The 114,513-nt window shown below is 72.8% G+C and carries 98 protein-coding genes; 60 read left to right on the top strand and 38 right to left on the bottom strand.

Translation table 11 applies throughout. The features are described from left to right. Positions 1–157 precede the first annotated feature (157 nt). From ACWCRA_RS16795 to ACWCRA_RS16750, 10 genes are all read left to right on the top strand, one after another. The gene (locus tag ACWCRA_RS16795; protein WP_451067928.1) at positions 158–2,431 is read left to right on the top strand and encodes a bifunctional glycosyltransferase/CDP-glycerol:glycerophosphate glycerophosphotransferase; all 2,274 of its coding nucleotides are present in this window, start codon (positions 158–160) and stop codon (positions 2,429–2,431) included. Positions 2,432–3,181: 750 nt separating this feature from the next. Next, positions 3,182–6,094: a Na+/H+ antiporter subunit A gene (locus ACWCRA_RS16790; protein WP_451067927.1), complete on the top strand. Its 2,913-nt coding sequence runs from the start codon at positions 3,182–3,184 to the stop codon at positions 6,092–6,094. Then, on the top strand, positions 6,091–6,921 hold the full coding sequence (locus ACWCRA_RS16785; RefSeq protein ID WP_451067926.1) for a Na(+)/H(+) antiporter subunit C: 831 nt from the start codon (positions 6,091–6,093) through the stop codon (positions 6,919–6,921). The genes ACWCRA_RS16790 and ACWCRA_RS16785 overlap by 4 nt, the downstream gene beginning before the upstream one ends. Continuing rightward, positions 6,918–8,690, top strand: a complete 1,773-nt coding sequence (locus ACWCRA_RS16780) for a Na+/H+ antiporter subunit D (protein WP_451067925.1) — start codon at positions 6,918–6,920, stop codon at positions 8,688–8,690. Before ACWCRA_RS16785 ends, ACWCRA_RS16780 begins: the two co-directional genes overlap by 4 nt. Positions 8,691–8,697: 7 nt before the next feature. Then, entirely contained in the window at positions 8,698–9,309 is a 612-nt protein-coding gene (locus ACWCRA_RS16775) for a Na+/H+ antiporter subunit E (protein ID WP_451067924.1), read from the top strand. Next, complete coding sequence (locus ACWCRA_RS16770) at positions 9,306–9,641, top strand: monovalent cation/H+ antiporter complex subunit F (RefSeq protein ID WP_351556733.1); 336 nt, start codon at positions 9,306–9,308, stop codon at positions 9,639–9,641. The genes ACWCRA_RS16775 and ACWCRA_RS16770 overlap by 4 nt, the downstream gene beginning before the upstream one ends. After that, entirely contained in the window at positions 9,638–10,009 is a 372-nt protein-coding gene (mnhG, locus tag ACWCRA_RS16765) for a monovalent cation/H(+) antiporter subunit G (protein ID WP_351556730.1), read from the top strand. Before ACWCRA_RS16770 ends, mnhG begins: the two co-directional genes overlap by 4 nt. Positions 10,010–10,076: 67 nt before the next feature. Beyond that, on the top strand, positions 10,077–10,592 hold the full coding sequence (locus tag ACWCRA_RS16760) for a DNA-binding protein (RefSeq protein ID WP_451067923.1): 516 nt from the start codon (positions 10,077–10,079) through the stop codon (positions 10,590–10,592). 514 nt (positions 10,593–11,106) lie between these two features. Beyond that, positions 11,107–11,466 carry an RNHCP domain-containing protein gene (locus ACWCRA_RS16755; protein ID WP_351556817.1) on the top strand — a complete coding sequence of 120 codons (360 nt, stop codon included), beginning with the start codon at positions 11,107–11,109 and terminating at the stop codon, positions 11,464–11,466. Positions 11,467–11,501: 35 nt separating this feature from the next. Continuing rightward, entirely contained in the window at positions 11,502–11,924 is a 423-nt protein-coding gene (locus ACWCRA_RS16750) for an RNHCP domain-containing protein (RefSeq protein WP_351556724.1), read from the top strand. Between the two features lie 108 nt (positions 11,925–12,032). Here ACWCRA_RS16750 and ACWCRA_RS16745 read toward each other — a convergent pair whose 3' ends face one another. After that, positions 12,033–12,656, bottom strand: a complete 624-nt coding sequence (locus tag ACWCRA_RS16745) for a TetR/AcrR family transcriptional regulator (RefSeq protein WP_451067922.1) — start codon at positions 12,654–12,656, stop codon at positions 12,033–12,035. Between the two features lie 166 nt (positions 12,657–12,822). Between ACWCRA_RS16745 and wrbA the strand changes: the two genes are divergently transcribed. Both wrbA and ACWCRA_RS16735 read left to right on the top strand, forming a co-directional pair. After that, positions 12,823–13,452, top strand: coding sequence for an NAD(P)H:quinone oxidoreductase (gene wrbA / locus ACWCRA_RS16740; protein ID WP_351557303.1), 630 nt, complete (start codon positions 12,823–12,825; stop codon positions 13,450–13,452). A gap of 106 nt (positions 13,453–13,558) precedes the next feature. Further along, positions 13,559–14,119, top strand: coding sequence for a hypothetical protein (locus ACWCRA_RS16735; RefSeq protein WP_451067921.1), 561 nt, complete (start codon positions 13,559–13,561; stop codon positions 14,117–14,119). Positions 14,120–14,564: 445 nt separating this feature from the next. Here the strand turns inward: ACWCRA_RS16735 and ACWCRA_RS16730 are convergent, their stop codons facing one another. After that, positions 14,565–15,533, bottom strand: a complete 969-nt coding sequence (locus ACWCRA_RS16730) for a threonine/serine dehydratase (protein WP_451067920.1) — start codon at positions 15,531–15,533, stop codon at positions 14,565–14,567. A gap of 84 nt (positions 15,534–15,617) precedes the next feature. Between ACWCRA_RS16730 and ACWCRA_RS16725 the strand changes: the two genes are divergently transcribed. Continuing rightward, complete coding sequence (locus ACWCRA_RS16725; protein WP_351557294.1) at positions 15,618–16,283, top strand: TetR/AcrR family transcriptional regulator; 666 nt, start codon at positions 15,618–15,620, stop codon at positions 16,281–16,283. 25 nt (positions 16,284–16,308) lie between these two features. On the opposite strand, the gene galU is transcribed toward ACWCRA_RS16725, so the two are convergent. Beyond that, positions 16,309–17,226 (bottom strand): UTP--glucose-1-phosphate uridylyltransferase GalU, encoded by a 918-nt coding sequence (galU, locus tag ACWCRA_RS16720; RefSeq protein WP_351557291.1) that lies wholly within the window; start codon positions 17,224–17,226, stop codon positions 16,309–16,311. A gap of 257 nt (positions 17,227–17,483) precedes the next feature. Between galU and ACWCRA_RS16715 the strand changes: the two genes are divergently transcribed. Continuing rightward, entirely contained in the window at positions 17,484–17,969 is a 486-nt protein-coding gene (locus ACWCRA_RS16715; RefSeq protein ID WP_351557288.1) for a DUF1269 domain-containing protein, read from the top strand. Positions 17,970–18,081: 112 nt separating this feature from the next. Here ACWCRA_RS16715 and ACWCRA_RS16710 read toward each other — a convergent pair whose 3' ends face one another. Further along, the gene (locus tag ACWCRA_RS16710) at positions 18,082–19,785 is read right to left on the bottom strand and encodes a bifunctional 3'-5' exonuclease/DNA polymerase (protein WP_451067919.1); all 1,704 of its coding nucleotides are present in this window, start codon (positions 19,783–19,785) and stop codon (positions 18,082–18,084) included. A 428-nt stretch (positions 19,786–20,213) separates the two neighbouring features. Continuing rightward, the gene (locus tag ACWCRA_RS16705; RefSeq protein ID WP_351557282.1) at positions 20,214–20,771 is read right to left on the bottom strand and encodes a sugar O-acetyltransferase; all 558 of its coding nucleotides are present in this window, start codon (positions 20,769–20,771) and stop codon (positions 20,214–20,216) included. Positions 20,772–20,873: 102 nt separating this feature from the next. Here ACWCRA_RS16705 and ACWCRA_RS16700 point away from each other — a divergent pair, with 102 nt between their 5' ends. After that, positions 20,874–21,563 (top strand): lipoprotein, encoded by a 690-nt coding sequence (locus ACWCRA_RS16700; RefSeq protein ID WP_451067918.1) that lies wholly within the window; start codon positions 20,874–20,876, stop codon positions 21,561–21,563. Here the strand turns inward: ACWCRA_RS16700 and bla are convergent. After that, positions 21,527–22,474, bottom strand: a complete 948-nt coding sequence (gene bla / locus ACWCRA_RS16695; RefSeq protein ID WP_451067917.1) for a class A beta-lactamase — start codon at positions 22,472–22,474, stop codon at positions 21,527–21,529. The genes ACWCRA_RS16700 and bla overlap by 37 nt on opposite strands. Positions 22,475–22,843: 369 nt before the next feature. Between bla and ACWCRA_RS16690 the strand changes: the two genes are divergently transcribed. Both ACWCRA_RS16690 and ACWCRA_RS16685 read left to right on the top strand, forming a co-directional pair. After that, positions 22,844–23,959, top strand: coding sequence for a DUF2786 domain-containing protein (locus ACWCRA_RS16690; RefSeq protein WP_451067916.1), 1,116 nt, complete (start codon positions 22,844–22,846; stop codon positions 23,957–23,959). Positions 23,960–24,157: 198 nt separating this feature from the next. Beyond that, on the top strand, positions 24,158–25,021 hold the full coding sequence (locus ACWCRA_RS16685) for a DUF3152 domain-containing protein (RefSeq protein WP_351557270.1): 864 nt from the start codon (positions 24,158–24,160) through the stop codon (positions 25,019–25,021). Here the strand turns inward: ACWCRA_RS16685 and ACWCRA_RS16680 are convergent. Continuing rightward, positions 24,994–26,709 (bottom strand): glycosyltransferase, encoded by a 1,716-nt coding sequence (locus ACWCRA_RS16680; protein ID WP_451067915.1) that lies wholly within the window; start codon positions 26,707–26,709, stop codon positions 24,994–24,996. The two genes, ACWCRA_RS16685 and ACWCRA_RS16680, sit on opposite strands and share 28 nt — an antisense overlap. 605 nt (positions 26,710–27,314) lie before the next feature. Between ACWCRA_RS16680 and ACWCRA_RS16675 the strand changes: the two genes are divergently transcribed. After that, on the top strand, positions 27,315–29,357 hold the full coding sequence (locus ACWCRA_RS16675) for an FUSC family protein (protein WP_451067914.1): 2,043 nt from the start codon (positions 27,315–27,317) through the stop codon (positions 29,355–29,357). A 20-nt stretch (positions 29,358–29,377) separates the two neighbouring features. Here ACWCRA_RS16675 and ACWCRA_RS16670 read toward each other — a convergent pair whose 3' ends face one another. After that, positions 29,378–29,896 (bottom strand): hypothetical protein, encoded by a 519-nt coding sequence (locus ACWCRA_RS16670; protein ID WP_351557264.1) that lies wholly within the window; start codon positions 29,894–29,896, stop codon positions 29,378–29,380. 462 nt (positions 29,897–30,358) lie between these two features. Between ACWCRA_RS16670 and ACWCRA_RS16665 the strand changes: the two genes are divergently transcribed. Further along, entirely contained in the window at positions 30,359–30,601 is a 243-nt protein-coding gene (locus ACWCRA_RS16665; RefSeq protein ID WP_351557318.1) for a DUF397 domain-containing protein, read from the top strand. 129 nt (positions 30,602–30,730) lie between these two features. Here the strand turns inward: ACWCRA_RS16665 and ACWCRA_RS16660 are convergent, their stop codons facing one another. Beyond that, a complete protein-coding gene (locus ACWCRA_RS16660; RefSeq protein ID WP_351557261.1) occupies positions 30,731–31,240 on the bottom strand; it encodes an ATP-binding protein in 510 nt (169 codons plus the stop codon). 312 nt (positions 31,241–31,552) lie between these two features. On the opposite strand from ACWCRA_RS16660, the gene ACWCRA_RS16655 reads away from it, so the two are divergent. Both ACWCRA_RS16655 and ACWCRA_RS16650 read left to right on the top strand, forming a co-directional pair. Beyond that, a complete protein-coding gene (locus ACWCRA_RS16655; RefSeq protein WP_351557258.1) occupies positions 31,553–32,461 on the top strand; it encodes a helix-turn-helix domain-containing protein in 909 nt (302 codons plus the stop codon). Positions 32,462–32,555: 94 nt separating this feature from the next. Beyond that, on the top strand, positions 32,556–34,013 hold the full coding sequence (locus ACWCRA_RS16650) for an aldehyde dehydrogenase family protein (protein ID WP_351557255.1): 1,458 nt from the start codon (positions 32,556–32,558) through the stop codon (positions 34,011–34,013). 111 nt (positions 34,014–34,124) lie between these two features. Here ACWCRA_RS16650 and ACWCRA_RS16645 read toward each other — a convergent pair whose 3' ends face one another. Further along, a complete protein-coding gene (locus ACWCRA_RS16645; RefSeq protein ID WP_351557252.1) occupies positions 34,125–34,832 on the bottom strand; it encodes a VOC family protein in 708 nt (235 codons plus the stop codon). Positions 34,833–34,893: 61 nt separating this feature from the next. Between ACWCRA_RS16645 and ACWCRA_RS16640 the strand changes: the two genes are divergently transcribed. Next, entirely contained in the window at positions 34,894–35,535 is a 642-nt protein-coding gene (locus ACWCRA_RS16640; protein WP_351557249.1) for a PadR family transcriptional regulator, read from the top strand. 136 nt (positions 35,536–35,671) lie between these two features. Here the strand turns inward: ACWCRA_RS16640 and ACWCRA_RS16635 are convergent, their stop codons facing one another. Next, the gene (locus ACWCRA_RS16635; protein ID WP_351557246.1) at positions 35,672–37,096 is read right to left on the bottom strand and encodes a glutamate decarboxylase; all 1,425 of its coding nucleotides are present in this window, start codon (positions 37,094–37,096) and stop codon (positions 35,672–35,674) included. Between the two features lie 265 nt (positions 37,097–37,361). Here ACWCRA_RS16635 and ACWCRA_RS16630 point away from each other — a divergent pair, with 265 nt between their 5' ends. Further along, positions 37,362–38,027, top strand: a complete 666-nt coding sequence (locus ACWCRA_RS16630) for a DedA family protein (RefSeq protein ID WP_351557243.1) — start codon at positions 37,362–37,364, stop codon at positions 38,025–38,027. 77 nt (positions 38,028–38,104) lie between these two features. Here the strand turns inward: ACWCRA_RS16630 and ACWCRA_RS16625 are convergent, their stop codons facing one another. Together ACWCRA_RS16625 and ACWCRA_RS16620 are read right to left on the bottom strand one after the other, a co-directional pair. After that, a complete protein-coding gene (locus tag ACWCRA_RS16625; protein ID WP_451067967.1) occupies positions 38,105–39,772 on the bottom strand; it encodes a threonine/serine ThrE exporter family protein in 1,668 nt (555 codons plus the stop codon). 509 nt (positions 39,773–40,281) lie between these two features. Next, a complete protein-coding gene (locus ACWCRA_RS16620; protein WP_351557312.1) occupies positions 40,282–40,776 on the bottom strand; it encodes an inorganic diphosphatase in 495 nt (164 codons plus the stop codon). A gap of 196 nt (positions 40,777–40,972) precedes the next feature. Here ACWCRA_RS16620 and dacB (ACWCRA_RS16615) point away from each other — a divergent pair, with 196 nt between their 5' ends. From dacB (ACWCRA_RS16615) to folE, 6 genes are all read left to right on the top strand, one after another. Continuing rightward, the gene (dacB, locus tag ACWCRA_RS16615; RefSeq protein ID WP_451067913.1) at positions 40,973–42,379 is read left to right on the top strand and encodes a D-alanyl-D-alanine carboxypeptidase/D-alanyl-D-alanine endopeptidase; all 1,407 of its coding nucleotides are present in this window, start codon (positions 40,973–40,975) and stop codon (positions 42,377–42,379) included. A 110-nt stretch (positions 42,380–42,489) separates the two neighbouring features. Further along, a complete protein-coding gene (locus tag ACWCRA_RS16610; protein ID WP_451067912.1) occupies positions 42,490–43,620 on the top strand; it encodes a zinc-dependent metalloprotease in 1,131 nt (376 codons plus the stop codon). Between the two features lie 629 nt (positions 43,621–44,249). Then, positions 44,250–45,356 carry a tRNA lysidine(34) synthetase TilS gene (gene tilS / locus ACWCRA_RS16605; RefSeq protein WP_351557234.1) on the top strand — a complete coding sequence of 369 codons (1,107 nt, stop codon included), beginning with the start codon at positions 44,250–44,252 and terminating at the stop codon, positions 45,354–45,356. Positions 45,357–45,509: 153 nt separating this feature from the next. Beyond that, positions 45,510–46,049, top strand: coding sequence for a hypoxanthine phosphoribosyltransferase (gene hpt, locus ACWCRA_RS16600; RefSeq protein WP_351557309.1), 540 nt, complete (start codon positions 45,510–45,512; stop codon positions 46,047–46,049). Positions 46,050–46,235: 186 nt separating this feature from the next. Beyond that, positions 46,236–48,272 carry an ATP-dependent zinc metalloprotease FtsH gene (ftsH, locus tag ACWCRA_RS16595; RefSeq protein WP_351557231.1) on the top strand — a complete coding sequence of 679 codons (2,037 nt, stop codon included), beginning with the start codon at positions 46,236–46,238 and terminating at the stop codon, positions 48,270–48,272. Between the two features lie 125 nt (positions 48,273–48,397). After that, positions 48,398–49,003: a GTP cyclohydrolase I FolE gene (gene folE / locus ACWCRA_RS16590; protein WP_351557228.1), complete on the top strand. Its 606-nt coding sequence runs from the start codon at positions 48,398–48,400 to the stop codon at positions 49,001–49,003. 799 nt (positions 49,004–49,802) lie between these two features. Here the strand turns inward: folE and ACWCRA_RS16585 are convergent. From ACWCRA_RS16585 to ACWCRA_RS16560, 6 genes are all read right to left on the bottom strand, one after another. Beyond that, positions 49,803–50,297: a DUF3180 domain-containing protein gene (locus ACWCRA_RS16585; protein ID WP_351553930.1), complete on the bottom strand. Its 495-nt coding sequence runs from the start codon at positions 50,295–50,297 to the stop codon at positions 49,803–49,805. 46 nt (positions 50,298–50,343) lie between these two features. Beyond that, positions 50,344–50,931 (bottom strand): 2-amino-4-hydroxy-6-hydroxymethyldihydropteridine diphosphokinase, encoded by a 588-nt coding sequence (gene folK / locus ACWCRA_RS16580; RefSeq protein WP_351553933.1) that lies wholly within the window; start codon positions 50,929–50,931, stop codon positions 50,344–50,346. Then, positions 50,928–51,287 carry a dihydroneopterin aldolase gene (folB, locus tag ACWCRA_RS16575; RefSeq protein ID WP_351553936.1) on the bottom strand — a complete coding sequence of 120 codons (360 nt, stop codon included), beginning with the start codon at positions 51,285–51,287 and terminating at the stop codon, positions 50,928–50,930. The genes folK and folB overlap by 4 nt, the downstream gene beginning before the upstream one ends. Before the next feature lie 222 nt (positions 51,288–51,509). After that, entirely contained in the window at positions 51,510–51,962 is a 453-nt protein-coding gene (locus ACWCRA_RS16570; protein WP_351553939.1) for a nuclear transport factor 2 family protein, read from the bottom strand. After that, on the bottom strand, positions 51,959–52,807 hold the full coding sequence (gene folP, locus ACWCRA_RS16565; RefSeq protein WP_351553942.1) for a dihydropteroate synthase: 849 nt from the start codon (positions 52,805–52,807) through the stop codon (positions 51,959–51,961). Before folP ends, ACWCRA_RS16570 begins: the two co-directional genes overlap by 4 nt. Continuing rightward, positions 52,804–54,657, bottom strand: coding sequence for a phosphatidylglycerol lysyltransferase domain-containing protein (locus tag ACWCRA_RS16560; protein ID WP_351553945.1), 1,854 nt, complete (start codon positions 54,655–54,657; stop codon positions 52,804–52,806). Before ACWCRA_RS16560 ends, folP begins: the two co-directional genes overlap by 4 nt. A 144-nt stretch (positions 54,658–54,801) precedes the next feature. Between ACWCRA_RS16560 and ACWCRA_RS16555 the strand changes: the two genes are divergently transcribed. Then, positions 54,802–55,914: an alpha/beta hydrolase gene (locus ACWCRA_RS16555; protein ID WP_351553948.1), complete on the top strand. Its 1,113-nt coding sequence runs from the start codon at positions 54,802–54,804 to the stop codon at positions 55,912–55,914. Positions 55,915–56,055: 141 nt separating this feature from the next. Here the strand turns inward: ACWCRA_RS16555 and ACWCRA_RS16550 are convergent, their stop codons facing one another. After that, positions 56,056–57,213: an ABC transporter ATP-binding protein gene (locus ACWCRA_RS16550; RefSeq protein WP_351553951.1), complete on the bottom strand. Its 1,158-nt coding sequence runs from the start codon at positions 57,211–57,213 to the stop codon at positions 56,056–56,058. A 128-nt stretch (positions 57,214–57,341) separates the two neighbouring features. On the opposite strand from ACWCRA_RS16550, the gene ACWCRA_RS16545 reads away from it, so the two are divergent. The 4 genes from ACWCRA_RS16545 to ACWCRA_RS16530 all read left to right on the top strand — a co-directional run bounded on the left by ACWCRA_RS16545 (position 57,342) and on the right by ACWCRA_RS16530 (position 61,058). Beyond that, positions 57,342–58,076 (top strand): ABC transporter permease, encoded by a 735-nt coding sequence (locus ACWCRA_RS16545; protein ID WP_451067911.1) that lies wholly within the window; start codon positions 57,342–57,344, stop codon positions 58,074–58,076. Continuing rightward, positions 58,076–58,765, top strand: a complete 690-nt coding sequence (locus ACWCRA_RS16540) for an ABC transporter permease (RefSeq protein WP_451067910.1) — start codon at positions 58,076–58,078, stop codon at positions 58,763–58,765. Before ACWCRA_RS16545 ends, ACWCRA_RS16540 begins: the two co-directional genes overlap by 1 nt. Before the next feature lie 107 nt (positions 58,766–58,872). Further along, positions 58,873–59,841, top strand: a complete 969-nt coding sequence (locus ACWCRA_RS16535) for an ABC transporter substrate-binding protein (RefSeq protein WP_351554087.1) — start codon at positions 58,873–58,875, stop codon at positions 59,839–59,841. A 197-nt stretch (positions 59,842–60,038) separates the two neighbouring features. Beyond that, positions 60,039–61,058 carry a hypothetical protein gene (locus tag ACWCRA_RS16530; RefSeq protein WP_451067909.1) on the top strand — a complete coding sequence of 340 codons (1,020 nt, stop codon included), beginning with the start codon at positions 60,039–60,041 and terminating at the stop codon, positions 61,056–61,058. Positions 61,059–61,102: 44 nt separating this feature from the next. On the opposite strand, the gene ACWCRA_RS16525 is transcribed toward ACWCRA_RS16530, so the two are convergent. Both ACWCRA_RS16525 and ACWCRA_RS16520 read right to left on the bottom strand, forming a co-directional pair. Next, positions 61,103–62,245, bottom strand: a complete 1,143-nt coding sequence (locus tag ACWCRA_RS16525) for an NADH-quinone oxidoreductase subunit D (protein ID WP_351553962.1) — start codon at positions 62,243–62,245, stop codon at positions 61,103–61,105. A 525-nt stretch (positions 62,246–62,770) separates the two neighbouring features. Then, entirely contained in the window at positions 62,771–63,760 is a 990-nt protein-coding gene (locus ACWCRA_RS16520; protein WP_451067908.1) for an SAM-dependent methyltransferase, read from the bottom strand. A gap of 80 nt (positions 63,761–63,840) precedes the next feature. Here ACWCRA_RS16520 and ACWCRA_RS16515 point away from each other — a divergent pair, with 80 nt between their 5' ends. Continuing rightward, positions 63,841–65,037 (top strand): sensor histidine kinase, encoded by a 1,197-nt coding sequence (locus ACWCRA_RS16515; protein ID WP_351553967.1) that lies wholly within the window; start codon positions 63,841–63,843, stop codon positions 65,035–65,037. Between the two features lie 118 nt (positions 65,038–65,155). After that, positions 65,156–65,833: a response regulator transcription factor gene (locus ACWCRA_RS16510; protein WP_351553970.1), complete on the top strand. Its 678-nt coding sequence runs from the start codon at positions 65,156–65,158 to the stop codon at positions 65,831–65,833. Positions 65,834–65,868: 35 nt separating this feature from the next. Here the strand turns inward: ACWCRA_RS16510 and ACWCRA_RS16505 are convergent, their stop codons facing one another. After that, the gene (locus ACWCRA_RS16505; protein WP_451067907.1) at positions 65,869–67,008 is read right to left on the bottom strand and encodes a DUF5937 family protein; all 1,140 of its coding nucleotides are present in this window, start codon (positions 67,006–67,008) and stop codon (positions 65,869–65,871) included. Positions 67,009–67,741: 733 nt separating this feature from the next. Further along, positions 67,742–68,929, bottom strand: coding sequence for a threonine aldolase family protein (locus ACWCRA_RS16500; RefSeq protein WP_451067906.1), 1,188 nt, complete (start codon positions 68,927–68,929; stop codon positions 67,742–67,744). Between the two features lie 113 nt (positions 68,930–69,042). Here ACWCRA_RS16500 and ACWCRA_RS16495 point away from each other — a divergent pair, with 113 nt between their 5' ends. The 10 genes from ACWCRA_RS16495 (at position 69,043) to ACWCRA_RS16450 (ending at position 77,840) form a co-directional block, all read left to right on the top strand. Beyond that, positions 69,043–69,963 carry a Rossmann-like and DUF2520 domain-containing protein gene (locus ACWCRA_RS16495; RefSeq protein ID WP_451067905.1) on the top strand — a complete coding sequence of 307 codons (921 nt, stop codon included), beginning with the start codon at positions 69,043–69,045 and terminating at the stop codon, positions 69,961–69,963. Further along, positions 69,960–70,979: a pantoate--beta-alanine ligase gene (gene panC, locus ACWCRA_RS16490; RefSeq protein ID WP_351553982.1), complete on the top strand. Its 1,020-nt coding sequence runs from the start codon at positions 69,960–69,962 to the stop codon at positions 70,977–70,979. The genes ACWCRA_RS16495 and panC overlap by 4 nt, the downstream gene beginning before the upstream one ends. Beyond that, entirely contained in the window at positions 70,976–72,727 is a 1,752-nt protein-coding gene (locus ACWCRA_RS16485) for an L-aspartate oxidase (RefSeq protein WP_451067904.1), read from the top strand. The genes panC and ACWCRA_RS16485 overlap by 4 nt, the downstream gene beginning before the upstream one ends. After that, positions 72,724–73,731, top strand: coding sequence for a carboxylating nicotinate-nucleotide diphosphorylase (gene nadC, locus ACWCRA_RS16480; protein WP_351553987.1), 1,008 nt, complete (start codon positions 72,724–72,726; stop codon positions 73,729–73,731). Before ACWCRA_RS16485 ends, nadC begins: the two co-directional genes overlap by 4 nt. Further along, positions 73,731–74,531 carry a type III pantothenate kinase gene (locus ACWCRA_RS16475; protein WP_351553989.1) on the top strand — a complete coding sequence of 267 codons (801 nt, stop codon included), beginning with the start codon at positions 73,731–73,733 and terminating at the stop codon, positions 74,529–74,531. The genes nadC and ACWCRA_RS16475 overlap by 1 nt, the downstream gene beginning before the upstream one ends. Positions 74,532–75,388: 857 nt before the next feature. Next, positions 75,389–75,973, top strand: a complete 585-nt coding sequence (locus ACWCRA_RS16470; protein WP_351554090.1) for a hypothetical protein — start codon at positions 75,389–75,391, stop codon at positions 75,971–75,973. Between the two features lie 14 nt (positions 75,974–75,987). Continuing rightward, positions 75,988–76,170 carry a hypothetical protein gene (locus tag ACWCRA_RS16465; RefSeq protein ID WP_351553992.1) on the top strand — a complete coding sequence of 61 codons (183 nt, stop codon included), beginning with the start codon at positions 75,988–75,990 and terminating at the stop codon, positions 76,168–76,170. Positions 76,171–76,322: 152 nt separating this feature from the next. Then, positions 76,323–76,820 (top strand): BlaI/MecI/CopY family transcriptional regulator, encoded by a 498-nt coding sequence (locus ACWCRA_RS16460; protein WP_451067903.1) that lies wholly within the window; start codon positions 76,323–76,325, stop codon positions 76,818–76,820. 9 nt (positions 76,821–76,829) lie between these two features. Beyond that, positions 76,830–77,351 carry an amino-acid N-acetyltransferase gene (locus tag ACWCRA_RS16455; RefSeq protein ID WP_351553998.1) on the top strand — a complete coding sequence of 174 codons (522 nt, stop codon included), beginning with the start codon at positions 76,830–76,832 and terminating at the stop codon, positions 77,349–77,351. A gap of 153 nt (positions 77,352–77,504) precedes the next feature. Continuing rightward, positions 77,505–77,840, top strand: a complete 336-nt coding sequence (locus ACWCRA_RS16450; RefSeq protein ID WP_351554001.1) for a histone-like nucleoid-structuring protein Lsr2 — start codon at positions 77,505–77,507, stop codon at positions 77,838–77,840. 11 nt (positions 77,841–77,851) lie between these two features. Here the strand turns inward: ACWCRA_RS16450 and ACWCRA_RS16445 are convergent, their stop codons facing one another. After that, the gene (locus tag ACWCRA_RS16445) at positions 77,852–78,514 is read right to left on the bottom strand and encodes an SCO3374 family protein (protein ID WP_351554004.1); all 663 of its coding nucleotides are present in this window, start codon (positions 78,512–78,514) and stop codon (positions 77,852–77,854) included. Positions 78,515–78,945: 431 nt separating this feature from the next. Between ACWCRA_RS16445 and ACWCRA_RS16440 the strand changes: the two genes are divergently transcribed. Next, positions 78,946–81,474 (top strand): ATP-dependent Clp protease ATP-binding subunit, encoded by a 2,529-nt coding sequence (locus tag ACWCRA_RS16440; RefSeq protein WP_351554007.1) that lies wholly within the window; start codon positions 78,946–78,948, stop codon positions 81,472–81,474. Positions 81,475–81,582: 108 nt separating this feature from the next. Here the strand turns inward: ACWCRA_RS16440 and dacB (ACWCRA_RS16435) are convergent, their stop codons facing one another. Together dacB (ACWCRA_RS16435) and ACWCRA_RS16430 are read right to left on the bottom strand one after the other, a co-directional pair. Next, positions 81,583–83,244: a D-alanyl-D-alanine carboxypeptidase/D-alanyl-D-alanine endopeptidase gene (gene dacB / locus ACWCRA_RS16435; protein ID WP_451067902.1), complete on the bottom strand. Its 1,662-nt coding sequence runs from the start codon at positions 83,242–83,244 to the stop codon at positions 81,583–81,585. 214 nt (positions 83,245–83,458) lie between these two features. After that, entirely contained in the window at positions 83,459–86,815 is a 3,357-nt protein-coding gene (locus tag ACWCRA_RS16430; protein WP_451067901.1) for an NACHT domain-containing protein, read from the bottom strand. Between the two features lie 484 nt (positions 86,816–87,299). On the opposite strand from ACWCRA_RS16430, the gene ACWCRA_RS16425 reads away from it, so the two are divergent. After that, positions 87,300–87,968, top strand: a complete 669-nt coding sequence (locus ACWCRA_RS16425) for a M23 family metallopeptidase (RefSeq protein ID WP_351554016.1) — start codon at positions 87,300–87,302, stop codon at positions 87,966–87,968. Positions 87,969–88,107: 139 nt separating this feature from the next. Here the strand turns inward: ACWCRA_RS16425 and cseC are convergent, their stop codons facing one another. The 6 genes from cseC to ACWCRA_RS16395 all read right to left on the bottom strand — a co-directional run bounded on the left by cseC (position 88,108) and on the right by ACWCRA_RS16395 (position 94,119). Continuing rightward, positions 88,108–89,466 (bottom strand): two-component system sensor histidine kinase CseC, encoded by a 1,359-nt coding sequence (gene cseC / locus ACWCRA_RS16420; RefSeq protein WP_351554019.1) that lies wholly within the window; start codon positions 89,464–89,466, stop codon positions 88,108–88,110. Positions 89,467–89,506: 40 nt separating this feature from the next. Beyond that, entirely contained in the window at positions 89,507–90,205 is a 699-nt protein-coding gene (gene cseB / locus ACWCRA_RS16415) for a two-component system response regulator CseB (RefSeq protein WP_351554022.1), read from the bottom strand. 9 nt (positions 90,206–90,214) lie between these two features. Continuing rightward, positions 90,215–90,823 carry a hypothetical protein gene (locus ACWCRA_RS16410; RefSeq protein ID WP_451067900.1) on the bottom strand — a complete coding sequence of 203 codons (609 nt, stop codon included), beginning with the start codon at positions 90,821–90,823 and terminating at the stop codon, positions 90,215–90,217. Positions 90,824–90,945: 122 nt separating this feature from the next. After that, a complete protein-coding gene (locus ACWCRA_RS16405) occupies positions 90,946–91,641 on the bottom strand; it encodes a SigE family RNA polymerase sigma factor (protein ID WP_451067899.1) in 696 nt (231 codons plus the stop codon). A gap of 808 nt (positions 91,642–92,449) precedes the next feature. Further along, complete coding sequence (locus ACWCRA_RS16400) at positions 92,450–93,355, bottom strand: HhH-GPD family protein (RefSeq protein WP_351554031.1); 906 nt, start codon at positions 93,353–93,355, stop codon at positions 92,450–92,452. Between the two features lie 131 nt (positions 93,356–93,486). Further along, complete coding sequence (locus ACWCRA_RS16395) at positions 93,487–94,119, bottom strand: phosphatase PAP2 family protein (RefSeq protein WP_451067898.1); 633 nt, start codon at positions 94,117–94,119, stop codon at positions 93,487–93,489. A 174-nt stretch (positions 94,120–94,293) separates the two neighbouring features. On the opposite strand from ACWCRA_RS16395, the gene ACWCRA_RS16390 reads away from it, so the two are divergent. Continuing rightward, entirely contained in the window at positions 94,294–95,190 is an 897-nt protein-coding gene (locus ACWCRA_RS16390) for a hypothetical protein (RefSeq protein ID WP_451067897.1), read from the top strand. Between the two features lie 139 nt (positions 95,191–95,329). Here the strand turns inward: ACWCRA_RS16390 and disA are convergent, their stop codons facing one another. Further along, positions 95,330–96,454 (bottom strand): DNA integrity scanning diadenylate cyclase DisA, encoded by a 1,125-nt coding sequence (gene disA / locus ACWCRA_RS16385; RefSeq protein WP_351554040.1) that lies wholly within the window; start codon positions 96,452–96,454, stop codon positions 95,330–95,332. Positions 96,455–96,498: 44 nt separating this feature from the next. Beyond that, positions 96,499–97,965 carry a DNA repair protein RadA gene (radA, locus tag ACWCRA_RS16380; RefSeq protein WP_351554043.1) on the bottom strand — a complete coding sequence of 489 codons (1,467 nt, stop codon included), beginning with the start codon at positions 97,963–97,965 and terminating at the stop codon, positions 96,499–96,501. A gap of 208 nt (positions 97,966–98,173) precedes the next feature. Between radA and ACWCRA_RS16375 the strand changes: the two genes are divergently transcribed. After that, positions 98,174–99,760 (top strand): BACON domain-containing protein, encoded by a 1,587-nt coding sequence (locus tag ACWCRA_RS16375; RefSeq protein WP_451067896.1) that lies wholly within the window; start codon positions 98,174–98,176, stop codon positions 99,758–99,760. 205 nt (positions 99,761–99,965) lie between these two features. Here the strand turns inward: ACWCRA_RS16375 and ACWCRA_RS16370 are convergent, their stop codons facing one another. Continuing rightward, the gene (locus ACWCRA_RS16370; protein WP_351554048.1) at positions 99,966–100,766 is read right to left on the bottom strand and encodes a hypothetical protein; all 801 of its coding nucleotides are present in this window, start codon (positions 100,764–100,766) and stop codon (positions 99,966–99,968) included. Positions 100,767–100,806: 40 nt separating this feature from the next. Here ACWCRA_RS16370 and ACWCRA_RS16365 point away from each other — a divergent pair, with 40 nt between their 5' ends. The 4 genes from ACWCRA_RS16365 to ilvD all read left to right on the top strand — a co-directional run bounded on the left by ACWCRA_RS16365 (position 100,807) and on the right by ilvD (position 105,278). Further along, positions 100,807–101,739, top strand: a complete 933-nt coding sequence (locus tag ACWCRA_RS16365; RefSeq protein WP_451067895.1) for a Ppx/GppA phosphatase family protein — start codon at positions 100,807–100,809, stop codon at positions 101,737–101,739. Between the two features lie 26 nt (positions 101,740–101,765). Next, positions 101,766–102,710: a sugar phosphate isomerase/epimerase family protein gene (locus tag ACWCRA_RS16360; RefSeq protein ID WP_451067894.1), complete on the top strand. Its 945-nt coding sequence runs from the start codon at positions 101,766–101,768 to the stop codon at positions 102,708–102,710. Then, positions 102,707–103,327 (top strand): TetR/AcrR family transcriptional regulator, encoded by a 621-nt coding sequence (locus tag ACWCRA_RS16355; RefSeq protein ID WP_351554057.1) that lies wholly within the window; start codon positions 102,707–102,709, stop codon positions 103,325–103,327. The genes ACWCRA_RS16360 and ACWCRA_RS16355 overlap by 4 nt, the downstream gene beginning before the upstream one ends. Before the next feature lie 100 nt (positions 103,328–103,427). Continuing rightward, the gene (gene ilvD, locus ACWCRA_RS16350; protein WP_451067893.1) at positions 103,428–105,278 is read left to right on the top strand and encodes a dihydroxy-acid dehydratase; all 1,851 of its coding nucleotides are present in this window, start codon (positions 103,428–103,430) and stop codon (positions 105,276–105,278) included. A gap of 684 nt (positions 105,279–105,962) precedes the next feature. Here the strand turns inward: ilvD and ACWCRA_RS16345 are convergent. After that, a complete protein-coding gene (locus tag ACWCRA_RS16345) occupies positions 105,963–108,110 on the bottom strand; it encodes a serine/threonine-protein kinase (RefSeq protein ID WP_451067892.1) in 2,148 nt (715 codons plus the stop codon). Between the two features lie 137 nt (positions 108,111–108,247). Here ACWCRA_RS16345 and ACWCRA_RS16340 point away from each other — a divergent pair, with 137 nt between their 5' ends. From ACWCRA_RS16340 to proC, 6 genes are all read left to right on the top strand, one after another. After that, on the top strand, positions 108,248–108,577 hold the full coding sequence (locus ACWCRA_RS16340) for a peptidase (protein WP_451067891.1): 330 nt from the start codon (positions 108,248–108,250) through the stop codon (positions 108,575–108,577). A 33-nt stretch (positions 108,578–108,610) separates the two neighbouring features. Further along, entirely contained in the window at positions 108,611–109,132 is a 522-nt protein-coding gene (locus tag ACWCRA_RS16335; RefSeq protein ID WP_351554064.1) for a hypothetical protein, read from the top strand. 449 nt (positions 109,133–109,581) lie between these two features. Beyond that, the gene (locus tag ACWCRA_RS16330; RefSeq protein ID WP_351559796.1) at positions 109,582–110,364 is read left to right on the top strand and encodes a class I SAM-dependent methyltransferase; all 783 of its coding nucleotides are present in this window, start codon (positions 109,582–109,584) and stop codon (positions 110,362–110,364) included. A gap of 88 nt (positions 110,365–110,452) precedes the next feature. Next, the gene (locus ACWCRA_RS16325) at positions 110,453–111,277 is read left to right on the top strand and encodes an ABC transporter ATP-binding protein (RefSeq protein ID WP_451067890.1); all 825 of its coding nucleotides are present in this window, start codon (positions 110,453–110,455) and stop codon (positions 111,275–111,277) included. Next, positions 111,274–112,011: an ABC transporter permease gene (locus ACWCRA_RS16320; protein WP_451067889.1), complete on the top strand. Its 738-nt coding sequence runs from the start codon at positions 111,274–111,276 to the stop codon at positions 112,009–112,011. The genes ACWCRA_RS16325 and ACWCRA_RS16320 overlap by 4 nt, the downstream gene beginning before the upstream one ends. Before the next feature lie 119 nt (positions 112,012–112,130). Beyond that, positions 112,131–112,940 (top strand): pyrroline-5-carboxylate reductase, encoded by an 810-nt coding sequence (gene proC / locus ACWCRA_RS16315; RefSeq protein WP_351559790.1) that lies wholly within the window; start codon positions 112,131–112,133, stop codon positions 112,938–112,940. A gap of 73 nt (positions 112,941–113,013) precedes the next feature. On the opposite strand, the gene trpS is transcribed toward proC, so the two are convergent. After that, entirely contained in the window at positions 113,014–114,012 is a 999-nt protein-coding gene (gene trpS / locus ACWCRA_RS16310; RefSeq protein WP_351559788.1) for a tryptophan--tRNA ligase, read from the bottom strand. Between the last annotated feature and the right edge of the window lie 501 nt (positions 114,013–114,513).

Raw genomic sequence — 114,513 nt, 5'->3', positions numbered from 1 at the left:
CCTGTCCGGCTTGCTGCATATGTGATTAAGATACGCAAGTTTTTACGTGAATCCCGGCAACCTTCCGACCACCCCACAGGTCGAACCCCTGATGACCCCCGAGCGCGGGGAGCTCGCGCGTTTCTCGACGCGGTTCGCCACGAGGAGTAGTACTGCAATGCCCGAGACAGGCCACACCGCCGCCCCCCGCTTCAGCATCATCGTCCCGGTCTTCAAGGTGCAGGGCTATCTGCGTGAGTGCCTGGACTCCCTGCTCGATCAGGACTTCACCGACTTCGAGGTCATAGCCGTCGACGACTGCTCCCCGGACCGCAGTGGGGAGATCCTGGCCGAGTTCTCCGCCCGTGACAAGCGGGTGGTGACCGTGCGCCACGAGGAGAACGGGGGCATCGGGCAGGCCCGCAACACCGGCATCGCGCGGGCCCGGGGCGACTATCTGCTCTTCCTGGACAGCGACGACACCATCACACCGGGCTCGCTGCGCGCGATGGCCGACCGGCTGGACAAGACCGACGACCCGGACATCCTGCTGATCGACCACGTCCGCACCTACTGGTGGAACAAGGTCCAGCGGAGCGCCACCGCCGATCTTCTCGCGGAGGCCGGCACCGAGGTCTTCCGGCCGGCCGAGCGCACCGAGTTCCTGTCGATGTTCGCGGTCGTCTGGAACCGGCTCTACCGCCGTGACTTCTTCACCAGCAACGGCTTCACCTTCACCGACGGGCTCTACGAGGACGCCCTGATCGTCTACACGACCATGCTCACCGCCGAGCGCGCGGCCTGCCTCGACTACGTCTGTGTCGAGTACCGCCAGCGCCGCAAGGGCAACTCGATGCAGACCCCGGGCCGCAAGCACTTCACCATCTTCGAGCAGTACCAGCGCCTCTTCGACTTCCTGGACAACCGCCCCGACCTGGACGGTCTGCGGCCGATGCTCTTCGAGCGGATGGTGAGCCACTTCCTCTTCACCTTCGCCCGCGAGAGCCGGGTGGTCTCCGCCGACCGCGCCGAGTACTTCCGGCAGGCCTCGGCCATGTACCAGCGGCACCTGCCCCTCGGCTTCACCCCGCCCCCCGGCGTCCCCGGCGCCAAGTTCCAGGCGCTGGGCCGGGGCTCCTACCGCGGTTTCCAGGCGCTGAAGCTGGTCAACGGCACCCGTGTGAGCGGCCGCAACCAGCTCCTCAAGGTCAAGCGGTCGTTCGGCAAGCGCACCTACGAGAGCTTCTACAAGCTCCAGCTGCGCCGCCCCATCGACGAGAACCTCGCCGTCTTCTCCGCGTACTGGAACCGGACCCCGGCCTGCAACCCCCTCGCCGTGTACGAGAAGGCCAAGGAGCTGGCGCCGCACATCAAGGGCGTCTGGGTGGTGCGCAAGGGGCTGGAGGAGACCATTCCGCCGGGCATGGACCATGTCGTGGTCAACACCCCCCGCTACTGGGAGGTGATGGCGCGCGCCAAGTACTTCGTCAACAACGTCAACTTCGCCGACACGGTCGTCAAGCGCCCCGAGCAGATCCACATCCAGACCCACCACGGCACCCCGCTGAAGCGGATGGGCATCGACCAGCAGAAGTACCCGGCCGCCGCCAAGGGCATGAGCATGCGCAAGCTGCTCCAGCGCGCCGACCGCTGGGACTTCAGCGTCTCCGCCAACCGGCACTCCACCGAGCAGTGGGACCGGGTCTACCCCTGCTCCTTCGAGTCCGTCGACGCCGGCTATCCGCGCAACGACGTCTACTCGCGGGCCACCGCGCAGGACGTCCTGGAGATCCGCGAGCGCCTGGGCATCGCCCCCGGCCGCACCGCCGTTCTGTACGCGCCGACCGTGCGCGACTACCAGGTCGGCTATGTCCCCCGGCTGGACCTGGAGAGAGTCACCCGCGAGCTGGGCCCGGACGTCCTCCTCATGGTCCGCACCCACTACTTCTACGGGCAGGACCGGCGGCTCACCGAACTGGCGGAGCAGGGCACCCTGCTCGATGTCTCGCGGCACCCCAGCGTCGAGGAGCTGTGCCTGGCCTCCGACGCGCTGATCACCGACTATTCCTCGATCATGTTCGACTACGCCGTGCTCGACCGGCCGATCGTCACCTACGCCGACGACTGGGACGTCTATGTGCGCTCCCGCGGGGTCACTTTCGACCTGCTCTCCGGTGAGCCGGGCGAGACCCCGGGCGCCGTCGCCACCAACGAGAACGAGCTGATATCCGTCTTCCGCAGCGGCAGCTGGGACGGCGAGCGGGCCACCGCGCTGCGCACCGCCTTCCGGCAGCGGTTCTGCGAGTGGGACGACGGGAACGCGGCCGAGCGCGTGGTGCGCCGCACCTTCCTCGACGAGGAGGCCGGCCCGGCGCCGCTGCCCCTGGAGGCCCGCTACCTCGCGCCGAGCCCGCGGAAGGCCGCTGCCGAGGCGGGGCTCTCGAAGGTGTGAGATGTGAGATGTGAGGTTACGGGTGGAGGGGGGACCGCCGGGGTGTGACACCCCGGCGGGCGCCGCCCACCCGAGCCCGCACCCGAAGCTTGCACCTGGGCCCGCACCTGGGGCCGTACCCGCAGAGCTCCGGGACGGCCGGCCTGGTCGGCCCTGTGCCCGTACCCGTACCCGAGCCGGCACCTGGGCCCGTCCCCCGCAGAGCCCCGGGCCCTCGTGCCCGGTGGCCCCGCGCTCTCCGGACGCGGCGCACGCCCCGCACCCGAGCCCGCGTCCCAGAGCCCCGGGCCTCCGGCCTCCGAGCCCGCGTCCCAGAGCCCCGCTCCCGCCCGCCTTCGGCCTCCGGGCCCGCAGGCCCCTACCCGAGCCGGGTGCCCGGGTGGGCCCCGCACGGCCCGCACCCGCTCCCGCGCCCGCAGAGCCCGGGCCGGCCACCCCGGGGGCCCTGCGCGCCCGCCGGCCCCCCGCCCTCCGGGGCCCCGCACGCCCCGGGCCCGTACCCGGGGCCCCGCACGCCCCGGGCCCGTACCCCCCCCGGCGGACGCCGGAGCCGGCGGTGGAGCGGGTGCCGCCATTCGGGGCTCGTCCGTCGTGGCACGAGTCGGCGGCCCACCGGCGCGCCGGAGCCGCCGGCGGCACCGAGGGCCTATAGCTGTATTCCGTGCCCTCCGCGCCCTCTGTGCCTTCCGCTCTCCGTGATCCCTCGCCGGTGACCGCCGTCGACGGCGGCGGTGCGGCTCCCGGAGCCGTATGGCAGCGCTGATCCTCTGCCACTTCCTCCTCGCCGCCTGCGCGGGCCCGCTGGTCGCCCGGCTGGGCACCCGGGCGTTCCTGGTGCTCGCGCTGCCCCCGGCCGCCACCGTCGCGTGGGCGGCGGCCCACTGGGGCGAGGCCGTGGCCGGCGGGTCGGTGAGCTGGTCGCCGGCCTGGCTACCCGTGTACGACGTATGGCTGGCGCTGCGGCTGGACGCGCTGGCGCTCCTCATGGTGCTGCTCGCCGCCGGGGTCGGCGCGCTGGTGCTGCTCTACTGCGTGCGCTACTTCTCCGACGACACCCCGCTCCTCGGCCGGTTCGCGGGGAATCTGCTGGCCTTCGCCGGGGCCATGCTCGGTCTGGTCCTCGCCGACGACCTGGTGCTGCTCTATGTGTTCTGGGAGCTGACCACGGTCTTCTCCTATCTGCTCATCGGCCACGGCAGCGAGCGCCGGCAGAGCCGCCGCTCCGCCCTCCAGGCGCTGACCGTGACCACCTTCGGCGGACTGGCCATGCTCGTCGGCTTTCTGCTGCTGGGACACGCCGCCGGCACCTACCGGATCTCCGCCCTCCTCGCCGATCCGCCCGCGCCCTCCACCACCGTGTCGGTCGCCGTGGCGCTCGTCCTCCTCGGCGCCCTGTCCAAGTCGGCGATCTGGCCGTTCAGCCTCTGGCTCCCCAACGCCATGGCCGCGCCCACCCCCGTCAGCGCGTATCTGCACGCCGCCGCGATGGTGAAGGCCGGTATCTATCTGATCGCCCGGCTGGCCCCCGCCTTCGCCGGCGCGCCGCCCTGGCGGCCGATGCTGCTGGTCCTCGGCGCGGCCACCATGCTGCTCGGCGGCTGGCGGGCGCTGCGCCTCAACGACCTCAAACTGGTGCTCGCCTACGGCACGGTCAGCCAACTGGGCTTCCTCACCGTGCTGGCCGGCGCCGGCTACCGCGACGCCGCCCTCGCCGCCGTCGCGATGATCCTCGCGCACGCCCTCTTCAAGGCCCCGCTGTTCCTGGTCACCGGAATCGTCGACCACGCGGCCGGCACCCGCGATCTGCGGCAGCTGTCGGGGGTGGGGCGGGCGCTGCCCCGGGTCGCGGTGACCGCCGCCATCGCCGGGGCGTCGATGGCGGGGCTGCCGCCGCTGCTCGGATTCGCCGCCAAGGAGGCCGCTTTCACGGCCCTGGAGCACGGCAGCGCGGTGGACCGGTGGGCGCTGTCGGCGGTCCTGGCGGCCGTCGTCTGCGGCTCGGCGCTCACCACCGCGTACACCCTCCGCTTTCTGTGGGGGGCCTTCGCCCGCAAACCGGGCCTCCCGGACACCCCCGTACACCCGGTCAGCTCCTCCTTCCTCGCCCCGCCCGCGCTGCTCGCGGCGGGGTGTCTGGTCCTCGGGCCCGGTGTCTTCCTCCTGGACGGGCTGCTCGGCGCGTACGCCGCCGCCTTCCCCGCCCCCGCGCACCCCTACCACCTGGCCATCTGGCACGGACTCGGTACGGCGCTGCTGCTCTCCGGGGCCGCCTGGGCGGCCGGTCTGGCGCTGTTCCTCGCGCGCGGGCCGGTGGTGCGGCTGTCGCGGCGGGTGGCCTGGCCCACCGCCGACCGGGTCTTCGGGATGGGGCTGCTGGGGCTCGAACGGCTGGCGTTGCAGGTCACCGGCTTCTTCCAGCGCGGTTCGCTGCCCGTCTACCTCGCCACCGTGCTGCTGGTGATGCTCGCCGGACAGCTCGCTGTGCTCCTCGTCGACCGGCCCTGGCACGGCGCCTCCCCGCCCCGGCTGTGGGACTCGCCGGTGCAGGGCGTTCTCGCCGTGCTGACCTGCGCCGCCGCGCTGCTCTGCGTCCAGGTGCACCGCCGGATGAAGGCCGTGGTGCTGGCCGGGATGACCGGCTACGGCACCGGGCTGCTCTTCGTGGTGCAGGGCGCCCCCGATCTGGCGCTCACCCAGTTCTGTGTGGAGACCGTCTCGCTGTTGGTCTTCGTCCTGGTGCTGCGCCGGATGCCGGTGTACTTCCAGGAGACCATCAGCCGGTGGCGGCTGATGGTGCGGGTGCCGGTGGCGCTCGCCGTCGCGGCGACCGTCGCCGTCGCGCTCTGGGTGACGGCCGCCGCCCGGCGCGCGGACCCGGCGGGCCAGGCGCTGGTGACGGAGACGGCCCACCACGGGGTCAAGGACGTGGTGGCCACGATCCTCGTGGAGTACCGGGCCTGGGACACGCTCGGTGAGTCGGCCGTGCTCGCCACCGCCGCCGTGGGCGTCACCAGCCTGATCTATCTCCACCGCCGCACCCGCTCCGCCTACGAGCCGGTGGCGGAGCCGCTGCCGCCGCCGGGGGAGCCGGCCGGGCGCACGGCCTGGTCCTACGGCTCACGGACCGTCACCCCCGTGCCCGCGCCGGAGGACAACGCGCCCGAGCGCACCTGGCTCGCCGGCGGTGCCACCCTCGCGCCCGAGTACCGCTCGGTCGTCCTGGAGGTGGTGGCCAGACTGGTCTTCCACCCCATTCTCGTGCTCTCCGTCTATCTGCTGTTCTGCGCGGAGAACCTGCCGGGCGGCGGTTTCGTCGCCGGGCTCGTCGCCGGGGTGGCGCTGATGGTGCGCTATCTCGCGGGCGGACGGTTCGAACTGGGCGAGGCGGCCCCCGGCCACGCCGGCCTCTTCACCGGGCTCGGCCTCTTCCTCTCCGCCGGGGTCGCCCTGCTCGGGCTCGCCGAGGGCACCGCGCTGCACGCCTTCTCCCACGAGGGGCGTCTGCCGGTGATCGGTGACTTCCACGCCGGTACGCCGGTGCTCTTCGACACCGGTGTCTATCTGCTGGTCCTGGGCGTGGTCCTGGACATCGTGCGGGCGCTCGGCGCCAAGGTGGACCGCCAGATCGAGCGGGAGGCCGCCGGGCGGGAGGCGGCGGGATGACGGTCAGTCTCAGTCTGCTGGTGACCGCCGGGGTGCTGTGCGCGGTGGGCGGTGTACTGCTGCTGATGCGGGCGCTCAGCCGCATCCTGCTCGGCGCGGTGATCCTCGGCAATGGGATCAATCTGCTGATGCTGTGCGCCGGGGGAGCGGCGGGGCAGGCGCCGCTGCTCTACCCGGGCGTCGACCTCGCCCGGGTGACCGATCCGCTGCCCCAGGCGATCGCGCTCACCGCCATTGTCATCACCCTCGCCACCACGGCGTTCCTGCTGTCGATGGCGTACCGGAGCCAGCGTGTCAGCGGTACGGACGAGGTGCAGGACGACATCGAGGACCGGCGGGTCGCGCTCCGCGCCGAGGTGCAGGAGCAGCGCGCCGCCCTGCGGGAGCTGCACGGGCCCCGGGGGCGGGGGCCGGAGGGGGACCGGGCCGAGTACCGCACCCAGCGCAAACGGCTGCGCGCCATGCTGCGGGAGGACCGGGCGCTTCAGGCGCGGGCGCGGGACGCCTCGGGCGATCTGTGGAACGACATCGTGGGGGAGGACCCGGAGGACCCGGAGGTTCCGGAGGTTCCGGAGGCTCTGGAGGACCCCGGGAGCGGGGAGGGCTCGGCGACCGCGATCCGGGAGGGCTCCGGGAGCCGGGAGGGGGCCCCGGAGCGGGGTCCCGCCGAGGGCCCCCCGCTCCCCGAGGGCCCCCCGCGCCCCGGCGGCTCCGAGCGCTCGGACCGTCCCGGCGGCTCCGAACACCCGGACCGCCCCGACGGCCCCCCGCCGGCCGAAGACCCCGGGGCACCCGACGACCCCCACCCCCAGGGACCGCCCCGATGAACGCCGCCGCCAGCGCCCTCGTCCCCCTCCCCGTGCTGCTCCCCCTCCTCGCGGCCGGCTTCGAACTCGCCCTCGGCACCCGCTTCCCGCGCGGTCAGCGGGTGGTCAGCGTGGTGGTCCTCACCGCCGTCCTCGGGCTCTCCGTCGCCCTGCTGATCGCCGCCGACCGGCACGGCCCGATCACCGTCCACCTCGGGGACTTCGCCCCGCCGCTCGGCATCACCCTGGTCGCGGACCGGCTCTCCGGGCTGATGCTGACCGTCTCCTCCGCCGTCACTCTCTGCGTGCTGGTCTACTCCCTCGGCCAGGGCATGGCCGACCGCGACGACCGCACCCCGCTCGCCGTCTTCCATCCGTCGTATCTGCTCCTCGTGGCGGGTGTCTCCGACACCTTTCTCGCCGGTGACCTGGTCAATCTCTATGTCGGCTTCGAGATGATGCTGGTGGCGAGCTTTGTGCTGCTGACCCTCGGCGGCACGGCGTCCCGGGTGCGGGCCGGCTCCACCTATGTCGTGGTCTCGCTCACCTCCTCCATGGTGTTCTTCACCGCCGTCGCCCTGACCTACGCGGCGGCCGGCACCGTCAATCTCGCCCAGCTCGCGGTGCGTTTCGAGGAGCTGCCGCTGGGGGTGCGGACGCTGCTGGAGGCCACCCTGCTGACGGTGTTCGCGGTGAAGGCCGCCGTCTTCCCGCTCGCCGCCTGGCTCCCCGACTCGTACCCCACCGCCCCCGCACCGGTCACCGCCGTCTTCGCCGGCCTGCTCACCAAGGTCGGTGTGTACTGCATGCTCCGTACGGAGACGCTGCTGTTCCCCGGCAACCGGCTGGGGCATCTGCTGCTGGCCGCCGCGCTCGCCTCGCTGGTGATCGGGGTGCTCGGCGCGGTGGCGCAGACCGATCTCAAGCGGCTGCTGTCCTTCGTCCTGATCAGCCATATCGGCTACATGGTCTTCGGGATCGGCCTCGGCTCCCGGGCCGGGCTCGGCGGCGCGATCGTCTACGTCGTGCACCACATCACCGTGCAGACGGCGCTGTTCCTGGTGGCCGGGCTGATCGAGCGGCGCGGCGGGACCACCGAGCTGACCCGGATCGGCGGTCTGGCGCGGGCGGCGCCGCTGCTCGCCGCGCTCTTTCTGCTGCCCGCGCTGAACCTCGCCGGCATTCCCCCGATGTCGGGGTTCATCGGGAAGCTGGAGCTGCTGCGGGCCGGTGTCGCGGAGGCCGGCGGCTGGGCGTACACCCTGGTCGCCGCCGCCTCCCTGACCAGTCTGCTCACGCTGTACGTGATGGCCAAGGTGTGGAACCTCGCCTTCTGGCGGGCCGCGCCCCCCGGCCGGCCCGAGCGGGGCACGGTCCTGGAGGAACAGGACACGGAGGAGGACAGCGAGGAGGAGACGGACGAGACGGAGGCCGCCCGGGACGGCGGGGACGGCGGTGACGGCGGTGACGGCGGGGACTTCGGCGACAGACAGGGCGAGCAGGACGGACGGGACGGACGGGACAGTCGTGAGGACCGGGGCACCCGGGCCCGGGACGGGGCATCGGCGCCCGGCCCCGCCGGGCAGGCCGTCACCGCCACCCTCTCCGGCCGGGCCATCACCACGACCACCGACCGCCCCCCGCCCACCATGATCTGGGCGACGGCGGCCCTGGTGCTGCTGTCGCTCGCGTACACCGTGCTGGGCGACCCCTTCACCTCGCTCGCCGACCGCGCGGCGGGCGAACTCCTGGAACGCTCCCCCTACATCGAGGCGGTGCTCGGCCGGTGACGCCCCCATGATCTCCCTGAGATTCCACGATCCCGATCTCCCCCCGTACAGCTGTGCGGTGGTGGGCCGCCGGCGGCGGGTTCTCGACCTGCCGCTGATCGCCTGGCTCACCGTCATCTGGGTGCTGCTGTGGGGGACTCTGAGCTGGGCCAATGTACTGACCGGTCTGCTGGTGGCCGTGGTCGTCTGTCTGGTCTTCCCGCTTCCGGTGGTCAATCTGGGGCTGCGGCTCCATCCGCTGGGCATCGCCCGGCTGGTGGTCCATCTGCTCTGGGACATGTACGCCTCCGGGCTGCGGGTCGCCCGCCCGATGTTCGACAGCCGGCCCTACCAGGCGGCCGTGCTCGCGGTCCCGTTGCGCTGCCGCAGCGATCTGATGCTCACCGCCACGGCGGTGGCCGTCTCCAATGTCCCCGACGGCTCGGTGGTGGAGGTGCGCCGGGCCAACGCCACGGTCTTCGTCCACATCCTGGAGGCGGACGACCCGGAGGCGGCGGCCCGGGCCCGGAGTTCGGTGTGGCGGATGGAGGAGCTGATCGTACGGGCCTTCGGCGACCGGGACGAGATCGCCCGGGTGCGCCGGACCCCGCCCCTGCCGCTCGGGGAGGACGGGCGGTGAGCGCGGCCAGGACGGTCGACCAGGTGCTGCTCACCGCGGCGGCGGTGATGATCATCGCCGCCGGGGTGCTGGTGCTCTACCGGCTCTGGCGCGGCCCCTCCATGCTGGACCGGGCGATGGCGCTCGATGTCTGCGCCGCGCTGATGATCGCGGGCATCGGGGTGCGGTCCGCGATCAGCAGGGAGGCGTACTACTTCCCGGTCATGCTGGTGCTGGCCTTTCTGGGGTTCACCGGGTCGGTGGGGATCGCCCGCTTCATCGCGGTACGGGACCGTGCGCCCGACCGGCCCGACCGGCCCGCGTCCGCCGATCCGGGGGAGGAGCGGCCGTGAGCGGCTGGGCGCAGACCGCCGACACCGCCGGGGCCGTGCTGCTCTTCCTCGGAGCGGCGGTCGGTCTGCTGGGCGCCATCGGGATGCTGCGGCTGCCCGATGTCCTCTCCCGCAGCCACGCCGCGACCAATCCCCAGTCGCTGGGGATGCTGCTGGTGCTGGTGGGGGTCGCGCTGCGGCTGCGCAGCGGTATCGATCTCGGCACCCTGGGCCTGATCGGGTTCTTTCAGCTGCTGACCGGTCCGGTCTCCTCCCATCTGGTGGCCCGGGTGGCGTACCGCACCGGGCATGTCGGGCGGGAGGGGCTGCTCTACGACGAGTTGGACGAGCAGCTCAGCGGGCGTCCGCCGATCCGGGACAGTGAATGACGAGAATGAACAAAGTGTTCACCGTGATTGGTTGACAGCATGTCGTGTGTTCTCCGATGCTGGGGACATGCCGGAGCAGCCGAACGACCCCACAGCCCTTCCGACCGCCCGTCCCGCTTCCGACCACGCGCCCGACCCCGCCATCGAACCTGCTGCCGAACCTGCCACCGACCCCGATCCCTTCACGCCTCCGGACGCGGACGAGGCGCGGGCGCGCCGGGTGCCCGCCTCCCTCTTCCGTATCGCCGAACGGCACGCGGCCACCGACGAACAGCGCCGCCGCCAGACACACCCCGCGGTCATCGCCCCGCACGAGGCCATCAGGCTGGTGGCGTTCCTGCTCAGCGGCGCCGCGCTGCGCGATGGAGACGAACCGGACGTGGACCACGCGGACCTCACCGCCGCGCTGAGCCTCATCCCCACGGCACGGGGAGAGATGGACGAACTGGAGGCCGGGTTGCTGCGGATGGCCCGGGGGCGCGGGATGACCTGGCCCGAGATCGCCTTCGGTCTCGGTCTCGGCACCCCGCAGGCCGCCCGCCAGCGGTACGAACGGCTGGCGGACCGGACCGCCGCCGACTAGGGAGTTTCTTTCGGACCGGACCGGACCGGACCGGACCGGATTGGGCCGGACCGGACCGGATGGGGCCGGGTCGGTGAGCGGGGCGCGGTGCCAGGGCTCGCGAGCCGGCGAGATCCGGGAGGGACGGCCCAGCGGTCCGTCCGGGGCGAAAATCGTTGGTGCGCCGGTACGGGCCGTTGCTACCGTTCCTGTCGCCCGGCCGGCCGGCCGGGCGATGGACCGCCACCGGGCTTCCCCAGCCCTGGAAAGCAGTGATGTATGCCCCGGCCCGAGCCGAGCCAGCCTCGACGAACCGTGCGTCCGTCCGGTCTCTGACGTCCGGCGTCCGCCGGTGCGCTGCTCCGCCGCGCTCCACCATGTTTCGCCGAGGACCGCTCGGCCTCCTCCTGCTGCCAACGCGTCAAGCCTTCAGCAAGGAGCCATCCGGGTGTCCATCAACAGAAGCACCAGCAGAACCAGTAGCAGCACCAGTACCAGCACCAGCACCAGCACCGGCCACGTCCAGCGGGATGATGTGCCCGAGCCGAGTCCGGTCCTGCGGACGAGCACGTTCGGATGTGTGCGCTGCGGTCTGACCGTGGCCGCGCTCGGTCCGGACGGCACCCGCCGCAACCACTGCCCGAGCTGTCTGCACTCCCGGCACGTCCACGACCGGGTCGACGGCGGCCCGTCCGACTGCCGGTCGCGGATGACCCCGATCTCCATCGCCGTGCTCAGAAGCGGCGACTGGATGCTCATCCACCGCTGCACCCGCTGCGACGAGCTGACCTCCAGCCCCATCAGCGGGGACGACAACCAGCTCATCCTGATGCGCATGGCCGTACGGCCGCTCGCCCAACCGCCCTTCCCGCTCGAAGTCTTCGCCGATATGTGACGACGAGCGGTACCGAGGACGGAGGAGAGACGGCCATGCCGAGAAAGAGAAACCGGAACCGGAACGGCGCCCGCCCCCAGCGCCGCAAGGACGTACTGCACAGCCGGGGCACCACGGGCGGAGGGGACGCGTTCCGGTGTGTGGGCTGCCGGCTCGATGTGCCGCTGGCCGCGCCCGGCACCGCCCATCGCAACCACTGCCCGCACTGCCTCAGCAGTCTCCATGTCGACCGGCGGCTGCCGGGCGACCGGGACTCGGGCTGCCGGGGGCGGATGGCCGCGCTGAGCGTCTCCGTACGGCCCGACGGGGAGTGGATGATCATCCACTCCTGTCTGAGCTGCGGTGAGCTGAGCGCCAACCGGATAGCCGGGGACGACAACGCCCTGGCGCTGGTACGGATCGCGGTACGGCCCCTCGCCGACCGGAGCGTTCCCGTGCGGGCGCTGCTGTCGCTCTAGGGGTACGGATACGGGAGGGGTGCGCCGCGTTCGTCGCGGCGCACCCCTCTTCCGTGTGCGGTACTCCGTCTGCGCGGTACTCCGTGAGCGCGGTCCGGCCCTTCGGGCTCAGTCCCCCAGTACCCCGTCGACCAGGGCGTCGACGCACTCCTTGATCTGCTCCGGGGTCTGTCCCCGCTCGCGCGTCAGATGGGTGATGAGGCTGGGAGCGAAGGGCGCGAGCAGCAGATGGGCCAGGAGTGGGGCGTCGGTGGTGGGGCGCAGCCCCCGGACCAGCAGCGTCAGATGGGTGTGCCGGGCCAGATACGAGTGGTGGTGGTAGCGGCCGATGGGGGAGGCGTTCTCCCCGGCGAGCAGCAGCGCGCGCTGTTCGACGACGCGGTCGGCGAGCGCGTGCAGAAAGGCGCGCAGCCGCTCCCCGGGGGGCGCGCCGGGGCCGAGCGGGGGCGGGCCGGCCATGAACGCCTCCTGGAACTGCTGCTCCCGCTCGTCGAGCAGGGCGGAGAAGAGCTGGGAGGCGTCGCCGAAGCGCCGGTAGACCGTGCCCACTCCGGTGCCGGACGCGCGGGCGACCGCGTTCATGGTGAGGGCGTCGGGGCCCTGCTCGGCCACGATGCGGGCGGCGGCGTCGAGGATCTTGCGGCGGTTGTGCGCCGCGTCGGCGCGGGGGGCGGCGCGCTCGGGTGCCGGGAGGAGGGGGAGGTCCACGGGGTGGGGCTCGGGGGAGTGCACGGGGCCTCCGTTCTGCGGTGCGCGGCTCTGCCGGGGGGCGGGGAGCTCTGGGTCCCAGCTTAGCGGATAGGTATCCGGTTAGGGCTTGCCAAGAAGTCGTTGAATCGCATACCTTCGCCGAAGCGGATAGATATCCGCTTCGATCGCAGTCGCTGAAAGGGCCGTCATGACCACCGCCGTCACCCCCAAGATCGCCGTCGTCTACTACTCGTCGACCGGGAGCGTGCACCACCTCGCCGAGGCCGTCGCGGAAGGCGCCCGGCAGGCCGGAGCCGAGGTGCGGCTGCGCCGCGTCGCGGAGCTCGCTCCGGACGCGGCCATCGACTCCAACGCCGCCTGGCGCGCCCATGTCGACGCCACCCAGGGCGTCGAGATCGCCACCCACGCCGACCTCGAATGGGCCGACGCCTACGCGTTCGGCACCCCGACCCGCTTCGGCAATGTCGCCTCCCAGCTGAAGCAGTTCATCGACAGCACGGGCGGTCTGTGGCAGCGCGGGGTCTTCGCCGACAAGCCGAGCACCGCGTTCGTCAGCGCCTCCAACCTCCACGGCGGCAACGAGTCGACGCTGCTGGCGCTCTACAACACGCTGTACCACTGGGGCTCGCTGATCGTCCCGCCCGGCTACACCGACCAGACCGTCTACGCCGCCAACGGCAACCCCTACGGCACCGCTCACGCCTCGGGCGCCGGTGAGCTGCCGGGCGCGAATGTGCTGGACGCGGCCCGCTACCAGGGGAAGCGGCTCGCGGGGATCACCTCCCGGCTGCTGACCGGGACGGGTGCGTCCGCTTGACGTCGAGCGGGCCTGAGGGCTGAGGATCGGGGCGGGGCCCGTCCCCCGCTTCCTTCGCTTCTCCCGTTCTCCCGCTTCTCCCGCTTCTCCCGACACGAGGATCACCGTGAACTTCAGCACCCCCCTCACCGCTCTCTTCCCCGGAGCCTCCGGCCGCACGGTGACGGCGCTCTCCGCCCACCGGGAGTCCTCGGGCGGAGCCGCGCTGAGCGTCGAACAGCTCGCCCGGGAGTCCTCGGTGGCCGCCACCCAGCTGGAGAGCGTGCTCTTCCGGCTCGGCCTGCTGGGGATGCTGCTGCCGCGCAGGCGCGGGGAGGAGATCCGGGTGGTGGAGGGGCATCTGGTGTGGGACGCGCTGCGCGAGGTGACGGATCTGCGGGGGCGGCTCGTTGGGGAGGTCCGGCGGCGGGTGGGGGAGGGGGTGGAGCCGGCTCCCGTGTATCTGGCGCTCGCGGGGAAGGTGGCGGAAGGGGTGGCGACTCATCCGGCGGACCTGCTGGAGCTTCTGGTGGTGCCGCCGGCGGGGGCGCCCGACGACTGGGCGGCCCGCCTGGACGCGGTCGCCCGCGACCTCTCCCGCGACCTCGGCAACCTGGTCCAAACCCATGTACTGCCGCACCCGCCTGCCGCCGCGCCCACGACGGTGGTTGTTCCGCTGGGTGCGTGATGTTCTGCCCTTGCCTGCCAGGGGCAGCCTCGCCGGCGGGCTGAGGCACAAAATCCACCCCCTCCGGCGGGCCCGAGGCACGAAATCCAGCCCCTCCGGCGTTTGAGGAGCGGGGGTTCGGGGGCTGGCCCCCGACCGCAGCCCGCAGGATGCGGGGTCCTGTGGCACAGGTTCCGTCCTCAATCGCCGGACGGGCTGGGTTTGTGCGGGGTCCTGTGGCACAGGTTCCGTCCTCAATCGCCGGACGGGCTGAAATTGCTCGGGTTGCCTTGTGGTGCGGGGGCCGTCCTCAAGCTCCCCCAGAGCTGCCTCTGGGAGGTGCCCCCAGACGGGCTGGGGTTGCTCAGTCTCACCGGCGGGCCGAGGCACGAAATCCAGCCCCTCCGGCGTTTGAGGAGCGGGGGTTCGGGGGCCGGCCCCCGACCGCGGCCCGCGGGATGCGGGGTCAAGAGGTGGGGGTGGCCAGGTCGGAGGGGTTGGTGTTGGCGCCGCACAGGACCACCGCCACCCGCTCCCCCACCCCCACCCCGAACTCCCCCCACCCCGCCAGCGCCGCCGCCCCACTCATCTCCGTCACCACCCGGTACTCCTCCCACAGCACCCGCCGCGCCTCCGCGATCCCCCGGTCCGGCACCACCACCGACACCGCGCCCGCGTCCCGCGCGACCCGTACCGCCGTCTCCGACACCCGCCGCGCCCCGAGCGCGTCCGCCGCGATGCTGTCCACCGCCACATCCACCGGCCGCCCCGCCTCCATCGCCGCGTTCAGCGCCCGGCTGCCCTCCGGCTCCACCGCGACCGTACGCATCCCGTGGTGCCGCGCGGCCGTCGCCACCCCCGAGAAGAGCCCCCCGCCGCCGACCGCGACCACCACCGTGTCCAGCCCCGGGATCGCGGCGCGCAACTCCTCCAGCAACGTGCCCGCCCCGGCCGCCACATGGGGATCGTCGTACGCGTGGCTCCGCAGCGCCCCGCTCCGGCCGGCGAACTCCGCGCACGCCTCGGCGGCATCGGCGTACTCCCCCTCCACCAGCCGCACATCCGCCCCGTACCCCGCCAGCCGGGCGATCTTCACGGGCGGCGCGCTCGCGGGCAGGAAGACGGTGGAGCGCACCCCCAGCGACCTGGCCGCCCAGGCGCAGGCCAGCCCGGCGTTGCCGCCGGAGGCGATGGCGACCCCGCTGTCGGGGAGGGGGCCGGCCTCGCTGTGGGCCAGCAGGAAGTTGAGGGCGCCCCGGGCCTTGAAGCTGCCGGTGTGCTGGAGGAACTCAAGCCCCAGCCAGACCTTCGCCGCCTCCGGCCCCGGTACCACCCCGGAGTCCAGCGGGGTCACCGCGACGGGCCGGACCCGGCCGCGAATCCGCTCGGCCGCGGCGGTGACGTCCTCATGGCTGAGCTGACTGGACTGGTGCACGGGCTGCTCCGGGAGGGAGGTGTCGGCGCGCGGACCCGCGTCGCGAGGGCGCGTGATGTGACAGCGTAACGTACGCTGTCACACATGCCGAGGCACTCAGATTCCCTGGATCGCGCCACCCCCGAGGCCATCGCGGTCGCCGCGCTGGCGCTGATCGACGAGAAGGGCCCGCAGGCCCTGAATCTGCGCGCGCTCGCGGAACGGCTCGGCGTCTCGCACACCACCGTCCACCGGCGCTGCGGCTCGGAGGTGGCCGGTCTGGTGGATCTCTGTACGGACCATCTCGCCGCGCGGCTCCCCGACATCGCGCCCGAGGTGCCCTGGGCCGAGGCGACGGAGGCCCGGTTCGTGGCGCTGTACGAGGTGCTGACGCGCCATCCGGGGCTGATCGCCCTGCGCGGCAACCGCCCCTGGCTCAGCGGTGAGCTGCTGGCCCGGCTGGTGGAGCCCCAGCTCGCGGCGAGTGTCGCGGCCGGGATGACGCCCCGGCGGGCCATGGCCGTCTACCGGCAGATGTATCTGTTCACACTCGGCGCGGTGAGCCATGTGAACCACGGCGACCCCGCCGGGGCGTTCGCCGTGACCCGCACGGCGCTCGCCGGGCTCGACCCGGCGCGCTTCCCGGTGCTGACCGGGCACGCGGAGGAGATCATCCCGGTGGTGGTGGACCACGAGGTGCACCGTCTGGGCCTGCGGGCCCTCATCGCCGCCGCCGCACCCGGACCGGGTTCCGCACCGGCCCGGGTGTGACGGCGGATGTCAGGCGAACGGCCGGTCAGGCAGATTCGCCGGAGCGCACGAACTCGGTCAGCCAGGCCCGGAAGTCCGGTCCGAGGTCCTCGCGCTCACAGGCGAGCTTGACGACCGCCCGCAGATACTCGCCCCGGTCGCCCGTGTCGTAGCGGCGCCCGCGGAAGACCACGGCGTGAACCGGTCCGCCGAGCGACTCGTCCGTCGCCAGCTCGCGCAGCGCGTCGGTGAGCTGGATCTCGCCGCCGCGGCCCGGGGGCGTCCGGTGCAGCACACCGAAGATCTCCGGCGCGAGGACATAGCGGCCGATGACGGCGAGGTTGCTGGGAGCGGTGCCCGGCTCGGGCTTCTCCACCAGGTCGGTCACGCGCAGGACGTCGTCGGGGCCGCCGTCCTCCATCGGGCGCACGGCGGCGCAGCCGTAGAGGTGCGCGCGGTCGGGGTCGACCTCCATCAGGGCGACGACACTGCCCCCGTGCTGCTCCTGCACATCCAGCATCCGGGCGAGCAACTGGTCCCGGGCGTCGATCAGGTCGTCGCCGAGCAGCACCGCGAAGGGCTGGTCGCCCACGTGCGGCTCGGCGCACAGCACCGCGTGGCCGAGGCCGAGCGGGTTGCCCTGGCGCACATAGTGCACGGTGGCCATCTCGCTGGACTCGCGGACCTTGAGGAGCTTCTCCTTGTCGCCCTTCAGCTCCAGCAGCTGTTCCAGTTCGTAGGCCCGGTCGAAGTGGTCCTCCAGGGCCCGCTTGTTCCGGCCGGTGACCATCAGGACGTCGTCGAGTCCGCTGTCGGCGGCTTCCTCCACCACGTACTGGATGGCCGGCCTGTCCACGACCGGGAGCATCTCCTTCGGTGTGGCCTTGGTGGCGGGCAGAAAGCGGGTGCCGAGTCCGGCGGCGGGTATGACGGCCTTGCGGGCCCGGGTGCTCTGTGCAGGCATGGTTTTTCTCCGGACGCGGCTCCGGAGAGCGGTGTCCCTGGTCGGTACTGAGGGTGTGCGACGGGTGTGATGGTACGTGTGCTCTGAACGCGTCGCGGCATGGGTGGGCCACCCCGGTGCCGGGCACGCCGTCCCCGCCGTCCGGATGGGCCCGCGGCGCACGCCGAGGGGAATTCCATAGGGGGACAAAATGCATAAAGCGCTCGCCGGTGCTGAGATGGACCGGACCAGCGCCGACCGTGCAGAAGGAGACCCCCGTGGCCACGCTCACCGCCTGGAAGTTCCCCACCCCCGAGGGTGCGGCCGAGGTCGAGACCACCCTGCTCGCCCTTCAGAAGCAGAGTCTGATCCAGATCCACGACGCCGCCGTGGTGACCTGGCCCGCCGACCGCAAGCAGCCCAGGACCAAGCAGCTGCACAATCTCGCGGCGACCGGGGCGCTCTCCGGCACCTTCTGGGGGATGCTCTTCGGGCTGATCTTCTTCGTCCCGCTGCTGGGGGCCGCGGTGGGCGCCGCCGCCGGAGCGCTCGGCGGCTCGCTCGCGGATGTCGGCATCGACGACGACTTCATCGCCAGTGTGCGCAGCGAGGTCGAGCCGGGCACCTCCGCGCTCTTCCTGCTGACCTCCGACGCGGTGATCGACCGGGTGCACGAGGCCTTCCCGACCGGCACCGCCGAGCTGATCCGCAGCAATCTCTCCAAGGCGGACGAGGCCAGACTCCGCGAGGTCTTCGACGCCTGAGCCCCGGGCCCGGCCTCACCGGCCCCGATCCCGCCGGCCCGGGGCCCGCGCGATCACCGCGGCCGCACCTCGCAGCCCGGGTCCCACGACCCGTTGGTCCGTCGTCCCGCTCCTACTTCGCGTCCGCGTAGCACTCCACCACCGCCGTCGTAAAGGGAAACCTGACCGGGGTCCGGCCGAATGTCACCTCGCCCGCTGTCCTGCCCGCCGCCCGGATGGCGGTGACCACCGCCTCCGCCTCCTCGGCCGGGCAGTGCACCACCACCTCGTCGTGCTGGAAGAAGACCAGCTCCGCGCGCATCCCCGAGAGCGACTTGCGCAGCGCCGCGAGCATCAGCAGCGCCCAGTCGGCCGCGCTGCCCTGGACGACGAAGTTCCTGGTGAAGCGGCCCCGGGCGCGGGCGTCGCTCGATGCGTAACCCGGGGTGAAGCCGTGATCGGCGGGCGGGTCGCCGGGGGCCGGCGGGGCCTCCTGGGGGAGGCCCGCCTCCTCCGCCCCGCCCGCGCCGGCCGCCGGGGGGCTGGTCCGGCCCAGCCAGGTGCGGACCAGCCGGCCCTCCTCGCCGGCCCGGGCGGCGTCGTCCACATAGGCGACCGCCGCCGGGAATCTGCGCCGCAGCGCCGCGAGGTTCTTCAGGCCGTCACCGGAGGTCTGGCCGTAGATCGCGCCGAGCAGCGCGAGTTTGGCGTGCTCGCGGTCGCCGGAGAAGGCCCGGTCGGAGAGGGCCGAGTAGAGATCGCCCTCATGGCCCGCGACCTCCATCAGGCCAGGGTCCCGCGAGATCGCGGCCAGCACCCGGGGCTCCATCTGGTCGGCGTCGGCCACCACCAGCCGCCAGCCCTCGTCCGCGACCGCCGCGCGCCGGATCACCTTCGGGATCTGGAGCGCGCCGCCGCCGTTGGTCGTCCACCGTCCCGAGACGGTGCTCCCCGGGAGGTAGCCGGGGCGGAACCTGCCGTCCCGCACCCAGTCCTGGAGCCAGCTCCAGCCGTGGGCCACCCAGATCCGGTAGAGCTTCTTGTACTCCAGCAGGGGCTGGACGGCGGGGTGGTCGATCTCCTCCAGCTCCCAGCGCCGGGTGGAGCGGACCTTCAGACCGGCGCGGGCGAACGCCTTGATCACCTCGGCGGGGAGGTCGGGCCGCACCCGGCGGCCGAACGCCGCCGAGACCTCGTCCGCCAGCTCCGCCAGTCTGCGGGGCTCGCCGCCGCTCGTGTACCGCTCGCCGAGCAGGTCGTGCAGCACCTGTCGGTGGACATCCGCCCGCCAGGGCATCCCCGCCCGGTTCATCTCGGCGGCCACCAGCATTCCCGCCGACTCGGCGGCGGTCAGGAGGCGCATCCTGCCCGGGTGCTCGGCGGTGTCGTGGCGGCGGAGCTGGTCGCGGTAGACCTCCAGGAGGGAATCCAGGGGGAAGGGGTCCGGCTGGGGGTCGAAGAGGGAGGACTGGGCGCGCGGTTCCGCCGAGCGCTGAGGGGGGTCGGGCGGGACGGGGCGGTGGTGGAGCCGGGCCAGCGCGGCGAGCGCGGAGCGGGGCTCCCCGAGGCGGCCCTCGTGGCCGAGCAGGAGCTGCTCGGCCGCCTCGATGTCGTAACACCGGTCGACGCGGAGGCCGGCGGCCAGCAGGCGGGGCCAGATCTCTTCGGTGGAGCGCCAGACCCAGCGCTCGACGGTGGGGCGGGCGCGGACGGCCTCGACGAGGTCGGGTTCCGCGGTGGCGGGGGCGGAGGGGGTGCCGTCGGGGGCGAGAGGGAGGAGGTGGGCGCCGCCGTCCTCTGTCGCTGTGATGGCCCAGCGGCCCCCGTTTTCGTTCATGGGTTCGATTGTGGCACCCCCCACTGACAACGCCCCGCCGCCACTCCCACCCCCTCATGGGCACACCTGTGCCCCCGAACCCCCGCACGGCGCGGCCCCGGCCCGGGAGGACCCCGCACTGTGCGGCCCACGGTCGGGGGCCGGCCCCCGAACCCCCGCGCCTCAATCTCCCCCAGAGCTGCCTCTGGGAGGTGCCCCCAGCGAGGCCGGGTGTGCCGGACTGTCCGTCGTCCGAGGGAGCCCCGAGCATCCCCAGCCCGTCCGGTGTCCGAGGGCAGCCCTGGCGCGACGGGTGGCCCCAGCAATCCCAGCCCGTCCGGCGTTTGAGGACGGACCCTGTGCCACAGGACCCCGCACGGCGCGGGACCCGTCGGCCCGTCGGCACGGGTTGGTGCGCGCGGCCCCGCACGGCGCGGGGACCCGTCCGCTCAGGTCAGAGCCCTCACCACCCGTGCGGGATTCCCCACCGCCAGCACCCCGGCCGGCAGGCCCCTGGTCACCACCGCCCCCGCCCCCACCACCGTGTTCTCCCCGATCGTCACCCCGGGGCAGACAATCACCCCGCCCCCCAGCCACACGTTGTCCCCGATGGTCACCGGCTCCCCCTTCTCCCACCCCGCGCGGCGGCGCTCCGTGTCCAGTTCATGGGTCGGGGTCAGCAGTTGCACATTCGGCCCGATCTGCACGTCGGAGCCGATGGTGATCGCCGCCGTGTCCAGGAAGACCGCGTTGACGTTCACAAAGGTGCGGTCGCCGATGGAGATCAGACCGCCGTAATCGCACTGGAACGGTGGCCTGATCGTGACCCCCACCCCCACCGACCCCAGCAATTCGGCCAGAATTCCGGCCCGATCCTCGATCTTCGCCCCGCCGTTCGCGTTGTATGCCGCGCACAACGCGAAGCGCCGCCGGGAGTCCGCTTCCAGCTCCGGGTCGTTTGGTATATACCAATCCCCGGCCAGCATGCGGTCCTTGTTCTCGGCCACCGCATTACCTCCTTCGTCTCGTATGGCGCAAGGGCATCTCTAGGATCGGCCGGATCAGCCGAACCGGCTGCCGGGCCGACCGAAACTCAGGGGCGGGGAACCATGGCGCGAGGCACACGCACAGCCATCCGGAGACTGAGCGCGGCGGTGTTCCCCGCCGTGCTGGTGCTGGGACTCACCGTCGGCTGCGGACTCCTGGGCACGGCGCCGCGACCGGACCGCCCCGCCGCGACCGGGCAGGGCGCCCTGCCCGCCGGGGACGAGCGCCCGGCCGGCCGGGAGCGGACCGGGAACGGCGCCGTCGTCAAGGGCGGGTCGGTCGGCGGCGAGGGCTCCCCCTGCCGGCTGCCCGTCACCTTCGACCACGCGGAGCACTGGCAGCCGCAGGCCGTGGCCAGGGAGGCCGAGATCGGCGGGCCGGTCATCGGCACGGTCACCCTCGCCTGCGAGATCAACGCCCAGCTCTCCGGCTCGATCGGCTTCCTCCGCGTCTGGACCGGGGACACACCCGGTGAGGACCCGCACCGGGCCCTCACCTCCTTTGTCGCCGACAACGCCGTGAGCCGCAAGGACGACGCCTACACCGTCACCAGGGCCGGGGAGTACGACGCGGTCGAGGTGACCTATCTCAACACCAACGACCTGCTGGAGGAGCCCAGGACCGAGCGGGCGCTGGCCTTCGCGACCCCCGGGGGCGTGGTGATCCTGGACCTGGGCGGGCTGGACTCGGCCGAGCACCGGGCGATGCTCCCCGCCTACGCGCTGGCGAAGAAGACCGTCCGGGCGGTCTGACCCGGGCCACGGCCGAGATCGGCCGCCAGCAGCGCCGCCGTCCTGGCGATCAGCGCGTCCACCCGGGGCGCGTCCGGCTCCAGCCGGGTGCTCAGCACCGCCAGGACGACCGGCGCCCCGCCCGGCGTCCAGGCGATCCCGACATCGTTGTTGGTGCCGTACTCGCCGCCGCCGGTCTTGTCCGCGAGGGTCCACCCCTCCGGCAGCCCGGCCCGGAACCGCGTACCGCTGGTGGTGTTCCGCAGCAGCCACCCGGTCAGCAGCTTCCGGTCCGGCCGGTTCAGCGCGTCGCCGAGGACGAGCGAGGAGTAGGTGCGGCCGATGGCGAGCGGGCTGCTGGTGTCCTCGATCCGCCAGGGCTCGGCCGAGTTCAGATCCGGCTCCCACCGGTCGAGCCGGGTCACCCGGTCCCCGATCGAGCGGCAGAACCGGGTGATCGCGCCGGGCCCGCCCAACTCGGCCAGCAGCAGATTCGCCGCCGTGTTGTCGCTGTAGCGGATGGTGGCGTCGCACAGCTCCGCCACGGTCATCCCCCTGCCCAGGTTCTCCCGGCAGCGGTCGGAGTTCGGCAGCAGATCGGCCTCGGTGTAGTGGATGCGCCTGGCCAGGAACTCGCCGTGCGCGTCCTTGTCCCGCAGCACGGCGGCGGCGGCCAGCGTCTTGAACACCGAGCACATGGGGAAGCGCCGCTCCGCGCGGTGGAGGACCGTGCGGCCGGTCTCCAGGTTGTGGGCGTAGACGCCCAGCAGGGCGGCGTACTCGCGTTCCAGCGCGGCCAGCTCCCGGGAGATCCGGCGCCCGGGTGCCGCCCGGCCGGCCGGAACCGCCTCAGGCGCGGGCCGTACGGATGCCGCCCGGGCGGCGGGCGCCGCCTGTGCCGTCCCGGCGCCCAGCGCGGTCGCGGCCACCACCGCCCCCGTCCCGGCACCCAGCGCGAGAACGCCCCTTCGGCTCGTCCTTTTGTCCCCAATTGCGGTCAATGTATTCCGAGAAGGCAGAAGGTCCATGCCTGAACGGACTCCCCGCGCCCGGCGCCCAGTTCCGTGATCGTTCTCACCCCCGCGCCCGGCGGCCCCGTGGGCCGTTCGGCGCCCCGCCGGGTGACGGGACCGGCCGTGCTCCCGTTGAACCCCGGGGTCCCCGGGGGCCCTGGGGAGCCCCGGCCCCGCCGCCGCGCGTTTCTCCGTCCACAGCCTGTGGACAGAGAATGTCCGTGACGGGTCACCCGCCACCGGAACCCCGGACACCTGAAATGATCGGAACCGAAAGGAGGTGGCCGAATGGCGACAGTGGACGACGCGCTGGAGGCAGCGCTCCATCAGGACGACGACGCCTCGCTCGACACGGCCGCCTCCCTCCTCGCGGCCGACCCCGCCGCCGATCCGGAACTCGCCCGCCGGGGCCGGGAGTTCCTCCGCCGCGCCTGGGAGCGCGGCTGGCAGCCCGCCGACGTCCTCCGTCTCGTGCGCCGGGATCTGGAAGATCATCATGCCCGGCTGCTCTCCGGGCTGATCACCGAGGAGTCCCGGCGGTACGGGAACCTCACCCCCCGCTGGCGGGCCCAGCTCGCCGAGCTGCCCCCGCCCGGCCCGCGCCCCGACCGCTTCTCGTACGCCACGGCCGTCCTGGAGCTGTACCGGCTGCTGGTCCGCCTCCCCTCCGTCGAACCCGTCGGCCCGGTGCCCGGCGCCCCCTTCGTCCCGGTATCGGGGTACGAGCCCCGGATGCTCGGCCGGATAAGGGCCCTCCTCGCCAAGGCCGAGGCCACCACCTTCCCCGAGGAGGCCGAGGCGCTGACCGCCAAGGCCCAGGAGCTGATGGCCCGCCACAGCGTCGACGACGCAGCCCTGCCCCGGAGCGCGTCCGAGGCCCCGTCCGCCTGCCGGATCGGTGTGGACCCGCCCTACGAGACGGCCAAGGCGATCCTGCTCGACGCCGTGGCCTCCGCCAACCGCTGCCAGGCGGTCTGGAACAGCGCCTTCGGCTTCTCCACCGTCGTCGGCTTCGAGTCCGACCTCGAAGCGGTGGAGCTGCTCCACACCTCCCTGCTGGTCCAGGGCACCACGGCGATGACCCGTGCCGAGGCGGGACGGCGGGCGGCCGGACGCAGGCGTACGAAGACCTTCCGCCAGTCCTTCCTGATGGCGTACGCCGCCCGGCTCGGCGAACGGCTCACGGAGGCGGCCGGGAGCGTGACGGCCCCGGCCGATCTGCTCCCCGTCCTCGCCACCCGCGAGGTCGCCGTCGCCTCCCGTACGGAGGAGCTGTTCCCGCGCACGACCAGCACCCGGGTGCGCGGTGTGAGCGACGAGGCGGGCTGGCTCGACGGCCGGGCGGCGGCCGACGCGGCCCGTGTCGCGCCCGGGCGCCGGCGCGTCGGCGGGGGCACCACCTGACACCGGCGCGGAACTGAATCGCTCCGGGAACCCTCCTGCAAGGCAGACGCCGGACTCCCGAAGCGAAGGAAGCGCCCGCACCATGCAGCCACTCACATGCCCTCGCGACGCCATGGACTCATGGTGCCGTTCCCTCGTCGCCGGGTACGGTGCCGGTGCTCCTGCCGGGCGGCGGTCCCCCGGTGGCCGGCTGATCTGATGCCCCGACAGCCCTCCCGGCGCGCCGCCCTTCCCACCCGTTCCGCGCTGCGCCGCACCCGCAGACGCCGGCGGGCCCTCGTCGCCGCCGCCTCCGTCGTGGTGGTCTCGGCCGGACTCGGCGGCGCGGCCCTGCTGCTCGCGCCGGACGGCGCCGGCTCGCGCGCCCTGACCGGCCCGGCGCCCACCACCAGCACCGCCGCCCGCCCGGTGCCGCTGCCCGCGAGCCCCTCCGGGGACACCCGGCCCGAGCCCGAGCCCGAGCCGGGATCGAGGACGCCGAAGACCGTCACGCCCGTCCCGGCGGACGGACCCGGCACCTTCACCCCCGTACGCGCCTCCGGCGAGCGGCACGGCCGGGGCCCCGTGCGGCGCTTCCGGGTGGAGATCGAGGACGGTGTCCGCCTCCCCGGCCCGGCGACCGCCCGCGCTGTCTCCGACATCCTCGGCCACCCCCGGGGCTGGACCCGCGACAGCGCCTACGGCTTCCAGCTCGTGGAGTCCGGCCCGGTCGACTTCACGGTGAAGATCGCGACCCCCGGCACCACGGACCGGCTCTGCATGGTCACCACTCCCGCCAGCAAGGGAAATGTCAACTGCCGCGTCCATCACGACGTGGTGGTGAACCTCAAGCTCTGGGTGCGGGGTTCGCCGAGGTTCGACGGCCCCCCGGAGGCGTACCGCGCGCTGATCATCAACCACGAGGTGGGCCATGAGATCGGCCGGGGCCACGAGACCTGCCCCGGCCCCGGCAGACCCGCCCCCGCGATGCAGCAGCAGATCAAGGGGCTGCTGGGCTGTACGTCCAACGCCTGGCCGTACGACGCGGAGGGGAACTACGTCGAGGGCCCGTCGGTGCCCTGACCCCGGATCGGCCGCGGTGGCCCGCCGAAGCTGACCACCGTGGCCGTCCCCAGGGACCCCTCCGTGGGAATCCGCAGGGTCTCGGACCGCCGGTCGCCGACCAGCCTCCGGATACCCTCAGCGCCGGGCTGGTGCCGGCCCCGGGTGTAGCGGATGAGGCTGACCCGGGTGCCTTCGGGCGGCCCGGCCATCCGCCGGTACTGGCGGTAGGTCACCGCGTCGCACCCCGAGTACCAGCCGCTCTCCGGTTCGTAGCCGGTCACCAGCAGGCAGGGCTCACCGTCCCGGGCGGCCAGCGCGCGCGCCACCGGCACGGTCGAGCGGGCCTGCTCCGTCGGACCCGGCATCGCGCCGTGCGCGACCACCTGGACGGTGCCGAGGACCGTGAGCACCGCCAGCGCGGCGACCGCCGCCGCGACCGCGCGGGAGAGGTCTCCGGCCGCCGTCCTGATCGCCCGTACCCCGAGCACGGTGAGCAGGATGACGGGCAGGTAGACGAACCGGGGCTCGCCGTCCGTCGCGATGCCCAGCACGACCGGGACCAGCACGGAGGTGGCACCGAGGAAGACCGTGCGCCGGTCGTCGGGGACGGCCCGGCGCCCGCGCAGCCGCCGGATCGCGGCGGCCGTCGCCGCCAGTCCCGCGAACATCACCACACCCCCGAGGTCCCCCGCCAGCCGGTACGGCAGGATCGCCAGGTAGTAGAGGAGCCCGTCGCCGATGAAGGCCCGCTCGGCCTGCGAGGTGGCCCGGGTGAGGAGCCCGAGCGGCGAGCCGGTGAGCCGGGTGGCGTACAGGAAGTGGGGGAGTATCCCGAGCAGGATCGCGCCGCCCGCCAGGGCGAGCCGGCGGCCGTGGGCGAGCCAGGCCCGCGGACCGTACGCCAGCAGGGCGGCGAACGCGATGGCGGCGAGGTTGCCGACCACCCCGTAGCGGAGGTGGAAGGCGGCCAGCACCAGGGGCGGAAGGGCGAACAGGGCCCGGGACCCCGGTCTCTCCTGGGCGCGGGTCAGGGCGAAGACGATCAGCAGCAGCAGGCCCGTGGAGCCGATGTCGTTGAGGAACTCGGGCACCCGGCGGAGGAATCCGAGGCCGCTGAGGAGCAGCAGCCCGGTGAGAACCGCCGTCGACGGGGTGGTCCAGCGGGCGGCCACCGCGAGGACGACGGCCATGGTGAAGAGGGCCAGCAGAAGGGTGACGGCACGGAGCGCGCCGACGCTGTCGTCGACGCGCAGGGCCAGGGTGCCGAGCAGCGGGAGCCCGATCGGGCGGTAGACCCCCCACCCGGCGTCGGGCGGCCCGCCCTCGGTCCAGGAGCGCGCCTTGTTGGCGTACACCGACTCCTCGTGGCCGATCCAGGGTTCGTCGTCCTGGAGCACCGCCCAGACCCCGGCGGTGAGCGCGAGCACCCCGGCGGCCGGGAGACCCCGGGGGAGCCCGGCCGCGCGCAGGGGGCGTCTCCCCGGATGCGCGGAGGGGAGCCGCCCGCCCCTGCCCAGCCACAACAACGGGGCGCCGAGCAGGAGTAACGGCCAGGGCTGCCACCCCGGCAGGAAGCCGCCCGCGCCCGCCGCGAGCAGCACCTGCTGAAGCGCGGCGAGCGCGGTGACCGCGAGACCGGCGTGCCGGGCCCAGGGCCGGTCGCGCGGTGGTGTGCGTGTGTCCGAGGTTGTTCTGTCGTGCCCCACGGGGGCTTGGACCGGGGTGCGGGGCGCGATGGTTCCGTGCCGGGCCTATTACCGGATCATCGGCCGGAAGTGGGTCCACGGACCACCGGAACCGGGGACGGCCGTGGTGGTACGGGGGTCCGGCCGCCGGCCGGCACCGGCGAAGGCCGCTCCGGAGCGCCTTCGCGAGGAGGGGACCCGCCGGTGGCGCCGAACGTGCGGGCGCCGTCGGCGCGGAGCCGGCGATGCGGTCCCCGGCGCCCGGCTCCCGTGGTCCGTTGTCGCTGTGGTGTCGGGCGTCCCGCGCCGGGTGGCGGGTCCCGGAGGTGTGCGGCTGTTCACCGGTCGGGCAGTTCTCCGTGTGGTGCCGGGTGTCCCGCGTGGGGTGGTGGGGCCCGGAGGTGTGCTTGCGGCCGTTCACCGGTCGGGCGGTCCTCCGACGGCTCCCGGATCATCTCCGGCGCGGGCGCGGGCCGTTGCCGCGCGCGGCCGTGGCCGCGCGGCGGGGGGTGTGGCGGAGCCCGGCCGGCACGGCCGTCCGGTGCCGGCCGGCGGCGGAGGAGGACACCCCATACCCAGCCCCTCAAGACACAAGAAAAGCGGGCAAACCCGGCTAATCTCGCCCCATGACCTGGCTGCGGGCGCTGAAACAGACCACCCGCACCGGACTCACCCTCGAACGGCGCCGGCTCGAACCCCTCGTGGCCCTGCGCGGAGCCATCGGCCTGGCGCTGGTTGTCGGCGGGGCGCTGGCGCTGTTCGGTCCGATGGTGGCCGTCAGCTCGGCGTTCGGGGCGCACCAGGCCGCGCTCGCGATCTACCAGCGGAGCTGGCGCCCCCGGCCGGTGCTGGCGCTCGCCTCCGGGACCAGCCTCGCGATCTCCACCTTCCTCGGGTATCTGACCGCCTTCCACCTCCCCCTCTTCATCCTGCTGCTCGCGGTGTGGACCTTCGGCGCGGGGCTGGCGTGGGCGATCGGGCCCACGGTCGGGGTGATCGCCGCGTCCAATGTGGCGATCATGCTGATCACCATCACCCTGCCCGCCTCGCTCGCGGAGGCCGCCGAGCACGCGGCGGTCATCGCGGTCGGCGGGGGCGTCCAGGCGCTGCTGATCGTGCTGTTCCCGGTGCGGCGCTGGGGCGCGCAGCGCGACGCGCTGGCCGACGCGCTCGCGGCGGAGGCGGACTACGCGCGGCGGCTGCGCGAGAACCCCACCGCCTCCTTCGACCCCGAGCCCCTGATGGTGGCCCGCAGCGCCGCCGCCGTCACCCCGCGCCAGGCCCGGCGCAGACCGGCCGAGCTGCACGGCGCGCGGGGGATCGCCGAACGTGTCCGACCGGTGCTGGCCTCGCTCGCGGACCCGGCGGTGGGGGTGGCGGTGGAGGGGCCCGAGCGGGAGCGGGTGCGGGAGGTGCTGGCCGCCGCCGGGACCGTGCTCGACGCCGCCGCGCACGCGATCCGCAGGGGCGACCCGGTCCGCATCCCGCCGGAGGCGCTCGCCGCGCTGAAGAACCCGGACACGCTCACGCTGCTCGGCGGGCCGCCCCGGCGGGCGGTGATCCGGCTGGCGGCGCTGATGGACGACGTGGTGGAGACCGCGCGAGGGGAGGGCACCCCCGAGGAGTCCCACCGGGACCGGCCCCCGCTGCACCGGCTGCTCCCCGGGGCGGTGCGGGCGGTACGGGCTGAACTGCGCCGGGACTCACCGGTGCTGCGGCACGCCATCCGGGTGTCGGCGGTGGTCTGCGCGGGCTATCTGGTCGGTACGGCCCTGCCGCTGGGGCACGGCTACTGGGCGCCGATGACCTCCGTGATGGTGATGCGGCCGGACTTCTCCCAGACGTACGCCCGTTCCGTGGCCCGCTTCGGCGGCACCCTGATCGGGGTCGGGGTGGCCACGGCCGTGGTCCAGGGCTCGCACCCGGGGGTGCCGGTCTCCGGGTGCCTCGCCGTGCTCTGCGCTTTCGCCGTGTATCTGTCGCAGCGGACCGGCTATGTGGCGACCAATGTCGCGGTCTCCGCCTATGTGGTCTTCCTGCTGAACATGGGCGGTGAGGACGCCGGCCAGACCGTCCCCGAGCGGGTGGTCCTCACGCTGGTCGGCGGGCTGGTCGCGATGGTGGCGTACGCCCTCTACCCGGCGTGGGAGACCCCCCGGCTCCGCAACCGGCTCGCCGACTGGCTGAAGGCGGACGGCCGGTACGCGGCGGCCGTCGTCGATCACTACGCGCACCCGGCGGACACCGACAACCAGGAGGTCCGCCGGGCACTGCTGGCCGCCCGGGACGCCCGGATCGTCTGGCAGGACGCGCTGGCGCGCGCGATCCACGAGCCGGTACGGGCCCGGGGGCTGACCCGGGCCGGCGCGGAGGCGGCCGAGCACGCGCTCGCGCAGATGGGCCGCAGCGCGATGCTGATGGAGGCCCATCTGCCGGAGCACGGCGCCGTCCCGGTCCCGGCCGCCGCCGCGCTCGCGGACGCGCTCCGGCAGGACACGGAGCGGGCCGCGAAGGCGGTGCGCGAACGCCGGCCGCTGCGGTGGGACCGGGTGCGGGCCGCCCTCGCGGAGTGGGAGGACGACGACACCGTGCTCAGCGGCGGGACCGCGCTGCTCGCGGAGGCGCTGGAGGAACTGGCGGACGCGCTCTCCGACGGGGTGCGCGACTGACGGCCGCCGCCCGGGAGGGCTCAGGACGCCGGAACGGCGTCCAGCTTGGGCAGCTTGGTGGGCAGGCTGTCCAGCTTCGCCTTGGTGAGGGTGTCGGTGATCCCGTCGCCCCAGTCGACGACGAGCTTCTTCGCGTCCGCCGACCTGACGGTGCCCATGGTGCGCTTCTGCTTGCCGCCCGCGCAGGTCATCGCCAGCATCTGGTCGCCGTGGTCGGCCACCTCGCCGTTGCAGGCCCCGTCGGCGGTGAGGAGGACGACGGTCTTGTCCTTGATGCCGATGGTCACGGTCGTGCCGTCGGTGCGCCCCATCCACTGGCCCTGGAGCGCGGCGGGGTCCGCCTTCCCGGCCGTGGCCTCCGGCGCGTCCGGGGCGTCCGACGCGGCACCCTCGTCCTTGCCGCTCTCCTTCTCCTGCCCCTTGGAGGAATCGGCCCGGGAGGTGTCGGTGCCGCCGCTGTCGTCGCCCGCGCATCCGGAGAGAACGAGTGAGGCCGCGGCGACAAGTCCGGCCGCGGCCATGGAAGTACGTATACGCACGAAGCTGTCCCCTTGGGTGGGTTGACGGTCGGCGCCAAGCTACCAGGGCGACTTCGAGCCCTTCGGGTACGCATGGGTGTACGGGGCATGCGCGGCGCCGGGGGTCGCGGAGTACGCCATCGGGCGCATACCGGGGTCCGCCGACTGGGCGACAACGCCGATACCCGGCGCGTGTATTGGGTTATCACGTGGAGACTGGCACCAGAACGCCGCGGAACACGTCTCTTCCTGTGCGGGACTGATTCGGCCCCGGGACGGCGCAGGTCACGGAAGTGCCTTCGCGGGCGGGCGGCGACTTCTGGCCCCGGCCGGAATCCACCCCGTTACGGGCGGGAACTGTAACCACGGGAATACCGCGCGTGCACGTGCATATGCCCGTGCTATCGCTCATGCATTCGCACGTGAAACAGAGCTATGATCCGGGACAGTTGACACATGCACCTTGTAGCCCGGGAGCGTCTCGTGCACCACTCGTACAACGGCATGGCGGCCACCGAGCTCCACGGGGTCGTCTGGCAGAAAAGCAGGCACAGCAACTCCCAGGGCTCGTGCGTGGAGTTCGCCAAACTGCCCGGCGGGAATGTCGCGATGCGCAACTCCCGGCACCCGGACGGCCCCGCGCTCGTCTATACGCCCGCCGAGATCACGGCGCTGCTCCTGGGTGTCAAGGACGGGGAGTTCGACCACTTGGTGGCGGGGAGCTGACCGCTCGACCCGCTCCGCCCCGTGTGCTCCGCGCCCCTTCGGCGGATGTGCCGGCGAAGGAGAGGCGGGCCCGCCCCCCGAAGCCGGGCCCGCTCCCCGGCTCGTACGGCCCGGCTTCTCGGTCCGGGCCTAACCCAGCCGGAACAGCGCCCACACGACTTTGCCGTGCAGGGCCCCGGCGAGCGGGTGCCACCCCCAGCTGTCGCTGAAGGAGTCCACGAGAAACAGCCCCCTGCCGGATTCCGCCGTCCCCCTGGGGTCGGGGAAGGAGGTCTCGTCACCGTCGAAGGCGCCGGGACTGTCCGGGCTGGGGTCGCGCACCGCGCACACCAGCCGTCCCGGCCAGCGCATCAGATGCAGCCGGACGGGCGGGTCCTGCGCCTCGTGCGCCGCCGTCTCCCCGGGCAGGGCGTGCCGCAGCGCGTTGGTGACGAGTTCGGAGACGACCAGGGCGACATCGTCGAAACGCTCGCCCAGACTCCATCCCCCGAGGGTGACCCTGGTGAACTGCCGCGCCCCGCGCACCGCTTCGAAGCGTCCGGGCAGTGAGCACGACGCCGAACTCGACACCCTCGCGGGATCGATCGGAGGCAGCCCCTGCCGTAACGGCTCGAGCATGGTCGATCCATTCGTCCCCATGCGAGGCACTCCCCGGGAATCGCGGCTGTGGCGCTACAACACGAACGAGCACGCAGGTGCGGCGAGGACCATGGTTCCGAATGCGTTGGGCAGATGCAAGGGCAGATGCACGTGCACGTGACCGTGATGTCCTTGTCCGTGGCGATTCCTCGTCATATCTTTCTCTGATCTCTTTCATGGTCTTCCCAAGGGAGTCCCATTTCCGTAACCGGATGAGTACGCGCTGAAGTGTTTTGGTGGCAGAATCGCGCACTTGAGGCCCGGGGGGTGCCTCAGTCTGTAAGAGGAGTCCGCACAGGACCGACGAGACGCATGACGAGGTTGGGGAGGGTTGGAGTCGTGACCGTTGGCGAGTCGTGGGCCGAAGGGCCGGGTGGGGGTTCCGTGGTGCGGCGCATCCTGTTGGGCTCGCAGCTGCGGAGACTGCGCGAGTCACGCGGTATCACCCGGGAGGCGGCCGGCTACTCGATCCGCGCGTCCGAGTCAAAGATCAGCCGTATGGAGTTGGGTCGGGTGAGCTTCAAGGCGAGGGATGTCGAAGACCTGCTGACGCTCTACGGAGTCGCCGACGAAGTCGAGCGCGGCGCGCTCCTCGGCCTCGCCAAGGAGGCCAATGTCGCCGGGTGGTGGCACAGTTACAGCGATGTGCTGCCCGGCTGGTTCCAGACATATGTGGGACTGGAGGCGGCGGCGTCCCATATCCGTCTCTACGAGGTCCAGTTCGTGCACGGAATGCTCCAGACCGAGTCGTACGCCCACGCGGTGGTCACCCGGGGCATGCCCGACGCGCCGAAGGACGAGATCGACCGCCGGGTCGCCCTGCGGCTCGAACGGCAGAAGGTGCTGGTCTCCGAGCGGGCGCCCCGGCTGCACGCGATCCTCGACGAGGCGTCGCTGCGCAGGCCCTACGGCGACCGCGCCGTCATGCAGGGCCAGTTGAAGCATCTGATCGAGGTCTCCGAGCAGCCGAACATCACCCTTCAAGTGATGCCCTTCAGCTTCGGCGGTCATGCGGGCGAGAGCGGCGCGTTCGCCATGCTGCGCTTTCCCGAGTCGGACCTGTCCGACATCGTCTATCTGGAGCATCTCACCGGCGCGCTGTATCTGGACAAGCGCGAGGAAGTCGCCCAGTACGAGAAGGTGATGACCCGCCTCGGGGAGGACAGTCCGGACCCGGCCGAGAGTCGCGATGTTCTGCGTGGTCTACTCCAACTCACCTAATGCGTAAGTATAGTGACGTGGCATCAGACGCGCTTCTTTGTGAGGTTCTGAGGTTCTGGCGTTCCGACGTTCTTGACGGGTGAGGGATCGGTATATGTCCTTGTTCAGCGAGCTGGCCCACCAGTACATCGATGGCACGTGGCGGCCCGGGAGCGGCTCCTGGGACATCATCGATTTCAATCCGTACAACGGGGAGAAACTGGCCTCCATCACGGTCGCCACCGCCGCCGAGGTCGACGAGGCCTATCGCGCGGCCGAGCGCGCCCAGGTCGCCTGGGGCGAGACCAGTCCGTACACCCGCCGGACCGTCTTCGAGAACGCGCTGCGCATCATCGAGGAGCGCGAGCAGGAGATCACCGAGGCGATCATCGCCGAGCTGGGCGGCACGTACATCAAGGCCGGCTTCGAACTGCACCTCGCCAAGGAATTCCTGCGCGAGGCGATCCAGCTCGCCCTCCGCCCCGAGGGGCGGATTCTGCCCTCCCCGGTGGACGGCAAGGAGAACCGGGTCTACCGGCTGCCCGTGGGGGTCGTCGGGGTGATCAGCCCCTTCAACTTCCCCTTCCTCCTCTCCATCAAATCCGTCGCGCCCTCGCTGGCGCTCGGCAACGCCGTGGTGCTCAAGCCCCACCAGAACACCCCGATCTGCGGCGGTTCCCTGGTGGGCAAGGTCTTCGAGGACGCGGGGCTGCCGCCGGGGCTGCTGAATGTCGTCATCACCGATATAGCGGAAATCGGCGACGCGCTGATCAGCCATCCGATTCCCAAGGCGATCTCCTTCACCGGCTCCGACAAGGTGGGGCAGCATGTCGCCACCGTCTGCGCGGCCAACTTCAAGCGGGCTATCCTGGAACTGGGCGGGAACAGCGCGCTGATCGTGATGGACGACGCGGATATCGACTATGCCGTCGACGCCGCCGTCTTCAGCCGTTTCGTGCACCAGGGCCAGGTCTGTATGGCCGCCAATCGCGTTCTGGTGGACCGCTCGGTGGAGCGGGAGTTCACCGAGAAGTTCGTCGCGAAGGTGCGGACCCTGAAGGTCGGCGATCCGGCCGACCCGGCGACGCACATCGGCCCGCTGATCAACTCACGGCAGGCGGACGCCGTCACCACCCTGGTGGAGCAGACCATCGCGGCCGGCGCGACCGCGCTGCTGCGCGGCGGCGCCGTCGACAATCTGGTCGAGCCCTCGGTGATCACGGGTATCGCGACCGACTCCCCGGTGCTGGGCCAGGAGATCTTCGGCCCGGTGGCGCTGATCGTGCCCTTCGACGGGGAGGAGGAGGCGATCAGGATCGCCAACGACACCCCGTACGGGCTGAGCGGCGCCGTCCACACCGCCGACATCGAGCGCGGGGTGCGGATCGCCAAGCGCATCCACACCGGAATGATCCACATCAATGACAGCACCGTGCACGACGAGCCGATCGTGCCCTTCGGGGGCGAGAAGCACTCGGGCAGCGGACGGCTGAACGGCGAATCGATGATCGAGGCGTTCACCACCCAGAAGTGGATCTCGGTGCAGCACGGCCGTTCGCGGTTCCCCTTCTGAGCGGCCCTCCCCATCGGGCGGCCCCGCGCACGGGGAGGAGCGGGCCAGGGGCCACGGGGGACGGAAGGTGTCCGCTGTGGCCCCTGGCGTTCGCGGTGCCGGGAGGAGGGGTCAGCCCCGCAGCTCGGCCAGCCGGGCCAGGGCGTCCCGGACGGACTCCCGCTCCGCCCCGGTCAGCTCCACCGACGCGGCCCGCTCCAGCAGCGCGCGCGCCGACTCCGGGTCGCCCTGCCGCTGGGCTATGTCGCCGCGCAGCACCAGCAGCCGCAGAAGCTGCCCGGGCTCCGGCCGCTCGTCCGTCAGCCCCAGCGCCCGGTCGATGATCCGCGCGGCCCCCGGCAGATCGTCCTTGGAGTCCGTGTACAGATCCGCCATGTGCAGCGCCCGCTCGAAGGTGCCCTTCGGCACGGGCCGGTGGCTCTGGTCCTCGCTGATCGCCTGCCCGACCCGGATCGAGTTCCCCGTGGGATCGGTCATCAGGAACTGGCGCATGCCGTACGACATGTCCTTCAGTGGGCCGATGCGCGGCAGACCCCGGGCGGGGACGCGTCCGTACGCGGCCTTCAGCCCCGTGCGGAAGGCGGTGTGCAGGGTGTCGACATCGTCGGTGGTGATGTAGCAGCCGGAGTAGGACGAGGCGGGGTCGTACTCCTTCATGCCCAGGAACTGGAGTTCGACTGCACCGCGCTCGACCACCACATAGGCGTAGGGGCTCTTCTGGTGGAACGTCGTCGCGAATCCGAGCGCGGTGTAGAACTCGATCAGCGATGGCATCAGTTCGGTCCGGCAGGGGAGGAGGGGGATCGTGTTCTCGGCCATCCTGAGAGACTAGGCAAAGTTGAATAGTGTGGTCAAAGTTGATGAGAGTGGGGTTTCGGCCATGTCAGTGATCCGGCTGCTGGTCCTCGGAGCCGTCCGCCAGCACGGGCGGGCGCACGGTTACCAGGTCCGCAACGATCTGGAGTTCTGGGGCGCGCACGAGTGGTCGAACGCCAAGCCCGGCTCGATCTACCACGCCCTGAAGCAGATGGCGAAGCAGGGGCTGCTGCACGCCCACGAGGTCGCCCCCTCCACGGCCGGCGGCCCTCCGCGCACCGAGTACGAGCTGACCGCCGAGGGTGACGCGGAGTATCTGCGGCTGCTGCGGGAGTCCCTGACCGGCTACGACCAGAAGATGGATGTGCTGTCGGCGGGTGTCGGCTTCATCGTCGACCTGGAGCGCGCCGAGGCTGTCACCCTGCTGCGGGAGCGGGTCCGCGCGATGAGGGAGTGGCGGTCGTCCGTGACCGACTACTACACCCCCGAGGAGGGGCCGGGGCAGCTCGGGCACATCGGCGAGATCATGAATCTCTGGGTCTCCTCCGCCGACTCCGGCGCGGAGTGGACGCTCGGCCTGATCGAGCGGATCGAGGGCGGCGCCTATGTCTTCGCCGGCGAGGGGGACCGGCAGGTGCTGGTCCTCGGCGAGGGGGAGGCGAACCCGTATGCGACGGGGGAGCCGCACGAGGGGGACGCCGGCTAGGGAGTTTCTTTCGGGTCGAGCCCGGCACGATCCGAAAGAGACGACCCAGGAGCCGGGCGGGCGCCCGGACTGCTCAGGGCGGCCGGTGGTGCCTGCGGTGGTGCCTGCGGTGGTGCCTGCGGTGGTGCGGCAACGGTCAGTGGTGGAAGGCCGTCGCCGTCGCCGCGTCCTTGCCCAGCGGCTCCGACTGGCGGCGCAGCTCCGGCAGGAGCTGGTCCAGATCCTCCAGCAGCAGCTCCGCCAGATCGGAGGAGAAGCCGTTCCGGACGACCACCCGCAGCACCGAGAGGTCCTGGCGGTTCGCCGGGAAGGTGTAGGCGGGGACCAGCCAGCCGTGTTCGCGCAGCCGCCGGGAGACGTCGAAGACATCGAAGTTCCGCACCCCGGGCGCGGTGGTCAGCGCGAAGACCGGCAGTTCGTCGCCCCGGGTCAGCAGCCGGAAGTCGTCGAGCGCCGCGAACTTCCCCGCCAGACCGGACGCGATGTCCCGGGCGGCCTGCTGAACGGCCCGGTAGCCCTCCCGGCCCAGCCGCAGAAAGGTGTAGTACTGCGCGACGACCTGGGCGCCCGGCCGGGAGAAGTTGAGCGCGAAGGTGGGCATGTCACCGCCCAGATAGTTCACCCGGAACACCAGCTCCTCCGGCAGCTCGGCCGATGAGCGCCACAGCGCCCACCCCACCCCGGGGTAGACCAGCCCGTACTTGTGCCCCGAGGTGTTGATCGAGCTGACGCGCGGCAGCCGGAAGTCCCAGACCAGCTCCTCGTCCACGAACGGCGCGACCATCGCGCCGGACGCCCCGTCCACATGGACGGGGATGTCGAGCCCGGTCCGCTCCTGGAGTTCGTCGAGCGCCGCGCAGACCTCCGCCACCGGCTCGTACGACCCGTCGAAGGTCGAGCCCAGGACCGTGACCACACCGATGGTGTTCTCGTCGCAGAGGTCGGCGGCGATCCGGGGATCGATGTGGAAGCGGTCGCCGTCCATGGGCACCTGGCGCGCCTCCACCTCCCAGAAGTTGCAGAACTTGTCCCAGCAGACCTGCACATTGACGCCCATCACCAGATTGGGCCGCGCACCCGCCGGGTAGCGGTCGGCGTTCCGCGCCGCCCAGCGCCGCTTGAGCGCCATCCCCGCGAGCATGCACGCCTCGCTCGAACCGGTGGTGGAACAGCCCACGGCGGCACCGGGATCGGGCGCGTTCCACAGATCGGCGAGCATCGCCACACACCGCCGCTCCAGCTCGGCGGTGCGCGGGTACTCGTCCTTGTCGATCATGTTCTTGTCGCGGCACTCGCCCATCAGCACCCCGGCCTGCGGTTCCATCCAGGTGGTGACGAAGGTGGCGAGATTCAGCCGTGCGTTGCCGTCGAGCATCAGCTCGTCATGGACCAGCCGGTACGCCGTCATGGGCGGCAGCGGCCCGTCGGGGAGCCGGTGCGTCGGTGGCGCCGAGGTCATTCCGCTGACGGGGTCGGCCTCCCCGTAGAAGGGGTTGAGGGAGAGCCGGCGCCGCTCGCGCGCCTGGTCCGATGGTCTGTTCGCGCCCTGGTGGAGTGGCATCCGGGCCTCGCCGCCTTTCCGCGTACGCGTACACACTCGGCTCCCAGGCTCGTACGGGGGCGCATCGCCCGCAACGCGAGCCCCCGCGCCCACCCGTGTGCGGGGCGCGCGCCGCCCGGCATCGCTCACTCCAGGTGTCCGTACCCCTACATTGGGTGGCTCGCCCTCCCCTCCGCTCCCGTGGTCCGGGTGCCCGACGAAGGATGGTCATGCCGCACACCACGCGAGGCCGGACGCCCCTGAGAAGCGCGCTGCGGGGGACGCCGTGACCGCCCTCGCGCTCGGACCGGGCTGGCTCGATCCCGACTATCTGATCGGCGCCTTCGGCCTCATCGGCGTCCTGGTCATCGTGTTCGCCGAGTCCGGGCTGCTCATCGGGTTCTTTCTGCCGGGCGACTCGCTGCTGTTCACCACCGGCCTGCTGGTGACGGCCGGGAAGCTGGACGGCCTGCCGCTGTGGGCGGTCTGCGCCCTGATCGTGTGCGCGGCCGTCATCGGCGACCAGGTCGGCTATCTCTTCGGCCGCAGGGTCGGCCCGGCGCTCTTCAAGCGGCCGGACTCCCGGCTCTTCAAGCAGGAGAACGTGGAGAAGGCCCACGACTTCTTCGAGAAGTACGGCCCCAAGTCGCTGGTGCTGGCGCGCTTCGTGCCGATCGTGCGGACCTTCACCCCCGTCGTCGCCGGTGTCAGCCGGATGGACTACCGCTCGTTCGTCGTCTTCAACATCATCGGCGGGGTGCTCTGGGGCGCCGGGGTGACCCTGCTGGGCGCGGCGCTCGGCAGGGTCGCGCTGGTGCACCAGCACATCGAGAAGATCCTCCTGCTCATCGTGGTGCTCTCGGTGCTGCCCATCGTGATCGAGGTGCTGCGGGCCCGCGCCCACGCCCGGAGGGCGGCGGAGGCCGCGGAGCCCGCCGCCCCCCGCGGCTAGGGAGTTTCTTTCGGATCGGGCCGGATCGGTGAGCGGTGCCAGGGCTCGCGAGCCCGGCACGATCCGAAAGAGACGACCTAGAACCCCCGGGTGCGCTTCGCCGCGCGGCGCGGTTCGCCGGAGCGGATCGCCCCGCCCGGCACCCTCAGGAAGAGCCGGGACATCTCACCGCCGAGGTTCACCCCGATCGCGATGGCCAGCGCCAGGGCCGACGCCTTGGAGAGGGAGGCGAGACCCGCGTTGAGATCGCCCCGGGCGATCGCCAGCAGCCCGAAGTAGGTCGCGCTGCCCGGCAGCAGCGGCCCGATCGCCGCCGTCACATAGGGCAGCGCGGAGGCGAAGCGGTAGCGCGAGAGCATCTGCCCGAAGAGGCCCACCAGCCCGGCCGCCACGGCCGTCGCCGCGACCGGCGGCACATCCGAGGTGTTGGCCAGCGCTCCGTACACCACCCAGCCGATACCGCCGTTCAGCGTCACCAGCCAGACCGTGTCCCGCTCCTGCTGGAGCAGGACCGCGAAACAGAGCGAGAGGCCCATCGCGGCCAGCAGCTGGATCTCCGGGCGCTCCACGGCCTTGAGCGCGGTCTCCGGGGTGAGGGCCGCGCCGAGCGCGATCCCCAGATAGAGCACGAGCAGCACCCCGATGACGATGCCGACGATCAGATAGACGACCTCCAGGAGCCGGGCGGCGGCGGTGATGTAGAAGCCCGTCAGCCCGTCCTGGACGCCCGCGACCAGCGCCCGTCCCGGGATCAGCGCGAACAGCCCACCGGTGATCACCGCCGAGGCGCGGACGTCGAGCGGGGAGAGGATCAGCGCCACCCCCATCGCCGCCGGGGGCATCGCGGCGGCCACGAACTGATAGAACTCCGGCAGCCCGCGCCCCGCGCAGAGCCAGGCCAGCCGGTCGCCGAGCATGGCGCTGATCGCCGCCGCCAGGAAGACCAGCACATCACCGCCGACCAGCACGGACGCCGATCCTGCCAGCAGCCCGCCGGCGACCGTGAGCGCCCAGCCGGGGTAGGGGTGCCGGTTGCGGCGCATCTCCGCGAGCCGGCGGTAGGCCTCCTCCAGGGAGACCTCGGTGTCCGGGGTGCTGATGTCGTGGACCAGCCGGTAGACCGCCGCCAGCCGGGTGTAGTCGGTGCCCCGGCGGCGCACCGTCCGGTTCGCCGTCACCGGGTCGTCCACCAGCGACGGCTGGTAGGTGATCGACAGCAGGGTGAAGGTGACGGTCGGCTCGCACCGGTCGAGTCCGTACGAGCGGGAGATCGCGAACATCGCGGCCTCGACGTCCTCCGCGCCCTCGCCGCCCGCGAGCAGCAGTTCGCCGATACGGAGAGTGAGGTCGAGCACCCGGGGCACGGCGGGGCCGGCCTCGTCGGCCTTCTGCACGGTGTCGGGCACCGGCCGCTCGCCCACCGGCATCCGCAGCATCGCGCGCATCCGGTCCTGCCAGGGCGCGTCCTTGGTCAGCCGGACGGCGGGGATGCCGTGCGACGGGGTGAACGCGGGCGGGGAGTGGCGGAAGCTGTAGGTGCTGGGCGTGGCGAAGGCGGAACCTTCCTGCTCCGGCGGGGCCTCGGGGGCCGCCCCCGGCGGAAGGCTGAACTCCGAGGTGGGGTGGTCCTCCTCCGGGGGCTCCGGCGGCTCGACCCCGGCCGGCGGGGTGAAGGCGCTGTGGGCCTCGTCGGACAGGGGTTTGCGGTCCTCGGGGAGGGCCGGCAGCGGGGGGAGCGCGCCCAGCGGGTCCGGGCGCGGAGGTGCGCTCGGGCCCGCCGGCTCCGGTGTCCCCGCCGGCTCCGGTGGCTCCGGTGTCCCCGCCGGCTCCCGGGGGACGAGCGGGTGGGTGCCCGCCGGCCCGTCCGGGGCCGGGCCGTCGGGGTCCCGGCCCCGGCGCCCGCTCCGGCTCCGGCCCCCTCCGTCCCCGGGGGCCCGGTCCTCGGGGCCCTTCCGGCCCTTCCGGTTCCCGCGGCCCGCGGGCCCCTCGCGGTCCCCGGGGTCCCGGCCCTCGGGGGCCCGGTTCTCGGGGTCCTGGCCCTTGGGGTCCCGGTCCTTCGGAACCTCCGGCTCCGCCACCACGTGATGCCCTCGCTCCCTCTCGCTCGTGTCGCCGGTGTCCGTGTCAGCTCAGTATGTGCGTGGACATGGCGACGTACGACTCCGGGGATCTTCTGCCCCACGCACCACGGGCGGGACACCTGCCAAGGTGTCCCGCCCGTGGTGAAACGCGGTGAAGCGCCGGTACGACGGCGTCAGTGCGCGCCGCCCTTCGCCTCCAGGCGCTTGTAGGAGGCCTCGATCTCGGCCTCGGCCTCGGTGCGGCCGACCCAGTTGGCACCCTCGACGGACTTGCCGGGCTCCAGGTCCTTGTAGACCTCGAAGAAGTGCTGGATCTCCAGGCGGTCGAACTCCGAGACGTGGTGGATGTCCCGCAGGTGCTCCACGCGCGGGTCCGAGGCCGGCACGCAGAGCAGCTTGTCGTCGCCGCCCGCCTCGTCGGTCATCCGGAACATGCCGATCGCGCGGCAGGTGATCAGGCAGCCGGGGAAGGTCGGCTCGTCCAGGATCACCAGGGCGTCCAGCGGGTCGCCGTCCTCGCCGAGGGTGTTCTCGACAAAGCCGTAGTCCGCCGGGTAGCTGGTCGAGGTGAAGAGCCGACGGTCCAGACGAATCCGTCCCGTCTCGTGGTCCACTTCGTACTTGTTCCGCGAACCCTTCGGGATCTCGATGGTGACGTCGAACTCCACGTGTGGCTCCTCCATGATCAACACAAAATATCCGGTGGTGCTGTGCCCTTCCGGGGAGTGCTCCCCGGACCCCCAGCCGTGTGGTCACTGGTGCCGACCGGGTGCTGACTGGGGTGCCGTGCACACGGCAAGACGCAGTTCTGGTGATTAAGTGTCCCTCACGCAGGTGTGTGATCGCGAAAGGGGCTGGTGCGAGGTGCCGGTGATCAGGACATGGCAGCTCGCGGCAGGCGCGGCCGTGACCGGACTGGCCCTCGCCGCCGGGGCCGTCCTGGCGGCCGGCCCCTGGGAGTCCGGGCAGCGCGAGGCCGAGCGGGAACGGGCCGCCGGCGCGGACCGGGCGTGGGCCTCCGGCGCGGGGCGCGCGGACAACCGCCCTCCCGCGCGCCCGCGCCCGGCGCCCGCGCCCAGCGCACCCGCGGTGCTCAGCGCGCTCGGCACCCCGGCACCCACCGGCCCCGCCGACGGGAAACCCGGCGAACTGGGCGAGGAACTCGGCCCCCTCTTCGCCGACCCCGGACTCGGCCCCCTGCGCACCGCGTCCGTCGTCGACGTCTCCACCGGACGGCAGCTCTACGGGAAGGGCGCCACCAGGGCGATGACCCCGGCCTCGACGGTCAAGATCGCCACCGCGGTCGCGGCCCTGACCGCGCTCGGACCCGACCACCGCGTCCCCACCACCGTCGTGGCGGACGGCAAGAGGATCACCCTGGTCGGCGGCGGCGACGCCGGGCTGGACCGGGCGGCCCTGCGCACCCTCGCCGAGCGGACCGCCCGCGCCCTGCGGGACCGGGGCGTCACCGGCGTACGCATGGCCTACGACACCTCCCTCTACCGGGGCAACCCGCTCCACCCCATCGGGATGAACGGCAATATCGCGCCCGTCACCGCCCTGATGGTCGACCAGGGCCGTATCGATCCCCGCGCCGCCGGATACACCGAGCGCAGCCACGACCCCGCCGGTGAGGCGGCCCGCGCCTTCGCCGGGATGCTCGGCCGGGCGGGGGTGCGGGTCACCGCCTCGCCCGCCCCCGGGCGGCCCGCCAAGGACTCCCGGCCGCTGGCCGAGGTGGTGTCCCGGCCGCTCTCCGCGCTCGTCGAACGGATGCTGACCGACAGCGACAACGACCTGGCCGAGGCGCTCGCCCGGCAGACCGCCCTGGCCACCGGCGAGAAGGCGGACTTCGCGGGCGCCGGACGGGCCGTGAGAGCGCAGCTCGCGAAGTCGGGCCTCCCGCTGGGCGGGGCGCGGTTCGCCGACGGCAGCGGACTCGACCGCAGGGGCCGGGTCTCGGCCGGTCTGCTCACCGCGCTGCTGGCCGAGGCGGCCCGCCCCGACCGCCCCGAGCTGCGCTCCGTGCTGACCGGACTGCCGGTCGCCGGCTTCAGCGGCACCCTGCGCGCCCGCTACTCCGACACCACCCCCGGCAGCGGGCTGATCCGCGCCAAGACCGGCACCCTCACCGGTGTGAACGCGCTCTCCGGCACGGTGGTGGCCCCCGATGGCCGACTCCTCGCCTTCGCCTTCCTGGCGGGCCGCACCACCTCGCGGGACGAGGCCCAGGACGCGCTGGACCGGCTGGCGGCGGCGCTCGTCTCCTGAGCCGTGCGCCCCCTGCCCGGCTCCGCCGGCCCCGACCGCGCGCGACCTGCTCGAACCGGTGCGCGAACAACACCCCGCCGCCGCGCGGGACCACCACGTACGGTTGACGCATGACGAGCATCGGTGGTGCCGAGATGGTCGACTGGAATCTCGCGGTGGCGACCGCGACCCGCTTCGTGCGGCCAGGACCCGACGTGAGCAAGGACGAGGCGCGTGCGATCGTCGCCGAACTGCGGCGGCATGCCAAGGCGTCCGAGGAGCATGTACGGGGCTTCACCCGCATGATCCCCGAGAACCACGCGCCGGAGGACACCCCCGTTCTGGTCGTGGACCGCGCGGGCTGGGTCAAGGCGAACGTGGCGGGCTTCCGCGAGCTGCTCAAACCACTGCTGGAGAAGATGCAGGAGCGCCGCACCGGCGGTGCCACGGGCGCGGTGCTCGGCGCCGTCGGCGGCAAGGTCACCGGCGTGGAGCTGGGGATGCTGCTGTCGTTCCTGGCCTCCCGGGTCCTCGGGCAGTACGAGACCTTCGCCCCCGCCTCCCGCGACCTGCCCGCCGGTGCCAGCGGGGGCGGGCGGCTGCTGCTGGTCGCCCCCAACATCGTCCATGTGGAGCGTGAGCTGGAGGTCGATCCGCACGACTTCCGCCTCTGGGTCTGTCTGCACGAGGAGACCCACCGGACCCAGTTCACCGGGGTGCCCTGGCTCCGCGACCATCTGGAGGGCGAGATCCAGGCGTTCCTGGGCGAGACCGACGTCGACCCGATGACGGTCCTGGAGCGGCTGCGGGAGGCCGCCCAGTCGCTGGCCGGGGCGCGGCCCGAGGGCGAGGAGGAGGAGAGCGGGCGCTCCATCGTCGAACTGGTCCAGACGCCCGCGCAGCGCGAGATCCTCGGCCGGCTCACCGCCGTGATGTCGCTCCTGGAGGGGCACGCGGACTATGTGATGGACGGTGTCGGTCCCGATGTCGTGGCCTCGGTCGCCGAGATCCGGGAGAAGTTCCAGCAGCGCAGGGCGCGCGGCGCCAGCCGGCTGGACCTGGCGCTGCGCAAGCTCCTGGGGCTCGACGCGAAGCTGCGGCAGTACCGTGACGGCGAGCGGTTCGTCCGGGCCGTCGTCGACGAGGTCGGCATGGACGGCTTCAACCGGGTCTGGACCTCGCCCAACACCCTCCCGACGAAGGCGGAGATCGCCAGGCCGGCCGAGTGGGTGGCGCGGGTGCACCGCAGGGCTGACTCCTGAGAGGGGGTTCCGCGCGGGGCGCCGCCTCCGGGCGGCGGGCCGGGCCGGCCGGAGGCCGGTGAGGCCGCGGGCCGGCTCCGGCCCCCCGGGGCGGGCTCCGCGGAGGACCCGGCCCCGAGGGGCCGCCGGCTTCCGGCGGACGCACCTCCGGGGGCCGCGGTCCGGGGGCGCGGTCCGGGAGGCGCGGGCCCGGGAAGCGCGGGTGGGGCTGACGCGGGTCCGGGAAGCGCGGGTCGGTGAGGCGCGGGTCCGGGAAGCGCGGGCGCGGCGGCGGGTCGCGCCACCCACGCGCCCTCGGGAGGGCCGGGGAGCGCCCCCTCGGGGGCACAGCATCACCCGTCCGAGGGACCCTGGGGCCGTAGGGAGCCGTGCGATGCTCGGTGAGCGGCTCGGTTCTGTCACCATCATCGCACTCTCAGTGACCGAATCACCGGCCGTGTCACTCACCGACGCTCACCGACGATCGCCGACGCCGACGGAAGCCGACGGAAGCCGACGGAGCCCCCACCGGGAACCCGACCGGCCGACGGAAGCCGATGGAAGCGGCGGAAGCGACCGACACCGACCGAACCACCGCTCCGACTCCTCACCGAGGTACCCCCCAACCTCCTTCACGAAGGGCACCGGACATGGGTCCCCATCCTGCGGTCGCGGCGATACGCCTGGCGGTCCGCCGCGTACTCCACGACGTACTGACCGAGTACCCCCCGCTCCCCGACCGGGTCACCACGGCACCCCCCGCCGACCGCGTCGCACGGCTGCGCCAGGCGGCGACCCCCGCCTGTGCCGCGGCGGCCTCGTCCGCCGCCTCGTCCTCCTCCGCCGGCCCCCTGGTGCTGGTGGCCTGCTCGGGCGGCGCCGACTCCATGGCGCTCGCCTCGGCCCTCGCCTTCGAGGCCCGGAAACTCTCCGTCCGGGCCGGCGGCATCACCGTCGACCACGGTCTCCAGCACGGCTCCGACCAACGTGCCTCCGAGGTCGCCGGGCGCCTGTCCGCGATGGGTCTCGAACCCGTCGAGGCCATCTCCGTCCGCGTCGGGCGGGGCGGAGGCCCCGAGGCCGCCGCCCGCGACGCCCGGTACGCGGCCCTGGACGCCGCCGCCGACCGCCACGGCGCCGTCGCCGTACTCCTCGGCCACACCCGCGACGACCAGGCGGAAACCGTCCTGCTGGGGCTGGCCCGGGGATCGGGGATTCGCTCCCTGTCCGGGATGGCCGCCGTCTCCGGGCGGCACGACCGCTACCGCCGCCCGTTCCTCCAGCTCGACCGGCAGACCGTCCGCAAGGCCTGCATGGTGCAGTCGCTGCCCGTCTGGGACGACCCGCACAACGCCGACCCCGCCTACACCCGCTCACGGCTGCGCCACGAAGGGCTGCCCGCCCTGGAGAAGGCCCTCGGCAAGGGAGTCGTCGAGGCCCTCGCCCGGACCGCGCAGCTCTCCCGCGACGACGCCGACGCCCTGGACACCTGGGCCGCCGACGCCGACTCGTCGGTGCGCGACGAGAGCGGCCAGCTGGAGTGCGCCAAGCTCTACGCGCTGCCGCCCGCCGTCCGCCGCCGGGTGCTGCGCCGGGCCGTGATCCAGGCCGGTTCCCCCGCCGGGTCCCTGTTCGCCCGTCATGTCGAGGAAGTGGACCGTCTGATCACCGGCTGGCGGGGCCAGGGAGCCATCAATCTGCCCGGCCGCGTCGAGGCGCGCCGGCAGAGTGGCAGACTTGTCATCCGGCAAGGCTGACGCAGCCGCGGTACGAGCACGGCGGCTGAGGTCACCCGGGAGCCCCTCGCGGGCCCCCGGATTCCCGGCCCCCCGGACCCCGGCAACTCCTGCCGGACCGGGGAAGCACCCCGGAACCCGGCGAGAGAAAGCGACCGCGTGAACGAGAAGGACATGGGCACCGACCTCCAGTCGGTGCTCATCACCAAGGAAGAGATCGACGCGAAGCTGGCGGAGCTGGCCGCGAAGGTCGACGCGGAGTACGAGGGCAAGGAGCTGCTGCTCGTCGGTGTCCTCAAGGGCGCCGTGATGGTGATGGCCGACCTGGCGCGGGCGCTCTCCAGCCCCGTCACCATGGACTGGATGGCGGTGTCGTCCTACGGCGCGGGCACCCAGTCCTCCGGAGTCGTCCGGATTCTCAAGGACCTGGACACCGACATCAAGGGCCGGCACGTCCTGATCGTCGAGGACATCATCGACTCGGGGCTCACCCTCTCGTGGCTGCTCTCCAACCTGGGGTCGCGCGAGCCCGCCTCGATCGAGGTGTGCACCCTGCTGCGCAAGCCGGACGCCGCGAAGGTCGCGCTCGATGTGAAGTGGGTCGGGTTCGACATCCCCAACGAGTTCGTTGTCGGCTATGGGCTGGACTATGCGGAGAAGTACCGCAACCTCCCCTTCGTCGGCACCCTCGCGCCCCACGTCTACGGCGGCTGATCCGGCGCCCCGGCCCGGTCCGGGAACCAAGGCCCCCTTTTCGCCGTTGGACCCTGGGAGGACGGGTTTGTCGTCCCGGGCGTGCGGTCACGGCAGCGATGCTGGGGTACCGTCCGAAGAACAGTCTTTTCTCACAGCAGCATTTACCTACGGGCAGGAGGGACGGGGCGACACCGCCCCGTATGGATGGACGTGAAGCGATACTTCCGTGGGCCGGTCATGTGGATCGTGCTGGCCGTCCTCGCCGTGGTCGTGTTGATGCAGGTCGTCGGCTCGTCGGGCGGCTACAAGACAGTGGACACCGGCCAGGTCGTCCAGGCGATCGACAAGAACCAGGTCGACTCGGTCAAGCTGACCACCGGCGACGAACAGATCATCAAGGTCGACCTCAAGGGCGACCACAAGGTCAAGGGCAGCGGCAAGATCCAGGCGAGCTATATCGGCACCCAGGGCGTCGCCCTCGCCGACAAGCTTCAGACGAAGTTCGAGAACGGTGACATCTCCGAGGGATACACCGTCTCGCCGTCGAAGCAGAGCCCGTTCATCTCGGTGCTGCTCTCCCTGCTGCCCTTCGTACTGATCGTGCTGGTCTTCCTGTTTCTGATGAACCAGATGCAGGGCGGCGGCTCCCGAGTGATGAACTTCGGGAAGTCCAAGGCCAAGCTGATCACCAAGGACACCCCGAAGACGACCTTCGCCGATGTGGCGGGGTCGGACGAGGCAGTCGAGGAACTCCACGAGATCAAGGAGTTCCTCCAGGAGCCGGCGAAGTTCCAGGCCGTCGGCGCCAAGATCCCCAAGGGTGTGCTGCTGTACGGCCCGCCCGGCACCGGCAAGACCCTGCTGGCCCGCGCCGTCGCGGGTGAGGCCGGCGTTCCCTTCTACTCGATCTCCGGATCGGACTTCGTCGAGATGTTCGTCGGCGTCGGCGCCTCCCGGGTGCGCGACCTCTTCGAGCAGGCCAAGGCGAACGCTCCGGCGATCGTCTTCGTCGACGAGATCGACGCCGTCGGCCGGCACCGCGGCGCGGGTCTCGGCGGCGGTCATGACGAGCGCGAGCAGACGCTCAACCAGCTGCTCGTCGAGATGGACGGCTTCGACGTGAAGGGCGGGGTCATCCTGATCGCCGCCACCAACCGGCCCGACATCCTCGACCCGGCGCTGCTGCGCCCGGGCCGCTTCGACCGGCAGATCGCGGTCGACCGCCCGGACATGCAGGGCCGGCTGGAGATCCTCAAGGTTCACCAGAAGGGCAAGCCGGTCGCCCCGGACGTCGACCTCGGCGCCGTCGCCCGGCGCACACCGGGCTTCACCGGCGCGGATCTGTCGAATGTGCTGAACGAAGCCGCGCTGCTCACCGCGCGCAGCGACAAGAAGCTGATCGACAACCACGCGCTGGACGAGGCGATCGACCGGGTGGTCGCGGGACCGCAGAAGCGGACCCGGATCATGTCGGACAAGGAGAAGAAGATCACCGCGTACCACGAGGGCGGCCACGCCCTGGTCGCGGCGGCTCTGCCGAACTCCGACCCGGTCCACAAGATCACCATCCTCTCCCGGGGCCGTGCCCTGGGGTACACGATGGTGCTTCCGGACGAGGACAAGTACTCGACCACCCGCAACGAGATGCTCGACCAGCTGGCCTACATGCTGGGCGGGCGCGCGGCCGAGGAGCTGGTCTTCCACGACCCGACCACCGGTGCGGCCAATGACATCGAGAAGGCCACCACCACGGCCCGCGCGATGGTCACGCAGTACGGCATGACCGAGCGCCTCGGCGCGATCAAGTTCGGCGGCGACAACACCGAACCGTTCCTCGGCCGGGAGATGGCGCACCAGCGCGATTACTCGGAGGAGGTCGCGGCGCTCGTCGACGAAGAGGTCAAGAAGCTCATCGAGACCGCGCACAACGAGGCCTGGGAGATCCTGGTCGAGAACCGCGATGTGCTCGACAACCTCGTGCTGGAGCTGCTGGAGAAGGAGACCCTCGGCAAGGAGCAGATCGCCGAGGTCTTCGCCCCGATCGTGAAGCGCCCGGCCCGTCCGGCGTGGACCGGTTCCTCCCGGCGGACACCCTCCACCAGGCCGCCGGTGCTCTCGCCGAAGGAGCTGGCCCTCACCAACGGGGCGGGCTCCGCGAACGGCTCGGCCGTGGACACCACCAAGGCCACCGAGGCGGCCCCGGCTCCGGCGCCCGCGCCGGAGGAGCGCCCGGAGAGCTGATCCGCGGCCCGGGCGACCGCAGGTCACCCGGGCCCGGAATGAATGCCGCGTCCCCCCAGGTTTTAGCCTGGGGGGACGCGGCATTCTGTACGACCGCAGCCCAGAGCAAGAGGAACGAGGCACAGATGACCGACCCCGTGACGCTGGACGGCGAGGGCACGATCGGTGAGTTCGACGAGAAGCGGGCCGAGAGTGCCGTGCGCGAGCTGCTGATCGCGGTCGGTGAGGACCCCGACCGTGAAGGGCTGCGGGAGACGCCCGGGCGGGTGGCGCGAGCGTACAAGGAGATATTCGCGGGGTTGTGGCAGCAGCCGCGGGACGTGCTGACGACGACGTTCGACCTCGGGCACGACGAGATGGTGCTGGTGAAGGACATCGAGGTGATGAGCTCGTGCGAGCACCACCTCGTGCCCTTCGTCGGGGTCGCGCACGTGGGGTACATCCCGTCGGCGGACGGGAAGATCACGGGGCTGTCGAAGCTGGCGCGGCTGGTGGATGTGTTCGCGCGGAGGCCGCAGGTGCAGGAGCGGCTGACGACGCAGATCGCGGACTCGCTGATGGAGATACTGGAGCCGCGGGGGGTGATCGTGGTGGTGGAGTGCGAGCACATGTGCATGACCATGCGCGGGGTGCGGAAGCCCGGTGCCAAGACGATCACCTCGGCGGTCCGGGGCCAGCTCCGCGACCCGGCCACCCGCAACGAGGCGATGTCCTTGATCATGGCCCGCTGACCCCACGACCTCCCTGGCGGGGCTGGCCCGCCCGGCCTTGCGAGCCTGAGCAGGGGCTCAGCCTCGCGGCGCGCCTGGGGGAACCTCAGCCTCTCGGCCGGCCTGAGCAAACCCAGTCCCCTGCGGGAGCACGGGCGCTCCACCCCCTCGGGTGGCTGAGGCACACCCTCTCAGCCCTTCCGGGTGGTTGAGGCCAAGCTCACCTGGCTCTTCGGGTGGCTGGGGCACACCTACCTGGCTCTTCGGGTGGTTGAGGCACACCTACCTGGCCTCTCGGGTGGTTGAGGCCACATCCACCAAGCTCCTCGGGTGGTTGAGGCACACCCACCCAGCCGCTCGGGTGGCTGTAGGCACACCCGCCTAGCTCCTCGGGTGGGCTGCGGTGCACCACCCCAGCCCCTCCGGCGTTTGAGGAGCGGGGGTTCGGGGGCTGGCCCCCGACCGTGGCTCGCAGGATGCGGGGCCCTGTGGACCAGGGTCCGTCCTCAAACGCCGGACGGGCTGCATCTTGCGGGGTGCGGGGTCCTGTGGACCAGGGTCCGTCCTCAAGCGCCGGACGGGCTTGGGTGTGTGCGGGCACCTGTGGTGCGGGGGCCGTCCTCATGGGCCGGACGGGCTTGGGTGTGTGCGGCAGGGGCCGTCCTCAAGCTTCCCCAGAGCTTCCTCTGGGAGGTGCCCCCGGACCGGCTGGGGGTGCCGGACGGGCCGGCTTGCTCGGGGGAGCGTCGGCGACCGACGACAACGCGGCGAAGCGCGGTGCCCGGGCTCGCGAGCCCGGCAAGATCCGAAAGAAGACGACCTAGGCGGGGGCGGGGCCCGGAGGGGTGGGGTGGGGGGAATCCGGGTCCTCGGGGAGGCGCAGAACGCGCTCAAGGAAGAAGGCCGCCGCGATCACCGCCACCCCCGCCCCCACCGAAAACCCCGCGTAAATCGCCTGCTCCCGCCGCGCCGGCATCTCCAACGACCCCAGCAAAAACACCCCCACCCCTCCGTACATCCCACTCACCAGCGCCGCCACCAGCGCGCTCGCCTGCCCGAACACCACCGCGCGAGCCGCCATCAGCGGCTCCACCCCCTTCGCGCCGGGGCGCCGCTCGCGCTGGGCCTTCAGCCGGGAGCGCAGGGAGAGCGCCGTCGCCAGCAGGATCGCCGCGATGGCCGCCAGCACGATCGGCGCGGCCAGGGGCACGCTCGGGATCGTCCCGAACGACTCCCACAGCCGGGCGCCCGCCCAGGACAGCAGACCGGCCCCGGCGAAGAGACCGGCCAGTACACCGAGTCGTAGTTGCCTCACCGAGAGAGCCGCCCTTCCGTCACCGTGCCAACCAAGAGCCTAACGACTACTCCGGCAGCCGGAGTTCCAGATCGGCACGGGCGAGCACTCCCTCCCGGCCGACCGACTTCAGCAGCTCGGCCACCGGGCCGTGCCCGGACAGCTCGGCGTCCGGCTCCACATCGCACCAGGGGGCGAGCACGAAGGCGCGCTCGTGGGCGCGCGGGTGGGGCAGGGTCAGCACCGGGTCGTCCGAGACCACGTCCGCGTACGCCACGATGTCCACATCGATGGTGCGCGGGCCCCAGCGCTCCTCGCGCACCCGGTCGTACGCCTCCTCGATCGCCTGGCCGCGCTCCAGCAGGGAGTCCGGCGGCAGGGTCGTCCGCACCAGCACCACCGCGTTGAAGTACGAGGGCTGGGAGCCGGGCTCCACTCCCCAGGGCTCCGTCTCGTACACCGGGGAGACGGCCTTCACCCGGACCCCGGGGGTGTCCTCCAGCGCGTCGACCGCGCCCTGGAGGGTCTCCAGGCGGTTGCCCAGATTCGCCCCGAGGGAGATCACGGCCCGCCTGGGGTTGGAGAGGGTCACGTCCGCCGCGTCCACCTGCTCGACCACGGACGCGGGCACGGGCTGCACCGTGGGGTCGCTCATACTCGGCTCCGGGTGATCGTGACGGTCACGTCGTCGAAGGGGACGGTGATCGGCGCGTCGGGCTTGTGCACCACCACCTCGACCTCCTGGACGCCGTCGTGCTGGAGGCAGCTGCGGGCGATCCGCTCCGCCAGGGTCTCGATGAGGTCGACGGGCTCGCCCTCGACGATCGCGACGACCTCCTCCGCCACGACGCCGTAGTGCACGGTCTTCGCCAGGTCGTCATCGGCCGCTGCGGGGCGGGTGTCGAGGCCGAGCACCAGATCCACGATGAAGGTCTGCCCCTCCTCGCGCTCCCGTGGGAAGACGCCATGGTGCCCGCGGGCCTTGAGGCCGCGCAGCGCGACACGATCCACGCGAATCACTCCTGCTCTCGTAGGTCATCCGGGCATACGGCCACACATCCACCCAACCACGGCTCGTGTGCCCATTCGAATCTACCTGCGGCCACCGACACCACTCGCCCGCGGGGCCGCTCACCGGGACGCCCGGCCGCCGGTGGACCGGCTTCTGCCCCGCGCCGGGGCCCCGAACCCTCCCGGGCCCCCGCCCGTCCGCCCGCGGCGGCCCTGCCCTCCCTAGGAGGGGGCCTCCTCGCCCTCGTCCTCGTCCCCGGCGCTCTCCGTGAGCACGGGGGAGCCGTGGTGCGACCAGATCCGCCACCCGTCCGCCGTGCGGCGGAACACGTTGGTGGCGACCACCAGCTGCCCCACCAGCGGCCCCAGCTCACCGCTCTCCTCGGCGGGCCCGCCGCTGAGGATGTTCTCCGTGCAGGTCACGAGCGCGGTGTCGCCCACGAGGCTGACCTTCACATCGGTCAGGAAGAACTGGATGTACTCGGTGTTCGCCATGATCAGGGCGTAGGAGCGCAGCACCTCGCCGCGCCCGGAGAGCACCGGCCACCCCGGGTGGATGCAGGAGATGTCGTCGTCCAGCCAGAGACCGGAGAGCGCCTCGAAGTCGCCGCGCTCCATCGTCTCGTAGAACGTGGTGTTGGCCTCCTCGACCTGCTCGATGTCGGTGCGGCTCACCGGGCGGCCTCGACGGCGCGGGCGACCCGGACGGCGTCGGCCGTGGCCCGGACCTCGTGGACACGGACGGCCCAGGCGCCCTCGTGGGCGGAGATCGCGGAGATCGCGGCGGTGGCGGCGTCCCGCTCCCGGGCGCGGGGCGGGGCCCCGTCCTTGGTGTCCCGGGCGAGGACATGGCCGAGGAACCGTTTGCGGGAGGCGGCGACCAGCAGGGGGCGGGCCAGCTCGCGGAAGTCGCGCAGATGGGCGACGAGCGCGAGATCGTGCTCGGCGTCCTTGGCGAAGCCGAGACCGGGGTCGACGACGATCCGCTCGGGCGCGATACCGCCGGCGACGACCGCCTCCATCCGGGCGCGCAGCTCGCCGATGACCTCGGCGACCACGTCCTCGTACACCGCCCGGCTGTTCATGTCCTGGCTGAAGCCGCGCCAGTGCATCACCACGAAGGGGACCTCGGCGGCGGCGACGGCGGCGACCATGCCGGGGTCGGCGAGCCCGCCGCTGACGTCGTTGACGAGGACGGCGCCCGCGGAGACGGCCCGGTCGGCGACGGAGGCGCGCATGGTGTCGACGGAGACCGTGACGCCCTCGGCGGCCAGCCCCCGGACCACCGGGACGACCCGGCGCAGCTCCTCCTCCTCGTCCACCCGGCTGGCCCCGGGCCTGGTGGACTCGCCGCCCACGTCGATGAGGTCGGCGCCGTCCGCGACGAGGTCCAGCCCGCGCTTCACGGCGGCGGTGGTGTCGAACCAGCGACCGCCGTCGGAGAAGGAGTCGGGTGTCACATTGACGACCCCCATGACCGCGCAGCGATCCCATTCCGGCAACCCGCTCAACGTACTCATACGCCCAGCCTAGGGCCTGCCGGTGCGGGCGGTGCCGTCAGCGGGGGGCCCGTCCGCCGGCGCCGCGGGCGGGGGAGGGGCGCGGTCACGAAACCCTCCGCCCGGAGCGCGGCGAAGGCGATCCTCGGCAGGTCACGGGCGCTGCGGAAGACCACGAAGCGCGGCTCCCACCGGGGGCGGAACTTGGCGTTGAACCGGTACAGCGACTCGATCTGGAACCAGCGCGAGAGAAAGACCAGCAGACCGCGCCAGAGCCGCAGCACCGGCCCCGCGCCCAGCCGCTCGCCCCGGGCGAGCGCCGCGCGGAACATCGCGAAGTTCAGCGAGACCCGCTCGACCTTCAGCCCGGGGGCCGCCCGCAGCGCGGCGACGATCAGCAGTTCGTTCACGCCGGGGTCGGCCGAGCGGTCGCGCCGCATCAGCTCCAGGGACATGCCGTCCGTGCCCCAGGGCACGAAGTGGATGACCGCCTTCAGATCGCCGTGGGGCGCGCCCGGGTCGTCGTCCCGGTGCGCGGTGGCGATCACGGCCTCCCCGTCCGAGGGGTCCCCGATCCGCCCCAGCGCCATGGAGAAGCCGCGCTCGGTGCCGGTGCCCCGCCACGCGTCGGCGGCGCGCCGGATCGCCGCCAGCTCCTCGTCGGGGAGGTCGTGGGCGCGGCGCACCCGGGTGGTGTACCCGCCGCGCTCGATCCGGTTCACCATCTGGCGGACATTGCGCATCGCGCGCCCGGAGAGGGAGAAGTCCGCGACCTCCACCACCGCCTCGTCGCCCAGCTCCAGCGCGTCGAGCCCGGCCTCGCGGGTCCACACCTCGCCGCCGGTCCGGGAGCAGCCCATCACGGCGGGGGTCCAGGCGTGCGCCCGGGCCTCGGCCAGGAAGCGCTCGATGGCGCCGGGCCACGCCTCGGCATCGCCGACCGGGTCGCCGGAGGCGAGCATCACCCCGGAGACGACCCGGTAGCAGACGGCCGCCTTCCCGCTGGGCGAGAAGACCACGCCCTTGTCGCGCCGGAGCGCGAAGTGCCCGAGGGAGTCCTGGGCGCCGTGCCGGGCGAGCAGATCGCGCAGCCGCTGTTCGTCGTCGGCGCCGAGCCGGGAGTCCGGCCGCTCCGGTCGCAGGAGGGCGTGGAGCGCGCCGGCGGCGGTGAGCAGTCCGAGGGCTCCCAGGGTGTACGCCACGGTCCAGGGCGCGCCCCCGGTGTGGGCGACGGGTCCCTCGAAGCCGAGGAGCCCGTACAGGGTGTGCTTCAGCAGGTCGCCGGGGCCGGGGGAGCCGGGCGCCCGGTCCGGGTGGGCGGCGGTGACGGCGGTGACGGCGGTCCCGGCGGCGAGCGCGCCGGCGCCCAGGAGGGCGAGGACCGCGAGGGCCCGCCGCCGGCCGCGCGGGTCGGGCCGGGCGGAGAACTCACGGCGGTGGGCGATCAGCGGCACCAGGACCACGAGCGGCGCGATCGCCAGCGCGGCCGGCTGCCCGTGGAGGAGGTGCCCGAGCGCCCCGGCGGGCAGCAGCACCGCGGCCGCCCGCCAGGCCGGCCGTTTGCGGCGTCTGAGGCCGTGCGCGAGCAGTACGAGCAGGACACCGGTGGTGAGGGAGAGCGCGGCGGCGTACGGCCCGGTGGCGGAGAGTCCGGCGGCGTACGGCTCCGGGGTGCCGGCGGTCCCGCTGTGCCGGAGCGCCGGGCGTATCCCCGCGGTGATATCGATCAAGCCGATGAGCGCGCAGGCCGTGGCGGTGAGACTGGGCACGGCCCGGGGGCGGGGGCCGCGCAGCAACCGCCGGACACGCCGTCGCCGGGTGACCCGTCCCGGAACCGATCCGGATTTGTCCCCATCTACCGTTGCAGACATCGCTTCCCATGACGTTGCGAAAAACCTGTGCCGCTGGGCCGCGGTCAGGCGGCACCGGACGATTTGCGTTACCTAGGACGGGACTTTCCGGGGGCGGGTTGACTGGTACATCACGAAATATTGAGAGAGCGAGTTTTACGTCTCATGGGTCTGACCAGTGGCTATGTCCTGACGGGAGCCGTTGTGGCGGCCGTGGGGCTCTTTGTGGCGACCATCTGGTTCTGGCCACGGCTGGCCGGCCGGAGCCCGCGTGCGGTGTGCGGCCGGATCGGTTTGCTGCTGGCGACACAGCTCTCCCTCTTCGCCACCGTCGGGCTGGTGGCGAACAACGCGTTCCTCTTCTACGGCTCCTGGTCCGATCTCCTCGGACGGGAGCAGCGGCTCGGGGTGGTGGTCGACCACTCGGCGGACGCGGACCGGATCGAGGTCGTCGACCGGCGGATGGCCCCGGTGGAGGGCGGCGCGCGGCCCGAGAAGGGCGGCCGGCTCCACAAGGTCGTGGTGCGGGGCGAGAAGTCCCGCATCACCGTTCCGGCCTATGTCTATCTGCCGCCCGAGTACTTCCGGCCGGAGTACCGGAAGCGGAACTTCCCCGTCGTGGTCGCGCTCACCGGCTATCCGGGGACGGCGGAGAATCTGATCAAGGGGCAGAAGTATCCGCAGATCGCCTTCCGGAAGGCCCGGGAGGGGCGGATGCAGCCGATGGTGCTGGTGATGCTCCGTTCGACGGTCGCGCCGCCGAGGGACACCCAATGCGTCGACATCCCGGGCGGACCGCAGGCGGAAACGTTTCTGGGCGAGGATCTGCCGGCCGCCGTGGCACAGACCTACCGGGTGGACACCGCACCGCGCGGCTGGGGCGTCATCGGTGTCTCCACCGGCGGCTACTGCGCGCTGAAGATCGCCATGCACCACCCGCAGCGGTACTCGGTGGGCGTGGGGCTCTCCGCGTACTACAAGGCGGCCGAGGACCCGACGACCGGGAACCTCTTCCGGGGCGACCAGGCCCTGCGCGACCGGGCGGATCTGCTGTGGAGCCTGGACCACCGGCCGCAGGGCAGGACGTCGTTCCTGGTGACCAGCTCCCGCACGGGGGAGGACAACCTCGGCGCGACCCGGGAGTTCATCTCCCGGGTGCGGCCACCCGCCCGGGTCTCCTCGATCATCCTCGACAGCGGCGGCCACAACTTCACCACCTGGTCGCGCCAGGTGCCGCCCGCGCTGGAGTGGATGAGCGGCCGGCTCGGCGCGCGCTGACCCCGACCCCCGGTCCGGCTGCTCCGCCGTCCTGCCCCTGCCCCTGCCCACCGGCCCGGCTGCTCCGCCGTCCTGCCCCTGCCCCTGCCCCTGCCCACCGGCCCGGCTGCTCCGCCGGCCTGACCCCGACCGCCGGTCCGGCTACTCCGCCGTCGCCACGGTCGCGATCGACTCCAGCTCCACCTCCGTGCGCGGGATGTCCTGCGCGTCGGCGTCGATGGAGCGCCGCAGCGCCTCGTGCAGCCTCGCCGGGGTCAGTACGCCCAGGAAGCGGCCGGTCCCCTCCTCGTCGATCACCGCGATCCAGCCGGCGTCGTGCTGGAGCATGGTGGCGAAGGCCTGCTTGAGGGAGGCGCCCAGCGGCAGCCAGGCGTCCATCCGGCGGGCGTGCTCCCGCACGGAGCCCTGCGCGCGCGCCTGCTCGGCGGAGATCCAGCCGTGCAGATCGCCCGCCGTGTCCAGCACCACGGCCCAGCGCGCGCCCAGCTCCCGGGGCAGCGGATCGTCCAGCCCGACGACCGGCGGCTGCTCCAGGTCGCTCTCCTCGATGGGGGTGACCGAGAGCCTCTTGAGCCCCCGGTCGGCGCCGACGAAGTCCGCGACATAGGGCGTCGCCGGGGTGCCGAGCACCGCCGCCGGGGCGCCGAACTGTTCGATCCGCCCCTGTCCGTACACGGCGATACGGTCCCCGAGGCGCACCGCCTCCTCGATGTCGTGGGTGACGAAGAGCACGGTCTTGCGCACCTGGGACTGGAGCTTGAGGAACTCGTTCTGGAGGTGCTCGCGCACCACCGGGTCGACCGCGCCGAAGGGCTCGTCCATCAGCAGCACGGGAGGGTCGGCCGCGAGCGCGCGGGCCACACCGACCCGCTGGCGCTGGCCGCCGGAGAGCTGCTCGGGGTAGCGGTCGCCGTACACCGACGGGTCGAGGCCGACCAGATCGAGCAGTTCGGCGGCGCGCTCCCGGGCCCGGGCGCGCTTCCAGCCGAGCAGGTGGGGGACGGTCGCGGTGTTCTCCAGCACCGTCTTGTGCGGGAAGAGGCCGACCTGCTGGATCACATAGCCGATCCGCCGCCGCAGGGTGACCGGGTCGATGGCGGATATGTCGTCGCCGTCGAGGAATATCCGCCCGCTGGTCGGTTCGATGAGCCGGTTGACCATCTTCATCGTGGTGGTCTTGCCGCAGCCGGAAGGACCCACCAGGGTGATCAGTTCGCCCTCGGACACCTCGAAGGACAGATCGTCGACGGCCGTCGTTCCGTCCGGATATCGCTTGGTGACATTCTCGAAACGGATCATGGCTCCCCATTGTGGCGCGTGGTGTGTGAAGGGCGTGTTGCCGCTGTGTGCCGTCTCTCGGCGATTGTCAGTGGCCAAGGTTAAGGTCATCAGACATACGAAGGGGATGGGCGGGGAGGTGGGGAATCATGAGTATGCGACTGGCCGCGCAGAGCTGTCTGGCGGCCAATGACTGGATCTGCGGGGAGTATCTGCGCTCCCGGAGTCAGGAGTTGACCGATGCGACGATCGAGCATGTCTGGATCACCGTGGCATCGGTGCTGATCGGGCTCGCGGTGGCATTCCCGCTGGCGCTTCTCGCGCGGGCGCGGCCCGCCTTCGCCGCCCCCGTCCTCGGCCTGACCACCCTCCTCTACACGATTCCGTCGCTGGCGATGTTCTCGCTGCTGCTGCCCGTTTTCGGCCTCTCGGCCGCGCTCGTCGTCACCGGGCTCGTGCTCTATTCGCTCACCATTCTCGTGCGGAACATCCTCGCCGGGCTGGACGCGGTGCCCGCCGAGGCCCGGGAGGCCGCCCGGGGCATGGGGTACGGCCCGGGCCGGCTGCTCTGGGAGGTCGAGCTGCCCCTCGCGCTGCCCGCGCTGATGGCCGGACTGCGGATCGCCACCGTCTCCACCGTCGCGCTGACCACCGTCGGCGCGCTCATCGGCAAGGGCGGCCTCGGCAACCTCATCGACGACGGGGTGCAGACCACCTTCAAGGCCCAGGTGCTGACCGCGTCCGTGCTCTGTGTGCTGCTGGCCGTCGTGGCGGATCTGCTGCTGCTCGGGGCGCAGCGGCTGCTGACGCCCTGGACCCGGATATCCGGGGCCGCCCGGGCGTCGGGGACGACCCCGGAGCCCAGGACCGGGGGGGCCGTCTGATGGGGGTGCCGGCCGATGCGTGGACCTGGCTCACCACCGGGTCCAACTGGTCGGGGGAGAGCGGTGCCTGGCACCGCCTCGGCGAGCATGTGTACGTCAGTGGCGCGGCGCTGCTGCTGGCCTGTGCGATAGCCCTGCCGCTGGCGCTCTGGCTCGGCCACCTCGGCAGGGGCGGCGCGCTGGCGATCAACATCTCCAACGCCGGGCGGGCCATCCCCGTCTTCGCGGTCCTCGCGCTCTTCATGCTCACCCCCCTCCGCAGCGCCGGATACGCGCCGACGATCATCGCCCTGGTGCTCTTCGCGGTGCCGCCGCTGCTCACCAACGCCTATGTCGGGATGCGCGAGGTCGACCGGGCGGTGGTGGAGGCCGCGCGGGGGATGGGGATGTCGGGGAAGCAGGTCTTCCTCCGGGTGGAGCTGCCGCTCGCCTACCCGCTGCTGATGACCGGGCTCCGGTCGGCCGCCGTGCAGGTGGTCGCCACCGCCACCATCGCCTCGATGGTCGGGCAGGGCGGTCTGGGCCGGATCATCACCGCCGGGTTCAACACCTTCGACACCGCGCAGGTGGTGGCCGGGGCGCTGCTCGCGGCCGGGCTCGCGCTGCTGGTGGAGGGGGTGCTGGTGATCGCGGACCGGCTGTTCAACCCGCTGCGCACGGCGGTCGCGCGACCGCGCGGGGCCGTGTGAGCCCGCCTTCCCCGCACACGATCGCCCAGGGTGGCACGGCCCCTCACAAACCCTCATGAACCCTCATGGACGCATGGACCCTCATGGACCTCTGGACGGAGAACCTGATGCGCAAGACCTCTCGTATCGCGGGAGCGGCACTGGCCGTGGTGGCCCTGACGGGTTCTCTCGCCGCGTGCGGCGGCGACACCCTGGAGAAGTCGAAGGACGGCGGCTCGGGCGGCGGCTCCGGTGAGAAGGGCTCGCTGGTCGTCGGCTCGGCCTCGTTCACCGAGTCCAAGGTCCTGGCGGAGCTGTACGCGCAGATCCTCGCCGACACCGGCTACCGGACCTCGATCACCACGGTGAAGAACCGCGAGCTGTACGAACCCTCGCTGGAGAAGGGGGAGATCGACGTCGTACCGGAGTACGCGGCGACGATCGCCGAATTCCTCAACGCCAAGGTCAACGGCGCGAAGGCGCCCGAGGAGAAGCCCGTCGCCTCCAGCGACGCGAAAGCCACCGTCGCCGCGCTCACCGAGCTGGCCGGGCCGCGCGGGCTGAAGGTGCTCCCGGCCGGCGGGGCGGTCGACCAGAACGCCTTCGCGGTGAGCCGGGAATTCGCCGAGAAGAACAACCTCAGGACACTTTCCGATCTTGGAAAGTCCAAGCTGAAGGTCAAGGTCGCGGCGGGCGACGAGTGCACCGTGCGGCCGTTCTGCGCACCGGGTCTGAAGAAGACCTACGGTATCGATGTCACGGGCGTGGACCCCAAGGGCGTCGGCACCCCGCAGTCCAAGCAGGCCGTCAGGGACGGCGATGTGCAATTGGTGCTCACCACCACCACGGACGCGGTGCTGGACGGACTGGTCTTCCTGGAGGACGACAAGAAGCTCCAGAACGCGGACAACGTCCTGCCCGTGGTCAATGCCAAGGACGCCGGCTCACCGGAGATAGCGGAAGCCCTCGGCAAGATCACCAAGGCGCTGACGACCGAGGATCTCGCCGAGTTGAACCGCAGGGTCGACGCCGAACGGGCCAAGCCGAAGGATGTGGCGAAGGAGTATCTGGAGTCCAGGAACCTGCTCGGGAAGTAGACCGCGGGCCGCGAGCGGTGAAGAAGGGGTGAAGGGCGGCCCGGCGTTCCCGGCGCGGAAGCGGAGGGAGATCCGCGGGGAGATCCGGAGGAAGAACCCGAGGAAGAACCGGGGTTCCGATCCCGATGGTGTTCGGGAACGAGAGTTTTTCCGGGCCGATATCCCCATCCGCTTCTCCGCACGGTAAATTTCAGGCCATGCCACGTGGACGCCACCGCCATTCCCCGCCCCTGCACAGGCTGCTGCCGCCCAGCGCGGTCGCCGGAGCGTCCGCGTTGTGCGCCGCCGGCGCGTGGCTGCTGAGTGAACCGGTCCTGCTCCGCGCCCTGGTCGGCGCCGCGGCCGCCGCCGCTGTGACCGGCGCGTTTCTGATGCGCCACTGGGATCGCGCGGCGGGTCTCCAGGTCGCCGATCTGACCCGGGGCCGGGCCAGTGACGCCGTCAAGGCCGAGGAGCGGATAGCCGAACTGGAGGCGGATGTCGAGGAGTCGCGCGAGCTGCGCGCCAAGCTCGACGCGAAGCTGCGCGCCAAGCGGGTCGAACTGGCCGCCCTGCGCGGTGAGCACGCCGCCCTGCTGCGCCGTTACGCCACCGCGGAGACCGAGCGGGCCAGCGCGCTCGAAGGGCGCCGGCAGCTCGCCGTCGAGGCGGACGGGCCGAGGGCGCTGCCCGTGGCCGGGGCCTCGCCCACCGCCTCCACCTATCTGCGCGCCGCCAGGGCCCTGGACGACCTCGCGCGCAACGCGGTGTCGCAGCGGTCCGGGCGTACCGCCAAAGCGGTTCCGGCGGTGGCCGCACAGCCCGGGAAGGCGGACGAACCGCCGCAGGGGAAGCACACGGCGGACGCCGGGGCGAAGCCGCGCCCCCGCCCGGCCGCCGCCCTCCCCGCCAGGCGCTCCGCGGCGATCGTTCCCTACGGCCCCCGGCGGGGCGCCGTACCGGCCCGGCCCGAGGGCCACTTCGACTTCTTCGGCACCCAGGGCGCGGAGGCGGCTGCCGTGCCGGCCGCCCCGGCACAGCGGGCGATCGAGGCCGTGCAGGAGCAGGATCTCGCCGATGTCGTCGGCGAGGAGGCGCTCGCCGACGCGGCCCCGGCCCCTGCCCCGGCCCCGGTCGCCGTGGACCGCGCGGCCGTCGGCGAGGTGATCGATCTGACCGCGCACGACGAGACGGAGCGGCTCGACCTCGGCGAGCTGCGGGACGCGGTGAACTCCTGAGCGGAGGGTGGGCCCGGCCTGGCCCACCCACCCGCCCGCCGGGCTCACTTGTCGATGTCGCCGACGACGAAGAACAGCGAGCCCAGGATCGCGACCATGTCCGGCACCTGTGTGCCCGGCAGCAGCTCGGCGAGGGCCTGGATGTTGTTGTACGACGCCGAGCGCAGCTTCAGCCGGTACGGGGTCTTCTCGCCCCTGGAGACCAGGTAGTAGCCATTGATCCCGAGCGGGTTCTCCGTCCAGGCGTAGGTGTGGCCCTCCGGGGCCTTGAGCACCTTGGGCAGCCGCTGGTTGATCGGGCCGGGCTCCAGATCGGCGATCCGGTCGAGACAGGCGTCGGCGAGGTCGAGGGAGTTGTACGTCTGGTCGAGCAGCACCTCGAAGCGGGCCAGGCAGTCGCCCTCGGAGCGGGTGACCACCTTCAGGGTGTCGGCCAGCTCCCCGTACGCCAGATAGGGCTCGTCCCGGCGGAGGTCGAAGTCGACGCCGGACGCGCGGGCGATCGGGCCGCTCACACCGTACGCGTGCACGGCCTGCTCGGAGAGGACACCGACGGCGCGGGTCCGGCCCCGGAAGATCTCGTTGCCGAGCACCAGCCGGTCGTACACGTCCATCCGCGAGCGCACCTCGGCCACGGCGTGCCGCACCCGGCCGAGCCAGCCGGCCGGGAGGTCCTCCTTGAGGCCGCCGACCCGGTTGAACATGTAGTGCATCCGGCCGCCGGAGATCTCCTCCAGCACGCTCTGGAGCTCCTCGCGCTCCCGGAAGGCGTGGAAGACGGCGGTGATGCCGCCCAGCTCCAGGGGGTAGGAGCCGAGGAACATGAGGTGGTTGAGGACCCGGTTCAGCTCGGCGAGCAGGGTGCGGGTCCAGACGGCGCGCTCGGGGACCTCCATGCCGAGCATCCGCTCGACGGCCATGACGACGCCCAGCTCGTTGGAGAAGGCGGAGAGCCAGTCGTGGCGGTTGGCGAGCATGATGATCTGGCGGTAGTCGCGGGCCTCGAAGAGTTTCTCCGCGCCGCGGTGCATGTAGCCGATGACGGGTTCGGCGTGCTGGATGATCTCGCCGTCGAGGACGAGGCGGAGGCGGAGGACGCCGTGGGTGGAGGGGTGCTGGGGGCCGATGTTGAGCACCATGTCGGTGCTTTCCGCGGCGCCGCCGATGCCGAACGTGGTCTCCGTCATGCGTTCAGTATCCCCCGCCCTCCGGCGGGCCCCGCACCTGAGGGCCTCCTGTCGAGCCCACCGCCACTCCGGCCCGCCTGGCCCGGCATCTCCAGCCGGTCCGGGGGTACCTCCCGGAGGCAGCTCCGGGGGAGTTCGAGGACGGCCTCGCGCCACGGGCGGCCCGAGCATTCCCGGCTGGTCCGGCATCTCCAGCCCGTCTGGGGGGACCTCCCGGAGGCAGCTTCGGGGGGTTTGAGGACGGGCCCCGGGTGACGGAAGACCCGAGCAATTTCAGCCCGTCCGGCGCTCGAGGACGGACCCTGGGCGACAGGTGCCCGCATGCTGCGGGCCTCGGTCGGGGGCCCTGCCCCCGAGCCCCGCGCCTCAATCGCCGGCGGGGCTGGAATGTGTGCCGGCGGGGCTGAGCGGCCTCAGCCGGTCCGGGGGGACCTCCCGGAGGCAGCTCCGGGGGAGTTCGAGGACGGGCCCCGGGTGGCGGGCGACCCGAGCAAACCCAGCCCGCCCTCACACCCGGGTGGACCGTCAGGACGGGGGGACGGGCTGGTGGAGCCAGAGGAAATCGCCCAGGCCGCCGGGGGACATCAGTTCGGCCGCCTCGCCGGCGGCGGAGAGGGCGCGGAGGTACTCCGCGGGGGACGTGGACGCCAGGGAGAGGGGCGGGCGGGCGGGGGAGACACCCAGGGCCGCCAGGGCCGCCCGCTGAGAGGTCAGGGTCGCCCCGGGCAGCGCACAGGCGTCCAGCGCCACATGCGCCGTCAGATCACAGCTCCCGTCCGGCACCGCCCGCACCTCCCGCCCACCCCGAAACCCGGTCAGCGTCCCGAACAGCGGCCGCGCCCCCGCCACGTGCGCGTAGTCCACCGCCACCGCCAGCCCCTCCCGCATCCCCGCCACGACCCCCTCCCACGCCGCGTCCCTGCTCCCCCCGATCTCCGCCCGCGCCCCCGGCTCCTCCAGCGGCCACCACCGCTCCAGCCACCGCGCGTCCGCACCCTCCACCGGCTCCCCCAGCCGTTCCGTGCCGTCCCGCCGCACCAGCACCCGGCGCACCACTCCCTCCGCGTCGACCTCCGCGACCTCGGCGGGCACATTGTCGAGCCACTCGTTGGCGAAGAGCAGCCCGCTGACCCCCGCCGGGGGCTCCGGCAGCCATTCGATGCGCGGGTCGAGCCCCTCGGGGCGGGCGGCGCGCTCCACGGCGTACGCCCGTACCGGGTATCCGTCCGGCAGCGCCGCCAGCACCCCCGCCAGCAGCTCCCCCCGCCCCGCGCCCATGTCCACCACCGACGGCTCCCCGGCCCCGGAGCCCAGCCCCTCCACCGTGGTTCTCAGCAGCCGGGCGACCGCCGCCGCGAAGAGGGGCGAGGCGTGCACCGACGTACGGAAATGCCCCGCCGGGCCCTCGGGCCGCAGATAGAAACCGCCGGGCCCGTAGAGCGCGGCCTCGGCCGCCTCCCGCCAGCCGCGCCACGCATACGTATCGCCGTCGTCCGCCACGCGACCAGTCTCCACCTTGCGGAGTACGCCCCGGCCCGCCGGATCGCTCTGACGGTTGACCCCTACACCTGTCCTCCTTCCCTACTCTGGGTTACGTGCAGCGCGTCTATGACTTCATTCGCAGACACCCCACCGGTGTCGACACCTTCTGGGCCCTGGTCCTGTTGGCGCTCTCCCTGATGCAGCTCGCACAGGAGAGGAGCTACAACCCCAGCTGGGCCGGTGTGCCCATCTCCCTGGGGCTGGCCCTGGTGGTCGCGCTGCGCCGCCGGATTCCGGAGCGGATGCTCGTCCTCACCGCCGTGCTGGGCGTCCTCCAGGTCGTGACGGACATCCGGGTCGTCCCCGGCGACTTCGCGATGCTGGTGATCATCTATACGGTCGCCGCCCGCGACGCCCCGAAGTGGGCACGCCGGCTGGCCCTCGTCGGCGGGCTGGTCGCGGCGCCCGTGTCCCAGATCGCCTGGCCGCCCGATCCGTCCATATCCACCACGGGCCAGGTCTTCTTCATCATCGTGCTGGCGGTGCCGTTCGTGCTCGCCTGGGTCCTCGGCGACTCGATACGCACCCGCCGGGCCTACTTCGCCCAGCTGGAGGAGCGGGCGATGCGGCTGGAGCGGGAGCGCGAGGCCCAGTCGAAGGTCGCGGTCGCCGCCGAGCGTGCCAGGATCGCCCGGGAGCTGCACGATGTCGTCGCGCACAACGTCTCCGTGATGGTGGTCCAGGCCGACGGCGCCGCCTATGTCCTGGACGCCGCCCCCGACCAGGCCAAACAGGCCCTGGAGACCATTTCCAGCACCGGCCGCCAGGCGCTGGCCGAGATGCGCAGACTCCTCGGGGTGCTGCGCACCGGTGACGCGCCGGAGAGCGGTGAGTACGTCCCCCAGCCCGATGTGCGGCAGATCGAGGAGCTGGTCGAGCATGTCCGCGCGGCGGGGCTGACCGTCGACTTCAGGGTCGAGGGGACGCCGAGGCCGCTGCCGAGCGGGGTGGAGCTGACGGCGTACCGGATCGTCCAGGAGGCCCTCACCAACACCCGCAAGCACGGTGGGCCGGAGGTCGGCGCGAGCGTGCGGCTGGTCTACTTCGACGACGGGCTCGGACTGCTCGTGGAGGACGACGGGCGGGGCGCCTCCCACGAGCTGTACCAGGACGGGGGCGCCGACGGCCAGGGCCACGGACTCATCGGCATGCGGGAGCGCATCGGTATGGTCGGCGGCACCCTGGACGCCGGGCCCAGACCCGGCGGAGGATTCCGGATCAGTGCTCTGCTGCCTCTCAAGCCCGCCTAGTCCGCCTAGTCCGCCTAGCCCGCTCAGCCCGCTCAGCCCTCCCGGCCCGACCGGCCCGCCCAGCTCTCCGGGCCGGCCTCTCCCTTCGAATCCCTTCGAACGATTGAGACCCGCTGACATGTCCATCCGTGTGATGCTCGTGGACGACCAGGTGCTGCTGCGCACCGGATTCCGTATGGTGCTCGCCGCCCAGCCGGACATGGAAGTGGTGGCGGAGGCCGGCGACGGCGCGGAGGCCATCGAGATCCTGCGCGCCACGGCGGTGGACGTCGTCCTGATGGACGTCCGCATGCCGAGGCTGGACGGGGTCGAGGCGACCCGGCGGATCTGTGCCGCGCCCCGTCCGCCGAAGGTGCTGATCCTGACCACGTTCGACCTGGACGAGTACGCCTTCTCCGGGCTGAAGGCGGGGGCCAGCGGTTTCATGCTCAAGGACGTGCCGCCCGGTGAGCTGCTCGCGGCGATCCGCTCGGTGCACAGCGGGGACGCGGTGGTCGCGCCGTCGACGACCCGCCGGCTGCTGGACCGTTTCTCCCCGATGCTGCCGAGCGGCGGGAGCGAGCCCCGGAACAAAGAGGTCGACCGGCTGACCGAGCGGGAGCGCGAGGTGATGCTGCTGGTCGCGCAGGGCCTGTCGAACGGGGAGATCGCCGGCCGGCTGGTGCTCTCCGAGGCCACCGTCAAGACGCATGTGGGGCGCATCCTCACCAAGCTCGGTCTGCGGGACCGGGTGCAGGTGGTGGTGCTGGCGTACGAGACCGGTCTGGTGCGGGCGGGCGGCAACCCGGGGAAGTGACGCCCGGCCCGGCCCCGGCCGGGGCCGGGGCCGGCTCAGCGCAGCACCGTCTCCAGGAAGTCGCTGCCCAGCCGGGCGACGGTGGTGACATCGAGCTGGTGCAGCACATAGCGCCCGCGCCGGCGGGTGGAGATCAGCCCGGCCTTCCTCAGGACGGAGATGTGGCGGGACACCTCCGGAGCGGTGATCCCGCAGGTGTCGGCCAGCTCGGTGGTCGTGTACGGGGTACGGGCGAGGCTGCGGCAGAGCCGGATGCGCATGGGGTGGGCGAGGGCCTCCATCCGCAGGGTGAGCAGCCCGACCGACGACGGGTCGGGGACGGCGGGTGACCCGACGGGGTAGTGGATCACGGGGCGCCAGCCGGGGGCGTGCAGCACCATCAGATGCGGCCAGCCGTAGCTGGACGGGATGAGGGTGAGCCCGGCGGCGGCCGGGTTGCCGCCGGGGACGGCGGTCGTCCGGCCGTCGGAGATCTTGTCGGCGGTGATACGGGTGCGGTCCTCGTCGACCGAGAGCGCGGCGGAGACGGAGCGCAGCGCCTCCGCGAGGCCCTTGTGGCGCAGCAGTTCGGTCTGGTGCCGGGCGTCGGCGGCGAGCTGGGGGAGGACCCGGCGCCAGGTGTCGGCGAAGAAGGCCTCGTCGCAGTCCTCGAAGAGCCGGCGGACCCAGGCGCGCACGGCGGTGGGGTCGTCGAGCAGCCGCCGGGTGAAGTCGAGCTGGCGAGGGCCCCGGAAGGCGGCCAGCTCCAGGGCGCGGTCGCGGCGGGCGGGGTCGCGCAGGGCGGAGGGGCCGCCCCGGCTGTACCGCTCCGAGCAGGTGAACTCCAGGGCGGCGGAGACGAAGGTGTCGTCGTCGAGCCGGTCGAGGAGGTCGAGGTCCCCGGCGAGGGTGGGGGAGGGTGAGGGGGTGGTGGTGCCGGAGCGAGGTCCGGCGAACGGCATGAACACATCGGAGAAGGTGGTCCGCCAGAGGAAGTCCGCCTCGCAGAGCCGGTCGGCGAGGTCGGGCTTGAGCGACGCGGAGGTGGCGGTGGCCCAGCCGTGCAGCCCGGGGTGGTGGCCGGGCTCGGCGAGGGCGTGCAGGGCCACGCCGAGTTCGGCGAGGGGGGATATCTCGAAGACGACGCGCTCCGGGGGGAGGCCGCTGATGTCGATGGTGACGCTCACGGGTCCCATGGTGGGGGTCGGACGCCCCGGAAAGCCCCCCACTTGACGCCCGCCGTCAATCGGCCCCCCGGGCCCCGGCAGCCCCAGCCGGTCCGGCGTGTGGGAATGCACCTCGCGCTGGGGCGGCCCGAGGTGCCCCCGGCCCGTCTGGGGGCACCTTCCGGAGGCAGCTCTGGGGGAGTCTCAGGACGGACCCCGGGTGACGGGTGGCCCGAGCAACCCCAGCCGGTCCGGCGTTTGAGGACGGACCCTGTGCCAGCGGACCCCGCATGCTGCGGGCCGCGGTCGGGGGCCGGCCCCCGAGCCCCCGCTCCTCAATCGCCGGAGGGGCTGGATTTCGTGCCTCGGCCCATCGGCGGAGCCGAGCAACCCCAGCCCGTCCGGCGTTTGAGGACGGACCCGGGGTGACGGGGGACCCGAGCAACCCCAGCCCGTCCGGCGTTTGAGGACGGACCCCGCACCACGGGTAGCCCGAGCAACCCCAGCCCGTCCGGCGTTTGAGGACGGACCCCGCACCACGGGTGCCCGAGCTGGTGCGTGTCGGCCTGTCCGGTGAGGACGCACCCCGCACCACGGGTAGCCCGAGCAATTTCAGCCCGTCCGGCGATTGAGGACGGACCCCGCACCACGGGTGCCCGAGCTGGTGCGTGTCGGCCTGTCCGGTAAGGACGCACCCCGCACCACGGGCGCCGGGTGATCGAGGGCGGGCCCCGCACACCGTGGGGACCGGGGTGGGGGCGCCTCAGGTGGTGGGGGGCACTCGGCGGAGGAAGTCCGCCAGGGCCGCGCGGACAGCGCGCCCGTCCCACCCGAGCCCCGGCGCCCCCACCGTCACCTCCGTCACCGACACCCCCGGAGGACCCCCCTCCCCCCACCACACCCGGAACAGCGTCACCCCCGTCTCCTCCGCCTGCCCCACCCCCGCCTCGTTCAGCACCTCCGCCTCGTACGGCAGCCACACCTGGAACTGATGCGTCTGCGGCACCCCCGGGTTCACCCGATACCACCCCACCCCCGACTCCCGCAGCCCCTCCCCCAGCGCCGCCGCCACCCGCTTCGCGTGGGCGACGTACGACGGCAGCCGGGGCAGCTCGCGCTCCAGGCCCAGCAGCGCCGACAGGGCCGCCGGGTACTGCTGGAACAGCTGCCCCCCGTAGCGGTGGCGCCACGCCCTCGCCTCCGCCATCACCTCGGCGGGGCCCGCCAGCGCCGCGCCCGAGAGCGCGCCGAGCGACTTGTAGAAGGACACGTACACACTGTCCGCGAGCGACGCCACCTCCGACAGCGGGCGGCCGAAGTGCGGGGCGCACTCCCACAGCCGCGCGCCGTCGAAGTGCACCACCGCATCCCGTTCCCGCGCCGCTCCCACCACCGCCACCAGCTCCTCCCACTCCGGCAGCACGAACCCCGCGTCCCGCAGCGGCAGCTCCAGCATCAGCGCCCCGAACGGCTCCTCGAAGTCCGCCACCTCCGCCGCCGTCGGCAGTCTGCGCTCCCGGGTCGGATGGACGGTGCGCAGCCCGCTCAGCGCCTCGAAGGCGCCCCGTTCGTGCACCTCGGGGTGGGCCATCGGATGGAGCGCCACCGTCGCGTTCCCGGTCCGCCCGGCCCAGCACCGCAGCGCCACCTGCTGCGCCATCGTCCCCGTCGGGAAGTACACCGCCTCCGGGAACCCGAGCAGCTCCGCCGTCCGCCGCTCCAGCTCCGCGACCGTCCCGCCGCCGTAGATGTCCGGGTGGTCGTCCATGTCCCAGATCCCGTCCCCACCCGACGCCAGCTCCGTCAGCCGGGACCGCAGGGAACGGTCCGCAGGACCCGTCCACAACAGCTTCTCGGACCTCCGCCAGGCGGCCAGTCTGCGATACCGCAGCGCCTCCTCCGCCGTCCTGCCCGCCGCACCGCTCGTCTCGTTCTCCGTTGTATCGGCCATCCCCCGATCATCGCCCACAGCCTGTGGACAACCCGTGGGGCGTATGCGGTGCTGGCGTAGCATGACGGGCACATCGTCCGGTACCCGCCGCGGACTGGAACGGAAGGCACCGCGTGACCCCCACCGCACCACACGAACCGCTCGACCCGCGGGACCGCCCCGCCCGGCTCACCGTCGGCGTCGTCGGCGCCGGCCGCGTCGGCCCCGCGCTCGCCGCCGCGCTCCAGCTCGCCGGCCACCGCCCCGTCGCGGTCTCCGGCGTCTCGGACGCCTCCCGCCGCAGGGCCGCCAAGCTGCTCCCCGGCGTCCCCCTCCACACCCCCGCCGAAGTCCTCGCCCGCGCCGAGCTGGTGCTGCTCACCGTCCCCGACGACGCGCTGCCCGCCCTGGTCGAGGGCCTCGTCGACACCGGCGCCGTCCGCCCCGGTCAGCTCCTGGTCCACACCTCAGGACGGTACGGAGCACAGGTCCTGGCCCCCGCCACCCGCGCGGGCGCCCTCCCGCTCGCCCTGCACCCGGCGATGACCTTCACCGGCTCCGGGGTGGACGTCCAGCGGCTCGCCGGCTGCTCCTTCGGCGTCACCGCGCCCGAGGAGCTGCGGCTCGCCGCCGAGGCGCTCGTCATCGAGATGGGCGGGGAGCCCGAGTGGATCGCGGAGGAGGCCCGCCCGCTCTACCACGCGGCGCTCGCCCTCGGCGCGAACCACCTGGTGACCCTGGTCGCCCAGTCGATGGAGCTGCTGCGCACCGCCGGCGTCACCGCCCCCGACCGGATGCTCGGCCCCCTCCTCGGCGCCGCGCTCGACAACGCCCTGCGCTCCGGGGACGCCGCCCTCACCGGCCCCGTCGCCCGGGGCGACGCCGGCACCGTCGCCGCCCACATCGCCGAGCTGCGCAGGCATGCCCCCGGCGCCGTCCCCGGCTATCTCGCGATGGCGCGCACCACCGCCGACCGGGCCCTGGCCCACGGGCTCCTCAAACCGGAACTGGCCGAGGACCTCCTCGGCGTGCTGGCGGAGGAGACACGGCCATGACCGGGACCAGCCGGGAGTTCACTCTCGTACCGACCGCCGGCGAGCTGGCCCGCGCCCTGCGCGACCGGGCCGCACCGGGCCGTACCGCCGTCGTCATGACCATGGGCGCCCTCCACGAGGGCCACGCCGCCCTGATCGCCGCCGCCCGCGACCGCGTCGGCCCCACCGGCTCCGTCACGGTCACGGTCTTCGTGAACCCGCTCCAGTTCGGCGCGGGCGAGGACCTCGACCGCTATCCGCGCACCCTCGACGCCGACCTCGCCACCGCGCGGGCCGCCGGCGCCGATATCGTCTTCGCGCCGTCGGCCGCCGACATCTACCCCGGCGGGGAGCCCCGGGTCCGGATCGCCGCCGGCCCCATGGGGGAGCTGCTGGAGGGCGCCAGCCGCCCCGGCCACTTCGACGGCATGCTGACCGTCGTCGCCAAACTCCTCCATCTCACCCGCGCCGACCTGGCTTTCTTCGGCGAGAAGGACGCCCAGCAGCTCGCCTTGGTCCGCCGGATGGTCCAGGATCTGAACTTCCCGGTGGAGATCGTCGGCGTCGAGACCGTCCGCGAGGAGGACGGGCTGGCCCGCTCCAGCCGCAACCGCTATCTCTCGCCCGCCGAGCGGATCACCGCGCTCGCCCTCTCCCGGGCCCTGTTCGCCGCCCGCGACCGGCTCGCCGCCCAGGAGGCGCTGCACGCCCGCGCGGAGGCCGTCCCCGGCACCCTCGCCCGCGCCGCCGCGCTCTCCGCGCTCGGAGAGGCCCGCGCGGCGGCCGACGCCGCCGCCGTCGCCCAGGCCGCGCCCTGCGGGGCGGACGCGGTGCGCGCCGCCGCCCGGGCCGTCCTGGAGGAGGCCACCCGCGCCACTCCGCCCCTCACCCTCGACTATCTGGCGCTGATCGACCCGGCCACCTTCACCGAGGTGCCCGACGGCCACCGGGGCGAGGCGATCCTCGTCCTCGCCGCCCGTGTCGGCACCACCCGGCTGATCGACAACCTCCCCCTCAGCTTCGGAGCCGCCTCGTGACCACGGACCGGAACCCGGGCTCCGCACCGGGCATACGGCTGGCGGCCCCCGCCCCCGGCTGGGCCATCACCGCCGATGTCGTCGTGGTCGGCTCCGGCGTCGCCGGCCTGACCTGCGCACTGCGCTGCGCCGCCGCCGGGCTGACCACCGTCGTCGTCACCAAGGCGCGGCTCGACGACGGCTCCACCCGCTGGGCCCAGGGCGGCATCGCCGCCGCGCTCGGCGACGGCGACACCCCCGATCAGCACCTCGCCGACACCCTCGTCGCGGGTGCCGGCCTCTGCGCCGAGGACGCGGTGCGGGCCCTGGTCACCGAGGGCCCCGGGGCCGTCCGCCGGCTCATCGGCACCGGCGCCCGCTTCGACACCTCGGACACCGGGGCGATAGCGCTCACCCGCGAGGGCGGCCACCACCGCCGCCGCATAGCGCACGCGGGCGGCGACGCCACCGGCGCCGAGATCTCCCGCGCCCTGGTCGAGGCGGTCCGCTCCGCCGGTCTTCGCACCATCGAGAACGCCCTGGTCCTGGATCTGCTCACCGACGCGACGGGCCGCACCGCCGGGGTCACCCTCCATGTGATGGGCGAGGGCCAGCACGACGGCGTCGGGGCGGTCCACGCCCCGGCCGTGGTCCTCGCCACCGGCGGCATGGGCCAGGTCTTCTCCGCCACCACCAACCCCGCCGTCTCCACCGGCGACGGCGTCGCCCTCGCCCTGCGCGCCGGGGCGGAGGTCTCCGACCTCGAATTCGTCCAGTTCCACCCCACCGTGCTCTTCCTCGGCACGGAGGCGGAGGGCCAGCAGCCGCTGGTGTCCGAGGCGGTACGGGGCGAGGGCGCCCATCTCGTCGACGCCTCCGGCACCCGCTTCATGCTCGGCCGGCACGAGCTGGCCGAACTCGCGCCCCGCGACATCGTCGCCAAGGCCATCATGCGGCGGATGCGCGAGCAGGGCGCGGACCACATGTACCTCGACGCGCGCCACTTCGGCGCGGAGATGTGGGAGCGGCGGTTCCCCACCATCCTGGCGGCCTGCCGGGCCCACGGCATCGATCCGGTGACCGAGCCCGTCCCGGTCGCGCCCGCCGCCCACTACGCCTCCGGGGGCGTCCGCACCGACCTCCACGGCCGCACCACCGTCCCCGGGCTGTGGGCCTGCGGCGAAGTGGCCTGCACGGGAGTCCACGGCGCCAACCGGCTCGCCTCCAACTCGCTCCTGGAGGGCCTGGTCTTCGCCGAGCGCATCGCCGCCGGGATCGCCGGGCTCGCGCCCCTCCCGGCGCCCCTTCCGGCCGCCCCCGCGCACCCCTCCGTACTGCCGCTGATCGCCCCCGAGTCCCGCCCCGGCATCCAGCGGATCATGTCCCAGGGAGCGGGCGTCCTGCGCTCCGCCGGGAGCCTGCGGGCCGCGGCCCGCGACCTGGAGCGGGTCGACCGGGAGGCGGCGGCGGACCACCCGGACGCCCCGGATGCCCCGGATGCCCCGGACGGCTCCGCCAAGGCCGCCGAGCCCGGTGTCGACTCCTGGGAGACCACCAATCTGCTGTGCGTGGCCCGGGTGCTGGTCGCCGCCGCGCTGGAGCGCGAGGAGACCCGCGGCTGCCACTGGCGCGAGGACCACCCCGACCGGGACGACCCCGGCTCGCGCCACCACCTGGTGATCCGTACCGCGCCCGACCGCTCGCTCGTCGTCGCCCGCACCGACGGCACCGCCTTTCCACCCACCGTCCCCAGGGAGCCAAAGCCGTGAGCACGCCCGAAGACCGTCCGCTTCCCGCGGACGTACCGCTGATCCAGCTCGGCTGCGGGGACTCCTGCGGCTGCGCCGAGGACGCCGGCGGTGAGGAGATGTACGAGTGCGGGCTCGATCCGGCACTCGCCGCACTGCTGGTCGCGGCCGGACTCGACCCCGTACAGGTCGAGGATGTCGCGCATCTGGCGCTCGGTGAGGACCTCGACGGCGGCTCCGATGTGACCAGCGCGGCGACCGTCCCCGAGGACGCCGTCGCCACCGGCGACTTCACCGCCCGCGAGGCCGGTACGGTCGCGGGGCTCCAGATCGCCGAGGCCGTGCTCTCGGTGATCGTCACCACCGAGTTCGAGGTGGAGCGCCATGTCCAGGACGGCGACCGTGTCGAGGCCGGGCAGAAGCTGCTCTCCGTCACCGCCGGCACCCGTGAGCTGCTGACCGGCGAGCGCAGCGCACTCAACCTCCTCTGCCGGCTCTCCGGCATCGCGACCGCCACCCGCGCCTGGTCGGACGCCCTGGAGGGCACCGGGGCCCGGGTCCGCGACACCCGCAAGACCACCCCCGGGCTCCGTGCCCTGGAGAAGTACGCGGTGCGGTGCGGCGGCGGGGCCAACCACCGGATGTCCCTCGCGGACGCGGCGCTCGTCAAGGACAACCACGTGGTCGCGGCGGGCGGTGTCGCCCCGGCGTTCAAGGCGGTCCGGGCGGCCTTCCCCGACCTGCCCATCGAGGTCGAGGTGGACACCCTGGACCAGGTGCGCGAGGTGCTGGAGGCGGGCGCCGACCTGATCCTGCTGGACAACTTCACCCCGGCCCAGGTCGCGGAGGCGGTGGCCCTCGTCGCGGGCCGCGCGGTACTGGAGTCCTCCGGCCGGCTCACCCTCGCCAACGCCCGCGCCTACGCGGAGACCGGCGTCGACTATCTCGCGGTCGGGGCGCTCACCCACTCCTCCCCGATCCTGGACATCGGTCTCGACCTGCGGCCGAGGGGAGCGGACGCCTGATGCTGCTGACCATTGACGTCGGCAACACCCACACGGTGCTCGGCCTCTTCGACGGGGAGGAGATCGTCGAGCACTGGCGCATCTCCACCGACGCCCGCCGCACCGCCGACGAGCTGGCGGTCCTGCTCCAGGGCCTGATGGGGATGCATCCGCTGCTCGGGGTGGAGCTGGGCGACGGGATCGAGGGGATCGCGATCTGCTCCACCGTCCCCTCGGTCCTGCACGAGCTGCGCGAGGTCACCCGGCGCTACTACGGGGACGTCCCGGCGGTCCTGGTCGAGCCCGGGATCAAGACCGGGGTGCCGATCCTGATGGACAACCCCAAGGAGGTCGGCGCCGACCGCATCATCAACGCGGTCGCGGCGGTCGAGCTGTACGGGGGGCCGGCGATCGTCGTGGACTTCGGCACCGCGACCACGTTCGACGCGGTGAGCACCGCCGGGGCGTACACGGGCGGGGTGATCGCCCCCGGCATCGAGATCTCGGTCGAGGCGCTCGGGGTGAAGGGGGCCCAGCTGCGGAAGATCGAGCTGGCCCGACCCCGGAGTGTGATCGGGAAGAACACGGTGGAGGCGATGCAGTCGGGGATCATCTACGGGTTCGCGGGGCAGGTGGACGGGGTGGTCCGCCGCATGAAGAAGGAGCTGGCGCCGGGGGACCCGGAGGATGTGACGGTGATCGCGACGGGGGGGCTGGCGCCGATGGTGCTCGGTGAGTCCTCCGAGATCGACGAGCACGAGCCCTGGCTCACCCTGATCGGCCTCCGCCTGGTCTACGAACGCAACCTGGCCCGCATGTAGCCCCCCCGCCCCGGCCATCCCCGGCCATCCCTGGCCCGTCGGGCGCCCAGAGCCGCCCCTCGCGCTTCGGACGCCCGGAGCATCCCTGGCCCGTCGGGCGCCCAGAGCCGCCCCTGGCACTTCGGACGCCCGGAGCATCCCTGGCCCGTCGGGCGCCCAGAGCCGCCCCTCGCACTTCGGATGCCCGGAGCAACCTCAGCCCGTCCGGCGTTTGAGGACGGACCCCGGACCACGGGTGGCCCGGGCATTCCCGGCCGGTCGGGTGTTTGAGGACGGACCTCGGGTGACGGGTGACCCGAGCAGATTCAGCCCGTCCGGCGTTTGAGGACGGACCCTGGGCGACAGGGGACCCGCATCCTGCGGACCCGGGTCGGGGGCCAGCCCCCGAACCCCCGCGCCTCAAACGCCGGCGGGGCTGGATTTTGTGCCTCAGCCCGCCGGCGGGGCTGAGCAACCCCAGCCGGTCCAGCGCTCAAGACCCCCTCGCGCTTCGAACGGCCCGAGCAACCTCAGCCCGTCCGGCGCCTGAGGACGGACCTCGGGTTGACGGGTGACCCGAGCAACCTCAGCCCGTCCGGCGTTTGAGGACGGACCCTGTGCCACGGGTGGCCCGGGCATTCGCAGCCGGTCGGGCGTTTGAGGACGGACCTCGCGCCACGGGTGACCCGAGCAGATTCAGCCTGTCCGGCGTTTGAGGACGGACCCCGCGCCACAGAACACCCGCACCGGCGCGGGCCCGGGCCGGGAGGCGGTCCGGGCAGGGGGGCGCGGCGCGCCCGAGGGAGGGATTAGGGCGATTACGGGCAATTCGCACGTATCGTCGCCCCATGCCCACGCCATACGGTTCCCGCGGCGGCATGGCCCTCAGTGCAGACGAGCTGCGTGTGCTCCGGCTCGCCCTCGCCGTCGCCCTCCACCCCACCCCCACCCCCCTCCCCGCCCCCGCTCTCCAGGACTGCCTCCGCCTCGCCGACTCCCTCGACGAGGCCGCCCGCGAGGCCGCCCGCCTCCGGGACTTCCTCCTCGCCGACCTCGCCCGCTACCGCCACGCCCTCCCCGGCTCCGCCGTCAGCTATCTGGAGCTGCTCCAGGACGCCCTGGCCGCCGGCTACGACCCCCTCCCCGAGGACCTCGCCGCCCTGCGCACCCTCCGCGGCGGCCCGGTCGGCGCCGCCCTGCTGGAGCGGACCGCGCGGGCCCGGTCCGTACACCCCGCGCGGCACCGCGCCGCCCCCGCCCCGCGCACCCGGCTGCTGGCGCTCCCCGGCGGGCGGGCCGCCGACGAACCCCGGCCGAAGCCCAAACCCCGGCCCGCCCCGGAACCGGCGAAGCCGCAGCCCACCCCCTCCGCGCCCGGCGAACGCCCGGTCCCCAAGCCGTCCGAGGTCTTCCCGCCCCGCCGCCGCCCCGTCCCCCCGGCGGAGCAGCGCGCCGCGGGCTAGCTACCCTGTGAGCCATGGACTACGTATCCGCCCTGCTGCCGCCCGTCGTGATGGCCACTCTCTTCACCGCTCTGATCGTGACGATCGTCAAGAGCCAGGGCGGCCCGAACAAGGCCAAGGAAGACGCCATCGCGGACGCCGTGATCGCCCGCGCCGAGGCCGCCCACACCCCCGCCCCCTCCCGCAACGCCGAGTGACCCCCGCGTTACACCCGCCCGACACCCGCCCGCCCGCGCGGTCGCGCGGGGCCGCGCGGCGGCTGGACGTACGGCAGACCTTCCGGTCGTCCGTACGTCCTTTTTGTTATGTCATTACCGAGAATTCTGGTTTCTACCACTATGGTGGCAATGTGCCCCGCCAATTGGGAGACCTCGAAGACGCCGTCATGACCCGGGTCTGGCAATGGAACCGGCCGGTCACCGTCCGGGAAGTCCTGGAAGACCTTCAGCAGGAACGGTCCATCGCCTACACGACCGTCATGACGGTAATGGACAATCTCCATCAGAAGGGCTGGGTCCGCAGGGAAGTCGAGGGCCGCGCCTATCGATATACGGCGGTCTCCACCCGCGCCGCCTACTCCGCGGCACTCATGAACGAAGCCTGGTCCCGGAGTGACAACCCGGCCGCCGCCCTCGTCGCCTTCTTCGGGATGATGTCGCCCGAGCAGCGCGAAGCGCTCCAAGCCGCGGTCCGTATCGTTCAGGGCGACGTGGTGAGCGAGACCCCGCAAGCCGGCCGCGCGGAACCGGAAGGCGCCCGCGAAGCGGAAGATGCCGCGGAACCGCGAGATGACGGCGAACTCCCGGGCGACCGGCCCGCCGACGCGGGGACCTCCCCGGGGCGATAGCGTCACCGCATGTCTTATCCCGCGCCAAATGCCATCACCGTCCGCCGCGCCAGGACCAGCGATGTGGCAGCGGTCCGCCGGCTCGTGGACCCGTACGTGGGTGAAGGCATCCTCCTCGACAAAGCCACCGTCACTCTTTACGAGTCGATCCAGGAGTTCTGGGTCGCCGAACGCGACGATGACGGTACAGTCGCCGGTTGCGGCGCACTCCACGTCATGTGGGAAGACCTCGCGGAAGTGCGCACTCTCGCCGTCGATCCCGTCTACAAGGGCCACGGCATCGGCCATCAGGTCCTGGCCAAGCTGCTGGACACAGCGCGCTGGCTCGGGGTCCGCCGGGTTTTCTGCCTCACCTTCGAAGTCGACTTCTTCGCCAAGCACGGCTTCGTGGAGATCGGCGAGACCCCGGTCGACACAGATGTCTACGCCGAGCTGCTGCGTTCCTATGACGAGGGTGTCGCGGAGTTCCTCGGGCTCGAACGCGTGAAGCCGAACACCTTGGGCAACAGCCGGATGCTTCTGCACCTGTGATCACCACTTCCGGGGCAACCGGCCAGATCCCTATGTCCGAATCGCGCACGTTTCCCGCGTTCTCGCGGTTCTGAACCTCTGCCAAGGGTTTGTGTTTTTCCGGGAAAAGCGGTTTCCTTTCCGCGTACTGCATTTTCGATGAAAGGAAATCCGGTGGCACAGAAGGTTCAGGTCCTTCTTGTCGATGACCTCGACGGCGGCGAGGCGGACGAGACGGTGACGTTCGCGCTGGACGGCAAGACCTACGAGATCGACCTCACCACCGCCAATGCGGACAAGCTCCGCGGTCTCCTTGAGCCGTACGCGAAGAGCGGCCGGCGCACGGGCGGCCGGGCGGCTTCCGGGCGCGGCAAGGGCCGTGCGGCGGCGAGCGGCAACAAGGACACCGCGGAAATCCGCGCGTGGGCCAAGGCGAACGGCTACGAGGTCAACGACCGCGGCCGCGTCCCGGCCACGGTTCGCGAGGCGTACGAGAAGGCGAACGGCTGAGCAGCGGGCTCTTAATCGGCCGAGTATTCACACGCTGCGTATTCGTACGGGTTCGTACATGTAGTCGTTTCCGCATGTGGCGGCGCGGCGGTCCGCAGCAACCGGGCCCGGTGGCACTCCGTCGCCACCGCGTCCAGGAGCCGTGCCAGATCGGGGCTGCTGCCCCGGCCCGCTCCCGTACCGCGCCCGAACGGGGCGAGGGCCGGAAGCGTCGGCTCCACCTCGCGACCCGGCACGGGGGGCCGCAGCCAGCCGGCGGTCCCCCCGGAGCCGGTCCCGCCGGGTGGGGGCGGGGCGGCCAGCCGCCCTCCCGCTCCGAGCGCGGTCAGCTCCAGCGCGATCCCGCCCCACTGGAGCCAGTCGAGCAGCCCCGGCAGCTCCTCCGCGCTGCCCGCGGCCACCCACAGCCGCATCCGCCCCCCGGCCGCCGCCACGGGCCCGGTGGGCACACCGCGGCGCAGCACGGCCGCACCGGCGGCGGACGGCACCTCCAGCACGTCGAAGCGCAGCCCGGTGCGCAGCCACGGCGGAGCGCCGTCGGCCACCGCCCAGCCGAGGGTCTGCTCGTACCACCGCGCCCAGGGCCCGTACGCGTCATCGGCGGGCGAGCGGGGCTGGGGGAGGCGCGGGAGGTGCGGGACGGCCGGAGCGCCGGCCGGGGGATTCGATGTCATGGTCCGGGAACTCCTGAGCGATGCCGCGAGTTACGCAGAGTGGGGGATGGCTCGCACAGGGTGTCGGATCGGGGGGTGCTCGGATGCGTACACGGGCGCAATGTTGTTCGCCCGTAGCTGAGGGACGGGGTGCGCGCCGCATGGACTGTCCGTGCTTGCGGGTAAGACATTCCTAGTGGGGAGGGGCGACACGCTCGCAGGGCGGTCTCACGTTCGCCATCGGCGTACTTCTGCCGGGGCTAATGGTCTGGCCTGCGGGAACATCGTCTCGCACCATCGGGTTGGAGCAGTTGTCGGCGTTCAGGGGTCAGGAGGCCACAGACGGGTGTCGGCAGTTGGAATGAGCGGTCCCCGCTTGCGGGACTAAGCTGCGGAAGGACAGGGAGGGGACCGACCCCTTACTGCCTGACCGCTCTGAGGAGCGATTAACGATGTTCGAGAGGTTCACCGACCGCGCGCGGCGGGTTGTCGTCCTGGCTCAGGAAGAAGCCCGGATGCTCAACCACAACTACATCGGCACCGAGCACATCCTCCTGGGCCTTATCCACGAGGGTGAGGGTGTCGCCGCTAAGGCCCTGGAGAGCCTCGGGATTTCGCTCGAGGCGGTCCGCCAGCAGGTGGAGGAGATCATCGGTCAGGGCCAGCAGGCCCCGTCCGGTCACATCCCCTTCACCCCCCGTGCCAAGAAGGTCCTGGAGCTGTCGCTCCGCGAGGCCCTTCAGCTGGGCCACAACTACATCGGCACGGAGCACATCCTGCTCGGCCTGATCCGCGAGGGCGAGGGCGTCGCCGCCCAGGTCCTCGTGAAGCTGGGCGCCGACCTCAACCGGGTCCGGCAGCAGGTCATCCAGCTGCTCTCCGGGTACTCGGGAGGCAAGGAGGCCGCCACCGCCGGCGGCCCCGCCGAGGGCACGCCCTCGACCTCCCTGGTCCTGGACCAGTTCGGCCGGAATCTCACCCAGGCGGCCCGCGAATCCAAGCTCGACCCGGTCATCGGGCGCGAGAAGGAGATCGAGCGGGTCATGCAGGTGCTCTCCCGCCGCACCAAGAACAACCCCGTGCTCATCGGCGAGCCCGGCGTCGGCAAGACGGCGGTCGTCGAGGGCCTGGCGCAGGCCATCGTCAAGGGCGAGGTGCCCGAGACCCTCAAGGACAAGCACCTCTACACGCTGGACCTCGGCGCGCTCGTCGCCGGCTCCCGCTACCGCGGTGACTTCGAGGAGCGCCTGAAGAAGGTCCTCAAGGAGATCCGCACCCGCGGCGACATCATCCTGTTCATCGACGAGCTGCACACGCTCGTCGGGGCGGGCGCCGCCGAGGGCGCGATCGACGCGGCCAGCATCCTCAAGCCGATGCTCGCCCGCGGTGAGCTCCAGACCATCGGCGCCACCACGCTGGACGAGTACCGCAAGCACCTGGAGAAGGACGCGGCCCTTGAGCGCCGCTTCCAGCCCATCCAGGTCGCGGAGCCCTCGCTGCCGCACACCATCGAGATCCTCAAGGGTCTGCGCGACCGGTACGAGGCCCACCACCGGGTCTCCATCACGGACGAGGCGCTCGTCCAGGCCGCCACCCTCGCGGACCGCTACATCTCGGACCGCTTCCTGCCGGACAAGGCGATCGACCTGATCGACGAGGCCGGCTCCCGGATGCGCATCCGCCGGATGACCGCGCCGCCGGACCTCCGCGAGTTCGACGAGAAGATCGCGGGTGTCCGCCGCGACAAGGAGTCGGCGATCGACTCCCAGGACTTCGAGAAGGCGGCCTCGCTCCGCGACAAGGAGAAGCAGCTCCTCGCCGCGAAGGCCAAGCGCGAGAAGGAATGGAAGGCCGGCGACATGGACGTCGTCGCCGAGGTCGACGGCGAGCTGATCGCCGAGGTCCTCGCCACGGCGACCGGCATTCCCGTCTTCAAGCTCACCGAGGAGGAGTCCTCCCGGCTGCTGCGCATGGAAGACGAGCTGCACAAGCGCGTCATCGGCCAGAAGGACGCCATCAAGGCGCTCTCCCAGGCCATTCGCCGTACGCGGGCGGGTCTGAAGGACCCGAAGCGCCCCGGCGGCTCGTTCATCTTCGCCGGTCCGTCCGGTGTGGGTAAGACCGAGCTGTCCAAGACGCTCGCCGAATTCCTCTTCGGCGACGAGGACGCGCTGATCTCCCTCGACATGTCGGAGTTCAGCGAGAAGCACACGGTTTCCCGGCTCTTCGGCTCCCCTCCCGGATACGTGGGATACGAGGAGGGCGGCCAGCTCACCGAGAAGGTCCGCCGCAAGCCGTTCTCCGTCGTCCTGTTCGACGAGGTCGAGAAGGCCCACCCCGATATCTTCAATTCCCTTCTGCAGATCCTGGAGGACGGTCGGCTGACCGACTCCCAGGGCCGCGTCGTGGACTTCAAGAACACGGTCATCATCATGACGACCAACCTCGGGACCCGGGACATCTCCAAGGGATTCAACCTGGGCTTTGCCGCGCAGGGCGACGTCAAGTCGAACTACGACCGGATGAAGGTCAAGGTCAACGAAGAGCTGAAGCAGCACTTCCGGCCCGAGTTCCTCAACCGTGTGGACGACACGGTCGTCTTCCACCAGCTCACCGAGGAAGACATCATCCAGATCGTCGACCTCATGGTCGCCAAGGTGGATGAGCGTCTCAAGGACCGCGACATGGGCCTGGAGCTGAGCCCCTCGGCCAAGTCGCTGCTCGCCAAGAAGGGCTACGACCCCGTGCTGGGCGCCCGGCCGCTGCGCCGGACGATCCAGCGGGAGATCGAGGACATCCTCTCCGAGAAGATCCTCTTCGGTGAGCTGCGCCCCGGTCACATCGTGGTCGTGGACTCCGAGGGCGAGGGTGACCAGAAGAAGTTCACCTTCCGCGGCGAGGAGAAGGCGGCACTGCCCGACGTCCCGCCGATCGAGCAGGCGGCCGGCGGCGCCGGACCGAACCTCTCGAAGGAGGCGTAGGCCGAGCGGCCGTGCCCCGCACGGCCGCACAGGGGCTGCCCCGGATGCGTACAGAGACGTACGGACCCGGGGCAGCCCCTTTTTTCCCGTCCGGTGCCGGCGGGGCCTTCAGCAGAGTCGCGGCTTCCGCCAGGCGCACTCGGTCCCGGTATCCGGGGCGCCCGCCGGGCCCGGGGCATCCGCCGAGCCCGATGCGCCGTCCGGGGTGCTTGTGGCACCCGGGGGCCGGGGCGCGACGGACGCGATGGTGCCGGCGGCCGTGTCCGAGCGGGCGAGGGTCACCACGATCGCGTCCTCGACGCTCTTCACCGACGGGGCGAGGTAGTTGTTCAGGACGATCGCGTAGACGAGTTCCCGGCCGGCGGCGTCCTTCACATAGCCGGAGAGCGCCGACGCCCCCGTGAGCGACCCGGTCTTGGCGCGGGCGTTGAGCGCGGCGGGGGTGTTGCACATCCGGGTCCGCAGGGTGCCCCCGACGGCCCGGTCCGGGGCGCAGGCCACGGGCAGGGAGGCATGCCAGTCGGCGTACCAGGGGGCGTCCCGCACCGACAGCAGCAGCCGGGCGAACTGCTCGGCCGGGACGACGTTCATCCGGGACAGACCCGAGCCGTCGGCCTGGCGCAGGGTGCTCGTATCGACACCCTCCTCCCGCAGCCGGGCGTTCACGGCCGACAGCCCGGCGCTCCAGGTGCCCCGGCCCGCGGTCTCGTGCCCGATGGTCTTGATCAGCGCCTCGGCGTGCATATTGTTCGACAGCTTCATGAACGGACGCATCAGCTCCCGCAGCGGCATGGACCGGTGCGAGGCGAGGACGCGCGCGCCGGCGGGGGTGGGGCGGCCCAGGCGCGGGTCGTCCCCGATCCGCACCCCGTGGCGGGCGAGCGCGTCGGAGAAGACGGCGGCGGCGTAGCCGGTGGGCTCCCAGACCGTCACCCACTCCTTGGTGGCGCTGCCGCCGAGCGGAATGTTCCCGCTGACGGTGACGGTGTTGCCGCCGTGCCGCCGCGCGATCGCGAGGGTGTCGGACCCTCCGGCGGCGACGGTGGTGCCGCTGTTGTCGATCCGTACGTAGTCGGTCCGCGGGGTGACCGTGATCCTCGGCCGGTCGCCCGCCTTCGCCCCGGGCACCGCCTCGACGATCACGGTGCCCGCGTCGTAGTCGGTGTCGGGTGCGACGGTGAGCGCCGAGATCTGCGCCGAGTAGTACGAGGACTCGTCGTCGCCGGCCCAGCCCCGGCCCAGGCGCTCGGTGTCGAAGCGGGTGTCGTCGGCGATCAGCCGTCCGGTGACGCGCTGGATTCCGCTCGCGGCGAGGTCGGCGGCGAGCCGGTCGTAATCCCCGGGGAGGGTGGTGGGGTCGCCGCTGCCGCGCAGATGGAGATCGCCCCGGAGCGTCGAGCCGTCCCGGCGGCCGGGGGAGAGCACCTCGGTGGTGTACCGGTGGTCGGGGCCGAGGAGGGCCATGGCGGCGGCCGAGGTGAGGAGTTTGGTGTTGGAGGCGGGCATCAGCCGGTCGGTCCCGGCGCGCTGGTAGAGCCGCTCCCCGGTCACGGCGTCCGCGATGACGACGCTCGACGCCCCGCCGTCCAGCCGCGCGTCGGCGAGGATCGTGTCGACGGCTCCCTTCAGCCCGCTGTCGGAGGGTCCGGCCCCGGCGGGGGCGCTCAGGGTGAGGGTGAGGGCGGAGACGAGGACGCAGACGGCGGAGCCGAGCAGGGGGCGGGTGCGGGGGCGGCGGGTCTCGGTCGTTGTTCTCTCGTGGCTGGTCATGGAAGGAGAATCCCGGATGCGGCGGAGCCCGGAAAGGGAGGCGGACGACCCGGTGTTCCCCGTGGCGCGGTCCGGCTTCCCCGCCCGGCCCGATCCGGCCTCCCGCCCCGCCCGGCCCGATCCGGCCTCCCGCCCCGGCTGGTCCGTGCCCCCGGCCGGACCACACGGCCCCCCGGCCCCCCGGCCCCCCGGCGGCCCGGCGGCGTCCGGGCGGTCAGGTGTCGGGGCCCGCCTCCAGCCGGTCGCCGAGGAACTCGCCCCCGATCACGGTCAGCCGGGTGCCGGGCTCGTGGCGGATGCCGACGCTCAGCCCGGGGAGGCGGTGGAGCCCCGTCAGATCGACGGTGTACTCCGGGACTTCCGCGACCATCGCGTCGAACCTGGTGAGGGAGGGGAAGGCCCGCGCCAGCCCTGCGGTGTCGAGGGGCTCGCCCAGGCCCTCCAGCAGCAGATGGGTGATGCCGGGGGCCTCCGGGACCGCGCCCAGGTCGAGCGTGGCGCCGGACGCCAGACAGAGCATGGTGAGCGCGGGCAGCTCCCGCACGGTCCCGATGAGCGTGGGCAGATGGACGGGCGCGGGGAGGATCAGCCGCTCCACCCGGTTCCAGCGGCGCAGACTCCCGTACGAGAAGCCGGTCCGGCCCGAGACATAGAGGCTCCGGGTGCGGGGCGGGCGGCCGGGCAGGTCCAGTGTCCGCAGATCCACCATCAGCCAGTCGAAGACGCGGTCCGACAGCTCCGCCAGCGACTCGAGCCCGGTGCACTCGACCAGCGACAGCTCCTCCACGCCGGGGTGGTCCGCCAGGAAGTCCAGCGAGGTCAGCTCGTGGTTGCTGAAGAGGGACAGCTCGGTGAGCCCGGTGCGCGGCAGATGCGCCCGGAGGGCCTCCGGGCGGTGGTTGCCGTGGAACCAGAGCCTGGGGACGGGCCCGCAGCGGTGCAGCTCCCGCAGCTGGCCGTCGTTGACGACATGGACGACGACATCGTCCAGTTCGACCCGGGAGAGCACCTCGCGGGCGTACGGCCCGGCCGGGAAACCGCTCCAGGCGCTCACCAGGGCCTGGCGCACCGTGTGGTCGGGGCGGCCGGTGAACTCCCGCAGCCGTTCCATGGCGCTCTCCCCGCCCACCAGCGCGATCGTCTCGATGACCGCCTCGTCCGCCGTCCAGTCGCCCGAGGGGCCCGGCAGCAGCGGCAGGACCGGCGGGCCGACGGCGGCCAGCGCCGCGGCCTCCCGGGCGTCCCGGGGCGGCATCAGCTCCCTGATCCGCCGCTCCGCCTCCGCCCGGATGCCCTCGTCGAGGAAGACGGCCGACGCGGCGCACTCCATGGCCAGGATGTGGACGGAGCGGCCCCCGGGGCTTCTGTCACCGGCCTCGGTGAGCTGCTCGATCAGCCGGCCCACCCGCCGCTCGAAGTGCCCGACCGACAGCCGGACGACGTCCTGCCACTGCTCGTCGTCCGCGTGCAGGCACAGCTCCCGCACGCTGTCGGTGTCGGCGAACTCCTTGGCGGCCAGATAGTCCTGGAACGTGCGGTGGATGAAGTGGACGGTGTCCCCGGTGCGCTGCTGGAGCAGACCGCTGCGGTTGAGCAGATGCGTCAGGATCTGCTGGGAGTCGCCCTGTTCGGCGAGTTGCGGCATGGCGGCCACGGCCCGCTCGATCTGGGTGCGGGCCTCGCCGGGGGTGAGCTGGCTCTGGCCGCCGCGCACCAGCCATACGGCGATGTGCTGGAGCAGCAGTTTGTGTTCGTCGACCTCGATGGCCAGCCCCTCGGGGGTGCCGATGCCGCGCTCGCTGTCCCGCTTGCCCAGCAGCATGTCGAGCGTCGCCCGGTACAGCTCCCAGCGGCTGCGCGGCAGCCGGCCCCGGCGCTTGCGGTGGAGCGCGCAGATGACGGCGCAGAGCAGCGGGGTGCGGGCGAGGTCCCGCAGCACGCGGTGGCCGGCGAACTCGCGGTGCAGCTCCCGCTCCAGCTCGTTCAGCCGCCGGGCCTCGCCGTCGATACGGGCCTGGTCCAGCGCGGCGTACTCCACCAGGGCCGCGCCGTGCCAGGCGGTGACGAAGGCGTCGATGTCGGTGTCGCTCATGGGCAGGAGCAGCAGATCGGCGAAGCCCTCGCCGGTGAGCCAGTCGGCCTCCACCGCGCCGGGGCGCACGGTCGCGAGGCAGTCGATGTCGCTGTGGCGCCGCAGGAGCCCGGTCAGCCAGGCGCGGGCCCGGGGGCGGGCGTTCTGGGGGAGTTCGTCGAAGCCGTCGACGAGGAGCAGCGCGCGGCCGGAGTCCAGGACGCGTTCGGCCCAGCCCTCGGGCGCGCGGCCGACCGGGAGTTCGGCGACCTCGGCCAGGGCGTCGGGGCCGGGGAACGCGCCGCCCCGGTTCCGCACCGCGCGCAGCGGGACGACAAAGGGCACCAGTCCGTTGAGCCGGTCCAGTTCGGCGGGGAGGGTTCCGCAGGCGGCGTGGGCGGCGAGCCACCACACCAGGGTGGTCTTGCCCGCGCCGGCCTCGCCGCGCAGCAGGGTGCGCCGGCTGAGCCCGAGGAGTTCCTCCACCCGCCGGGGTCCGGGGCGGGGGTCGGGCGGTGCGGTCTGCGGGGTGCCGTGGCCGGTGAACCAGAGGATCTCCTCGTCCCCCGGGCGGGTGGCCTCCAGGCTCAGATAGGCGGTGTCGAGGTCCCAGCTCGACTCGCTGATGCCGAGTTCGTCGATGCCGAAGACCTCCGTCTTGGCGTACTGGGCCCGGAGCGCCCCGGTGTACCGCTCCTCGAAGGCGCCGTCCCGGGGGTCGAAGCCGGAGACCTTCTCCAGCCGGGGCAGCCCCGGCACCAGTCCCGGCCGTCCCGCTCCCGGCCGCCCGGGCACGAGCCCCGGCCGTCCCGCCCCCGGCGCGGCCTCCGCCTCCGCCTCCGCCTCCGCCTCCGGCCCCGGCTCCCCGGAAAGGGCCCTGCGGACCGGTTCCAGCGGCACGGTCTCCAGGTGCTGCTGCCCCTCCGTCTCCCGCACCCGGGCGACGATGCCCAGCAGGACGGGACCGGCGAAGACGGGGGCGCCGGAGAGCCCGGCGAGCGGGACCGGGCCGCGCGGCGGCACCGCGCCGGGGGAGTGGTCGAGCCAGAAGGTGAGGGCACCCCGCAGCCGCCCCGCGACGGGCAGGACGCTGCCCCGGTACTGGCCGAAGTCCAGCCTCCGGGACCGCTGTCCCTCCCCATCGCGCGGGCCGGTGGTGGTGCGCCCGCCGTACCGCTGGTGGTGCGGGAAGCCGATGGCCTGGCAGCCGGGCAGGGGATCGTCCCCGGTCGGGCGGCCCCAGCGGAGCCGGCCGAGCCCGGCCGCCGGGATCACCTCGCTCTCCCCGCGCAGCAGCGCGGCGTCGGTGGCGTCCGCGGTGCCCGTCCACACCACCGCACAGCGGGTCCGCTGCCCGGTCTCGGGGTGGACCACCTCCGCCGTCGTCCCGTCTCCGACCACATGTGCGCAGGTCAGGATGTGTCTGGGGTCGAGCAGCACCCCGGTGCCCTGCCGCCGGCCGTGCACCGCCACCACGCGTCGCGAAGCGCTGAGCCCCATCCGCCCCAACCCCCTTCGTCCCGGCCCGAGATTAGTGGCCCAGGCCACTTTCGGGCCGGTGTTCGCGTGACCCGGCCCACAGCGCCGCAGGGCCCCCCGGTGACAAGGCACACAGGCCGATCCGGCCCTACTAGCCCCCCTAGGAGCACTCTTCCGGGCCGGGTGCGGGACCCCGCCGTGCCGGGCCCCGGGACTTTGGTCCCGGGCGGACGGAGCCGGGACCGATCACCGCGGGATGGGGCACCCCCTTGGCCCCGGCATGCGGATAAACCCGTTTCCGGATATCCGTTTCCCTCGATGTCCAGCGAGATCGACGATCTAGGACAGAAGGTGTCAAGGGTTTGATTCCCGGCGCTCCCGCTACGACGTAATGTCGTAGTTGGGGTGTTTGAGGTGAAGTGGGCGGATCGGTTACCAAGGGATGGCCAACACATCCCGGCACGCCTCCCGTGCCGGGTCCCTCATTGCCCGGAGGCTCCCCCGTATGCGTGTCACTTCTCGTCGTCCCCGCCTGTCCGCTCTCCGTACCCGTACCGCCGTCGTGGCGGCAGGTCTGGGAGCGTCGACGGTGCTCGGCGCAGGGGCCGCGTTCGCCGCAGAGACCGGCGTGCAGGCCACGGCGCCCGCCGCCGCCAGCACCTCCAGCGCGGTGGCGGCCCAGGCGAAGGCCCAGTCCAAGGCCGCCGCCGCCACCAAGGTCACCGCCAAGCCGGTCGCCGCCGCCAAGTCCGCCAGTGGCTGGTCCAAGCCGCTGTCCCAGTACGTCCTGAGCGCCACCTACGGCAAGGGCGGGGCCATGTGGGCCAGCAACCACTCCGGCCAGGACTTCGCCGTCCCCACCGGCACCTCGGTCAAGTCCGTGGGTCCGGGCACCGTCGTGAAGGCCGGCCCGAACGGCGCCGGTGACGGTCCCGCGTACGGCAACGCCGTCGTGATCAAGCACGACAGCAACACCTACTCCCAGTACGCGCACCTCTCCCGCGTGGATGTGAAGATCGGCCAGCAGGTCTCCGGCGGTCAGCAGATCGCCCTGTCCGGCAACACCGGCAACTCCAGCGGTCCCCACCTCCACTTCGAGATCCGGACGACCCCGAACTACGGCAGCGCCGTGAACCCGGTCGCCCACCTGCGTTCCGAGGGCATCACCCTCTGACACATCGCCGCGCTCCCCAGCGGCCCGGTGACCCAGACGGGCACGGCCCCCGGTGCACACCGCACCGGGGGCCGTGCCCGTCTCCGTACGCTCTCCGCGCCCCCGCTCAGCCCGGGTGCCCGCGCCCCGCGCGCGCCGCTCAGGCTCCCGCCCGCCCGTCCGTCCCCGCCCGCCCGTCCGCCGCCGGCAGCATCGGGAAGCTGCCGCTCACCGTCGGAGCGTGCTCCGGCAGCCAGAGCACCGCGATCGCGCCCCCGCTCTCCACCGAGGGATCGGCACCCTTCGCCGCCGCGGCGTTGCGGAACGTGAGCCGCGCCCCCAGCACCCGCGCCTGGCCCGCCGCGATCGTCAGCCCCAGACCGTGGCCCGTGCCCGCCCGGTCGCTCGCCCCCGTACGGAAGCGGCTCGGGCCCTCGCGCAGCAGCGCGTCCGGGAAACCGGGGCCGTGGTCACGGACCCGCACCACCCGGCCCTCCACCGTGACCTCCACCGGCGACCTGCCGTACTTCGCGGCATTGGTGAGCAGATTCAGCAGAATCCGCTCCAGCCGCCGGGGGTCGGTGTTCACCCAGGACTCGTGCACCACCTGCACCGGCACATCCGGATTCAGCACCGCTATCCGCCGGGTGACGAACTCCCCGAGCGCGATCTCCTGAAGCTCCGCCCGCTCCGACGCGCTGTCCAGCCGGGCCACCTCCAGTACGTCCTCCACCAGGGTCCGCATCGCCTGCGCCCGGTCCCGCACCAGCTCCGACGGCCGGCCGGGCGGCAGCAGCTCGGCCGCCGTCAGCAGCCCCGTCACCGGGGTCCGCAGCTCATGGGCGATATCGGCGGTCACCCGCCGCTCCGCCTCGATCCGCGCGTTCAGGGCGTCGGTGAGCGCGTCGATGGCCTGCGCCAGATCATCGGTCTCATCGCGGACGAAACCGCCGATCGCGTCCCGGACCCGGCTGCCCGTATGGCCCTGGGCGACATTGGCCGCCGCCGCGGCGGCCTTCCGCAGCCGGCGCGAGAGCTGCCCGCCGATCAGCACCCCCAGCGCACAGCCGCCGAAGACCACCGACGCTGAACCGATCATCAGCGCCCGGTCCAGATCCTCCAGGATCACCGCGCTCCGCCCGGAGAACTCGGTGCGCAGCGAGAGCACATCCCCGCTGGCGAGCGGGACGGCGGCCCAGATCTCCGGCGGGCCGTCGTGCCGGTCCTCCACGAAGCTGCCGCGCCGCTTCTGCTCCATGAGCCGCTTCAGCTCCGCCGGCAGCGCGGGATCGTTGACCTTGAAGTTGTACCGGGGGTCCTTGTTCTTGGGCTTGTCGAACCCCCGCTGCTGGGTGACGAGGACGCGCTGGAGCTGCACATCGCGGGCGTTGTCCAGCATCGAGACCCGCGCGGCGTTGTGCACCACCAGGCTCAGCGCCACCGCGATGAGCGCGCCCACGGTGGCGATGGCGATACTGATCTTCCAGCGGACCCCGGTGCGCAGGATCAGCCGCTTCATACCGCGCTCCCGCGCGGCCCCGCCGGGCTCATGCCTCGCCTCATGCCTTGAGCTTGTAGCCGAAGCCGCGGACCGTCTCGATCCGGTCCTGGCCGATCTTGGTGCGCAGCCGCTGGACATGGACGTCCACCACCCGGGTGTCACCGCCCCAGCCGTAGTCCCAGACCCGCTCCAGCAGCTTGTCCCGGGACAGAACGGTGCCGGGCACCGAGGAGAACTCCAGCAGCAGCCGCATCTCGGTCGGCGTCAGCGCGACCGGCGCCCCCGCCTTCCGCACCTCCATGCCCTCCGGGTCGACCTCCAGATCGCCGAAGGTCAGCAGCGCGCCCTGGGCGTTCTGGCCGCCGTCGGCGGGAGCGCCGCCGCCCGCGTGGCCGAAGCGGCGCAGCACCGCCCGGATACGGGCGACCAGCACCGCGCCGTCGAAGGGCTTGGTCACATAGTCGTCGGCGCCGGCCTCCAGGCCCAGCACCACATCGATCGAGTCGGCCCGCGCCGAGAGCATGATCACCGGCACGGTCGACTCGTCGCGGATGCGCCGGCACAGACTCACCCCGTCGAGCCCCGGGACCATCACATCGAGCAGCGCGATGTCCGGGCGGTCCGCGCGGAACGCCTCCAGGCCCAGGAGCCCGTCCGGCATCGCGGTGACCACGAAGCCGTGCCGCTCCAGCGCGAGCTGGGTCGCCTCACGGATGACATCGTCGTCCTCGACGAACAGCACATGGGTGTCGGCCATCCGGTGCTCTCAGTTCTCGCTCGGGGGTGGATCGGTCGGCTCGGGGTCGGTGAACTCGTCCTCGTCGGCGGTCCGGCCGAGTTCATTGCGCACCCAGTGCAGCTTGGTGAACCGGCCGTCCGACCAGTGGTAGGTGGTGATCTCCTCGACGGACGGCGAGGCCACCGGGTCGCGCTCCGTGTAGACGGGCCGGGTCACCACCAGATCGCCCCGGTCGATGTTCGCGTAGACCGCGGGTTCCTCGGAGGTGAAGACATTCTCGTACGTCGTGCCGCTCGCCCGGTACACATAGGTGCCGAGACCGACCCCGTCGGCGCAGGTCATCACGTTGACCACCACGTCCGGCACCGCGCCGCCGGTCATGTTCCCGTGGGTGGTGTCGATCGGGTAGTCGCCGCGGGTGCAGGGCTTGAGACCGGCCTTGACCCGCGCGTCGACCTCCGGATCGTTCTTGATCAGCTTCACCGGGTCGACATCGGAGGTGTCCTTCGGCGCCCCGTCCGCGTCGGGACCCGTCGCGTTCGGGTTGGCCACCGCCTCGGCCTGGGCCGAGCCCTCGTCCTTGACCCCGCCGCCGCCCGTGGTGCAGCCCGTGAGCAGCCCGAGGGCGGCGAACACGGCGATGGCCGCCGCGCCCGCCGCCCGGGACCCGCGAACACGCCGGCCCGGAGGGCTCGCGCCCCCCGGTCCGGCGTCCGGGACGTTCCCTGGGCCGCCCCGCGGACTGCCCCCCTGGCCTGTCAGGCCGCGCACCGCTCCTGCCCCCACTCGTCGTCACTCCGCCGCCGCACCCCGCAGGCCGTGCCGCGCTCCCGCGCACGGGTGTCGAGACCCCGGTCCAGATCCCCCAGACCCAGCGTCCCGTCCTGCGGAACCCGGCTTTCCGGAACCCTGCCCTCCGGAACCCGGCCGCCGAACCCTCGGCCCGCCGGCTCACCGCTCTGCAGGTTCCGGCTCTCCAGCTCCTGACGGAGCCGCGCCAGCGCCCGGTGCAGTGTGCTCTTCACGGTACCCGCCGACATGCCCAGAGCGGCAGCGGTCTCCTCGGTGCTCATCTGCTCCCAGTGACGCAGCACCACCACACTGCGCTGCTTGGGGGCGAGCACCTTCAGCACGTCCATCAGCAGGGCACGGTCCGCGCGCTGGTCACTGCCGTCCTCGACGCAGGCGTCGGGCAACTGCTCGGTGGGCACCTCTTCGAGCTTGCGCGCCCGCCACCACTCCGTCCGCGTATTGATCATCACCCGGCGGAGGTAGGCATCGGCGAGGGACTTGTCCGCGATGCCGTCCCAGCGGCCGTAGGTGCGGGCCAGCGCGGTCTGCAGCAGATCCTGGGCGTCGATGGGGTCGGGGACCAGCCGCCGGGCGCTGCGCAGCAGCGCCTCCTGCCGGGTGCGTACGTACTCCTCGAAGCCGAGCACCTCGCCGTGCGCCATTCCAACCGCCTCCGTCCCCGTGACAAGCACCGCGTTCCGTTACGTCAGAAGTTACGGAGCAGTTGTCACGGCGCTGTGCGGGGAAGCCGTCGGCGGGCGCACGGCCATCCATCGGTTGTGTAACAGCGAATGTTTCACGGCCGGTTCGGTGGGGAATACGGGGCTTCGCCCCGAGGGGCCGGGTGTGCCCGTGCCTCCGGCTGGGGCACGGTTGGCCGTACGCCCGGGGCGGTCACGGACCCGGCCGTGCGTCCCGGCGGCCCGGGGCCGGTGGCCCGGGGCCGGGTGTACGGGCCGGTGGCCGGGTGGGCTGTACGGTCCGGTGGTGCCCGGGCCGGGTGCCTCCGGCTGGGCGCGTGGCTTGGCCGTACGGACGGGGGCGCTCGCGGGCCGGCAGCCCCGGGCCGGTGGCCGGGTGGGCTGTACCGCCCGGCGGTGCGTGGGCCGATCGTACGGCCCGATGGCCCGGGCCGGGTGGTGCGGGGTTGGTGGCCCGGGCGGGTCGCACGGGCCGGTGGTGCGTGGGCCCGTGGTACGGGCGGGGGCTCACCGGTCGGCGGCCCCGGGCCGGTTCGTGAGGGTCGGTGGTACGGGCGGATCGTACGGTCCGGTGGTGCCCGGGCCGGCCGTACGGGCCGGTGGCCCGGGTCGGGTGCCTCCGGCTGGGCGCGTGGCTTGGCCGTACGGACGGGGGCTCACAGGTTGGGGGCCCGGCCCGGGCGGGCCGACGGCACCGGGCTGGTGGTCCCGGTTGGCCGTCCAGGCCGGTGCGCCGGGGCGGGGTTCGGGGGCGCCCTGCCGGGGCGGTTCACCCCGGCAGCCGGTACATCCCCTCCGCGAGCGGCTCCACCAGCCCGTCCGCCACCAGCCCGTCCAGCGCCCGCGCCCGCTGCACCGGCTCGTGCCAGACCGCGTCGAGCGCCGACTGCGGCACCTCGCCGTGCGCCTCCCGCAGCACCGCCAGCAGCTTGCCGCGCACCTGGCGGTCGGTGCCCGCGTAGGTCTGGCCGCGCCGGGCGGGGCCCTCGTGGGCGGGCTTCCCGGCCAGCCGCCAGGCGCACCGCGCCGCGATGGGACAGCGCGCGCAGTCCTCGTTCCGGGCCGTGCACACCAGCGCGCCCAGCTCCATCGAGGCCGCCGCCCAGCGCGACGCCGTCCCCTCGTCCTCGGGCAGCAGCGCACGGGCGAGCTTGCGCTCCGCCGCGGTCGTCGCCGTCGGCGGGTACTGGATACCGGTCGCCGCGCGGGCCAGCACGCGCCGCACATTGGTGTCCAGGACGGCGTGCCGCTGCCCGTACGCGAAGGAGGCGACGGCCGCCGCGGTGTACTCGCCGATCCCGGGCAGCGCGAGGAGCTGGGCGTGGTCGCTGGGCACATCGCCGCCGTGCCGCTCCGTTATCGCCTGCGCGGCCCCGTGCAGCCGGAGCGCGCGGCGCGGATAGCCGAGCCGGCCCCAGGCGCGCACGGCCTCCCCGCTGGCCTCGGCCGCCAGATCGGCGGGCCGGGGCCAGCGGGCCAGCCACTGCTCGTACACCGGGAGCACCCGGCTGACCGGAGTCTGCTGCAGCATGAACTCGCTGACCATCACCCCCCACGCGCCCGCCTCGGGGCGGCGCCAGGGCAGATCGCGGGCGTGCTGGTCGAACCAGGCGATGACGGGAGTGTGCAGGGCGGCGGCGTCGGCGGGGGCGAGGTCTGTGGTGGTGTCAGTCATGGCACTGACGATCCTGGCACGACCGGGGGAGCCGGTGGTGCATACGCTCCGGACGGGTGGGCTAAGCGGCGGAGGGATGTACGCGCCGGCTCCCGGGCGCCCGGGGCCGTTCGGGTGGCCCGGCCGGAGGGTCAGCCGCGCCCCGACGCACCCGGACCCGGACCCGGACCCGCGAACCAGACCACCGGGGCGTACCGGCTCGTGCGCACCGCGGCCAGGAGCGACGACGCCGGGCGGGCGAGCAGGACCATGAGGACCGCCGCCACCACCGCGCCGAGCACCACGCCGACGATCACATCGTGCGGATAGTGCACCCCCACGAAGACCCGGGAGAACGCCATCAGCAGCGCCATCGGCGCGGCCGCCCACACCAGCACCGGCCGGGCGAGGGCGAGCGCGACCGCCGCCGCCCCCGCGATCGAGGCGTGATTGCTGGGGAAGGACCAGTCCCCGGTGGGCGGGCAGGCCACCAGGGACGCCGCCGCGTCCGTCACCGTCCGGCACGGGCGCTCCTCGTCGAACACCGTCTTGAGCGATTCGCTGATCACATATCCGGCCGCGGTCGCCAGGGGGGCGAGCACGGCCACGGCTATCGCGGACGCGCTCTGCGCGCGCGCCCGCCACCAGACGGTGAGGAAGAGCGCGCCGAAGACCAGAAGCCCGGCCTCGGTCCACACCTCGGCGAGGTGCTGGACCCAGGAAGGGGACGACTCGGCCAGTTCGGTGATGTCGCGGTACAGGCCGCGAGTGATGCTGCTGTCCATGATCACTGACCGTACCCGGCGGACCCGAACCGTCACCCGCAGCGATCGTCCACCGCCGCCCCCGACGAAAGGAGGGGGTGACCGGGGCCCATCCGGGATGATGATCAGCAGAACTTGGCGCGTAGGCGGCGGGTGGGACCGGAGTTGGCCGGGTTCTCTCGTAGAGTTTGGTACGTGGGATCTCTGCGCAATCCGATCGGGCCGCTCCCCTCCTCCATCTACTGGCGCCGGAGGGCCATCGCGCTGGCCCTGGCCGCGCTGCTCCTGCTGCTGGGCATCTGGGCGCTCAGCACCCGAGGCGGGGGCGGGGGCGACGACGACAACGCCAACGGCGCCTCCAGCAGGGCCCCTTCGACGATCGAGCCGGGCCCCTCCCGCTCCGGCCCCGCGATCAGCGAACAGCCGGGCGGGCGCGAGGACTCCGGTGGCCCGGACTCCGGTACGTCGCCCGGCGCCGGTGACGGCACCGGCCCCGGCGGCCCGGGCAGTGGTTCCACCGGCCCCGGCGGCGGCGCAAACGGCGGTTCGGGCGGTGGCCCGGGCGGCGATTCGGATGGCGGCTCCGGTGGTCCCGGCGGCTCCGGCGACAGCGGTACGGAGGGTTCCGGCGGCTCCGGCGGCGGCGCGGGCTCCGGAGGCCCGGCCGGCCAGCGGGTCCGGGCCGGCTCCCCCCTGCCCGACTGCCCCTCCGGCGCACTGGAGTTGACCCTCACCACCCGCAACGACTACGCGCCGGACCAGAAGCCGTCCTTCCGGCTCAACGCCCGCAACACCTCGGCCACCGACTGCAAGGCGGACCTCGGACCCGCCGGCGCGGTCCTCACCATCCGGGACAACGCCGCCGAGGAGGTGTGGTCGTCGAAGGACTGCCCGCGCCCCGGGGGCAGCCTGCTGCTCCGGGTCCCCGCCCAGGCCACGATCACCCACACCGTGGAGTGGGACCGCCGGATGAGCGAGCCCCGGTGCGCGACCCCGCCGGCCGGCGCGGTCCCCGCCGGCACCTATCTGGTCGAGCTGCGCTTCCCGGGCGAGCCGATGAGCCAGCGCTCCTTCGTCCTCAAGAAGGACTGACGAGCGAAGGACTGACGAGCCACCCCCGCCCCGGCACAGCGCGGAGGCCGCCACGGAAGATCCGTGGCGGCCTCCGCGCGTCGTGCCCGTCGTGCCCGTCGTGCGCGCTGTCGCGGGGAACGGAAAGGGCCCGGGCCCGCTACACGTACCGTTCGAGAATGGAGGACTCGGCGAGACGGGACAGCCCCTCCCGGACACTCCTCGCTCGGGCCTCGCCGACGCCGTCCACGGTCTGGAGGTCGTCCACGCTCGCCGCGAGCAGCTTCTGCAACCCCCCGAAGTGCTCCACCAGCCGCTCGATGATGGCTCCGGGGAGCCTCGGCACCTTCGCCAGCAGCCGGTAACCGCGGGGCGAGACAGCCGAATCCAGGGTCTCGGGAGAGCCGCTGTACCCCAGCGCCCGCGCCACTATGGGCAGTTCCAGCAGCTCGGTGTGGGTGAGGGCGTCCAGTTCGGAGAGCGCCTCACCGACCGTGCGGGAGCGCTTGGCGGTCGGCTCGGGCACATAGTCGCGCACCACCAGCTCCCGCTCGGGCTCCACCCCCGCGATCAGCTCGTCGAGCTGGAGCGAGAGCAGCCGGCCGTCCGTGCCCAACTCGACGACGTACTCGGCGATCTCGGTGGCGATCCGGCGGACCATCTCCAGCCGCTGGGCGACGGCGGTGACATCCCGGACCGTGACCAGGTCCTCGATCTCCAGCGCGGAGAGCGTCCCCGCCACCTCGTCGAGGCGGAGCTTGTACCGCTCCAGGGTCGCCAGCGCCTGATTGGCCCGGGAGAGGATCGCGGCCGACTCCTCCAGGACCCGGCGCTCCCCGTCCACGTACAGCGCGATCAGACGCATCGACTGGGAGACGGAGATCACCGGGAAGCCGCACTGGCGGGAGACCCGGTCGGCCGTGCGGTGCCGGGTGCCGGTCTCGTCCGTGGGGATCGAGGCGTCCGGCACCAGCTGCACCCCCGCCCGGTGGATTCTGGTGGCGTCCTTGTCGAGGATCAGGGCGCCGTCCAGCTTGCACAGCTCGCGCAGCCGGGTGGCGGCGAACTCCACGTCCAGGACGAAGCCCCCCGTACACATCGACTCGACGGTCTTGTCCATGCCCAGGACGATCAACCCTCCGGTGTTGCCCCGCAGGATGCGCTCCAGGCCGTCGCGGAGCGCGGTGCCGGGAGCGACCGCGCTCAGGGCGGCGCGGATCAGTGCTTCGTTGCCGGAGCCCGCGCCGGACTTTCCGGGTGCTGATGCCCGGTCGTTGGCTGCCACTGCACTCCTCCGGCTCGTACGGATGGGCGAGACCAGGGCAAAGTCTACCGGCGAGTGTCGCCGCCCCGTGGGGCCTCCGCCCGCTCTCTGCGCGGAGCCCCGCCGGAGGCACCCCCGGAGCCCTCATCCTGCCCCCGCTTCCGGCCGCGCGGAAGCACTCCGAGAGCCTCACCCACATCGGCCACTTCCGTCACCGTCATCCCCGCCGGGACCCTGCCGGGGTCGGCCGGGACCAGGGCGTGGGTGAAGCCGAGCCGGTGGGCCTCGGCCAGCCGGCGCTGTACGCCGGTGACCCGCCGGACCTCGCCCGCGAGGCCGACCTCGCCGATGGCCACCAGGTTCTTCGGCAGCGGGGAATCGGTGGCGGCCGACGCCAGCGCCAGCGCGATGGCGAGATCCGCCGCCGGCTCGGAGAGCTTCACCCCGCCGACCGTCGCACTGTAGATGTCGCGCTTGCCGAGGGCGGTGATCCGGCCGCGCTGCTCCAGCACGGCGAGCATCATCGAGACCCGGGAGGTCTCCAGACCCGAGGTGGTGCGCCGGGGGGAGGGGATCTGCGAATCGACGGTGAGCGCCTGCACCTCGGCCACCAGAGGGCGCTTGCCCTCCAGTGTCACCGTCAGACAGGTGCCGGGCACCGGCGCGTCCCTGCGGGTGAGGAAGAGGCCCGAGGGGTCGGTGAGCCCGTTGATCCCCTCGTCGGTCAGCTCGAAACAGCCGACCTCGTCGGTCGCCCCGTAACGGTTCTTGATGCCCCGGACCAGCCGCAGCCGGGCATGGCGGTCCCCCTCGAAGTGCAGCACCACATCGACGAGGTGCTCCAGCAGCCGCGGCCCGGCGATCGCGCCGTCCTTGGTGACATGGCCCACCAGCAGCGTGGACATACCGCGCTCCTTGGAGGCGCGGATCAGCGCGCCCGCGACCTCCCGGACCTGCGCCATGCCGCCGGGCGCCCCGTCGATCTCCGGGGAGGCCACGGTCTGCACCGAGTCCATGATGAGCAGGGAGGGCTTGACCGCGTCCAGATGGCCCAGCACGGCGGAGAGATCGGTCTCGGCGGCGAGATAGAGGTGGTCGTGCAGGGCGCCGATCCGGTCGGCGCGCAGCCGGACCTGACTCGCCGACTCCTCGCCGGTGACATAGAGGGTGCGGTGGACATCGCTCGCGGCCTTCGCGGCGACATCGAGCAGCAGGGTGGACTTGCCCACGCCGGGCTCGCCCGCCAGCAGCACCACCGCGCCGGGCACCAGACCGCCGCCCAGCACCCGGTCCAGCTCCGCGACGCCCGTGGAGCGGGCGGTCGCCTGCCGGCCGTCGACCTGGCCGATGGGGAGGGCTGCGGTGGAGACCCGGCCGGCCGCGGTGGTCCGCACGGCGGGCGCGCCGTACTCCTCGACCGTCCCCCAGGCCTGGCACTCGGGGCAGCGGCCGAGCCACTTGGCCGTGGTCCATCCGCACTCGGTGCAGCGGTAGGACGGACGGTCCTTTGCGGTCTTCGTACGGGCAGCCATGCGGAAACCGTAGCGGTGCCCACTGACAGCGCGGCCCCCGCCCGCCCCGCACCCCCGTGCACCCGCACGGCGAGGAGAGGTGACACGCGTCATCCGGGAAGGAAACGCCGCCACCTGTACCCCATCGAGCGAACTGTTCACCCGTAAGAAGTAAAACCGCTCAAGAGGTGCGAACCGGGTGCCGCCCTGCGCCTACGGTCTCGGCGTGATGAGCAGCAGGCTGGAACCACCCACACAGACCGACGGCGCACCCCGCTCGGGCCGGCGTGCTCCACGACCCGCGCCGCAGCGGTCGCCGGCCCGCTACGAGCCGTATCTCAACGGGCTGTTCACCTACTGCCTCTCCGTGCTCTGCGACCACGACGCCGCGACCGCCCTCCTCGGCGAGGTGCTCGCCGTCGCGGACCGCCACCACGGGCGCGGCCCCGCACCCGAGGCCGAGCGCAAGGCATGGCTGTACGCGCTGGCCCGCTGGGCCTGTCTGCGGCGGCTGGCCGAACAGCGCCGGGCCCGCCGGGGCGCGCACACCGGCCGGCCCGCGGTCTCCGAGGAACGGCCGCGCGTCCCCGAGGCGACCGCCGAGCTCCGCCGCGCCGAGCTGGCGCTCCTCGCCTGGCCCGAGGCGGCCGGCACCTCCCCCGAACAGCGCGACGCCCTCGAACTCGCGGTGCGCCACGGCCTGGCACCCCGGGAGGTCGCCGCCGTGCTCGGCCTCGACCCGCTCTCCGCCCGGGAGCTGCTCGCCGCCGCGGCCTGCGAGGTGGAGCGCACCCGGGCGGCGCTCGCGGTGGTGGAGACCGGGGGCTGTCCCACCGTCGCCCGGCTCGCCGGGGACCACCGGGTCCTGCTCTCCACGGCCCTGCGCACCGAGCTGGTCCGGCATGTCGACGACTGTCCCCGCTGCCGCCGCGCGGCCGAGCGGGCCGGGGCGGACGGGCCCTGGCCGGGGTCCCAGGTCACCCCCGACACCCTGCCGCTGGTCCCCGCGCCCCGGAGCGCGGGCTGTCTCTCGCCGCGCCACGGCCCCCGGGGGCGGGCCGGCTCCCCCCGCTTCGGCCCGACCGGCTTCCCGCTCGACCCCAAGGACCACGCCGCCCGGCGCGACCGGCTGCGGGCCCGCGCGGTGACCACCACCGTCGTCGCCACGGTGGTGGCCGCGCCGGTCCTGGCGCTGTGGGCGGCCTACCGGGGCGCCCCGCCGGCGGGGGAGGGGCAGCACGACGGGACCCCGGTGAGCGCCACGGAGAGCGACCGGGTGCCGGGGGAGGAGTACGACCGCTACCAGAACGCGGGCAGCCCGGACGGAGAACCGGGCCCCCGTTTCACGGCGGACCCCCGCTCCCCGTCCGGCCCGGGGAGAGTCGCCGGTACGGCCCCGTCCGCGCCGCCGGTCCGCCCGGGCAGGCTCACGGTCGCGTCGGAGACCACCGGCGAGACGGCCCGGATCACCCTCAGGGCCTCGGGCGGCGCGCCGGTGCGGTGGACGGTGTGGACGGACGCCTCGTGGGTGCGGCTGAGCAGGACCTCGGGGGTGCTGCGGCCGGGGGAGGAGGTGACGGTGCGGGTGGGGGTCGGGGAGGGGGAGCCGGTGGGGGAGTGGAGGGCGCGTGTGGGGGTGAATCCGGCGGGCGAGGTGATCCCCCTGCGGGGCGAGGGCGCCCCGCCCCCTTCCGCACCCGCCACGTCGCTCTCCCCGGCCCCGTCCTCGCCGCTGCCTCCCTCGCCCTCCCCGTCCGTGTCTCCTTCCTCACCACCCCCACCCACTTCCCCACCCCCACCTTCCCCCACCCCCTGACCCCACCCCGACCAACCTCAGCCCACCCCGAGCATCCCCAGCCGGTCAGGCAAATCCAGCCCGTCCGGCGTTTGAGGACGGACCCCGGGTGACGGGCAACCCGAGCAATCTCAGCCCGTCCGGCGTTTGAGGACGGACCCCGCACCACAGGACCCCGCACCCTGCGGCCCCCGGTCCGCGAGCCCCCCCAGCCCGCCGCCAAGAACTAACCGTCCGCCGGATGCGGAGCCACCAGCGGAAGCTGCGTCGCGAGGCGCGCCTCGCACAGAGAGGCCAGCACCTCGTACGCCTCCTTGCCCATCATCTCGATCAGCTCCGGCCGATACGTCACATACACCGCGTCCCCCGCCCCATGCGCCGACGTCGCCGAAGTGCACCACCAGTGCAGATCATGCCCCCCGGGCCCCCACCCCCTCCTGTCGTACTCCCCGATCGACACCTTCAGCACCTTCGTGTCGTCCGGCCGCTCCACCCAGTCGTACGTCCGCCGCACCGGCAGCTGCCAGCACACATCCGGCTTGGTCTCCAGCGGCTCCCGCCCCTCCCGCAGCGCGAGGATGTGCAGCGAGCACCCCGCGCCCCCGGCGAACCCGGGCCGGTTCTGGAAGATGCACGACCCCTTCCAGCGGCGCGTCTGGCGCTCACCGTCCTCGTCCTCCTCCACCCATCCCGAGTCCGTCCCCACCCCGTGGAACTCCCAGAGGTCCGGAGTGAGCCGTTCCACATGCTCCGCGACCCGCTCCTCGTCCTCCTCGTCGGAGAAGTGGGCGCCCAGCGTGCAGCACCCGTCGTCCGCGCGCCCCGCCGCGATCCCCTGGCAGCCGCTGCCGAAGATGCAGCTCCACCGGGAGGTCAGCCAGGTCAGATCGCAGCGGAATACCTGTTCGTCGTCGGCCGGGTCGGGGAACTCCACCCACGCCCGGGGGAAGTCCAGCCCCTTCTCGTCGCCCTGGATCGTCTTCGGGGGCCCGGCTTTGCCCTGCTTCGCCTTTTTCGTCTTTGGCACAGGGCAAGGGTATGTCCGCTCTCGCAGTAGCGTTCGGTGCATGAGACTCGGAGTCCTCGACGTCGGTTCGAACACGGTGCACCTGCTGGTGGTGGACGCGCACCCCGGCGCACGCCCCCTCCCCGCCCACTCGCACAAGGCGGAGCTGCGCCTGGCCGAATTGCTCGCCCCCGACGGCGCCATCGGCCCGGCGGGAGTCGACCGGCTCGTCGAAACCATCCACCGGGCGGTGCGGGCCGCCGAGGACCAGGGCTGTGAGCAGGTCCTCAGCTTCGCCACCTCCGCCGTCCGGGAGGCCACCAACGCCGATCTCGTCCTCGCCCGCGTCCGCGCCGAGACCGAGGTCGACCTCCAGGTCCTCACCGGCGCGGACGAGGCCCGCCTCACCTTCCTCGCCGCCCGCCGCTGGTTCGGCTGGTCCGCCGGGAAGCTCCTGGTCATCGATATCGGCGGCGGCTCCCTGGAGATCGCCTACGGGATAGACGAGGAGCCCGACGCCGCCGTCTCCCTCCCCCTGGGCGCCGGCCGCCTCACCGCCGCCTCCCTTCCGGGCGACCCGCCCACCGCCGAGGACGTGCGGGCCCTGCGCCGTCACATCCGTACCGAGATCGCCCGCACGGTCGGCGAGTTCAGCCGCTTCGGACGCCCGGACCACATCGTCGCCACCTCCAAGACCTTCAAGCAGCTGGCCCGTATCGCCGGCGCCGCCCGTGACGCGGACGGTCTGTACGTCCAGCGCGAACTGAGCCGTAAATCACTCCAGGACTGGGTCCCCAAACTCGCCGCCATGACCGTCGAGGAGCGCGCCGCCCTCCCCGGCGTCTCCCTCGGCCGCGCCCGCCAGCTGCTGGCCGGCGCCCTGGTCGCGGAGGGCGCCATGGACCTCTTCGGCGCCCAGGAACTGGAGATCTGCCCCTGGGCCCTGCGCGAGGGCGTGATCCTCCGCCGCCTGGACCACCTCCCCGCTGCCTAGGCCCCGGGCCCCGTACCCTGTTTCCCGTGGCAGATCCAGCAGCGCGCACCCCCGACGTGAAGGTTGTCCTGTCGACGGCCTCGGTCTACCCGGAGTCGACGGCGACCGCCTTCGAGACCGCCGCGCGCCTGGGGTACGACGGTGTGGAGGTCATGGTCTGGACGGACCCGGTCAGCCAGGACATCGAGGCCCTGCGCCGGCTCTCCGACTACCACGGGGTCCCGGTGCTCGCGGTCCACGCGCCCTGTCTGCTGATCACCCAGCGGGTCTGGTCCACCGACCCCTGGGTGAAGCTCCAGCGGGCGCGGGCCGCCGCCGAGAAGCTGGGCGCGTCGACCGTCGTCGTCCATCCGCCCTTCCGCTGGCAGCGGCAGTACGCCCGTGACTTCGTCACCGGGATCTGGCGGATGGCGGACGAGACGGATGTCCGGTTCGCGGTCGAGAACATGTACCCGTGGCGGTACCGGGACCGCGAGATGCTCGCGTACGCCCCGGAGTGGGATGTCACCAAGGACGACTACCGCCACTTCACCATCGATCTCTCGCACACCGCGACCTCCCGCTCGGACACCATGGCGATGGTCGACCGGATGGGCGACCGCCTCGGCCATGTCCACCTCGCCGACGGCAAGGGCTCGGCGAAGGACGAGCACCTGGTGCCCGGCCGGGGCGACCAGCCCTGCGCCGAGCTGCTGGAGCGGCTGACCCGTACCGGCTTCGACGGCCATGTGGTGATCGAGGTGAACACCCGGCGGGCCATGTCCGCGGCCGAGCGCGAGGCCGACCTCGCCGAGGCCCTCGCCTTCGCCCGGCTGCACCTCTCCTCCCAGCACTCCCAGCCCTCCCAGCACTCCCAGCCCTCCCAGCCCTCCCAGCCCTCCCACTCCTCCCCGGCGGAAGCGCGCGACCCCCGGCATCCCCGGCACCCCGGCGACCCCCGGGGGGTACGGGACGGAGCGCGCCGTTCATGACGGGCGGCGGCGCGACCACCCCCCGCCGCCGAGGCCGGCCCGCCCGCGGCGCGGAGCCCCCGGGCCCCGGCGCCCGGCAGCGCATCCTGGAGGCGGCCCGCACGGAGTTCGCCGAGCGCGGTTACGACAAGACCACCATGCGCGGTGTCGCACGGGCCGCCGGGGTGGACGCCGCCCTCGTCCACCACTACTTCGGCACCAAGGACGAGGTCTTCGCCGCCGCGATCGAGGTCACCTTCGAACCGGCGGTGGTCCTCCCCGCGATCCTCGGCCGGGGCACGGACGGCATCGGCGAACGGCTCGCCCGCTTCTTCATCGGCGTCTGGGAGAACCCCGCCACCCGCGCGCCGCTGCTCGCGATCGTCCGCTCGGCGCTCACCCACGACGCGGCGGCCGGGGTGCTGCGGGAGTTCGTGCTGCGGCGGCTGCTGGAGCGGATCGCGGAGGAGCTGGATGTGCCCGATCCGAAGTTCCGCGCCGAACTGGGCGCCTCGCACATGATCGGGATCGTGGTGCTGCGCTATGTGATCCGGGTGGAGCCGCTGGCCTCGGCCGACCCCGAGGCCATCGTGGCCATGGTGGCCCCGACGCTCCAGCGCTATCTGACCGAGGAGTGAGCCGACCGTCCCGCATGCCGGACACTCTGTCCGGATCTTGGTCCATCGGCGTACGCTCGTAACCGGCGAAAACTCACTTACCACCGAGGAGCGAGCGACGATGCCCGAGCTGCGGTCCCGCACAGTCACCCACGGACGCAACATGGCGGGCGCCCGTGCCCTTATGCGCGCGTCGGGCGTAGCGAGCGCGGACATCGGGAAGCCGATCATCGCCGTCGCCAACTCCTTCACCGAGTTCGTGCCCGGCCACACCCACCTCCAGCCCGTCGGCCGGATCGTGAGCGAGGCCATCAAGGCGGCCGGGGCGATCCCCCGCGAGTTCAACACCATCGCGGTGGACGACGGCATCGCCATGGGCCACGGCGGAATGCTCTACTCCCTCCCCTCCCGCGACCTGATCGCTGACAGCGTGGAGTACATGGTCGAGGCGCACTGCGCCGACGCCCTGATCTGCATCTCCAACTGCGACAAGATCACCCCCGGGATGCTCAACGCGGCCCTGCGCCTCAACATCCCCACGGTCTTCGTCTCCGGCGGCCCGATGGAGGCCGGCCAGGCGACGCTGGTCGACGGCACCGTCCGCAAGCTCGACCTGATCAACGCGATCGTCGACGCCGCCGATGACAGCGTCTCGGACGCCGATGTGCTGCGCATCGAGGAGAACGCCTGCCCGACCTGCGGCTCCTGCTCCGGCATGTTCACCGCCAACTCGATGAACTGCCTCACCGAGGCCATGGGCCTCTCCCTCCCCGGCAACGGCTCGATCCTCGCCACCCACACCGCCCGCCGCGCGCTGTACGAGAACGCGGGGCGCACCGTCGTGGAGATCACCAAGCGGTACTACGAGCAGGACGACGACCGGGTCCTGCCCCGCAACATCGCCACCCGCGCGGCCTTCGAGAACGCCATGGCGCTGGACATCGCGATGGGCGGCTCCACCAACACGATCCTGCATCTGCTGGCCGCCGCGCAGGAGGCCGAGCTGGAGTACGGCCTGGACGACATCAACGCGGTGTCGCGCCGGGTGCCGTGTCTGGCGAAGGTCGCGCCGAACGTCGCCCCCGGCGGGACGTACTACATGGAGGACATCCACCGCGCGGGCGGCATCCCGGCGATCCTGGGCGAGCTGTACCGCGCCGGGCTGCTCGACGAGGACGTGCACACCGTCCACTCCCCGTCGATCAAGGACTGGCTGGAGGAGTGGGACGTCCGGGGCGGCTCCCCGTCCCCCGAGGCGGTCGAAATGTGGCACGCGGCCCCCGGGTGCAAGCGCTCGGCGGAGGCGTTCTCCCAGTCGGAGCGGTGGGAATCGCTGGACACGGACGCGGCCGGCGGCTGCATCCGGGACGCGGCCCACGCGTACAGCGAGGACGGCGGTCTCGCCGTGCTCAAGGGGAACCTCGCGGTCGACGGGTGTGTGGTGAAGACGGCCGGCGTCGACGAGTCGATCTGGACCTTCGAGGGGCCCGCGGTGGTCTGCGAGTCCCAGGAGGAGGCCGTGGACAAGATCCTCGGCAAGAAGATCAAGGAGGGTGATGTGGTGGTCATCCGCTACGAGGGCCCGCGGGGCGGCCCCGGTATGCAGGAGATGCTCTACCCCACCTCCTTCCTGAAGGGCCGGGGCCTGGGCAAGACCTGCGCCCTGGTCACGGACGGCCGCTTCTCCGGCGGCACCTCCGGCCTCTCCATCGGCCACGCCTCCCCGGAGGCGGCGTCGGGCGGCACGATCGCGCTGGTCGAGGACGGGGACCGCATCCGCATCGACATCCCCAACCGCACGATCGACCTCCTGGTCCCGGACGAGGAACTCACCGCGCGCCGCGAGGCCCTCGGGGGTGTGTACGCCCCGAAGAACCGCGAACGCAAGGTGTCGGCGGCGCTCCGCGCGTACGCCGCGATGGCCACGAGCGCGGACCGCGGAGCCGTCCGCGACATCACCAAACTCGCCTGACCCACCCTCCCGAGCCCCGGCCCGCCGCTGAGACCGCCCTCAGCAGCGGCCCGGAGCCCAAGCCCTGACCTGCGCTCCCCCTCGCCGGCCAACAAGGCACGCCACCCACCCTCCCCGGCGCGTACGAGCAACACCCATTCCAGCCCCTCCAGCGAGCCGAGGCACAAGAGCCGGCCTCGCTGGGGGTACTTCCCAGAGCCGGCTCTGGGAGGAGTTCGAGGCGCGCCATTTCAGCCCCACCGGCGACCTGGGCACCCCCAGCCCCACCGGCGACCTGGGCACCCCCAGCCCCGCCGGCGTGTGAGCCGCCACCCTCGGCCCCGCCGGTGTTCCGAGGAGCGGCAATCTCAGCCCCTCCGGGCAATTGCGCCGCGCCCACTCAGCCCCTCCGGCGTGTGAGCTGCCACCCTCGGCCCCGCCGGTGTTCCGAGGAGCGGCAATCTCAGCCCCTCCGGCGTTTGAGGAGCGGGGGTTCGGGGGCTGGCCCCCGACCGTGGCCCGCGGGATGCGGGGCCCTGTGGACCGGGGTCCGTCCTCAATCTCCCCCAGAGCTGCCTCTGGGAGGTCCCCCAGACGGGCTGGGAATGCTCGGGCGCCCGTGCCGCGAGGCCCGTCCTCAAGCGCCGGACGGGCCCGGGTCCTGCGGGCGGCACCTCCCCGCAGCCCCCACCCCCACCCCCACCCTCACCCCCCAGCCCCCCCAAACTCCCTCGCCCGCACCCCGAACACCGCCCCATCCGGCGCCGTCCCATACACCTTCCCCGCCCCCACCACCGGCGCCCCCAGCATCGAAGCGAACGTGTACCGCCCGTCATCCATCCGCGGCTCCGTCTGCCCCACCTGCTTCCCGCTCCCCGCGTCCACCGCCAGCACCCGCCCGTCCCCCGCCGTCACATACACCGCGCGCCCGTCCGCCGCCGGCCGCGACAGATGCGTCACCAGCATCTCCCGCCGCCACTTCTGCTCCCCCGCCGCGAAGTCGATCGCCAGCAGCGAGCCCCCCGACCCGCTCAGATGCACGACCTCCCCGGTGACGGACGCCTGCGCCTGGTCCAGCGGCACATCCACCAGCACCTTCCGCACCTTCCCCGCCCCGGACCCCGTCCCCAGCCGCACCACCGCGTCCGTGAGGCCGTCCTGGTTCACGGACAGCAGATACAGCGAGCCCCCGGCCAGCTGCACCGGCCGCAGATCCCCGTCGAGCCGCCGCTCCCACAGCCTCTCCCCGGTCCCCGGATCGACCGCGGTGAACAGCGTGGTCCGGCCGTCCGCCGCCGGTGTCGCCCCCAGTGCGGGCCCACCGGCACCCGGCGCGGTCACCCACTGCGTACCGACCCCGCCGTGCCGCCGCTCCCACAACCGCTTCCCGGTCGCCGCGTCCACCGCCCGCACCGCCCCCTTGCCGCCCACCAGCAGCACCACATCCCCGATGTGCCGCACGGTCGAGTACGCGGCGATCCCCGCGCTCCAGCGCACCTTCCCGGTCCCGGGGTCGAGCGCCTCCAGCAGATCCCCGCCCGGCGCGACCACATGCAGCAGCCCGCCGGCGAACAGCGGCGCCATCCCACCGTCGGCCTGCGCGGCGCCGCCGCCCCCGGCCCTCAGCGACCAGCGCGTCTTCCCGGTGATCGGGTCGAGCCGGGCCGCCTTGACCCCGGGGGCGGCGCAGTACAGACCGGTGAGCCCGGGGCCCGCCGTGCAGACCGGGGTCCGGTTCTCCCCGTCGCCCGCGTCGAGCGTCACGCTCCACCCGGTGAAGGTCCGTGCGGCCGAAGGCGCCGTCGGCTTCGGCGACGGGGACCGCGACTCCTCCCCGCCGGACCGCAGGGCCAGCACCCCGGCCACCGCCAGCAGACCCCCCGCTGCGGCCAGCGCCCCCCACCGCAGACGCCGTCCCGTCCCCCGGCCGGCCCGGGGCCCGCCCGCCTCCACCGCGCCGGGAGCGTACTCACGGGGGTCGGGCGTCCTCGGCACGGGGATGTACGCCTCGGTGTCGTACGACGCCGACGGTGTCGCCCCCCGCAGCGCGACCATCACCTCGTGCGGCGTCGGCCGCTCCCGCGGCTCCTTCGCGAGACAGCGGAGCAGCAGCGGTACGAGATCGGCCGGCACCCCGGTCAGATCGGGCTCGTCGTGCACGACCTGGTACGCCACTATGTACGGGCTGTCCGAGTCGAACGGCCCCCGCCCGGTCGCCGCGTGCACCAGCACCGAGCCCAGGGCGAAGACATCCGCCGAGGGCCCGACCTCCCGCGGCCGCTGGAACTGCTCGGGCGCCATGAACGGCGGTGTCCCGATCAGCTTCCCCGTCTCGGTGCGCAGATCGCTGTCCGTGGGGCGGGAGATCCCGAAGTCGATGACCTTCGGCCCGTCGGACGCGAGCAGCACATTGCTCGGCTTGAGATCGCGGTGGACGACCCCGGCCCGGTGGATGTCCCGCAGCGCCTCCGCGAGCCCGGCGCCCAGCCGCCGCAGCTCCGCCTCCTCCAGCGGCTTCCGCTTCACCCGCTCGGAGAGCGTCGGCCCGTCGATGAACAGGGTCGCCATCCAGGGCCGTCCGGCCTCCGGGTCGGCGTCGACGACCGAGGCGGTGAACGCCCCGCTGACCCGCCGCGCGGCGGCGACCTCCTGCCGGAACCGCGCTCTGAACTCGGGATCAGAGGCGTGCTCGGCATGAATGACCTTGACCGCGAGCCGCAGTCCCGAGTCGGAGGTGGCCAGATGTACCACCCCCATGCCACCTGTTCCCAGACAGGACTCCAGGTGGTACTGCCCGGCATATTCCGGATGTTCCGCTTCCGGCGACTGTCCAGCGCTGCGCAGCGGCGGCATCCGCGACCCCCGTCTTTTCAGTGCGCACCCGTGACTCACGGAGCTTAGTCGATGCTTCGTCCGTTCCCAGGGTGGCTTGTTAGCCTTCCTCCGTGACACCGTGCGTATCTGCACATACAGCAACGGGGGAGATTTAGATGGCACTTGAAGAAGTACGTCCGGAAATGATCGACAACGCCACCGAAGAGGCCGCGTCGGCCCAGTCCGCACCGCCCGTCGCCAAGCGCTACCCGGTCGCCGAGGGCTACCGGGTGAACGTCCGCAGCGGCCCGGGCACCAACTACCGCCTCGTCCGGGTCCTGCCCCTCGGCGCGCGGGTGCCGATCAACTGCCAGAAGCCGGGGGAGCGGATCGACGGCCCGCTCGGCACCACCAACATCTGGGACTGCATCGCCAACGGCGAGTTCGTCTCCGACGCCTACGTCCGCACCGGCAGCGACGGCTATGTGACCATCCGCTGCTCCTGAGCGCCCGCGCCGCTCCCGGGGATAATCGACTCCGTGAGCGAGCAGAGAAGCACCACCCAGAACAGCGACGGCGGCGGCGAGGGCCCGCGGCCCGAGCCCATCCGATTCTTCGGCACGACGTGGGTCGACCACGACGGGGGGTACGGGCTGCGCCGGGCAGGCGTCGCCGCCGGCGGGCTCCTCGCGGCGGCGGCCGGCTTCCTGGTGCTGCGCCTCGGCTTCGAGGGCCTGGTGATCGCCCAGGTCAGCGGCTTCGTCAACGCGCTGGTCATCGTCGTCTTCGCGGCCTGCGGCGCGATGGCCTTCATCAAAACCTGGGAGGGCTTCACCCGCCGCCCGTCGGGACCCACGGGCCCGGACCAACTGCGCAGCATCAAGGCCGTCGGCTTCATCGGCGTCCTGCTGGCCCATTCCCTGCGCGCCCTCGCCGAGGCGCCGGGCGAGAAGCTGCACCGCACGGAGTACGAGACGGCCCGCGCCCAGTGGGAGAAGCGCCGCTCCACCCGCACGGGCAACCCGGCGGCCCGCGCCCGCCGCAAGGCCAGACGCGCCTAGGTCGTCTCTTTCGGATCGTGCCAGGGCTCGCGAGCCCCGGCACCGCGCCCCGCCGCGCTGTCGCCGGTCGCCGGCGCTCCGGGTGGGCTCCCTCCTCCGCCTCGCGATCCACGGCACCGGACCCCGCTCACCGATCCGGCCCGATCCGCACGAAACTCCCCAAGCCCTCCGGTCCGCATCTCCCAGGGCGCGCCCCTCGAGCCCCCGCACGCTCCCCGTGGCCCGCGCTGATCCCCGCGCTGATCCCCGCGCGTCCCCTGGCCCCGCGCGTCCCCTGGCCCCGCGCGTCCCCTGGCCCCGCGCGTCCCCTGGCCCCGCGCGTCCCCTGGCCCTGCGGCCCACCTCGCGGACTTCTCCGTACCGCTGCCCCCTGGCGCACCGGCCCCGAGTGATCCAGCCTGATCCGAAGGACAGGCCCCGGCCGCCACACCCCCGGAGGACACGCACGCATGCCCCGAGAGACCGGCTCCACCCCCGCGCCCGCCCGCGCGCTCTCCTTCGACCTCGCCGCCGCCCAGTACGAAGCGGCCCGCCCCGGCTATCCACCCGCCCTCTTCGACGCCATCGAGGAACTCACCGGCCGCCCGCTCCACGGCGCGGACGCCGTCGACATCGGCGCCGGCACCGGCAAGGCCACCCGCGCCCTGCTCGCCCGGGGGGCCAGGGTCACCGCCGTCGAACCGGGCCCCGGCATGGCGGCCCAGCTCCGCCGGGCACTCCCCGGCACCCCTCTCGTCCGGGGCACCGGCGACGCCCTCCCGCTCACCGACCACTGCGCCGACCTCCTCACCTATGCCCAGTCCTGGCACTGGACCGACCCCCTCCGCTCCGTCCCCGAGGCCCTGCGGGTACTGCGCCCCGGCGGCGCGCTGGCCCTCTGGTGGAATGTCGCCGACGGCTCCGTCCCCTGGATCGCGGACCAGGAGCGGCGACTCAGCGCCGGCCTCGCCGACAGCGTCCACGGCGCCCCCGGCCACGCCCGCCGCCTCCCCGCCGAACTCCGTCCTCTGGAGCGCACCCTCCACTGGACCCGCCGGGTCCCCCTCTCCACCCACCTCGACAACCTCGGCAGCCACTCCCTCTTCCTCACCCGCTCCCCCCGGGCGGCGGCCGAGTTCCTCGACCGCGAGCGCGCCGAACTGCTGAGGGTCTTCCCCGACGGGTTCGTCCTGGAGGAGTACGCGGTCGAGCTGACCGTCGCCCTCCGCGCCGCCCTCCCGCCGCTCGCCTAGCTCTCCGGCTCTCCCGGCAGCCCACCCGCCCCGCCGTCCTGCGCGCCACCGCTTGACGGACGGCACCCCCGGGCACACTATTCATCACATGATGAATAAATCTGGGGTTGCCGTACTGGCCCGAGATCTGACCGTCGTCCGAGGAGCCCGCACCGTCCTGCGCGGCATCGGCTTCACCGTCCCGCCCGGCCGCGTCACCGGCCTCCTCGGCCCCTCCGGCTGCGGCAAGACCACCCTCATGCGCGCGCTCGTCGGCACCCAGGCCCGCACCACCGGCACCCTCGACATCCTCGGCCGCCCCGCCGGCGACCCCTCCCTCCGCTCCCGCACCGGCTATGTCACCCAGGCCCCCTCCGTCTACGACGACCTCACCGTCCGCCAGAACCTGGAGTACTTCGCCTCCGTGCTCCACCCCGGCCGCGCCCACCGCGAGGCCCGCCGCCACCACACCGCCCGCGCGCTCGCCGACGTCGACCTCACCGCCCACGCCGACGCCCTAGCCGGACGCCTCTCCGGCGGCCAGCGCAGCCGGGTCTCCCTCGCCGTCGCCCTCCTCGGCACCCCCGAACTCCTCGTCCTGGACGAGCCCACCGTCGGACTGGACCCCGTGCTCCGCCGCGACCTCTGGGACCTCTTCCACCGCCTCGCCGCCGAACGCGGCACGACGATCCTCATCTCCTCCCATGTCATGGACGAGGCCGAACGCTGCCACCGCCTCCTCCTCATGCGCGACGGCGAGATCCTCGCCGAGGACACCCCCGACAACCTCCGCCACCGCACCGGCACCGCGACCGTCGAGGAGGCATTCCTCCACCTCGTCGACGCGGCCGGCACCCGGGCCGCCACCGCCACCGCCACCGGCGTCCCGTCCCCCGGCCGGCGGACCGACCCCACCGAGGAGCGCACCCGATGAGCACGGCCCGCACCCTCGCCACCGCCGCCCGCGTACTGCGCCAGCTCCGCCACGACCGCAGATCCATCGCCCTGATGGTCCTCGTCCCCAGCGCCATGCTCTTCCTGCTGCGCTATGTCTTCGACGGCAGCCCGCGCACCTTCGACTCCATCGGCGCCTCCCTCCTCGGCATCTTCCCGCTGATCACGATGTTTCTGGTCGCCTCCATCGCCACCCTCCGCGAACGCACATCCGGCACCCTGGAACGCCTCCTCGCCCTGCCCCTCGGCAAAGGCGACCTCATCGCCGGATACGCCCTCGCCTTCGGTCTCGTCGCCGTCGCCCAGTCCCTCCTGGCCACCGGACTCGCCCTCTGGGCCCTCGGCCTGGATGTCGTCGGCTCCCCCTGGCTGCTGCTCCTCGTCGCCCTCCTCGACGCCCTGCTCGGCACCGCCCTCGGCCTCTTCGTCTCCGCCTTCGCCGCCTCCGAATTCCAGGCGGTCCAGTTCATGCCGGCCGTGATCTTCCCGCAGCTGCTGCTCTGCGGCCTCTTCACCCCGCGCGACACCATGCACCCCGTCATGGAGGCCATCTCCCAGGCGCTCCCGATGTCCTACGCCGTCGACGCCATGACCGAGGTCCTGCACCACCCGGACCCCACCGGCGACTTCATCCGGAGCGCCCTCACCGTCGCCGCCTGCGCGGCCCTCGTCCTCGCCCTCGGCGCGGCCACCCTCCGCCGCCGCACCCCCTGACCACCCCTCTCCCACCTCGGCGTCCCACCCGCCGTACCGCCCATCGGACACCCCGGCGGCACTCCGCCTCCGGTGCGAGGATGTGCGCACAGATCCCCACCGGCGAGGTGAACAGAGCCATGACCAAGACAGTCGCAGTTCTCGGTACCGGCAAGATCGGCGAAGCCCTGCTCAGCGGGATGATCCGGGCCGGCTGGCGCCCCGCCGACCTGCTGGTCACCACCCGCCGCCCCGACCGCGCCGAGGAACTGCGCACCCGCTACGGCGTCGAACCGGTCACCAACGCCGAAGCCGCCAAGCGCGCCGACACCCTCATCCTCGCGGTCAAGCCCCAGGACATGGGCAAACTCCTCGACGAACTCGCCCCCGACGTCGCCGCCGACCGCCTGGTCATCAGCGCCGCCGCCGGAATCCCCACCTCCTTCATCGAGGAACGCCTCACCCCGGGCACCCCTGTCGTCCGTGTCATGCCCAACACCCCCGTACTCGTCGACGAGGGCATGTCCGTGATCTCCGCCGGAAACCACGCCACCTCCGACCACCTCGCCCACACCGAGGAGATCTTCGGCGGCGTCGGCAAGACCCTCCGGGTCCCCGAGTCCCAGCAGGACGCGGCCACCGCCCTGTCCGGCTCGGGCCCGGCGTACTTCTACTTCCTCGTCGAGGCCATGACCGACGCGGGCATCCTCCTCGGGCTGCCCCGCGCCCAGGCCCATGACCTCATCGTCCAGGCCGCCATCGGCGCCGCCGTGATGCTCCGCGACAGCGGCGAGCACCCCGTCAAACTCCGTGAAGCCGTCACCTCCCCCGCGGGCACCACCATCAGTGCCATCCGTGAGCTGGAGAACCATGGCGTACGCGCGGCCCTGATCGCGGCCCTGGAGGCGGCCCGCGACCGCAGCCGCGAACTCGCCTCCGGCAACGGCTGACCCCCGTACCGGTTTGCCGCCGTGGCGCCACGGCGGCAAACCGGCACGAGCGGACCTCCCCGGGCCGCGCTCCTCAACGACCGGGCAGCAGTCCGATCGCCGCACAGGCCGCGTCCACCATCGGCCGGGCCATCCCTCTGGCGCGCTCGGCTCCCGCGCGCAGCACCTCGTCGACATGACCCGGGTCCGCCGCGAGTTCCGCGTGACGCGCCCGCAAGGGCCTCAGCAGCTCCACCACCGCCTCGGCCGTATCCCTCTTCAAGGCCCCGTACGACTCGTAAACGGCTGCCAGCCCGGCCGGGTTCCCGCCGGTGCACGCGGCGAGAATCTCCAGGAGATTGGCGATCCCGGGACTGCCCTCCCGGTCGTACTCCACCTCGCGCCCGCTGTCCGTGACCGCCCGCATGATCTTCTTGCGCACCGTCTCGGCCTCATCGAGCAGATAGACGATCCCGGCCCCGGACGCGTGCGACTTCCCCATCTTCGAGCGCGGGTCCTGGAGATCCATCACCCGCGCCGCGACCTGCGGATGCGTCGCCTTCGGCACGGTGAAGGTGTGCCCGTACCGCTGGTTGAACCGCACCGCCAGGTCCCGGGTCAGCTCCACATGCTGCGTCTGGTCCTCACCCACCGGCACCTCATCCGTCCCATAGGCCAGGATGTCCGCCGCCATCAGCACCGGATACGTCAGCAATGACAGCCGCACCCCTTCCCCGGCCGCCCGCGCCCGTGCCCCCTTCTCCTTGTACTGGATCATCCGCCGCAGCTCGCCGTCGGTGGCCGTGCACTCCAGCAGATACGACAGCCGGGTGTGCTCCTCCACATGGCTCTGCACGAACACGGTGCACCGCGCCGGGTCCAGCCCCGCCGCCAGCAGCAGCGTCGCCGCCTGCCGGCTCAGCCGGCGGACCCGCCCCGGGTCGTGCTCCACGGTGAGCGCGTGCAGATCCACCACACAGAACAGCGCGTCCGCCCGGTGCTGGTCGACATCCACCCACTGGCGCATCGCCCCGAGATAGTTGCCCAGCGTCGGGTGCCCCGTGGGCTTGATCCCGCTGAAGATCCTCGTCATCCCGCTCTCCGTCTCCTGGTCCGGAGCCACCGATCGCGGTGGCCCGGCTCCCGGAGGGAGCAAACGAAAACGGCCACCGATCCGGCGGCCGTTGAGTACATGCGTGGGGCGGCCCGCCGTCAGGCGGGCCACCACTGAAGAGAGCATGTACGTGAGGTCATACGGGGGAGAGTAGCGACCGGAGCCCGAGGTTGACAGTGGATACCCGCAGTCGTAGTGTTCTCCGAGTTGCCCGACGTGAGCGCCGACCTCGGTTGGTCCCCGGGCAGCCATTCCGTAAGACCTCACTACAGCGAGCGACCTCTCGTCGCCTGCTTTCGGTGCGCTTTTACGAAATGAGGAATCGCGTTCGAAGGGACGCCGCCCCGATTGGCGTCAGGGCGAAAGATTCCGCTAAAGTCTCACTCGTCGGAACGGCCCAACAGCCGGGAAGACACCCCGAGTTCGACCGGGAATCAGGCCCGAAAGGATCTGATAAAGTCGGAGCAGCCGAAAGGCGAA

This window comes from Streptomyces sp. NPDC001889 (assembly GCF_053594535.1).
Note: the sequence above shows the minus strand (reverse complement) of the source record. Positions and strands in the feature narration are given on the sequence as shown.

Excerpts from the sequence above, each read along its gene's own strand:
- ACWCRA_RS16795 (WP_451067928.1), top strand. The coding sequence starts at position 158 with ATGCCCGAGACAGGCCACACCGCCGCCCCCCGCTTCAGCATCATCGTC.
- ACWCRA_RS16790 (WP_451067927.1), top strand. The coding sequence starts at position 3,182 with ATGGCAGCGCTGATCCTCTGCCACTTCCTCCTCGCCGCCTGCGCGGGC.
- ACWCRA_RS16785 (WP_451067926.1), top strand. The coding sequence starts at position 6,091 with ATGACGGTCAGTCTCAGTCTGCTGGTGACCGCCGGGGTGCTGTGCGCG.
- ACWCRA_RS16780 (WP_451067925.1), top strand. The coding sequence starts at position 6,918 with ATGAACGCCGCCGCCAGCGCCCTCGTCCCCCTCCCCGTGCTGCTCCCC.
- ACWCRA_RS16775 (WP_451067924.1), top strand. The coding sequence starts at position 8,698 with ATGATCTCCCTGAGATTCCACGATCCCGATCTCCCCCCGTACAGCTGT.
- ACWCRA_RS16760 (WP_451067923.1), top strand. The coding sequence starts at position 10,077 with ATGCCGGAGCAGCCGAACGACCCCACAGCCCTTCCGACCGCCCGTCCC.
- ACWCRA_RS16750 (WP_351556724.1), top strand. The coding sequence starts at position 11,502 with ATGCCGAGAAAGAGAAACCGGAACCGGAACGGCGCCCGCCCCCAGCGC.
- wrbA (WP_351557303.1), top strand. The coding sequence starts at position 12,823 with ATGACCACCGCCGTCACCCCCAAGATCGCCGTCGTCTACTACTCGTCG.
- ACWCRA_RS16725 (WP_351557294.1), top strand. The coding sequence starts at position 15,618 with ATGCCGAGGCACTCAGATTCCCTGGATCGCGCCACCCCCGAGGCCATC.
- galU (WP_351557291.1), bottom strand. The coding sequence starts at position 17,226 with ATGCCTGCACAGAGCACCCGGGCCCGCAAGGCCGTCATACCCGCCGCC.
- ACWCRA_RS16710 (WP_451067919.1), bottom strand. The coding sequence starts at position 19,785 with ATGAACGAAAACGGGGGCCGCTGGGCCATCACAGCGACAGAGGACGGC.
- ACWCRA_RS16700 (WP_451067918.1), top strand. The coding sequence starts at position 20,874 with ATGGCGCGAGGCACACGCACAGCCATCCGGAGACTGAGCGCGGCGGTG.
- ACWCRA_RS16690 (WP_451067916.1), top strand. The coding sequence starts at position 22,844 with ATGGCGACAGTGGACGACGCGCTGGAGGCAGCGCTCCATCAGGACGAC.
- ACWCRA_RS16685 (WP_351557270.1), top strand. The coding sequence starts at position 24,158 with ATGCCCCGACAGCCCTCCCGGCGCGCCGCCCTTCCCACCCGTTCCGCG.
- ACWCRA_RS16675 (WP_451067914.1), top strand. The coding sequence starts at position 27,315 with ATGACCTGGCTGCGGGCGCTGAAACAGACCACCCGCACCGGACTCACC.
- ACWCRA_RS16660 (WP_351557261.1), bottom strand. The coding sequence starts at position 31,240 with ATGGGGACGAATGGATCGACCATGCTCGAGCCGTTACGGCAGGGGCTG.
- ACWCRA_RS16655 (WP_351557258.1), top strand. The coding sequence starts at position 31,553 with ATGACGAGGTTGGGGAGGGTTGGAGTCGTGACCGTTGGCGAGTCGTGG.
- ACWCRA_RS16650 (WP_351557255.1), top strand. The coding sequence starts at position 32,556 with ATGTCCTTGTTCAGCGAGCTGGCCCACCAGTACATCGATGGCACGTGG.
- ACWCRA_RS16645 (WP_351557252.1), bottom strand. The coding sequence starts at position 34,832 with ATGGCCGAGAACACGATCCCCCTCCTCCCCTGCCGGACCGAACTGATG.
- ACWCRA_RS16640 (WP_351557249.1), top strand. The coding sequence starts at position 34,894 with ATGTCAGTGATCCGGCTGCTGGTCCTCGGAGCCGTCCGCCAGCACGGG.
- ACWCRA_RS16635 (WP_351557246.1), bottom strand. The coding sequence starts at position 37,096 with ATGCCACTCCACCAGGGCGCGAACAGACCATCGGACCAGGCGCGCGAG.
- ACWCRA_RS16610 (WP_451067912.1), top strand. The coding sequence starts at position 42,490 with ATGACGAGCATCGGTGGTGCCGAGATGGTCGACTGGAATCTCGCGGTG.
- tilS (WP_351557234.1), top strand. The coding sequence starts at position 44,250 with ATGGGTCCCCATCCTGCGGTCGCGGCGATACGCCTGGCGGTCCGCCGC.
- hpt (WP_351557309.1), top strand. The coding sequence starts at position 45,510 with ATGGGCACCGACCTCCAGTCGGTGCTCATCACCAAGGAAGAGATCGAC.
- ftsH (WP_351557231.1), top strand. The coding sequence starts at position 46,236 with ATGGACGTGAAGCGATACTTCCGTGGGCCGGTCATGTGGATCGTGCTG.
- folE (WP_351557228.1), top strand. The coding sequence starts at position 48,398 with ATGACCGACCCCGTGACGCTGGACGGCGAGGGCACGATCGGTGAGTTC.
- folK (WP_351553933.1), bottom strand. The coding sequence starts at position 50,931 with ATGAGCGACCCCACGGTGCAGCCCGTGCCCGCGTCCGTGGTCGAGCAG.
- folP (WP_351553942.1), bottom strand. The coding sequence starts at position 52,807 with ATGAGTACGTTGAGCGGGTTGCCGGAATGGGATCGCTGCGCGGTCATG.
- ACWCRA_RS16560 (WP_351553945.1), bottom strand. The coding sequence starts at position 54,657 with ATGTCTGCAACGGTAGATGGGGACAAATCCGGATCGGTTCCGGGACGG.
- ACWCRA_RS16555 (WP_351553948.1), top strand. The coding sequence starts at position 54,802 with ATGGGTCTGACCAGTGGCTATGTCCTGACGGGAGCCGTTGTGGCGGCC.
- ACWCRA_RS16550 (WP_351553951.1), bottom strand. The coding sequence starts at position 57,213 with ATGATCCGTTTCGAGAATGTCACCAAGCGATATCCGGACGGAACGACG.
- ACWCRA_RS16545 (WP_451067911.1), top strand. The coding sequence starts at position 57,342 with ATGAGTATGCGACTGGCCGCGCAGAGCTGTCTGGCGGCCAATGACTGG.
- ACWCRA_RS16540 (WP_451067910.1), top strand. The coding sequence starts at position 58,076 with ATGGGGGTGCCGGCCGATGCGTGGACCTGGCTCACCACCGGGTCCAAC.
- ACWCRA_RS16535 (WP_351554087.1), top strand. The coding sequence starts at position 58,873 with ATGCGCAAGACCTCTCGTATCGCGGGAGCGGCACTGGCCGTGGTGGCC.
- ACWCRA_RS16530 (WP_451067909.1), top strand. The coding sequence starts at position 60,039 with ATGCCACGTGGACGCCACCGCCATTCCCCGCCCCTGCACAGGCTGCTG.
- ACWCRA_RS16525 (WP_351553962.1), bottom strand. The coding sequence starts at position 62,245 with ATGACGGAGACCACGTTCGGCATCGGCGGCGCCGCGGAAAGCACCGAC.
- ACWCRA_RS16510 (WP_351553970.1), top strand. The coding sequence starts at position 65,156 with ATGTCCATCCGTGTGATGCTCGTGGACGACCAGGTGCTGCTGCGCACC.
- ACWCRA_RS16505 (WP_451067907.1), bottom strand. The coding sequence starts at position 67,008 with ATGGGACCCGTGAGCGTCACCATCGACATCAGCGGCCTCCCCCCGGAG.
- ACWCRA_RS16500 (WP_451067906.1), bottom strand. The coding sequence starts at position 68,929 with ATGGCCGATACAACGGAGAACGAGACGAGCGGTGCGGCGGGCAGGACG.
- panC (WP_351553982.1), top strand. The coding sequence starts at position 69,960 with ATGACCGGGACCAGCCGGGAGTTCACTCTCGTACCGACCGCCGGCGAG.
- ACWCRA_RS16475 (WP_351553989.1), top strand. The coding sequence starts at position 73,731 with ATGCTGCTGACCATTGACGTCGGCAACACCCACACGGTGCTCGGCCTC.
- ACWCRA_RS16470 (WP_351554090.1), top strand. The coding sequence starts at position 75,389 with ATGGCCCTCAGTGCAGACGAGCTGCGTGTGCTCCGGCTCGCCCTCGCC.
- ACWCRA_RS16465 (WP_351553992.1), top strand. The coding sequence starts at position 75,988 with ATGGACTACGTATCCGCCCTGCTGCCGCCCGTCGTGATGGCCACTCTC.
- ACWCRA_RS16455 (WP_351553998.1), top strand. The coding sequence starts at position 76,830 with ATGTCTTATCCCGCGCCAAATGCCATCACCGTCCGCCGCGCCAGGACC.
- ACWCRA_RS16445 (WP_351554004.1), bottom strand. The coding sequence starts at position 78,514 with ATGACATCGAATCCCCCGGCCGGCGCTCCGGCCGTCCCGCACCTCCCG.
- ACWCRA_RS16440 (WP_351554007.1), top strand. The coding sequence starts at position 78,946 with ATGTTCGAGAGGTTCACCGACCGCGCGCGGCGGGTTGTCGTCCTGGCT.
- dacB (WP_451067902.1), bottom strand. The coding sequence starts at position 83,244 with ATGACCAGCCACGAGAGAACAACGACCGAGACCCGCCGCCCCCGCACC.
- ACWCRA_RS16430 (WP_451067901.1), bottom strand. The coding sequence starts at position 86,815 with ATGGGGCTCAGCGCTTCGCGACGCGTGGTGGCGGTGCACGGCCGGCGG.
- ACWCRA_RS16425 (WP_351554016.1), top strand. The coding sequence starts at position 87,300 with ATGCGTGTCACTTCTCGTCGTCCCCGCCTGTCCGCTCTCCGTACCCGT.
- cseC (WP_351554019.1), bottom strand. The coding sequence starts at position 89,466 with ATGAAGCGGCTGATCCTGCGCACCGGGGTCCGCTGGAAGATCAGTATC.
- cseB (WP_351554022.1), bottom strand. The coding sequence starts at position 90,205 with ATGGCCGACACCCATGTGCTGTTCGTCGAGGACGACGATGTCATCCGT.
- ACWCRA_RS16405 (WP_451067899.1), bottom strand. The coding sequence starts at position 91,641 with ATGGCGCACGGCGAGGTGCTCGGCTTCGAGGAGTACGTACGCACCCGG.
- ACWCRA_RS16400 (WP_351554031.1), bottom strand. The coding sequence starts at position 93,355 with ATGACTGACACCACCACAGACCTCGCCCCCGCCGACGCCGCCGCCCTG.
- ACWCRA_RS16395 (WP_451067898.1), bottom strand. The coding sequence starts at position 94,119 with ATGGACAGCAGCATCACTCGCGGCCTGTACCGCGACATCACCGAACTG.
- radA (WP_351554043.1), bottom strand. The coding sequence starts at position 97,965 with ATGGCTGCCCGTACGAAGACCGCAAAGGACCGTCCGTCCTACCGCTGC.
- ACWCRA_RS16375 (WP_451067896.1), top strand. The coding sequence starts at position 98,174 with ATGAGCAGCAGGCTGGAACCACCCACACAGACCGACGGCGCACCCCGC.
- ACWCRA_RS16365 (WP_451067895.1), top strand. The coding sequence starts at position 100,807 with ATGAGACTCGGAGTCCTCGACGTCGGTTCGAACACGGTGCACCTGCTG.
- ACWCRA_RS16355 (WP_351554057.1), top strand. The coding sequence starts at position 102,707 with ATGACGGGCGGCGGCGCGACCACCCCCCGCCGCCGAGGCCGGCCCGCC.
- ilvD (WP_451067893.1), top strand. The coding sequence starts at position 103,428 with ATGCCCGAGCTGCGGTCCCGCACAGTCACCCACGGACGCAACATGGCG.
- ACWCRA_RS16345 (WP_451067892.1), bottom strand. The coding sequence starts at position 108,110 with ATGCCGCCGCTGCGCAGCGCTGGACAGTCGCCGGAAGCGGAACATCCG.
- ACWCRA_RS16340 (WP_451067891.1), top strand. The coding sequence starts at position 108,248 with ATGGCACTTGAAGAAGTACGTCCGGAAATGATCGACAACGCCACCGAA.
- ACWCRA_RS16330 (WP_351559796.1), top strand. The coding sequence starts at position 109,582 with ATGCCCCGAGAGACCGGCTCCACCCCCGCGCCCGCCCGCGCGCTCTCC.
- ACWCRA_RS16325 (WP_451067890.1), top strand. The coding sequence starts at position 110,453 with ATGATGAATAAATCTGGGGTTGCCGTACTGGCCCGAGATCTGACCGTC.
- ACWCRA_RS16320 (WP_451067889.1), top strand. The coding sequence starts at position 111,274 with ATGAGCACGGCCCGCACCCTCGCCACCGCCGCCCGCGTACTGCGCCAG.
- proC (WP_351559790.1), top strand. The coding sequence starts at position 112,131 with ATGACCAAGACAGTCGCAGTTCTCGGTACCGGCAAGATCGGCGAAGCC.
- trpS (WP_351559788.1), bottom strand. The coding sequence starts at position 114,012 with ATGACGAGGATCTTCAGCGGGATCAAGCCCACGGGGCACCCGACGCTG.